78 protein-coding genes, 2 tRNA genes and 1 pseudogene (1 of these 81 cut by a window edge) are annotated in these 89,569 nt (G+C 65.1%); 34 read left to right on the forward strand and 47 right to left on the reverse strand.

Annotation, left to right across the window (positions count from 1 at the left end; genetic code table 11):
• Positions 1-2,906, forward strand: the 3' portion of a protein-coding gene (locus ACP7DD_RS05735) for a PAS domain S-box protein (protein WP_426173736.1). It extends 454 nt beyond the left edge of the window; the window shows 2,906 of its 3,360 coding nt (coding positions 455-3,360); the start codon falls outside the window, past its left edge; the stop codon is at positions 2,904-2,906.
• A 46-nt stretch (positions 2,907-2,952) separates the two neighbouring features.
• Here ACP7DD_RS05735 and ACP7DD_RS05740 read toward each other — a convergent pair.
• From ACP7DD_RS05740 to paoA, 14 genes and pseudogenes are all read right to left on the reverse strand, one after another.
• Positions 2,953-3,744 (reverse strand): annotated as a pseudogene (locus ACP7DD_RS05740) (ferritin-like domain-containing protein); the annotation flags it as partial.
• 162 nt (positions 3,745-3,906) lie between these two features.
• Entirely contained in the window at positions 3,907-4,230 is a 324-nt protein-coding gene (locus ACP7DD_RS05745; RefSeq protein WP_426173737.1) for a phosphatidylserine decarboxylase, read from the reverse strand.
• Positions 4,203-5,168 (reverse strand): phosphatidylserine decarboxylase family protein, encoded by a 966-nt coding sequence (locus ACP7DD_RS05750; RefSeq protein WP_426173738.1) that lies wholly within the window; start codon positions 5,166-5,168, stop codon positions 4,203-4,205. The genes ACP7DD_RS05745 and ACP7DD_RS05750 overlap by 28 nt, the downstream gene beginning before the upstream one ends.
• A gap of 113 nt (positions 5,169-5,281) precedes the next feature.
• On the reverse strand, positions 5,282-6,946 hold the full coding sequence (locus ACP7DD_RS05755) for a cation acetate symporter (protein ID WP_426173739.1): 1,665 nt from the start codon (positions 6,944-6,946) through the stop codon (positions 5,282-5,284).
• Entirely contained in the window at positions 6,943-7,248 is a 306-nt protein-coding gene (locus ACP7DD_RS05760; protein ID WP_426173740.1) for a DUF485 domain-containing protein, read from the reverse strand. The genes ACP7DD_RS05755 and ACP7DD_RS05760 overlap by 4 nt, the downstream gene beginning before the upstream one ends.
• 152 nt (positions 7,249-7,400) lie before the next feature.
• The gene (gene arsH / locus ACP7DD_RS05765) at positions 7,401-8,117 is read right to left on the reverse strand and encodes an arsenical resistance protein ArsH (protein WP_426173741.1); all 717 of its coding nucleotides are present in this window, start codon (positions 8,115-8,117) and stop codon (positions 7,401-7,403) included.
• Entirely contained in the window at positions 8,110-8,538 is a 429-nt protein-coding gene (gene arsC / locus ACP7DD_RS05770; protein WP_426173742.1) for an arsenate reductase (glutaredoxin), read from the reverse strand. Before arsC ends, arsH begins: the two co-directional genes overlap by 8 nt.
• A 13-nt stretch (positions 8,539-8,551) precedes the next feature.
• Positions 8,552-9,832 carry an arsenic transporter gene (locus ACP7DD_RS05775; protein WP_426173743.1) on the reverse strand — a complete coding sequence of 427 codons (1,281 nt, stop codon included), beginning with the start codon at positions 9,830-9,832 and terminating at the stop codon, positions 8,552-8,554.
• Positions 9,833-9,904: 72 nt separating this feature from the next.
• Complete coding sequence (locus tag ACP7DD_RS05780) at positions 9,905-10,384, reverse strand: arsenate reductase ArsC (RefSeq protein WP_426173744.1); 480 nt, start codon at positions 10,382-10,384, stop codon at positions 9,905-9,907.
• 19 nt (positions 10,385-10,403) lie between these two features.
• Positions 10,404-10,904, reverse strand: coding sequence for an arsenate reductase ArsC (locus ACP7DD_RS05785; RefSeq protein WP_426173745.1), 501 nt, complete (start codon positions 10,902-10,904; stop codon positions 10,404-10,406).
• A 13-nt stretch (positions 10,905-10,917) separates the two neighbouring features.
• Complete coding sequence (locus ACP7DD_RS05790; protein WP_426173823.1) at positions 10,918-11,247, reverse strand: ArsR/SmtB family transcription factor; 330 nt, start codon at positions 11,245-11,247, stop codon at positions 10,918-10,920.
• A 225-nt stretch (positions 11,248-11,472) separates the two neighbouring features.
• Positions 11,473-13,677 (reverse strand): aldehyde oxidoreductase molybdenum-binding subunit PaoC, encoded by a 2,205-nt coding sequence (gene paoC / locus ACP7DD_RS05795; RefSeq protein ID WP_426173747.1) that lies wholly within the window; start codon positions 13,675-13,677, stop codon positions 11,473-11,475.
• Positions 13,678-13,681: 4 nt separating this feature from the next.
• The gene (locus ACP7DD_RS05800) at positions 13,682-14,635 is read right to left on the reverse strand and encodes an FAD binding domain-containing protein (RefSeq protein ID WP_426173748.1); all 954 of its coding nucleotides are present in this window, start codon (positions 14,633-14,635) and stop codon (positions 13,682-13,684) included.
• Complete coding sequence (paoA, locus tag ACP7DD_RS05805; RefSeq protein ID WP_426173749.1) at positions 14,632-15,282, reverse strand: aldehyde dehydrogenase iron-sulfur subunit PaoA; 651 nt, start codon at positions 15,280-15,282, stop codon at positions 14,632-14,634. Before paoA ends, ACP7DD_RS05800 begins: the two co-directional genes overlap by 4 nt.
• A gap of 295 nt (positions 15,283-15,577) precedes the next feature.
• Here paoA and ACP7DD_RS05810 point away from each other — a divergent pair, with 295 nt between their 5' ends.
• Positions 15,578-15,910: a PepSY domain-containing protein gene (locus ACP7DD_RS05810; RefSeq protein WP_426173750.1), complete on the forward strand. Its 333-nt coding sequence runs from the start codon at positions 15,578-15,580 to the stop codon at positions 15,908-15,910.
• 196 nt (positions 15,911-16,106) lie between these two features.
• Here the strand turns inward: ACP7DD_RS05810 and ACP7DD_RS05815 are convergent, their stop codons facing one another.
• Positions 16,107-16,238, reverse strand: coding sequence for a hypothetical protein (locus ACP7DD_RS05815; RefSeq protein ID WP_426173751.1), 132 nt, complete (start codon positions 16,236-16,238; stop codon positions 16,107-16,109).
• A gap of 195 nt (positions 16,239-16,433) precedes the next feature.
• Between ACP7DD_RS05815 and ACP7DD_RS05820 the strand changes: the two genes are divergently transcribed.
• Positions 16,434-17,561 carry an aminotransferase class V-fold PLP-dependent enzyme gene (locus ACP7DD_RS05820; protein WP_426173752.1) on the forward strand — a complete coding sequence of 376 codons (1,128 nt, stop codon included), beginning with the start codon at positions 16,434-16,436 and terminating at the stop codon, positions 17,559-17,561.
• 15 nt (positions 17,562-17,576) lie between these two features.
• On the opposite strand, the gene kefC is transcribed toward ACP7DD_RS05820, so the two are convergent.
• From kefC to ACP7DD_RS05850, 6 genes are all read right to left on the reverse strand, one after another.
• Positions 17,577-19,397, reverse strand: coding sequence for a glutathione-regulated potassium-efflux system protein KefC (gene kefC, locus ACP7DD_RS05825; protein ID WP_426173753.1), 1,821 nt, complete (start codon positions 19,395-19,397; stop codon positions 17,577-17,579).
• The gene (locus tag ACP7DD_RS05830; protein WP_426173754.1) at positions 19,387-19,974 is read right to left on the reverse strand and encodes an NAD(P)H-dependent oxidoreductase; all 588 of its coding nucleotides are present in this window, start codon (positions 19,972-19,974) and stop codon (positions 19,387-19,389) included. Before ACP7DD_RS05830 ends, kefC begins: the two co-directional genes overlap by 11 nt.
• A gap of 134 nt (positions 19,975-20,108) precedes the next feature.
• A complete protein-coding gene (locus ACP7DD_RS05835; RefSeq protein WP_426173755.1) occupies positions 20,109-21,092 on the reverse strand; it encodes an alpha/beta fold hydrolase in 984 nt (327 codons plus the stop codon).
• A gap of 93 nt (positions 21,093-21,185) precedes the next feature.
• Complete coding sequence (locus tag ACP7DD_RS05840; RefSeq protein WP_426173756.1) at positions 21,186-21,371, reverse strand: hypothetical protein; 186 nt, start codon at positions 21,369-21,371, stop codon at positions 21,186-21,188.
• Between the two features lie 71 nt (positions 21,372-21,442).
• Positions 21,443-22,870 (reverse strand): PLP-dependent aminotransferase family protein, encoded by a 1,428-nt coding sequence (locus tag ACP7DD_RS05845; RefSeq protein WP_426173757.1) that lies wholly within the window; start codon positions 22,868-22,870, stop codon positions 21,443-21,445.
• 7 nt (positions 22,871-22,877) lie between these two features.
• A complete protein-coding gene (locus tag ACP7DD_RS05850; protein WP_426173758.1) occupies positions 22,878-23,042 on the reverse strand; it encodes a DUF2970 domain-containing protein in 165 nt (54 codons plus the stop codon).
• On the opposite strand from ACP7DD_RS05850, the gene ACP7DD_RS05855 reads away from it, so the two are divergent.
• The 5 genes from ACP7DD_RS05855 to ACP7DD_RS05875 all read left to right on the forward strand — a co-directional run bounded on the left by ACP7DD_RS05855 (position 23,041) and on the right by ACP7DD_RS05875 (position 28,408).
• Positions 23,041-23,244 (forward strand): hypothetical protein, encoded by a 204-nt coding sequence (locus ACP7DD_RS05855; protein ID WP_426173759.1) that lies wholly within the window; start codon positions 23,041-23,043, stop codon positions 23,242-23,244. The genes ACP7DD_RS05850 and ACP7DD_RS05855 overlap by 2 nt on opposite strands.
• 33 nt (positions 23,245-23,277) lie before the next feature.
• Positions 23,278-23,979, forward strand: a complete 702-nt coding sequence (locus ACP7DD_RS05860) for a c-type cytochrome (protein ID WP_426173760.1) — start codon at positions 23,278-23,280, stop codon at positions 23,977-23,979.
• 423 nt (positions 23,980-24,402) lie between these two features.
• On the forward strand, positions 24,403-25,248 hold the full coding sequence (locus ACP7DD_RS05865; RefSeq protein ID WP_426173761.1) for a c-type cytochrome: 846 nt from the start codon (positions 24,403-24,405) through the stop codon (positions 25,246-25,248).
• Positions 25,249-25,343: 95 nt separating this feature from the next.
• The gene (locus ACP7DD_RS05870; RefSeq protein WP_426173762.1) at positions 25,344-28,022 is read left to right on the forward strand and encodes a bifunctional diguanylate cyclase/phosphodiesterase; all 2,679 of its coding nucleotides are present in this window, start codon (positions 25,344-25,346) and stop codon (positions 28,020-28,022) included.
• A gap of 38 nt (positions 28,023-28,060) precedes the next feature.
• On the forward strand, positions 28,061-28,408 hold the full coding sequence (locus ACP7DD_RS05875; RefSeq protein WP_426173763.1) for a hypothetical protein: 348 nt from the start codon (positions 28,061-28,063) through the stop codon (positions 28,406-28,408).
• Here the strand turns inward: ACP7DD_RS05875 and ACP7DD_RS05880 are convergent.
• Complete coding sequence (locus ACP7DD_RS05880; protein ID WP_426173764.1) at positions 28,338-29,015, reverse strand: SOS response-associated peptidase; 678 nt, start codon at positions 29,013-29,015, stop codon at positions 28,338-28,340. The two genes, ACP7DD_RS05875 and ACP7DD_RS05880, sit on opposite strands and share 71 nt — an antisense overlap.
• Before the next feature lie 155 nt (positions 29,016-29,170).
• On the opposite strand from ACP7DD_RS05880, the gene ACP7DD_RS05885 reads away from it, so the two are divergent.
• Positions 29,171-29,593, forward strand: a complete 423-nt coding sequence (locus ACP7DD_RS05885) for a TraR/DksA family transcriptional regulator (protein WP_426173765.1) — start codon at positions 29,171-29,173, stop codon at positions 29,591-29,593.
• A 207-nt stretch (positions 29,594-29,800) separates the two neighbouring features.
• Positions 29,801-30,253, forward strand: coding sequence for a pyridoxamine 5'-phosphate oxidase family protein (locus ACP7DD_RS05890; protein ID WP_426173766.1), 453 nt, complete (start codon positions 29,801-29,803; stop codon positions 30,251-30,253).
• Positions 30,254-30,289: 36 nt separating this feature from the next.
• On the opposite strand, the gene ACP7DD_RS05895 is transcribed toward ACP7DD_RS05890, so the two are convergent.
• From ACP7DD_RS05895 to ACP7DD_RS05905, 3 genes are all read right to left on the reverse strand, one after another.
• Complete coding sequence (locus ACP7DD_RS05895; protein WP_426173767.1) at positions 30,290-30,766, reverse strand: universal stress protein; 477 nt, start codon at positions 30,764-30,766, stop codon at positions 30,290-30,292.
• Positions 30,759-31,247, reverse strand: coding sequence for a hemerythrin domain-containing protein (locus tag ACP7DD_RS05900; RefSeq protein ID WP_426173768.1), 489 nt, complete (start codon positions 31,245-31,247; stop codon positions 30,759-30,761). Before ACP7DD_RS05900 ends, ACP7DD_RS05895 begins: the two co-directional genes overlap by 8 nt.
• A gap of 125 nt (positions 31,248-31,372) precedes the next feature.
• On the reverse strand, positions 31,373-31,810 hold the full coding sequence (locus ACP7DD_RS05905; protein WP_426173769.1) for a universal stress protein: 438 nt from the start codon (positions 31,808-31,810) through the stop codon (positions 31,373-31,375).
• A gap of 200 nt (positions 31,811-32,010) precedes the next feature.
• On the opposite strand from ACP7DD_RS05905, the gene ACP7DD_RS05910 reads away from it, so the two are divergent.
• Positions 32,011-32,598, forward strand: a complete 588-nt coding sequence (locus ACP7DD_RS05910) for an NAD(P)H-dependent oxidoreductase (protein WP_426173770.1) — start codon at positions 32,011-32,013, stop codon at positions 32,596-32,598.
• A gap of 212 nt (positions 32,599-32,810) precedes the next feature.
• Here the strand turns inward: ACP7DD_RS05910 and ACP7DD_RS05915 are convergent, their stop codons facing one another.
• Positions 32,811-34,004: a pyridoxal phosphate-dependent aminotransferase gene (locus ACP7DD_RS05915; RefSeq protein ID WP_426173824.1), complete on the reverse strand. Its 1,194-nt coding sequence runs from the start codon at positions 34,002-34,004 to the stop codon at positions 32,811-32,813.
• 79 nt (positions 34,005-34,083) lie between these two features.
• Here ACP7DD_RS05915 and ACP7DD_RS05920 point away from each other — a divergent pair, with 79 nt between their 5' ends.
• On the forward strand, positions 34,084-36,357 hold the full coding sequence (locus ACP7DD_RS05920; RefSeq protein WP_426173771.1) for a heavy metal translocating P-type ATPase: 2,274 nt from the start codon (positions 34,084-34,086) through the stop codon (positions 36,355-36,357).
• Complete coding sequence (gene fdx, locus ACP7DD_RS05925; RefSeq protein ID WP_426173772.1) at positions 36,354-36,692, forward strand: ISC system 2Fe-2S type ferredoxin; 339 nt, start codon at positions 36,354-36,356, stop codon at positions 36,690-36,692. The genes ACP7DD_RS05920 and fdx overlap by 4 nt, the downstream gene beginning before the upstream one ends.
• 34 nt (positions 36,693-36,726) lie before the next feature.
• On the opposite strand, the gene ACP7DD_RS05930 is transcribed toward fdx, so the two are convergent.
• Positions 36,727-38,136 (reverse strand): metallophosphoesterase family protein, encoded by a 1,410-nt coding sequence (locus ACP7DD_RS05930; protein ID WP_426173773.1) that lies wholly within the window; start codon positions 38,134-38,136, stop codon positions 36,727-36,729.
• Between the two features lie 147 nt (positions 38,137-38,283).
• Between ACP7DD_RS05930 and ACP7DD_RS05935 the strand changes: the two genes are divergently transcribed.
• The gene (locus tag ACP7DD_RS05935; RefSeq protein WP_426173774.1) at positions 38,284-40,875 is read left to right on the forward strand and encodes a penicillin-binding protein 1A; all 2,592 of its coding nucleotides are present in this window, start codon (positions 38,284-38,286) and stop codon (positions 40,873-40,875) included.
• A gap of 169 nt (positions 40,876-41,044) precedes the next feature.
• Here the strand turns inward: ACP7DD_RS05935 and ACP7DD_RS05940 are convergent, their stop codons facing one another.
• Entirely contained in the window at positions 41,045-43,270 is a 2,226-nt protein-coding gene (locus ACP7DD_RS05940; protein ID WP_426173776.1) for a heparinase II/III domain-containing protein, read from the reverse strand.
• A 358-nt stretch (positions 43,271-43,628) separates the two neighbouring features.
• Between ACP7DD_RS05940 and ACP7DD_RS05945 the strand changes: the two genes are divergently transcribed.
• On the forward strand, positions 43,629-44,012 hold the full coding sequence (locus tag ACP7DD_RS05945) for a hypothetical protein (RefSeq protein ID WP_426173777.1): 384 nt from the start codon (positions 43,629-43,631) through the stop codon (positions 44,010-44,012).
• A gap of 22 nt (positions 44,013-44,034) precedes the next feature.
• Here ACP7DD_RS05945 and ACP7DD_RS05950 read toward each other — a convergent pair whose 3' ends face one another.
• Entirely contained in the window at positions 44,035-44,961 is a 927-nt protein-coding gene (locus ACP7DD_RS05950; RefSeq protein WP_426173778.1) for a cation diffusion facilitator family transporter, read from the reverse strand.
• 173 nt (positions 44,962-45,134) lie between these two features.
• Here ACP7DD_RS05950 and ACP7DD_RS05955 point away from each other — a divergent pair, with 173 nt between their 5' ends.
• Together ACP7DD_RS05955 and ACP7DD_RS05960 are read left to right on the forward strand one after the other, a co-directional pair.
• Positions 45,135-47,816 carry a bifunctional acetate--CoA ligase family protein/GNAT family N-acetyltransferase gene (locus tag ACP7DD_RS05955; RefSeq protein WP_426173779.1) on the forward strand — a complete coding sequence of 894 codons (2,682 nt, stop codon included), beginning with the start codon at positions 45,135-45,137 and terminating at the stop codon, positions 47,814-47,816.
• 101 nt (positions 47,817-47,917) lie between these two features.
• Positions 47,918-49,750, forward strand: coding sequence for a DUF885 domain-containing protein (locus ACP7DD_RS05960; RefSeq protein ID WP_426173780.1), 1,833 nt, complete (start codon positions 47,918-47,920; stop codon positions 49,748-49,750).
• A gap of 18 nt (positions 49,751-49,768) precedes the next feature.
• Here the strand turns inward: ACP7DD_RS05960 and ACP7DD_RS05965 are convergent, their stop codons facing one another.
• The 7 genes from ACP7DD_RS05965 to ACP7DD_RS05995 form a co-directional block, all read right to left on the reverse strand.
• A complete protein-coding gene (locus ACP7DD_RS05965) occupies positions 49,769-50,512 on the reverse strand; it encodes a helix-turn-helix domain-containing protein (RefSeq protein ID WP_426173781.1) in 744 nt (247 codons plus the stop codon).
• 349 nt (positions 50,513-50,861) lie between these two features.
• Complete coding sequence (locus ACP7DD_RS05970; RefSeq protein ID WP_426173782.1) at positions 50,862-52,109, reverse strand: DEAD/DEAH box helicase; 1,248 nt, start codon at positions 52,107-52,109, stop codon at positions 50,862-50,864.
• Positions 52,110-52,191: 82 nt separating this feature from the next.
• Complete coding sequence (locus ACP7DD_RS05975; RefSeq protein ID WP_426173783.1) at positions 52,192-52,314, reverse strand: hypothetical protein; 123 nt, start codon at positions 52,312-52,314, stop codon at positions 52,192-52,194.
• A gap of 68 nt (positions 52,315-52,382) precedes the next feature.
• A complete protein-coding gene (locus ACP7DD_RS05980) occupies positions 52,383-55,097 on the reverse strand; it encodes an MSCRAMM family protein (protein ID WP_426173784.1) in 2,715 nt (904 codons plus the stop codon).
• Positions 55,039-55,872, reverse strand: a complete 834-nt coding sequence (locus tag ACP7DD_RS05985) for a fimbrial biogenesis chaperone (protein ID WP_426173785.1) — start codon at positions 55,870-55,872, stop codon at positions 55,039-55,041. The genes ACP7DD_RS05980 and ACP7DD_RS05985 overlap by 59 nt, the downstream gene beginning before the upstream one ends.
• Positions 55,873-55,891: 19 nt before the next feature.
• Positions 55,892-56,392 carry a DUF4402 domain-containing protein gene (locus tag ACP7DD_RS05990; RefSeq protein WP_426173786.1) on the reverse strand — a complete coding sequence of 167 codons (501 nt, stop codon included), beginning with the start codon at positions 56,390-56,392 and terminating at the stop codon, positions 55,892-55,894.
• Between the two features lie 20 nt (positions 56,393-56,412).
• A complete protein-coding gene (locus ACP7DD_RS05995) occupies positions 56,413-56,940 on the reverse strand; it encodes a DUF4402 domain-containing protein (protein ID WP_426173787.1) in 528 nt (175 codons plus the stop codon).
• A 320-nt stretch (positions 56,941-57,260) separates the two neighbouring features.
• Here ACP7DD_RS05995 and ACP7DD_RS06000 point away from each other — a divergent pair, with 320 nt between their 5' ends.
• The 4 genes from ACP7DD_RS06000 (at position 57,261) to ACP7DD_RS06015 (ending at position 61,312) form a co-directional block, all read left to right on the forward strand.
• The gene (locus tag ACP7DD_RS06000; RefSeq protein WP_426173788.1) at positions 57,261-58,562 is read left to right on the forward strand and encodes a sensor histidine kinase; all 1,302 of its coding nucleotides are present in this window, start codon (positions 57,261-57,263) and stop codon (positions 58,560-58,562) included.
• Positions 58,555-59,322, forward strand: a complete 768-nt coding sequence (locus tag ACP7DD_RS06005) for a LytR/AlgR family response regulator transcription factor (RefSeq protein WP_426173789.1) — start codon at positions 58,555-58,557, stop codon at positions 59,320-59,322. Before ACP7DD_RS06000 ends, ACP7DD_RS06005 begins: the two co-directional genes overlap by 8 nt.
• Before the next feature lie 99 nt (positions 59,323-59,421).
• Positions 59,422-59,919 (forward strand): hypothetical protein, encoded by a 498-nt coding sequence (locus ACP7DD_RS06010; RefSeq protein ID WP_426173790.1) that lies wholly within the window; start codon positions 59,422-59,424, stop codon positions 59,917-59,919.
• A gap of 94 nt (positions 59,920-60,013) precedes the next feature.
• Positions 60,014-61,312 carry an NAD(P)/FAD-dependent oxidoreductase gene (locus ACP7DD_RS06015; protein WP_426173791.1) on the forward strand — a complete coding sequence of 433 codons (1,299 nt, stop codon included), beginning with the start codon at positions 60,014-60,016 and terminating at the stop codon, positions 61,310-61,312.
• Here ACP7DD_RS06015 and ACP7DD_RS06020 read toward each other — a convergent pair.
• Complete coding sequence (locus tag ACP7DD_RS06020; RefSeq protein ID WP_426173792.1) at positions 61,309-62,016, reverse strand: sensor histidine kinase; 708 nt, start codon at positions 62,014-62,016, stop codon at positions 61,309-61,311. The genes ACP7DD_RS06015 and ACP7DD_RS06020 overlap by 4 nt on opposite strands.
• Positions 62,017-62,189: 173 nt before the next feature.
• Here ACP7DD_RS06020 and ACP7DD_RS06025 point away from each other — a divergent pair, with 173 nt between their 5' ends.
• The gene (locus tag ACP7DD_RS06025) at positions 62,190-62,645 is read left to right on the forward strand and encodes a hemerythrin domain-containing protein (protein ID WP_426173793.1); all 456 of its coding nucleotides are present in this window, start codon (positions 62,190-62,192) and stop codon (positions 62,643-62,645) included.
• A 36-nt stretch (positions 62,646-62,681) separates the two neighbouring features.
• Here the strand turns inward: ACP7DD_RS06025 and ACP7DD_RS06030 are convergent, their stop codons facing one another.
• Positions 62,682-64,331, reverse strand: coding sequence for a response regulator (locus ACP7DD_RS06030; RefSeq protein WP_426173794.1), 1,650 nt, complete (start codon positions 64,329-64,331; stop codon positions 62,682-62,684).
• A 298-nt stretch (positions 64,332-64,629) separates the two neighbouring features.
• Between ACP7DD_RS06030 and ACP7DD_RS06035 the strand changes: the two genes are divergently transcribed.
• Positions 64,630-65,055, forward strand: coding sequence for a hypothetical protein (locus ACP7DD_RS06035; RefSeq protein WP_426173795.1), 426 nt, complete (start codon positions 64,630-64,632; stop codon positions 65,053-65,055).
• 140 nt (positions 65,056-65,195) lie between these two features.
• Here ACP7DD_RS06035 and ACP7DD_RS06040 read toward each other — a convergent pair whose 3' ends face one another.
• The 3 genes from ACP7DD_RS06040 to ACP7DD_RS06050 all read right to left on the reverse strand — a co-directional run bounded on the left by ACP7DD_RS06040 (position 65,196) and on the right by ACP7DD_RS06050 (position 69,918).
• Positions 65,196-66,185 (reverse strand): diguanylate cyclase domain-containing protein, encoded by a 990-nt coding sequence (locus tag ACP7DD_RS06040; protein WP_426173796.1) that lies wholly within the window; start codon positions 66,183-66,185, stop codon positions 65,196-65,198.
• A 203-nt stretch (positions 66,186-66,388) separates the two neighbouring features.
• Complete coding sequence (locus tag ACP7DD_RS06045) at positions 66,389-68,920, reverse strand: ATP-binding protein (RefSeq protein WP_426173797.1); 2,532 nt, start codon at positions 68,918-68,920, stop codon at positions 66,389-66,391.
• Positions 68,921-69,081: 161 nt separating this feature from the next.
• Complete coding sequence (locus ACP7DD_RS06050; protein ID WP_426173798.1) at positions 69,082-69,918, reverse strand: response regulator; 837 nt, start codon at positions 69,916-69,918, stop codon at positions 69,082-69,084.
• Between the two features lie 87 nt (positions 69,919-70,005).
• Between ACP7DD_RS06050 and ACP7DD_RS06055 the strand changes: the two genes are divergently transcribed.
• The 4 genes from ACP7DD_RS06055 (at position 70,006) to ACP7DD_RS06070 (ending at position 73,339) form a co-directional block, all read left to right on the forward strand.
• Positions 70,006-70,275 (forward strand): hypothetical protein, encoded by a 270-nt coding sequence (locus ACP7DD_RS06055; protein WP_426173799.1) that lies wholly within the window; start codon positions 70,006-70,008, stop codon positions 70,273-70,275.
• Between the two features lie 109 nt (positions 70,276-70,384).
• A complete protein-coding gene (locus tag ACP7DD_RS06060; protein ID WP_426173800.1) occupies positions 70,385-70,615 on the forward strand; it encodes a hypothetical protein in 231 nt (76 codons plus the stop codon).
• Between the two features lie 280 nt (positions 70,616-70,895).
• Positions 70,896-71,444, forward strand: coding sequence for a YfiR family protein (locus tag ACP7DD_RS06065; protein WP_426173801.1), 549 nt, complete (start codon positions 70,896-70,898; stop codon positions 71,442-71,444).
• Positions 71,441-73,339 (forward strand): hybrid sensor histidine kinase/response regulator, encoded by a 1,899-nt coding sequence (locus ACP7DD_RS06070; protein ID WP_426173802.1) that lies wholly within the window; start codon positions 71,441-71,443, stop codon positions 73,337-73,339. Before ACP7DD_RS06065 ends, ACP7DD_RS06070 begins: the two co-directional genes overlap by 4 nt.
• 152 nt (positions 73,340-73,491) lie before the next feature.
• Here the strand turns inward: ACP7DD_RS06070 and ACP7DD_RS06075 are convergent, their stop codons facing one another.
• From ACP7DD_RS06075 to ACP7DD_RS06090, 4 genes are all read right to left on the reverse strand, one after another.
• The gene (locus ACP7DD_RS06075) at positions 73,492-74,034 is read right to left on the reverse strand and encodes an FxDxF family PEP-CTERM protein (RefSeq protein ID WP_426173803.1); all 543 of its coding nucleotides are present in this window, start codon (positions 74,032-74,034) and stop codon (positions 73,492-73,494) included.
• Between the two features lie 386 nt (positions 74,035-74,420).
• Positions 74,421-74,497, reverse strand: a tRNA-Arg gene (locus tag ACP7DD_RS06080).
• Between the two features lie 119 nt (positions 74,498-74,616).
• Positions 74,617-74,693 (reverse strand) — tRNA-Arg (locus tag ACP7DD_RS06085).
• A 13-nt stretch (positions 74,694-74,706) separates the two neighbouring features.
• Positions 74,707-74,958 carry a hypothetical protein gene (locus tag ACP7DD_RS06090; RefSeq protein WP_426173804.1) on the reverse strand — a complete coding sequence of 84 codons (252 nt, stop codon included), beginning with the start codon at positions 74,956-74,958 and terminating at the stop codon, positions 74,707-74,709.
• Positions 74,959-74,969: 11 nt separating this feature from the next.
• On the opposite strand from ACP7DD_RS06090, the gene ACP7DD_RS06095 reads away from it, so the two are divergent.
• Positions 74,970-76,115 carry an alpha-hydroxy acid oxidase gene (locus ACP7DD_RS06095; protein ID WP_426173805.1) on the forward strand — a complete coding sequence of 382 codons (1,146 nt, stop codon included), beginning with the start codon at positions 74,970-74,972 and terminating at the stop codon, positions 76,113-76,115.
• A 26-nt stretch (positions 76,116-76,141) separates the two neighbouring features.
• Here ACP7DD_RS06095 and ACP7DD_RS06100 read toward each other — a convergent pair whose 3' ends face one another.
• Positions 76,142-77,089 (reverse strand): D-2-hydroxyacid dehydrogenase, encoded by a 948-nt coding sequence (locus ACP7DD_RS06100; RefSeq protein ID WP_426173806.1) that lies wholly within the window; start codon positions 77,087-77,089, stop codon positions 76,142-76,144.
• A 166-nt stretch (positions 77,090-77,255) separates the two neighbouring features.
• Between ACP7DD_RS06100 and ligD the strand changes: the two genes are divergently transcribed.
• The 6 genes from ligD (at position 77,256) to ACP7DD_RS06130 (ending at position 87,688) form a co-directional block, all read left to right on the forward strand.
• Positions 77,256-79,736 (forward strand): DNA ligase D, encoded by a 2,481-nt coding sequence (gene ligD / locus ACP7DD_RS06105; RefSeq protein ID WP_426173807.1) that lies wholly within the window; start codon positions 77,256-77,258, stop codon positions 79,734-79,736.
• Between the two features lie 82 nt (positions 79,737-79,818).
• Complete coding sequence (locus tag ACP7DD_RS06110; RefSeq protein ID WP_426173808.1) at positions 79,819-81,495, forward strand: L-lactate permease; 1,677 nt, start codon at positions 79,819-79,821, stop codon at positions 81,493-81,495.
• Positions 81,496-81,588: 93 nt separating this feature from the next.
• Entirely contained in the window at positions 81,589-84,435 is a 2,847-nt protein-coding gene (locus ACP7DD_RS06115; RefSeq protein WP_426173809.1) for a type VI secretion system Vgr family protein, read from the forward strand.
• A gap of 18 nt (positions 84,436-84,453) precedes the next feature.
• Entirely contained in the window at positions 84,454-85,428 is a 975-nt protein-coding gene (locus ACP7DD_RS06120) for a DUF4123 domain-containing protein (RefSeq protein ID WP_426173810.1), read from the forward strand.
• A complete protein-coding gene (locus ACP7DD_RS06125; protein ID WP_426173811.1) occupies positions 85,425-85,928 on the forward strand; it encodes a DUF3304 domain-containing protein in 504 nt (167 codons plus the stop codon). The genes ACP7DD_RS06120 and ACP7DD_RS06125 overlap by 4 nt, the downstream gene beginning before the upstream one ends.
• Complete coding sequence (locus ACP7DD_RS06130) at positions 85,925-87,688, forward strand: T6SS phospholipase effector Tle1-like catalytic domain-containing protein (RefSeq protein WP_426173812.1); 1,764 nt, start codon at positions 85,925-85,927, stop codon at positions 87,686-87,688. The genes ACP7DD_RS06125 and ACP7DD_RS06130 overlap by 4 nt, the downstream gene beginning before the upstream one ends.
• 121 nt (positions 87,689-87,809) lie before the next feature.
• Here the strand turns inward: ACP7DD_RS06130 and ACP7DD_RS06135 are convergent, their stop codons facing one another.
• Positions 87,810-89,150 (reverse strand): ISL3 family transposase, encoded by a 1,341-nt coding sequence (locus ACP7DD_RS06135; protein WP_426173813.1) that lies wholly within the window; start codon positions 89,148-89,150, stop codon positions 87,810-87,812.
• Positions 89,151-89,569: the final 419 nt, after the last annotated feature.

An 89,569-nucleotide genomic window follows, 5' to 3' on the forward strand; every position in this document is an offset into this window, starting at 1 on the left:
TGTGCCAGGAAACCACCGCGGCGGTCGTTGCAGCCCAGCGCCACGTCGACGAAATGGACCGCTTGCGCCAGCTGTTCCAGAAAGCGCCGGGTTTCATGGCACTGTTGCGCGGGCCGCAGCATGTCTTCGAGATGACGAATGCGGCCTACCAGCAACTCACGGGCGGTCGCAACCTGCTTGGCAAAACAGTGCGCGAGGCATTGCCGGAACTGGCCGGCCAGGGATTCTACGAGTTGCTCGACAATGTCTACCGGGATGGCATGCCGTACGTCGGGCGCGGCACCTCGGTCATACTGCAGCGCCAGCCCGGCGCCGCGCTCGAAGACGTGGTGGTCAACTTCGTGTTCCAGCCATTCACCGGTGACGACGGCGCCATCAACGGCGTATTCATCGAAGGCAGCGACGTTACCGAGCAATACCTTGCCCAACAGGAACTGGCCAGCAACATCGCCCGCCTGGAACAAGTCGAGCGGCGCCAGGCGTTCCAGCTCGAACTGTCCGACCGCATCCGCGACCTCGACAAGCCGGAAGAGATCACCGCGGCGGCCAGCGAAATCCTCGGACGGTGCCTGGCGGTCGACCGCGTCGTCTACGTCGAGGTCGACGAAGCGGCCGGCACCTTCGTCGTCGGGCGCCAGTGGTGCCGCGACGGTGTGGCAGAGGTCGACGACAGCGCGCGCGCGCTCGACATTTTCGGCCCACGGGCGATGGCGCAGCTGCGCGCAGGCGACATCCTGGCGATCGACGACGTCAACACCGATCCCCTGACGGCCCAGTTCGCCGACGCGTACGCGAAGCTCGGTGTCGGCGCCAACCTCGGCGTGCCGCTGGTGAAGTCAGGCCGGCTGGTGGCGGTGCTCAACTTGCATCGCGCCGCCCCATGTGCCTGGAGCGACAGCTGCATTGCGCAGGCGCGCGAGACGGTCGAGCGCACCTGGGCGGCGCTGCAAAGCGCGCGTGCGCACGTTGCGCTAAAGGCAGAACGCGACCAGGCCGAAGCCGAGCGGCGCCTGCTCGACGCGCTGCTTGAGGCGGTACCGGTGGGAATCGGCATGTCCGACACCGACGGCAATCTGGTGCGGGTGAACCGCGCCAATCGCCAGGTGTGGGGCGACGCCTTGCCGCTGTCGGGCGACATTGCCGGCTGTGCCGGATGGAAAGGATGGTGGGCCGACGGCTCGTCCCGGCACGGCCAGGCGCTGGCGCCGCACGAGTGGGCGCTGTCGCGCGTGCTGCGCGGCGAAGACGCGCCCAACGACATGGTCGAGATCGAGTCGTTCGATGCGCCCGGCCAGCGCCGCACGATCGTGCTGTCGGCCGCCGCCGTGCGCGATGCGGACGGGCGCATCGCCGGCGGCGTGGTGGCGCAGATGGACGTGACGGCGCGCCAGGAAGCCGAGCGGGCCTTGCGCGCGAGCGAAGCGAAGTTTCGCACCATCACCAACGCGATGCCGCACATGGTGTTTTCCGCGCTGCCCGACGGCCGCCACGATTACTTCAACCAGCAGTGGTACACTTTTACCGGCGTGGCCGAGGGCGTGACCTTTGACGCCAACTGGCTGCAGGCGTTCCACGCGGATGACCAGCCGCGCGCGGTGGCGCAGTGGCGCGACAGCCTGGCCAGCGGCGCGCCGTACGAGATTGAATTTCGCCTTCGCCATCGCTCCGGCCAGTACCGCTGGGTGCTGGCGCGCGCCTTGCCGATCCGCGACGAAGGCGGCTCCATCGTGCGCTGGATGGGATCGGCCACCGACATCCACGACCAGAAGCAGACCCAGGACGCGCTGCGGCTGGCCGATCGCCGCAAGGACGAGTTTTTGGCGATGCTCGCCCACGAGCTGCGCAACCCGCTCGCGCCGATCAGCGCCGGCGCCGACCTGCTGCGCCTGACGCGGGTCGACGAGGCGCGGGTGCGCCAGATCAGCGAACTCATCTCGCGCCAGGTCAAGCACATGACCAGCCTGGTCGACGACCTGATGGACGTTTCGCGCGTGACGCGCGGTTTGATCACGCTCGACAACGCGATGCTCGACGCGCGCCACATCGTCACCGACGCGGTCGAGCAGGTGCGCCCGCTGATCGACACGCGTGGCCACCAGCTGGTGGTGCATGCGCCGCCGGAGTCGGCGTTCGTCATGGGCGACCAGAAGCGGCTGATCCAGGTGATCACCAACGTGCTCAACAACGCCGCCAAGTACACCCCGCAGGGCGGCCGCATCGTGCTGAAGATGGAAGCGAGTCCTGGCGAAGTGGTGATCAGCGTGGCCGACAACGGCATCGGCATGGTAGCTGACATGGTGGGCCGCGTGTTCGAACTGTTCACTCAGGCCGAGCGCACGTCGGACCGTTCACAGGGCGGTCTGGGCATTGGCCTGGCGCTGGTCAACAGCCTGGTCGAGCTGCACCACGGCACGGTGACCGCGGCCAGCGCCGGCCCCGAGCAGGGCAGCGAATTCACAATCCGGCTGCCGCGGGTTGTGCTGCCGGTCGCCACCGCCGAGCTGGCCGGCGACGGGCCGCCGCCGCCGGCGGGGACCGCGCTGCGCGTGATGGTCGTTGACGACAATAACGACGCGGCCATGATGCTCGGCATGTTTCTCGAGTCAGCCGGCCACCAGGTCTCGATCGAGCACAACGCCGGGCGCGCGCTGCAGAGCGCGCAGCACGAGCAGCCCGACGTCTACATGCTCGACATCGGCTTGCCTGACATGGACGGCAACGAGCTGGCGCGCCTGCTGCGCGCCCAGCCTGGCGGCCAGCGCGCGGTGCTGATCGCCATCACCGGCTACGGGCAGGAGCAGGACCGCCAGCAGACGGCGGCGGCCGGATTCGACCATCACTACGTCAAGCCGGTCGATGCCGAGCAGTTGCTGACGTTGCTGGCCGCGATGAAGCGGCCGCGGTAGGGACGCAGCGCTTGCACAGTGAAGGTCGCCGTTGAAGCGGCCGCCGTCATTGTCGCGAAAGAGGCTGTGCGGCAGCCGGTCCTACACCGGCTGCGCAAGCTGCATGCCGACGGCAGCGATGCGCTCGCCGAGCGCGGCGCCGTTGTCGCCTTGCAGACCAAGCTGGCGGGCGGCGCCGGCAAGTTCGTGCGCGCGCTCGGCCATCAGCCATGCCGGCGTCGCGCTGCGGCAACGCCAGCGTCGCGCGGGCCAGATGGAAATTCATCGACGCATTCTGCGCCGCGCCGGCGGCCGCGCGCATGGTGGTCAGCCGGATCGCCAGCGCCTTTACGATCGACATCGTCTCGATGGCGCAGCCAAGCTGCACGGCGCGAAACGGTTTCTCGTGCATGCCGCCGGTGGCGCTGGCCAGCAGCCGCAGCATCAAGGCGTAGCAGGCATTGGCCAGGTCGAGCACGGCCGCCGACTCCGGCACCGATACGTGCGTGGCGCCATCGTCGGCGATCGGGCGGAACATCACCGGCGTCGGCGCCACCGGCCGGTACGGCGTGAAGCCGCTGTCGGCGGCAAGCATGGCATCGTACTGCTTGCCGATGGTGACGAACTGGGCGTAGTGCGACTTTTCGTGATCGCGCCGACCGCCTTCGCCCTGCTCGACAATGGTGGCGATCGCCGCCAGCGCACTGTTGAGGTCGGTGACGGCGCGCATCGATTCAAACGACAGCAAGTCGGTGTCGATCTGCGCCTCCGGCGCGCCGATGAACAGGGCGCTCTCGCCAAGCTCGGCCGACAGTTGCTCGAAACCGTGCTCGATGCCGGCGTACAGGTGGCCAAACCGTTTCGTAGTCTTCGGCGTTCGGCGTCAGCCTGGTGGTAACGCCGGCGCTGCGGCGATAGCCCTGTTCGGTCTCGAAGCCTGGCGCCTGGGGCAACTGCATCCCTTCGGGCCGTTCCAGGTAGACGAAATGGGACACCGTGTCGCGCGTGGTGCGGCGCGCCGCTAGTCTTGCCGCACCGTCGCGAGGCGCGCATTGACCGCGATGTTGCCCGCATCGAGGCCGGGCGTTTCGCCGTGCAGGTCGAAATCGAGCTTCGTTTGCGGACGGAAGATCAGGCAGTGAGTCGATCCGCCAAAGTGAAACATGCCGAGCTGCTCGCCCTTGCCGACCCGCTGGCCAACGCTGACCGTGATGTCGCACGTCGACACCTCGGCCATGCCGACCGCCATGAAGCACATCAGGCCGATTGCCGGATGACCGGCTTCGATGAAAATGAGCGCGCGCGTGGCAACTTGCGTTAGCCCTGCGACTGGCGCGGACCGCACGGATCGAATCCTTCGTGCTCGGACTCGGCAAAATAGGTGCCGTCGATCACGTATGCTTTGACGATGGTGCCCCCGACCGGGCTGTGCCAGCGGTGATCGCTGAACGAACTGAGGAAGGCCTGGTACACGGTGCCGTGCGCAAACTGGGCGGCGAGGGCGTCGTTGGCCAGCATGTGCAACAGCGAGTAAGGCTGCGCCTTGATCCAGAAGCGATCGCGCAACTGGACGTCGCGGTTGAGCTTGTACGGCGCTGACTCGCAGGCACTGACGATCACAGCGTCTTCATCGGGCGCGCTGACAGGGCGCTGGCCGTCGCGGAAGCGGCGGGTGAAAAAGTCGTCCCATGACGTGAAGCCGCGGTAGGGAAGCGACGGCGCGCAGTCGAACTCTTCATCGAAATTGGCCATCTGTGCCATCGCGTCGGCGCCGAACCAGCCGCTGTGCGGATCGTCGCCAAGCGCCGGCAACGACGCTTCCGACTTCAGGAATTCGCCCCAACGGTTGAGGATGCGTTTCAAATGGCGGTTGACTTTGGGGTTCAGGAAAAATGCGCGGCCGCTCGGCGTTGCCATCGACCAATCGACCATCGCATTGATCGGCAGCCCAGTCAGCCCGGTCTTGTTAAACTGAGGCGGCGTGCGCAGCACCACATCGATCATCTGCAGCAGGTGCGCGAAATGCCCGATCTGCGGATGGCCGGTCGGCGAGCAATCGTAGGGCGGCGTGCGCGGCACCTGGTCGAACATTTGGTGGACCATTGCAAACAGCGCCGCATCCTGGTCCACGGCGTCGCTGAAGTCCTGCAGCACCGGATCGAGCCGCTGGTCCGGGCGGGCGGCGGCGCCGAGCGAGGCCATCCAGCCGGCAAACGCGTGCTGGTCGCTGTCGAGCCATTCGCCGACGCAAAAAGGCGGCGGATTCTTCGCGTGGTCACGCACCGGATCACCTCTAGTGGTCGTTCGTGCCGAACAAATCGCTCGACTGTAAGCGAACGCTACCAGTTTTGCCTCGCGCACAATACAGCTTGTACATTTGCCGCCGCCGTACTGCGTCAGTGGCTCGCTGAGGTTACCGCGCCGATGCCGGTTTCCGAACGGACCTGCTGCGCCTCGTAGCCGAGCCGGTCAATGCGCGCGCGCTCGCTGCGATCGAGCACCGAGAACAACCAGATGCCGACAAACCCGGCGGTCATCGAAAACAGCGCCGGCGACTGGTACGGAAAGATCGCCGTCTTGTAATGGAACACATCGACCCACACCGATTTCGACACGACGGTCAGGCCCACCGCTGTAAACAGGCCGAGGAAACCGCCGATGGTGGCGCCGCGCGTCGTACAGTTTTTCCATAGCACCGACATGAACAGTACCGGAAAATTGGCCGATGCGGCGATGGCGAACGCCAGCGACACCATGTAGGCAATGTTCTGCTTTTCAAACACGATGCCCAGCACCACTGCGACGATGCCCAGCGCCACCGTCGTCAGGCGCGACACCCGCAGTTCGTTGACGCTGGTGGCCCTGCCTTTCATGAAGACGGTCGCGTACAGGTCGTGCGAGACGGCCGACGCCCCCGACAAGGTCAGGCCGGCGACCACCGCGAGGATGGTGGCGAAGGCCACCGCAGACATGAAGCCGAGGAAGACATTGCCGCCGACGGCGTTGGCCAGGTGGATCGCCGCCATGTTGTTGCCGCCAAGGAGCTTGCCGGTTGCGTCCATGAATCCTGGATTGGTGCTCACCAGCACGATGGCGCCGAAGCCGATGATGAACGTCAGCACGTAGAAATAGGCGATCCAGCTGGTGGCCCAGAACACCGATTTGCGCGCTTCCTTGGCGCTCGGCACGGTGAAGAAGCGCATCAGGATGTGCGGCAGGCCGGCGGTGCCGAACATCAGCGCCATGCCGAACGAGATGGCGGAGATGGGATCGGTGATGAAGGTGCCAGGTCCCATGATGGCCTGCGCCTTCGGGTGCACTTCGACCGCCTTGGCGAACAGCGCCTCCGGGCTGAAGTTGAACTGCGCAAGCACCGCCAACGCCATGAACGAGGCGCCCGACAGCAGCATGCCGGCCTTGATGATCTGCACCCAGGTGGTGGCGGTCATGCCGCCGAACAGCACGTACACCATCATCAGGGTGCCGACGATGACGACGGCGATCCAGTACTCGAGGCCGAACAGCAGCTTGATCAACTGGCCGGCGCCGACCATCTGGGCGATCAGGTAGAACGCGACGACGACCAGGGTGCCGGACGCGGCGAAGGCGCGGATGGGCGTTTGTGCGAAGCGGTAGGCGGCGACGTCGGCAAAGGTGAAGCGGCCGAGGTTGCGCAGGCGCTCAGCCATCAGGAAGGTGATGACCGGCCAGCCGACCAGGAACCCGATCGAATAGATCAGGCCGTCGTAACCGTTGAGGAAGACGGCCGACGAAATGCCGAGGAAGGACGCGGCCGACATGTAGTCGCCGGCAATGGCCAGGCCGTTCTGGAAGCCGGTGATGCCGCCGCCGGCGGTGTAGAAGTCGGCTGTCGACTTGGTTTTGGCGGCCGCCCATTTGGTGATGAACAGGGTGAGCACGACGAACGCGCCGAACATCGCGATGGCGGTCCAGTTGCGCGGCTGCTGGTCGGTCGGGCCGATCACGTCGGCCGCGCCCGCCAGGCCGGCAGTGGTCAGCAGAAGGAGGGCGGCGCCGCCCAGTGCGATGTGCGGCTTCACAGCACCTCCCTGCGGATAGCGTCGGTCAATTCGTCGAACTGCTGGTTGGCGCGCCAGACGTAGATGCCGGTGACGAGCACGGTGAACACGATGACAAACAGGCCGACCGAGATGCCCCAGGTCAGCACGCCGGCGCCGACGCGGGCGGCCAGCAGCTCCTTGTCAAACGCGATGAGCAGGATAAAGCCGTAGTACACAATCATCATCATCGCCGTCAACGTCCAGCCGAACACCGTGCGGACGCGCACCAGCTTCTGATAATTGGGGTTTGCTACGATCTTCTGTACAAGGTTTTCTTCCATGGCGGCCCCCGATATTTGGCGCCGCCGATTCGAAAGTACGGACGCGCGTTCAATATCGTATTGACCCTGCGAGCTGCCGTACAGTTCCCCTGTTACGGGGGCAAGGACAAAATCTTCGAGCGTGCATGCGCCGAGGTAAGGTGACGCGTAGCTTAAATCTTGCGCACCTGCGCGCAAATCGCCTTCATGGTGCGCTCATTGCGCTCGCTGTAGCGGTCGGTCAGGTAATCGGTCCGGCCGCGCGTCAGCAAGGTGAACTTGTACAGCTCCTCCATCACGTCGACCACGCGATCATAGTAGCCCGACGGCTTCATGCGCCCGGCCTCGTCGAACTCCTCGTACGCCTTCGGCACCGACGACTGGTTAGGGATGGTAAACATGCGCATCCAGCGTCCCAGCAGCCGCAGCGTATTGACGACGTTGAACGACTGCGAGCCGCCGCACACCTGCATCACGGCCAGCGTACGTCCCTGGCTCGGACGCAGCGCGCCTTGTTCCAGCGGGATCCAGTCGATCTGGTTCTTCATGACCGCGGTGATGGCGCCGTGCCGTTCCGGGCTGCACCACACCTGGCCTTCGGACCACAACGACAGCGCACGCAACTCGACAACTTTCGGATGCGACTCCGGCACGCTGCCGGCCATCGGCAATTCGCTCGGATCGAAAATGCGTACCTCGGCGCCGAAATGCTCGAGGATGCGCGCCGCTTCGAACGTGAGGAAACGGCTGAACGAACGTTCGCGCAGCGAGCCGTACAGCATCAGGATGCGTGGCGGGTGGTCGAAACAGCCAGTCGGCGCGAGCCTTTCAATATCTGGGATATCGAACTGCTCGGGGCGAATGTTGGGCAGATCCGCGATCTTATCCATGCTGAACTCGCTTTCCCTGTTCATCGATCACGCGCTCGCCGTCTTCTTTGGTATAGGCGCCTTGCTGCGGTGCCGGCAAAATATCGAGCACGATTTCGGATGGACGACACAGGCGCACCTGGCCGCGTGCGACGACCAGTGGACGATTGATCAGTATCGGATGTGCCAGCATGGCGTCGACCAGCTCATTATCGGTGGTTACCGGGGTGTCGAGTTTTAAAGCGGCATATGCCGGTTCCTTCTGCCGCACGACGTCGTGCACCACCAGGCCTGATCTGGCGATCAGGTCGACCAGCGTGGCGCGATCCGGCGGCGCTTGTAAATAGTCGATGATGACCGGCTCGATGCCGGCGTTACGGATAATGGCCAGGGTATTGCGGGAGGTGCCGCAATCCGGGTTGTGGTAAATGGTCACGGTCATGCAGATTTCTCCATTAGGAAAGGCGCAAAGCGAGTGCCGCCAGAGTAAGTACAAGCACCGGCAACGTCAAAACGATGCCCACGCGGAAGTAATAGCCCCATGAGATCTTGATGTCCTTGCTCTCGAGGACATGCAGCCATAGCAGCGTCGCCAGGCTGCCGATGGGTGTGATCTTCGGCCCAAGATCGCTGCCAATGACATTCGCGTAGACCATGGCTTCACGCACCACGCCTTGCGATGTCGTGGCATCGATCGATAGCGCGCCGATCAAGACCGTCGGCATGTTGTTCATGATCGACGAGAGAATTGCCGTGATCAGTCCCGTGCCCAAGGCAGCGCCCCATACGCCGTACTTGGCGCATTCGTTGAGTACGGTTGTGAGATAGTCGGTCATGCCGGCATTGCGCAGGCCGTACACGACCAGATACATACCCAGCGAGAAAATCACGACTTGCCAGGGTGCGTTGCTCAGTACTTCGCGTGTCGAAATCTTGTGTCCGCGCGCGGCCACCGCGAGGAGCAAGGCGGCGCCCGCTGCCGCCACCGCACTGATGGGCACGCCAAGACGCTCCAGCCAGAAAAACCCCACCAGTAGCAGGCCGAGTACCCACCATCCGGTGACGAAGGTAGCGCGGTCATGGATTGCTTCATCCGGCGTGCGCAGCTGCGCCACATCGTAATTGGCCGGTATATCCCTGCGAAAGAACCACATCAGCATTGCCAGCGTCGCCGCCACCGAGACTAGGTTCACCGGCACCATCACGGCGGCGTAGCGTCCAAAGCCGATGTTGAAATAGTCGGCCGATACGATATTTACCAGGTTGGACACCACCAGCGGCAAGCTTGCCGTGTCGGCGATGAAGCCGGCCGCCATCACAAAGGCCAGCGTTGCCTTCGCCGAGAAGCGCAGCGCACGCAGCATGGCGATCACGATGGGAGTGAGGATCAGGGCGGCGCCGTCGTTGGCAAATAGCGCAGCGACCGAGGCGCCCAGTAACACGAGCAGCACGAACAGGCGCTTGCCGCTGCCCCGTCCCCAACGTGCGACGTGCAGCGCTGCCCACTCGAAAAAGCCTGCCTTGTCGAGCAGGAGGCTGATGATGATCACGGCGACGAACGTTCCGGTAGCGTTCCATACGATGTGCCACACCACCGGGATATCGGCCACGTGGATCACCCCGGCCAGCAGGGCGACGAGGGCGCCGGCGGTTGCGCTCCATCCGATACCAAGACCGCGCGGCTGCCAGATGACGAGGATCAAGGTGACGAGGAAAATGAGGAACGCAAGAAGCACGGCTGGCCTTGAAAGTAATGTCGATGAGAATGAGGAACCGGCCCACGGGCCACTTGAAATTCAGTGGCCCGATCAGGCCAGGATGGTGCCGATCCGGTCAAGTTCCGTTTTCAGTGCGGCCTTGTCGTTGGCCAGCTCGGCCAGGGGCAGCGCAAGAAATGCTTCGATGCGCGCGCGGATGATGCGATAGGTCTGCTCGAAAGCGGTGTTGATGTCTTCCTCCGTGCCGACGATGTGGCCGGGATCGTCGACGCCCCAGTGCGTACGCAGCACCGGGCCCAGATAGGCCGGGCAGGTTTCGCCAGCGGCGCTTCCGCACACGGTAACGACAATATCGGGCGTCACCGGCAGGTCGTCCCACGACTTGCTGTAGTAGCCCTGGGTCGAAATGCCTTTGCTGTGCAACAGTGCCACAGCGCGTGTGTGAAGCTTGCCGGCCGGCTGGCTGCCGGCGCTGATCGCCTTCAGCCACGACGGCGCCAGGTGGTTGAAGGTTGCTTCAGAGAGGATGGAGCGGCAAGAGTTGCCGGTGCAAAGAAAGAGAATGTTCATATGGGCTTTGAGGCGACAATTAAACTGGGGTAGTGCCGATGGTCTGGATTTCACGCTGGATCGCGTTTTTTTCCAGCATGTGCAGAGGCAGGCTCAGAAAAATGTTCACGCGTGTCATGATCTGGCGGAAGATGCGATGGAACGCGGCGCGCTTTTCCTCATCGGTTCCGACTACTGCCGCAGGGTCTTCGAAACCCCAGTGCGCTGACATGGGATGGCCGGGCCAGTACGGACACACCTCGCCGGCGGCGTTGTCGCAAACGGTGAAAATTAAATCCATGTGAGGCGCGGCCGGCGTCGCAAATTCATCCCAGCTTTTGCTGCGCAGAAGCTCGATTGGATACCCCGTTTCGGTCACCAGCTCAAGGGCAAATGGGTTGACTGTGCCGCCAGGGTGACTGCCGGCTGAAAAGCCACGGAAGCGGCCCTTGGCCATCGTCGTCAACAGGGCTTCGGCCATGATGCTGCGGGCCGAGTTGCCGGTGCAGAGGAATAGTACGTTGTAAATCTTCTCTTGCATGGGAAGCTCCAGGTCAGGTGGGCGATGTCGTGGCGTCGCGGGCTACCGGGCCGCAAGGGACGCCGCCGCAGCAATTTTCGGTCAGGTAGCCGATCAGATTATTCATGACAACAACATCGGTCGAGTAAATGATGAAGCGGCCTTCGCTGCGCGCAGTGATAAGCCTGGCGTGCGAGAGTTCCTTCAAGTGAAACGACAGCGAAGAAGGCGCGATGTCGAGTTGCTCGGCGATCCTGGTCGCAGCCATTCCTTCGGCGCCCACTTGTACCAGCAGCCGAAAAATGGCGAGCCGGCTCTCTTGGGCGATAGCGGACAAGGCCGTCAACACTTGCTTGGTATCCATATGATTCACTTCCATGATTCAGTAATTATTGAACTATTCTAGCTCAGAAGCTACAACGCTTCAAATATTATCGAATTATCGTGACAGTGCGGTGACATCGTTCAGGCACGATGGGTTAGTGCGACGGTCTTGGTGCCTAGCAACTAAAACCCGTCGTGCCCGCCATTGGCGGACCCGACTTCGCGCGCGGGCGGGACCCCTGGTGAGCTGACTGAACCGCTATGGCTAGATGATCGCCGGCAGCTTCGCCAGCAGCTTGTCGAGCGTGATCGGATACTCGCGCACCCGCACCCCGGTCGCGTTGTAGATCGCGTTGGCAACGGCGGCGCCCACGCCGCAAATGCCAAGCTCGCCCACGCCCTTCGCCTTCATCGGCGACGACATCGGATCAGTCTCGTCCAGGAAAATCACTTCCTGGTGCGGAATGTCCGCATGCACCGGCACTTCGTAGCTGGCCAGGTCATGGTTGACGAAGAAACCGAAGTCCTGCCGGGTATCGACGTACAACTCTTCCATCAGCGCCGCGCCCACGCCCATCGTCATCGCGCCGATCACCTGGCTGCGCGCCGACTTCGGATTGAGGATGCGCCCGGCGGCGCAGACGGCCAGCATGCGCCGCACCCGCGTCTCGCCCGTGAAGGCATCGACCGCCACTTCGACGAAATGGGCGCCGAAGGTCGACTGCTGGAACTTTTTGTCGAGGTCGCCGTATTCCATGAAGTCCTCGGCCGTCAACGGGCCGTTGGCGGCAGCCTGGCGCAAGGGCAGGGAGCGGCCGCCCGATTTCACCATGCCATCGGCAAACTCCACATCGGCGGCAGCCAGCCCCAGCTTTTCGGCCACCGCGGTGCGCATCTTGGCGCAAGCGGCGTACACGCCGGCGGTCGAACTGTTGCCACCCCACTGGCCGCCGGAACCGGCCGAGACCGGAAAGTCGGAGTCGCCCAGCTTGACGGCCACCATGTTCAGCGGCACGCCCATCATTTCGGCGGCAGTCTGGGCGATGATGGTGTAACTGCCGGTGCCGATGTCGGTCATGTCGGTTTCCACCGTTACCAGGCCGTTCACGTCGAGGCGGATGCGCGCGGCCGACTTCATCACCACGTTGTTGCGGAAAGCGGACGCCACGCCCATGCCGATCAGCCATTGGCCTTCGCGCACCTTGCCCGGCACCGGGTTGCGCTTGTTCCAGCCGAAGCGCTCGGCGCCGCTGCGCATGCAGTCGATCAGGCGGCGCTGCGAGAAGCGGCGGTCCGGCTTTTCAGGATCGACCTTGGTGTCGTTGAGGATGCGGAACGTCACCGGATCGATCTTCAGCTTGTCGGCCATTTCGTCCATGGCGATTTCAAGCGCCATCAGGCCCGGCGCCTCGCCCGGCGCGCGCATCGCATTGCCTTCGGGCAAGTCGAGCACGGCCAGGCGCATCGACGTCATGCGGTTCGGGCCGGCATAGAGCAGGCGGGTCTGCTGCACGGCGACTTCGAGGTTGCCGCCGGGCAGGTCGCCGGACCACGATTCATGGCCGATCGACGTGATCTTGCCGTCGCGGCTGGCGCCGATGCGGATGCGCTGGATCGTCGCCGGCCGGTGCGTCGTGTTATTGATCATCATCGGCCGTGGCAGCGCCACCTTGACCGGCCGCTTGGCCGCGCGCGCGCCGAGCGCGGCCAGCACCGCTTCGGCGCGCAGGAACAGCTTGCCGCCGAAGCCGCCGCCGATGAACGGCGATATCAGGCGCACGTTTTCCTTCGGCACGCCGAGCGTCTTGGCCAGGTCGCCGCGCGTCCAGTTGATCATCTGGTTCGACGTCCACACGGTCAGCTTGTCGCCTTCCCACGCGGCGATCGACGCGTGCGGCTCCATCATCGCGTGCGACTGGTCGGGCGTGGTGTAGGTGGCGTCGAGCTTGACCGGCGCTGCGGCGAACGCGCCGGCGAAGTTGCCGAACTTCGAATCGGGCTGGTCTTTCTTCGGTTTTTTGGCGGTATCCTTCGCCTTCGCCAGGTCGTAGGCGCCGGTGGCCTTGATGTACTTCACGCGCACCAGGCCGGCGGCGGCGCGCGCCTGTTCGAACGTTTCGGCGACCACCAGCGCGACCGCCTGGTGATAGTGATCCACTTCAGGACCGGCCAGCAGCTTGGCGGTATTGAAGTCGCCCTTGCCGAGCTTGCCGGCGCTGTCGGCGGTGACGATGGTGAGCACGCCCGGCGCGCGGCGCGCCTCGGCCAGGTCGATCGAGCCGATGCGGCCCTTCGATATGGCGGCGGCGACGACGTAGCCAACCGCCGCATTCGGCGCGGCGGCGTGCTGTTCATGCGCATACAGCGCGGTGCCGGTGGTCTTCATCGGACCGTCGATGCGGTCGACCGGCTTGCCGACAATCTTCAGCTGGTCGATCGGATTGGTGGTGGCGGGCGTGGAAAATTTCATGGGGTCAGCCTTTCTTCGCGTCCGCCATCACGGCGGCGAGGGTCCGCTGGACCAGGATAGTTTTGAAGGCGTTGTGCGCCGTGGTCTTGCCGCCGGCCAGCATCTGGTCGGCAACGACTTTGGCGCCGCGCGGCAAGCTCGCTTCAGCCGCCTCGACGCGCCACGGCTTGTGCGCCACGCCGCCGAGGGCGACGCGGCCGCTGCCGTCGGGCTGGATGATGGCCGCCACCGAGATCAGGGCAAACGCGTACGACGAGCGGTCGCGCACCTTGCGGTACACCTGCCGACCGCCCACCGGCTTTGGCAGCTTGACGCTGGTGATCAGTTCGCCTGGCATCAGCGCGTTTTCGATATGCGGCGTATTCCCCGGCAGCTGATGGAAGTCGGCGATCGCAATCGTGCGCACCGAGCCGTCCGGGCGGATCGTTTCGATCTCGGCGTCGAGCACGCGCATCGCGATCGCCATGTCGCTCGGGTGGGTGGCGATGCACGATTCGCTCGAACCGACGATGGCGTGGGCGCGGCTGATGCCGCCAATGGCGGAGCAGCCGCTGCCCGGCACGCGCTTGTTGCACGGCTGGTTGGTGTCGTAGAAATAGGTGCAGCGGGTGCGCTGCAGCAGGTTGCCCGACGTGGTGGCCTTGTTGCGCAGCTGCCCGGAAGCGCCCGACAGCAAGGCGCGCGACAGCACCGCGTAGTCGCGCCGCACGCGCAGGTCCGACGCCAGGTCGGTGTTGCGCACCAGGGCGCCGACGCGCAGCGAGCCGTCGGCAAGCGCTTCGATTTTGTTGAGTGCCAGGCCGTTGACATCGATCAGGTGGGTCGGCGTCTCGATTTCGAGCTTCATCAGGTCGAGCAGGTTGGTGCCGCCGGCGATGAACCTGGCGTTCGGGTTGCGCAGCGCGGCGGCCGCCGCGTCGGCCGGCGTAGTTGCGCGCTGATAGGTAAACGCCTTCATGTCGTGCTCCCGGCCACCTCGGTGATTGCATCGAGGATATTTGAATAGGCGCCGCAGCGGCAGATGTTGCCGCTCATGCGCTCGCGGATTTCTTCGGCGTTCATTTGCGGCGGCGCGCCAAGGTCGGCGGTGACGTGGCTCGGAATGCCTTGCTTGATTTCACCGATGACCGCAACGGCCGAGCAGATCTGCCCGGGGGTGCAGTAGCCGCACTGGTAGCCGTCGTGCTTGACGAAGGCGCTCTGCATCGCGTGCATCTTGCCCGGGTTGCCGAGCCCTTCGATCGTCGTGACGCTGGCGCCTTCGTGCATTACGGCGAGCGTGAGGCAGGAATTGATGCGGCGGCCGTCGACGATGACGGTGCAGGCGCCGCACTGGCCGTGGTCGCAGCCTTTCTTGGTGCCGGTCAGGTGCAGGTTCTCGCGCAGCGCGTCGAGCAGTGACGTGCGCGTGTCGACGTCGAGCTGGCGGCTGGTGCCGTTGACGTTGATCGATACTTTGTTGACCACCGGAGCCATGCCGGGCGCGGCCGCAGTGGATGCTTGCTGGGCGCCGGCCAACGAGGGCACCGCGGCAGCGGAGGCCGATATCGCACTGATGATCAGCAGGTCGCGCCTGGTAATTTTTACGTCGTTGAAGTCGTCCATCGTGGTTGCACCTGTACGTGATGTGGTGACGTCCTTCGCGAACGAACGCTACGTATCTTTGCGAAGGGCAATAAAAGGGCGGCATATGCTACCAGGCTCCGTTCTATTTTATGCCAGTTTTAAAAAAATGGTAAATACGGTAGAGCGCTGGGGCTCATGAGCGCGATTCATGAGTGAAGTTCGGCGCGTCGAAGGTCGATCGACCAATCATGAGCAGCGTCAGGGGAATGCGCCGCGCGAGCTTGCGCTGGCGCGGGAATGTGGGAAGCTTTGCCGGGGCCATGGAGGGCGGGGCATGAATCGTACGCTGATCTATCTGCTGACGTTCGCCGGCTTGACGGCTGCCGCCGCGCTGGCGACCGTGTACGTACAGCGCGTGGCGGAAGACGAAGCGAGCACCATCGCCAAGGCCGGCGTGAGCCTCGCGCAGGCGGTCGGCATCGCCGAGCGTCACGTCGGCGGCAGGGCCGTGAGCGCCGATTATGAGGATCAGCACGGGCAATGGGTATTCGCGGTCGAAGTCGTCAAGGGCAAAGGCACGATGGACGTCACCGTCGAAGCGTCGACCGGCAAGGTGCTGGCCGCGGTCGGCAACATCGACCCCAGCATCGAGCCGGACAAGGAGTAGGGCAGCAGTCGCCAGTCAGGTGGATGCAAGCAGACGCCCGCAGCAAATCACCGCTATCCAGATCGCCAGCGACGCCAGCGCCTGAATGCACGCCAGCGCCGGCGCAGGCTTCGTCGTGTCCACGGCCCAACCGTGCGATACACACCAACGTGAAACATCAGCGCGTCGAAGCCGGCCAGCACGATCAGCAGCAGCTTCAGCTGGAACACCCGGTTGCTGACGCATAGTGCGGATGCGCCGAAAACATCATCACACCCGCGGGCACGATCAGCGCCAGGCTCGCCACCGACCACGGCAGCAGATGGCGGCCAAGCTGCTGCACCGGCATTGTACGCGCGCAACAGCAGGGGTCTGACCCGGCGTTGGGGTCAGACCCCGAATTTGTCAGGCCGGCGAATCCGGGGTCTGACCCCAAGTGAAAAACGGGTCAGACCCCTGCTGTTAGCGCGGCATGGCGTTTCTGCTATTCTTCAGGCAGTCAGCGTACTTCCTGCAACCCGATCCATTTTTGTAAGAGGCAAACATGCCAGGCCTGCTCCCCGACGTCGACCCCGACGGACTGCTCGAATACTCCGTGGTCTATTCGGACCGCGCAATCAACCACATGTCGCAATCGTTCCAGCGCGTGATGCGCGATATTTCCGCTACGCTCAAGGACGTCTACAACGCGCAGTCAGCCATCGTGGTGCCAGGCAGCGGCACCTTTGGCATGGAAGCGGTCGCGCGGCAATTTGCCACCGGCAAGCACTGCCTGGTGATCCGCAACGGCTGGTTCAGTTTCCGCTGGACCCAGATCTTCGACCTGGGCAGCATTCCTTCCAGCTCGACCGTGCTGAAGGCGCGCCGCGTCGACGACAGCCGCCAGGCGGCGTTCGCGCCCGCGCCGATCGCCGAAGTGGTGGCCGCCATCGCGGCGGAAAAGCCGGCGGTCGTGTTCGCGCCGCATGTGGAGACAGCGTCCGGCATCATCTTGCCTGACGACTACCTGCGCCAGGTTGCCGACGCCGTGCATGCGGTGGGCGGGCTGTTCGTGCTCGACTGCATCGCCTCGGGCACCGTGTGGGTCGACATGCAGGCCACCGGCGTCGATGTGCTGATCAGTGCGCCGCAAAAGGGCTGGAGTGGCTCGCCGTGCTGCGCGCTGGTGATGCTCAGTGCGCTGGCGCGCGACAAGATCGAATCGACCACCAGCACCAGTTTCGCCTGCGACCTGCGCAAGTGGCTGCAGATCATGGAGGTGTACGAACAGGGCGGCTTTGCCTACCATGCGACGATGCCGACCGATGCGCTGGCCGTGCTGCGCGACGTGATGAAGGAGACGACCGCCTACGGCTTCGACAAGGTGTGTGCCGAGCAGCAGGAGCTGGGCAGGCGAGTGCGCGCGCTGCTGGCCGAAAAAGGTTTCCGGAGCGTGGCGGCGCCGGGGTTCGAGGCGCCGGGCGTGATCGTCAGCTATACCGATGACGACGCCATGCAGTCGGCCAGGAAGTTCGTCGCCGCCGGCGTGCAGATCGGCGCCGGCGTGCCCTTGCAATGCGACGAGCCGGCCGACTTCAAGACCTTCCGCATCGGCTTGTTCGGGCTCGACAAGTTGCACAACATCGAGCGCACCGTGAGCACGTTTGCCGCCGCGCTCGACAAGATGGGGTAGCGTCCCGTGCGGCTACTACGGATGGCCGTCGGCGTCTTGCCAGGCGACGTTCTTTTCGTCCTTTAGCGCGGCGAGATCGCGGGCAAACATTTCGTTGAGCTCGTCGCGCGACTGGCGCGCCATCGAGATGTAGCGCTCCTGGTCCTTGTAGTACGGGTAGACCGCTTGCAGGCTCTTGATGTTGTGCAGCTTGAACTTGTTCGCCGCCGACCGCGCCCGGTACGCGCCGAAACCGAGGTGGCGCAGCACCTGCTGCCCCAGCGCGAGCGCCGCCTCGAACGTCTCGCGCTCGACAATGTCGACGCCGCGGTCCATCAGGTCGTACAGGTGCGTCACGTTGCGTGCCCGCGCCATGATCTTCAGGTCGGGGAACTCGCGCCGCACCGCGTCCACCAGCGCCAGGCTGTCTTCGATGCTGTCGATGGCGACAACCAGCGCGCGCGCCTTGCCGGCGCCGGCCGCATGCAGCAGGTCGACCCGCGTGACGTCGCCATAAAACACCTTGATGCCAAAACGGCGCAGCAACTCGACCTGCTCGGGATCATGGTCCAGCACCGTCATCGTGATCTGGTTGGCGCGCAGCAGGCGGCCGATGATTTGGCCGAAGCGCCCGAAGCCGGCGATGATGACGTGGTCTTCCTGCGTCTCGATGATGTCGGCCGGACGCCGGTTCTGGTCGCGATAGCGCGGCGCAATGACGCGGTCGTGCAGCAGCAACAGCAGCGGCGTGGCCACCATCGACAGCGCCACCACCACCACCAGGATCGACGCGGTGGCCGGCGTGAACACGCGCGCCGTTTCGGCGGCGGCAAACACGACAAAGGCGAATTCGCCGCCTTGTGATAATAAAAACGTAAACAGCGCGCGCTGGCTCGGCGGCACGTCGAACAGGCGCGACAGAGCGTACAGCACCGCCAGCTTGATCGTCATGAAGCCGGCCACCAGCATCAGCACCAGGCCAGGCTGCGAAAAGAACACGCCGAAGTCGACCGACATGCCGACGGCGATGAAGAACAGGCCCAGCAGCAGCCCCTTGAACGGCTCCAGGTCGACCTGCAGCGCGTGGCGGTACTCCGAATCGGCCAGCATCACGCCGGCCATGAAGGCGCCGAGCGCCATCGACATGCCGACCCATTGCATCAACAGCGCCACGGAAATGACCAGCAGCAGCGAGAACGACGTGAAGATTTCACGCATGCCGGTCTTGGCGATGAAGCGCAGGACCGGGCGCAGCAGGTAGCGCCCGCCGACGACCAGGCCAACCAGCACCGCGGCCACGCGCAGCGCGCCGAGCCAGCCCTGGCCGCTGCCGTGCACGGCGGCCACGCCCAGCACCGGCACCAGCGCAATCATCGGGATCGCGGCCATGTCCTGGAACAGCAAGATCGAAAACGCGGCCGAACCGGTCGGCGTCGTCTTCAAGTTGCGCTCCTCCAGCGTGGCCAGGGCGATCGCGGTCGACGACAGCGACAAGCCGAGCGCGGCGATCAGCGCCACTTTCCAGTCGACGCCGAACACCATGGCGGCGCCGGCCAGCGCCGCCGCCACGCCGACGACCTGGGCGCCGCCCCAGCCGAAGATCGGCCGCCGCATCGACCACAGGCGGTCGGGCTCGAGCTCGAGCCCGATGATAAACAGCAGCAGCACCACGCCGAATTCGGAAAAGTGCAGGATGTCTTCGACCTCGGTGATCAGGCGCAAGCCCCACGGTCCGATGATGACGCCGGCCAGCAGGTAGCCGAGCACGGCGCCCATGCCAAAGCGCCTGGCGATCGGCACCGCCACCACCGCCGCCGCCAGGTACACGACGGCATTTGTCAGCAGGCTATGTTCCATGGGGTTGCCCGGCAAAGTCGAGGGTGCGGGCAGCCGGCAGCGCGCCGGCCAGTTGCTGCAGCCGCGCGGTGAACTGGCCGATATGCGCGTCGACCGTGCGCGCGTCGACCTCGTGCGCGCCATGCAGCACGTGCGGGGCGATCCAGCGCATGCCGCACAGCGCCGCGGTCTGCTCGGCCGGCGCGAGAAAGTCGCTGAACGGCCGGCCGTGACGCTTGCCCGGCGCGTATTCGTCGGCATGGCCGCCGGTGGTGGCCACCAGCCAGTTGGTCTTGCCGTTGCAGGCGCTGCCTTCGGGGCCGTACGCCCAGCCGTCCTCGAGCACGACGTCGACCCATTCTTTCATCAGCGACGGCATGCTGTACCACTGCATCGGGTACATGAAGATGATCACCTCGGCCTGCGCCACCAGCGCCTGTTCGCGCGCGACGTCGATGTAGAAGTCGGGATAGCTTTCGTACAGGTCGTTGACGAAGACGCCGTCGACGATCCGCGCGGCATCGGCCATGCGCCGGTTGACGCGCGACAGGTGCGGCGCCGGATGGGCGTACTGGACCAGGATGCGGTTGGGATTCACGGAGGCGCTTTCTAGGCGTAGCAATACGATATCGAATTATCGCTGAAAACCGCCTCGGAGGGCGCGGACGCTCGCTGCGCCAACCTCGAGCACGGCGGCAAGAAGCATTCAGTGCGTGCCCACGTTCTCCGGATTTACGGACATTTCGCCTGCGTAGCCAGTTTTTCCACCGCCGCCATGATGCGCTCCGGCGCCGCATAGTGCGCCATGTGGCCGACGCCATCCTCCATCGTCAGCTCGCTGTGCGAGATCTCCCGGTGCAGCCGCCCCGAGTTGCTTTTCGCGTCCGCCACCAGGTCGCCGCTGCCGGCGATCAGCGCCACCGGCATCGTGATCTCCGCATAGCGTTTCGACAGCCGCTCGGCAGCCGGTACCATCATGCTGCTGTCGGACGCGGCCGCTTTGAGCTGGCCGGGCCGCAGCGTCATCCACACCGGCAGGCGATCGAAACGCTCCGGTGTCTTTTCGGGCAAGAACATTTGCTTGACCAGCGCCGGCCACAGCATGCGGCCAACCAACGGCGCCAGCGTGTAGCGATAAGCATGGCCCAGCACCGGCAGCGCCGGCACCGACGCGAGCGCCGCATCGATCCGCGTGCTCGGATAGAAATAGCCGCCCACCAGCGCGATGGCCCGCACGTAGCGCGGGTAGTCGAGCGCCATCGCCAGCGCCACCTGGGTGCCGAGCGAATGGCCGACGACGATCGGCCGCTCCACGCGCAGTTCGTGCAGGGCGTTGTACAGCAGGCGCGCCTGCGCTTCCGGCGTCCAGCAGGTATGCGATGGCCGCTCGCTGTAGCCGAAACCGGGACGGTCGAAGGCGATCACGCGATGCGTGCTGGCCGCCTGTTCCATCAGGCCGCTGAAGGCGAAATCGTCGGCAAACAGGCCATTGCCATGCAACAGCACCAGCGCCGGGCCTGCGCCGCGCTCGATGTAGTGCAGCCGCACGCCATCGACGTCGATGAACTTGCCGGCGGGTAGATGTTTTGCTTCTACAGATTTCTTCTTGGCCTGCACGACGACAAAGGCGGCGGCGAGTCCGGCGGCCGCGGCGAACAGGGCGGGCGTGCGCCACGGTTTTTCGCGGCGGGTCGGCAACAGCGTGGTGGGATACATAGTTTCTCCTTGAACAGAATGGCGGGGAAATGCCAACGGAGCCAGGCTGCGATTGCGGCGTGGCTCCGTGTGGACGAAACGAGTCAGGTGGTATTAGTGCTTTTGCTCTTGCTTGGCACCACCGCCGGCACCTTCGTGGCTGCCGGCTTTTTCGCGGCTCATGTGGTCATGGCTGCTTTTGTCGTGCTGCTTGACCGACGACTTGGCATCGGCTTCTGTTTCCGATTGCGGCTTGCCCGATTGTTCGTTCTGCGTGCCGCTCGATTTCGATTGGGTCATGGTAAATCTCCTTGGGTCGTGTGAATGAACTGGTGTCGATTGTCATCCTTGCACCAAGGACCGTCTGTGCGTTAGTCAACCATGGCGCCATTTGCGGCGATGATCCGGCCCAGCGTTGCCATCGCCGCCTCGTGGAGCTCGTCCCACGGGTGGCCGTAGTTCAGGCGCAGGCAGTTGAGGAACTTGCGCTCGGCCGAGAACATCGGGCCGGGCGCCACGCTGATTCCCAGCGACAGCGCGCTGCGCTGGACCTGCAGCACGTCGACCTGGCCGGGCAGCTCGACCCAGACGAAGTAGCCGCCGGCCGGCCGCGTCGCCTTGGTACCGGGCGGAAAATAGCGCGCCACCGCCTGCAGCATGGCCGTCTGCTGCACCGACAGCGCGTGGCGCAGCTGGCGCAGGTGGCGATCGTAGCCGCCCTTGGCCAGGTAGTCGGCAATGGCGCCCTGCGCCGGCGCCGATGCCGACAGGGTGCGCGACAATTTCAGCCGCGCCACCGCGCCGGTGAACTTGCCGGGCGCCGCCCAGCCGACCCGGTAGCCGGGCGCCAGGCACTTCGAAAACGACGAGCAGTGCATCACCAGGCCGGTCTTGTCGAACGCTTTCGCCGGCAGCGGCCGGCGGCTGCCGAAATACAGCTCGCCGTAGACGTCGTCTTCGATCAGCGGCACTGCGTGCTCGGCCAGCAGGGCCACCAGCGCCTGCTTCTTTGCGTCCGACATCAGGCCGCCGAGCGGATTCTGGAAATTTGTCATCAGCCAGCAGGCGCGCGGCTTGTGCCGCTCCAGCGCCAGGGCCAGCTGCGCCAGGTCGATTCCTTCGCGCGGGTGGGTGGCAACCTGGATCGCCTTGAGCCCCAGCCCCTCGAGCGCCTGCAGAGCGCCATAAAAGGTGGGCGACTCGATGATCACGCTGTCGCCCGGGCGCGCCACCGTGTGCAGGCACAGGCTGAGCGCTTCGAGCGCGCCGTTGGTGATGACGATGTCGTCGGTGTGCACGTGCATGCCGTCGGCCAGGTAGCGCAGCGCGATCTGGCGCCGCAAGGCCGGGCTGCCGGGCGTCAGGTCGTCGACCGTGCTCCAGGGATCCATCTTCTGGATGCTGGCGGCCATCGATTTGGCCAGCCGCGCGAACGGGAACAGCAGCGGGCTCGGAAAGGCCGAGCCGAACGGCACCACGTCGCGGTTCTGCGCCGACGCCAGGATGTCGAACACCAGCTCGCTGACGTCGACCTCGGTCGAGTCAAGCGTCGGCAACGAGGCGTTGTCGATTTCCGGCAGCACCGCCCTGGCGCCGGCGATGACGTAGTAGCCGGAGCGCTCGCGCGCCCGGATCAGGCCGCGCGCCTCGAGCAGGTAATAGGCCTGGAACACCGTCGACGCGCTGACGGCGCGGCTGGCGCCGGCCTGGCGAACCGACGGCAGGCGGTCGCCCAGCGTCATCACGCCCGTGCGGATCGACTGTGCGATGTCCTCGGCGAGCGCCTCGTAGCGTTTCATCGGCCGGCTAGCTGATGGCGAAGCGGACCGCGAGAACGATGGCGCCAATAAAGATCACGGTGCCGATCAGCGCGGCGATGATCACGTACACCGGATTCATGCCGCCGGCGACGTCCTGGTCGAAATCGCGCTTGCTGCGCAGGCCGATGAACGACCACGCGATCGCTTTCATGGTGCTGGCGAAGGAACGCTTGTTTGCTGGTGGGGTGGGTTGGTCTGCCATGGTCTCGATCGTCATCAATGGTGCAATTGTACTGGGCGGCTGCGCCGAAAAACAGCGGCAGAACGCGATCAATTTACCATATCAGGAACCTCATCTGATACGCAAAAATAACGGCAGACTGAATCTGTTTTGTTTTGCCGCGGCTGGTTAGACTCCTCTGATGCCATTCAGAACAGACAGGGTAATGACGATTTCCAGCAAACTGATCGGGGTTGCGCTGCTCGCCGCGGCGCTGCTCGGCAATGCCGCCGCTGCCGCCGACAAACCGGCCGACACCATTGCCCAGCGCGCGCTCGCCTGCGTCGCTTGTCATGGCAAGGACGGGCGCGCCACCAGCGACGGCTTCTTCCCGCGCATCGCCGGCAAGCCGGCCGGCTACCTGTACAACCAGTTGATCAATTTCCGCGACGGTAACCGCAGCTACCCTTTGATGACCTACATGGTCGGCCACATGTCGGACGAGTACCTGAAGGAAATCGCGCAGTATTTCTCCGAGCAGCACCCGCCGTACGCGGCGCCGCAGCCGGTCAGGGCGTCGGCCGACAGCATGGCGCTGGGCCGGCGCCTGGTGCTGACGGGCGACGCGTCGCGCAAGATTGCGGCCTGCAGCGCCTGCCACGGCGAGACCTTGCGCGGCGCCTTGCCGGCAATACCGAGCCTGCTCGGCTTGCCGCGCGACTACGTCAACGCCCAGATCGGCGCCTGGAAGAACGGCGCGCGCAAGGCCAGGGCGCTGGACTGCATGGCGCACATCAGCAAGCAGCTCAGTGCCGACGAAGTCGGCGCCATCTCGGCATGGCTGGCCGCGCAGCCGATCCCGCGCGACATGGCGCCGGCGCCGGCCGCCGCCGTCACGCTGCCCACTCCCTGCGGCAGCGCCCAATAAACATTCGATCGGTAATCTCATGAAGCGAATCGCTCTGGCCATGCTGGCAATTGCAATACTTGGGCTGGGGTCGGTGGCCGCCATCGAAGCCACGCGTGCGGCGCACAGCGGCAATCCGGCGCCGGTGGCGGACGCGGCGGCGCAGGTACGTGCCGGACAATACCTGGCCAGCGTCGGCAACTGCGTCGGCTGCCACACGGTTCGCGGCGGCCAGCAATACGCCGGCGGGCGCGGCCTGGCGACGCCGTTCGGCACCATTTACGCGCCGAACCTGACGTCCGACAAGGGCACGGCATCGGCGCCTGGTCGGCCGACGACTTCTGGCAGGCCATCCACAACGGCAGGTCGAAGGACGGCAGCTTCCTGTATCCGGCGTTTCCCTATCCGAACTACACGAAAGTCGCGCGTGCGGACTCGGACGCGATGTTCGCCTACTTCCGGACGATCGCGCCGGTCACGCAGCAGAACCGGCCCAGCGAGCTGCGCTTCCCGTACAACCAGCGCTTGCTGCTGCCGCTCTGGCGCGCCGTCAACTTTGACCAGGGCGAGTACGCCGGCGCGCCGGAGCAGGGGGCGCAATGGAACCGCGGCGCTTACCTGGTCGAAGGGCTCGGCCATTGCAGCGCGTGCCACACCGGGCGCAATGCGCTCGGCGGCAGCATCGCCGACAAGCGCCTGGGCGGCGCCATGATTCCGATGCAGGACTGGTACGCGCCGCCGCTCGGCTCCGGCGACAGCGCCGCCGACATCGGCCAGCTGCTCAAGGCGGGTGTATCGGCGCGCGGCGCCGTGTTCGGGCCGATGGCCGACGTCGTTGCCGGCAGCTTGCAGCATGCGAGCGACGCCGACATCGGCGCGATGGCGGCGTACCTGACAACGCTGCCGGTGGCCGCGCCGGCGCGCGCCGTCCTTGTGGTGCCGGGCGCGCAGGCGATGCTGCGCCAGGGCGCCGAACTGTACAAGGCGCAGTGCGCCGAGTGTCATGGCGCCGATGGGAAGGGTGCGGCGGGCGCCTATCCGTCGCTCGAAGCGAGCCGGGCGGTGGGGGCGGCCAATCCGGTGAACGCGATCCGGATGGTGCTCAACGGCGGCTATCCGCCGAGCACCCACGGCAACCCGCGGCCGTACGGCATGCCGCCGTTCGGCCCGACGTTGTCGGACGCCGAGGTGGCGGCGGTGGTGTCGCACCTGCGCACCAGCTGGGGGCACCACGGCGGGACGCTGTCTGCGGTCGACGTATCGCGCCTGCGCGGCGTGCCGATCGATTGAGCGCGTCGCGGCAGAGCAGTAGTCGCAAGGCGCGCGACGCGGCGAGGGCGAAATTCATATACTGAACCGTTACCCACGTCATCATTGCATCGAGCATGAGCATGCGATCCGCGCCAGGCGTTGTCGGGCAGGGAGCGGCGAAGGCTATTCGCAGCCTTGCCGCCAGCGTCGTTGCGAACATGCACATCATCGCCGCCTGCCTGCTGGCGGCGCTGTTGCTCAGCCTGCTGAGCTCGGGCGTGCTGCTCGGCAGCGCGGCGGCCGACCGCGACGACGGCGAGCGCGCCGCGCTCGACCAGGCCCGCACGACCGCCCACGCCTATTCCGACCAAGTGGCGCGCGCCGTCAACTGGCATGACCTGGTGCTGCGCCAGAGTCGCGAGAGCTGGGGCCTGTCCGCACACGGCCTGAACCTGGAATCGGCGCAGTCAGCCGAGATGTTTGCCGACGCCACGTTCTCCAACCTGGCCATTCTCGCCAGCGACGGCCGCCTCGTCACCGCCATGAAGCGGCAGGGCGAACTGGCACTGGCAGCGCAGGCGCGCTTTTTTCAGATCCATGCCGGCGCGCCTGCCGATCAGCTGGTCATCAGCCAGGTGATCGATGACGGCGGCAACGTCGTCGAACTGCAGTTCTCGCGCCCGATCCGCGCCGCCGGCGGCCGCTTCGACGGCGTCGTGCTGGTGCAAGTGGCCGCCCAAAAGTTGACGCTCGACTTCTTCATGCAGCGCTTCGCGCCGGACGGCGTGGTCGGGCTGGCCGGCGCCGACAACCTGCCGCTGCTCGCCGTCGCCGGGCGCCCTCGGCGGGTGCGGCTGGCGCTGCCGCCGCTGGCCGCCGCCGGCGGCAGCGTGCTGGCCCCCGCCGCCTGGTTCAGTGACGGCCGCGCGCGCTATTTCGGCTGGCACCGGGCCGGCGCGTATCCGCTTACCGCCTTTGTCGCCCTCGACCAGCAGAACATGCTGGCGCCGTTCGACGCCGCGCGCGCGGCGGCCGTGTCGCGCGCCATCATCGCCACCGCCGCCTTGTTTGCCGGCGCCCTGGTGGTCATGGGCTTCCTGCTGCGGCTGACCTGGCGCAAGCGCGAGAGCCAGCGCACCGACGAAACGTACCGCATGGCCACCGAAGGCAGCAGCGACGGCTTTTTCATCCTCGGCATGTTGTTCAACGGCACCGGCGCGGTCGACGACTTCGAAGTGCTCGACTGCAACAAGCACGGCGCCGCGCTTTGTCACCAGCGGCGCGAAACGCTGATCGGGCGCCGCTTCTCGGCGCTGTACCGCGACCACACGTTAGCCGAACTGCTCGACGTGCTGCGCGGCGCCGTCGATACCGGCTCCTACGACGGCGAACTAGAATTTCAGCCGGAAGGGGCCGACCGCTCGCGCTGGATGCAGCTCAAGGCGGTGCGCTCGGAGCAGAAGCTGGCCATCACGCTGCGCGACATTTCCGAATCGAAGGCACACGTGGCGGCGCTGGAACACCGCGGCAACCACGACGCGCTGACCGGCCTGCCGAACCGCCACTGGCTGCAGTGGTACCTGCCGCAGGCGATCGGCCGCGCACGCGAGCACCGCCAGACGCTGGCGCTGCTGTTCATCGACCTCGACGGCTTCAAGGCGGCCAACGACGCCATGGGCCACGCCGCCGGCGACGAACTGCTGCGCCACGCCGCGCACCGGCTGACCGAAGCGGTGCGCCCGCACGACCACGTCATCCGGCTCGGCGGCGACGAATTCGTCGTCATCCTGGAACACAACCTGCGCGTCGAAGACGCCGCCATCGTCGCCGAGCGCGTCATCGCCGCCTTCAGGCCGAAGTTCAAGCTGATCGGCGGCACCGCGGTGCTGGGCACGTCGATCGGCATCAGCAGCTTTCCGACGGACGGCGACGATGCCGCCTCGCTGCTGCAGAACGCCGACGTGGCGATGTATTCGGTCAAGACCAGCGGCAAGGGCAGCTTCCGCTTCTTCGATCAGCAGTTCTACGCAGCGCTGCGTCAGCAACTCGAGCTCGAGCAGGAGCTGCGCCGCGCCATCGAGCACGACGAATTCGTCGTCCACTACCAGCCGCGCATGGACCTGGCCAGCAGCCGCGCCACCAGCATGGAGGCGCTGGTGCGCTGGCTGCACCCGCGCCGCGGCCTGCTCGAACCGGCCGAATTCATCCCGCTGGCCGAAAGGACCGGCATGATCGTGCGCCTGGGCGAACTGGTGCTCGGCAAGGTGTGCGGCCAGCTGGCGCAGTGGGCGGCCAGGGAAGCGAGCCTGGTGCCGGTGTCGGTCAATATCTCGTCGCGCCAGTTCAACGAAACCGATATCGCCCGCGTGTTTTCCGGCGCAATGGCGCGCCACGGCATTGCCGCCAGCCTGCTGGAAATTGAACTGACCGAGTCGTCGATGATGGGCGGCAGCAGCCATGTGCTCGAATCGCTGTCGAAGATTCGCGGCATGGGCATCAAGCTGCTGGTCGACGATTTCGGCACCGGCTACTCGTCGCTGGCGCAGCTGCAGATGCTCGACTTTGACATGCTGAAGGTCGACAAGGCATTCACCAGCCGCATCGAACAAACCGAGCAGGGCAAGATCTTGTTTACGGCCATCATCACCATGGCGCACGCGCTCGGCATGCGGGTGGTCGCCGAGGGCGTCGAGACCGGCAAGCAGCTGAGCATCCTGCGCGCGCTGCGCTGCGACGAGGTGCAGGGCTATTTCATCTCGCTGCCGCAGGCGGCGACCGAGGCGCAGAGCGTGCTGCTGTCGCCGGTGGCCTGAACCAGCGGTGCCGCGGCGGCTGCGGCACCGCGTGCAAGATGGCCAACCACGTTTCAACCTGTGGCTGCCGATGTCTGAACAACCATGTCTTCACCGAACGTGAGCACCACTACCTGCCATCGGCCGAGCGCGGCGCGTTCGCCGCCGTCAGCCCGATCGACGGCAAGGAGCGCCAGTATGGCTACGACGCGGTCGGCGACGTTCCGCTGGTGATCATCACCGGCATGGACCGCAAGGATGCGCTGGTCGACTGGCACGGCCGGGCGCATCCAGCTGTCGTCGAAGCTGCTGGACCAGGTAGCCGAATGTCACAATTCAGAACAATGTATCTTCCACCACAGGCGCCGCCTTGGTTCGCGGTGGCAGCGGGGCGGCCTCGGCGGTGAGACGGTCGGCTTCCCAAGGGCGGTAGATGTCGGCCTCGTTGACCAGTTCGCCTTCCAGCCAGCCCTGGTATTGACCCGGTTCGAGCAGCACCAGCATGCGTTTTTCGTCGCCGGGCTTGTGGAAGCGCTGCATCAGCGGATGGCCGTCGGCATTGATGGTCAGCATCGAGAACGACAGCAGCGGCAAGCCGTCCGGTCCGCTCGGGCGCCACTCCCAGATGCCGGCGATGCCGAGCCGCTCGTTGCCGGCTGCGGTGATGCGCCAGCGCACCGGATTGCCGCTGTCGTAGCACGGCTCGTAAAAGTTATCCGCCGGAACAATGCAGAACTGATTGCGTTTCCACGCGTTGCGGAACGACGGCTTGGTCGCCACCGTCTCGGTGCGCGCGTTGTAGGTCTGGCGTGCCAGCTTCGTGTCGGCCCAGTGCGGCACCATGCCGAACATCGCCGGCACCACCTCGACTTGGCCGGCGGCATCGCGCGATTCGCGCAGGATCGGCGCCAGGTAGCCAGGGAACGCTTCGTCCGGAAAATTGAACAGTGCGCGTTCGAGACCATGGTGCTGGCTGATCGCGTCGAGGCGGGTAGGGGTGTAGTTGGCGCACATTGCACAATGGTAGCGCGTTTTTCCGATACCGGCTGCACAGTGGCAGCGCCGCGCGAATGGTGCACGTTTGATCTGCCGCAAGGACTGGGGGCAGCTCGGTGCGCCACACTTTCGCATGCCGCCTGGCCGGCGCCTGCAGAACCGAAAGGACCGCCGTGAGACAGTTGACATCATCCGACCTCGACGAGCTCGAGAGCCGGCTGCGCAGCGAGCGGCACCTGGTGCTCGAAGCGATCCGCGACCGGCTGGTCGGTTACGACAGCGACGAGCAGAGCGTGCTGGTCAATTTCTTTGCCGAGCATGGCAGCAAGGCGGCAGCCGGCCAGCTGGGCGCCACCGACATTGCCCAGTTGCGCGACGAGCTGGCGCGGCTCGACAACATCGACATGGCGATGAAGCGGCTGGACTTCGGCGCCGGCGGCCTGTGCGTCGTATGCGGCAACCCGATCCCGCTGACGCGGCTGCGCGCGGCGCCGGCGTCGCTGACGTGCCTCCATTGCCAGCGCCGCATCGACGCCGGCAGTGAAACGGCGACCGGCGCCCCGCACGTGCCGGGCCGCGCCCACGGCGCTCATTAGCCGCCCGCAGCCGTTAGGCGTCCTCCTTGCGCAGCCCCGCTCCGGCATCCTCGCGCCCCCTTTACCGCATCCCGCGCAGCCCTCCACGCCATCCTCGCGAAGCGGGCATGCCGGAGCGGTCATTGAAACATGCTTGATACAGATCAAGGTTGCAGGACGACCGCGGCTCCTATCATTGACATCCAATCAACCGAAACGGAGAAGCACATGGACCAGGCGTTCAAGGAGTTCGTCCTGAAAGTGATCGACGGCGCCAGCGACCTGACGCTGGCGACCGTGCGGCCGGACGGCTACCCGCAGGCGACGACGATCAGCTTCGCCCACGACAAGCTGAACCTGTTCGTCGGCATCGGCAAGCACAGTCAGAAAGCCAACAATGTCCGGTATAACAGCAAGGTGTCGCTGACCATCAACTTGCCGTACCACGACTGGCGCGAGATCCAGGACCTGTCGATGAGCGCGCTGGCCGAGCTGCTGGCGCCCGGGCCGGATGTCGAGCTGGCCAAGTCGTGCCTGCTCAAGCGCTTGCCGCAGATCGCCGAATGGGGCGAGAACGGCCAGGCCAATGAGGTCGCGTTCCTGAAGATCACGCCGCAGGTGATCTCGATTCTCGACTACACCAAGGGGTTCGGCCACACCGAGCAGGGCGTGGCCACCTGAGCGGCGACGCGCCGGCGTTCGGCGCGGCAAGCACCGTCAGCTGGTAAATTCGGCAGCCGTCGCCGTGCCGCTGCCGTGCGGGAACACCAGCACCGGGATCGCGCTGTGGGTCAGCACCTTGTGGGTTTCGCTGCCCAGCAACATGGCCTTGACGCCTTTGCGGCCATGCGACGCCATCGCCACCAGGTCGCAGTTGGCGTTGCGCGCCGCGTCGATGATGGCGTCGAACGGATAGTCCGACATCAGCAGCAGCGTGTTGCATTTGACACCGGCGTCGCTGGCCATCTGCTCGATGTGCTCGAGGTAGCGCTTGGCGTGCCTTTCGTTCTCCTGGCGCACCTGGGCATGTACCGCTTCTGTCACCCCAGGCTCGTAGGTAAACAGGTGCAACACCGGCATCACGTGAACGCCGGTGATGGCCGCGCCGGTGGCCTGCGCGAGACGAATGCACGACACGATCGCCGCTTCTGAATCGGCGCTGCCGTCGGTCGGCAGCAATATGTGGCTAAACACGCTCTCGCTCCTTATCGGCTTGTACATTGCCGTAGCGCGCGCGGCGGTCATGCCGACCGTCGGCGCGCGCGGCGCCTGTGTGCCGGCGCGCACGCGGCGCTTGCGCCCGCGTGGCGTTGGCCAGGGTCAGGTCCATCGTCGAGCGGTGCAGCAGCAGCCACTTCGGCAGCAACTGCAGCGCCTCGCGGCCAAGCTTGACATCGCCGCCTTCGACGTGCGGCTGGGCGTGGTGCAGGGCGGCGAGCGCGCGCGCGTGTTGCTCACGGTGACCGCGCAGCGCCGGGTAATGAAGTGCTTCCATCACCGCTTCCTCGTCGCGAAAGCTGATCTCAAGCTCGGCGATCAGGTCGTTAAATCCGTCCGCGAACTGATCGTCAGGTGTGCGGGCCAGGCGCTCCATCCGCTGCGCCATCGCGCGGCGTGCCTTGCTCATCATTTCGGCAACATTCTTTGCCATCGAACTGGTCGTGTTGAAGTTCATGATCAACCTCTTGCAAAAACGGGCGCCGCCAGGAAAAGGCGGCCCCTTTTCAGGGTGGGCCACGACGCCGGAAAACCGCTTTGATGCAAATCAAAAAAAGAGAAACCGGCCGGCGGCCGCATTGCCTAGCGGAAGATCAGCACCGGCACCTTGCTGTGCACCAGCACCTTTTGCGTCTGGCTGCCGAGCAGCACGCCGGCAATGCCGCGCCGCCCGTGCGAGCCCATCGCGATCAGGTCGCACTGGCGGCTGACCGCGGCATCGACGATCACTTTCCAGGGATCGTCCGACATCACTTGTTCGCAGGTGCAGGCGATGCCGGCCTCGCGCGCCGCGCCGCTGATGAATTCCAGGTACGTCACTGCGCGCTTGGCGCTGTCGACGGCGAACTGGTCCGACGTGTCTTCCACCATTTCGGCATGGTAGGTGAACGTGTGGAACTGCGGCACGACGGTCAGGCCGAGCACCTCGGCGCCAAGCTCCTTGGCGAAGGCGACAGCGGCAAGAATGGCGCGCTCGGATTGCTCTGAGCCATCGGTCGGCAACAGGATTCGTTTGAACATGCTGTGTCCCCTGGAAAAAAAGGCGCTGCGACGCGCGCTGGCGCTATTGGCGAATAGTCGAACAGGTAGTCTGTCGGTGCGCCGAGCGAGCAGCCTTGATGCATATCAAAGTGGCCGGCGTCCGGACAACGACAGTTGTTGCTGCGGCCTTGGTCCGGCGCCCGAACGCCGGGGCCGGCATGGCCTGCGGGCGGAATGGCATGTTCAAGCGCGTCTTGTTGATCCAGGGGCATCCCGACAGCGGCGGCGGGCACCTGTGCGGCGCGCTGGAGGAAGCCTACGCCAGGGGCGCCGTCGAAGGCGGCCACGAGCTGCGCCGCATCGACATCGCCGCGCTCGACTTCCCGCTGCTCAGGAGCCAGGACGAATGGGAGCACGGGCCGTTGCCGCCGACGCTGCTGCAGTCGCAGCAAGACATCCTGTGGTCGCAGCACATCGTGATTTTCTTTCCCTTGTGGCTGGGCGACATGCCGGCCATGCTGAAGGGCTTTCTCGAGCAGGTCGAGCGTCCCGGCTTTGCCTTCTCCGGCGACGCCAGAAATCCGTTTGCGCGCAAGGGCCTGAAGGGACGCTCGGCCCGCCTGGTGGTGACGATGGGCATGCCGGCGGTGGTGTACCGCGTGTTCTTCCGCGCCCACGGCGTCAAGTCGCTCAGGCGCAGCGTGCTCGGCTTTGCTGGCATCGCGCCGGTGGCCGACACCCTCATCGGCATGACCGGCAACATGAAGTCGCGCCGTGCCGCCCGCTGGCTCGACCGCCTGTTCGCACTGGGGCGGGCGGCGGTCTAAGGTGTCAGGTCTGACATTCGGACATTTGGTTGTTCAAATGTTCGAATGCCAGACCTGACACCAGCATTTATTCAAATGTCCGAATGTCAGACCTGACACCAGCATTTGTTCAAATGTCCGAATGCCAGACCTGACACCAGCATTTAAGTCCGCATGACGGCGGCATATCGGTCCAACGTCCTTGGCTTCCAGACCCTGCATTTACCATGGGCCTACCGCCCCAGCAGCTTCGCCACCCGCTCCACCGCTTCCTCGATGCGTGTCAGCTTGGTCGCATACGACAGCCGCACGTGGCGTGCCGGCGCGGCGAAGCCGAAGTCCGCCCCCGGCACGATCGCCACACCGGTTTTCGCCAACACATCCAGGCAGAAGGCGGCGCTGTCGCCGCTGGCCGTGTGCGCCAGCTCGCTGATGTCGGCGTACACATAGAATGCGCCGTCCGGCATCACCGGCACCTGGAAACCGAGCCCGCGCAGGGCCGGCACCAGGAAGTCGCGGCGGCGCTGAAATTCGCGCCGGCGCTGCTCGTAAATAGCGATCGAATCGGGATGGAAGCACGCCAGCGCGGCATGCTGGGCGATCGTCGACGGACAGATGAACAGGTTCTGCGCCAGCTTTTCGAACACCGGCACCAGCAGCTCAGGCACCACCAGCCAGCCGAGCCGCCAGCCGGTCATGTTGAAGTATTTGGAGAAGCTGTTGACGGTGATGACGTCGGCATCGAAGTGCAGCGCGCTGACCGGCGCATGGTCGTACGACAGGCCCTGGTAGATCTCGTCGACGATGGCAAAGCCGCCGCGCGCGCGCACCGCCGCCAGCATCTGCTGCATCTGCGGCCCGGTCATCGAGGTGCCGGTCGGGTTCGACGGCGACGCCACGATCACGCCGCGCGTGCGCTCGCTCCAGCGTTGCTCGACGTCAAGCGCCGTCAGCTGGTAGCGCTGGGCGGCGTCCGACGGCACCAGCACTGGCGCGCCGCCGAACGCCGAGACGAAATGGCGGTTGCACGGATAGCACGGGTCCGGCATCAGCACTTCGTCGCCGACACCGACCAGCGCCGCGCACGCCAGCAGCAGCCCGGCCGAAGCGCCGGCGGTGACGACGATGCGGCGCGGGTCGACCTCGATGCCGAAGGCGCTGGCGTAGTGCGCGGCGATTGCCGCGCGCAGCGGCGCCAGGCCGAGCGCATCGGTGTACTGGGTGGCGCCGCTCCTGATCGCCGCGACGGCCGCCTCGGCCACCAGGTCGGTCGCCGTGAAGTCCGGCTCGCCCACGCTCATGCTGATGACATCGACGCCGGAGCGCGCCAGCGCGCTGGCAGCCTTCACCACTTCCATCACGTGGAACGGCTCGATCGCGTGGACGCGCTGCGCGACCTGCAGCGAGCGCGCGGCCTGCGATTCAATCTGCGATTCAATGTTCAGCGGTGGTGTATGCGTCATTCGGGTCCTCTGCGGTTGCTGGTGCCTGCCGGCGTAGAGCGCTATGTTATACGAAGCGGCGGGGCGTTGCCGAGCGCCGTCGGGCGGAAGGGTTTATGCTAGTACCAGAGTCAAGGAGAAGCCTTTGGATACGCATGAAGCGGCCGGCGCGTTGGCCGAGTACACGTTCAAGATCGACGGCATGACCTGCGCTTCGTGCTCGGGCCGGGTCGAGCGCGCGCTCAGGAAAGTGCCGGGCGTGCTGGAGGCCAGCGTCAACCTGGCCACCGAAAAGGCCGCCATCACGGCATCTTTCGGCGTCACCGCGCAGACGTTGCAGGATGCCGTGCAGCGCGCCGGCTATGCCGCCGCCGAGCTGCGCGCAGCGGCCCCGGCGGTGCGCGACGCGCCGGCGCCATGGTGGCCGGTGGCGCTGGCGGCTGCGCTGTCGCTGCCGCTGATCGCGCCGATGCTGCTGCAGCAGTTCGGCGTGCACTGGATGCTGCCCGGCTGGCTGCAGCTGGCGCTGGCCACCCCGGTTCAGTTCTGGTTCGGCGCGCGCTTTTACCGCGCCGGCTGGCACGCGGCGCGCGCAATGAGCGGCAACATGGACCTGCTGGTGGCGATCGGCACCAGCGCCGCCTACGGCCTGTCGCTGTACCTGATGCTGGCGCACGGCGACAGCGCGCCGCACCTGTACTTCGAATCGTCGGCCACCGTCATCACGCTGGTGTTGCTGGGAAAATGGCTCGAGGCGCGCGCCAAGCGCCAGACGCTGGCCGCGCTCGGCGCGCTCGAGTCGCTGCGCCCGGCGCAGGCGATGGTTCGCCGCGCTGGCGTCGACGCGGTGGTGGCGGTCGCCGAAGTGCGGGTCGGCGACACCGTCATCGTGCGCCCGGGCGACCGCGTGCCGGTCGACGGCGTCGTCGTCGAAGGCAGCAGCGAGCTTGACGAGTCGCTGCTGACCGGCGAGAGCATGCCGGTACCGAAGCACGCCGGCAGCGCCGTCACCGGCGGCGCCGTCAACGCCGGCGGCATGCTGGTGATCACGGCCACCGCCGTCGGCGGCGCCACCATGCTGTCGCGGATCATCCGGCTGGTCGAGGACGCGCAGGCGGTGAAGGCGCCGATCCAGCGCCTGGTCGACAAGGTCAGCGCCATATTCGTGCCGGTGGTGCTGCTCATTTCGGTGCTGACCCTGCTGGCCTGGGGCGTGATCGGCGGCGACTGGCAGCAGGCGCTGCTCAACGCGGTGGCGGTGCAGGTGATCGCCTGCCCGTGCGCGCTGGGCCTGGCCACGCCGACGTCCATCATGGCCGGCACCGGCGTCGCCGCCCGCTACGGCATCCTGATCAAGGACGCCGACGCGCTGGAGACGGCGCACGCGGTGACGGCGGTGGTGTTCGACAAGACCGGCACGCTGACCGAAGGGCGGCCGACCCTGGCCGCGGTAGAGGGCGAGCCGGAGGTGCTGGCGCTGGCGTGGGCGGTGCAGCAGTACAGCGACCATCCGCTGGCCAGCGCGGTGGCCACGGCCGCGCGCGCGGCCACCGCTGCGCCGGCCGCCGCCAGCGGTGCGCAGGCGCTGCCAGGGCGCGGCGTCAGCGCGGTGGTGGGCGAGTCGACCGTCTACCTCGGCAACGCTCGGATGATGCGCGAGCTTGGCGTCGATGTCGGCAGCGCCGAAGCGCACGAGCGGCTCGGCCGCACCGTGTCGTACCTGGCGCTGGCAAGCGCGGGCGGCACGCCGCGCCTGGCCGGCCTGCTGGCGTTCGGCGACACTGTCAAGCCGACCGCGCGCGCGGCGGTGGCACGCCTGCAGCGGCTCGGCATCAAGTGCGTCATGCTCACCGGCGACAATGCCGGCAGCGCCGGCGCGGTGGCGGCGGCGGTCGGCATCACCGATTTCCGCGCCGAGGTTCTGCCGGCCGAAAAGAGCCAGGCGGTGGCGGACCTGAAGCGCGAGGGCCACATCGTGGCGATGGTCGGCGACGGCATCAACGACGCGCCGGCGCTGGCGGCGGCCCACATCGGCATCGCCATGGCTACCGGCACCGACGTGGCGATGCACACGGCCGGCATCACGCTGATGCGCGGCGACCCGGCGCTGGTGGCCGACGCGATCGCCATCTCGAACCGCACCTACCGCAAGATCCGCCAGAACCTGGGCTGGGCATTCGTCTACAACATCGTCGGCGTGCCGCTCGCCGCTTTCGGCCTGCTCAACCCGATCATCGCCGGCGCCGCGATGGCGCTCAGCTCAGTGAGCGTGGTGACCAACGCGCTGCTGCTGCGCCGCTGGCGGCCGCTGAAAATTGAATCGGGAGCGCTGTCATGACGACCATTACCGTGCTGCCGCACCCGGAACTGGCGCCCGCCGGCGCAAGCTTCGAAGCGCAGGCCGGCACCACCATCTGCGACGCGCTGCTCGACAACGGCATCGAGATCGAGCACGCCTGCGGCAAGGTCGGCGCCTGCACGACGTGCCACGTGGTGCTCAAGGAAGGTTTCGACTCGCTCGGCGAGATCGGCGACAACGAGGAAGACCTGCTTGACCGCGCCTGGGGCCTGCAGCCGACGTCGCGCCTGTCGTGCCAGGCGCGCGTCGCCGACGCCGCACTTGTGGTGGAGATTCCGCGCTACACGATCAACATGGCCAAGGAAAACGGCTAGCGCGCCGCCCGTCGTCCTCGCGAACGCAACCGCGTCAATCGACCCTGCCCACCGCGCACACCGACTTGCTGCCGGTGATCCTGCAGGTGTTGCGCACGGCGCCCTTGGTATCCCACACCTTCACATCCCACTGCTCGGCGCCGGCGCGCTCCATCGTCATGTAGCCGAAGCCGCCCACCCATGAACTGAACTGGTCGACCAGCGCACCCGGCGCCGGCGTCGCCGCTGGCGGCAGCACCGCCGGCAGCGGCACGGTATCTTCCGCCGTTCCGGAGAACCCGCTGACGAACTGGGTCGGGTGGGCGCTGGCAAAACTGACCTGCTCCCACAAATGCACGTGCCCCGACAGGATCGCCTTGACCCCCGGCGGCAGCAGCGCCGGGTTGACCGCGCCGAACGCATCCTGCAGGCCCTTGTCGCCGTTGAACAGCACCACCTCGCCAGCCTTGCCGCGGATCGCGCCAAAGCCGAGGATCGGGTGATGTTCGACCAGCATGCTGTACGCCGCTTTCTGCGCCAGCGTTTCCATCTTGCGGTAGCTGTCGGCGTACTTCGCCATCCGCGGATCTGTCGGGGCCAGACCCCTGTACGTGGTATTCGAGGTGTCGATCACAATCAGCTGGGCGCCGTCGCCCAGCGCCACCGCGTACGGGTCGCTGTAGTCGCCCACCGCGTCGTTGGCGGCGGCGTCGCAGTCGCGCCCCGGCAGCAGGGGCCGCGGATCGAGGAAGCGCAGGAAGCCCTGGCCGCCGCGCGCGCACGACTCGTGGTTCCCGCGCGCCATCACCCACGGCGCCGCGTTGAGCAAGGCGCGCCCGGGCGCGAAGAAGTCGGCGTCCCACGTGTCCCAGCCATAGCCCCACGGGCTGCCGGCGCAACCGGCGCGTCCCGGCGGGCAGGCGTTTTCGCGGTAGTGATAGTCGCCGACGTGCACCACCAGGTCAGGCTGCCAGGCCGCGGCCAGCGCGGCGATGCGGGCGAACGGATAGGCGGCCGGATCGTTGCAGTCCTGGTAGTCCTCGCCGCCGGTCTTTTTCAGGCGGCAGCCGGTGTCGCCGACGACGACGATGCGGTTCGGCTGCGCACGCGGCAGCGGCAACGCCTGGCCGGCCACCGACGCTTGCACGGTGCCGGCCGGGATCGCCGCTTCGCACGCCAGCACCGGAAATGCCGACGGTTTCGAGTCCGCCGGCGCCGACACGGTCGGGCGCTGCGCCACGGTGTGCGCCGGCGAACGCACCGCCATCGGGGCGTCGCGTCCGTCGATGCGGATCGTCGGGCAAGCCGCGCCGGCGGTCAGCACGCGCGCTACGGCGCTGCCGTCAACGCCGACGACGACGAACGACGCCAGATCCGGCGCGCGGGTCGGCGCGGCGCAGCCGGCCAGTGCGGCCAGCGCCGCAATGAGCGCGGCGCGCAGGGTAAGTACGGTAGGAAGCGACATCAACGTCCCAGCAGGCAAAAGGCGCCAATCTACCATATCGGCGCAGCGGCGCGGCCAGGCCGGACGCCATGCACGTTTGGCGACGGGTTTTTCGCCATCGTCAGATATACTTGCCCGCTGGGATCAACCAATAGCGGAATAACCATCTTGAACGAGTTTCGGAAACGCGCGCAGTTGCACGCAACGCAGGCAGTACACGGCGGCAGGGCATTCCTGCAGCAGGGCTATTTGCGCTTTCATGCCTACCTGATGCGCCGCCCGCCGGTGCATCGCGCCGCGCTGGTCGTGCTGTGGGGTTGCGCCGCGCTGATGGCGCTGCTGCTGGTGTATGTGCTGATCCTCATTCCGGTCACCCCCGGCATCAAGGACCTCAAGCAGGCGCGCGCGGCGCGGGCGTCGACGATGGTGTCGGCCGACGGCAAGGAACTGGCCAGCTTCGACCAGGGACTGCAGGAACGGGTCAAGCTGGCGCAGATCTCGCCGAACGTCGTCACGGCGCTGGTGGCGACGGAAGACCACCGCTTCTATCAGCACAACGGCATCGACTTCAAGCGCACCTTGGGCGCGCTCTACTACAGCCTGAAGGGCGACGCCCAGGGCGGTTCGACCATCACCCAGCAGCTCGCGCGCAACATGTTCCCGGAAGAGATCGGGCGCTCGCGCAACCTCAATCGCAAGCTCAAGGAGCTGATCACGGCGATCAAGATCGAGGCGACCTACAGCAAGACCGAGATCCTCGAGGCCTACCTGAACACGGTGCCGTTCCTGTACAACACCTTCGGCATCGAGATGGCCGCACGCACCTACTTCGACAAGTCGGCCGCGCAGCTCGACATCCTCGAGAGCGCGACGCTGGTCGGCATGCTGAAGGGGACCAATTACTACAACCCGGTCACCAATCCTGGCCGCTCGCTCGAGCGGCGCAACGTCGTGCTTGGCCAGATGCTCAAGCATGGCCTGATCAACCAGGCGCGCTTTAACGCGCTCAAGAAACGCCCGCTGCGGGTGCACTTCGCGCGCCAGGCCGAACGCGCCGGCACCGACACCCACTTCACCGCCCACGTGCGCAAGTGGCTCATCGAGTGGGCCGACGAGAACGACTACAACCTGCAGTTGGATGGCCTGGTGGTACACACCACGCTCGACTTCGCGCTGCAGCAGGCGGCGCTGCAGGCGGTCGAGCGCCAGGCCAACGCGCTGCAGGCGATCGCCGACGTCGAATGGAGCCAGCCGTCGGTCAACGTCACCGGATCGACCGGCGCCTACGCCGCGATGCATCCGTCGGTCAAGCCGTTCCAGTATTTCTGGCAGTCGCACGCCGCGCTGGCCAACGCCTTCGTGCGCGAGACGCCGGAATACCGCAAGGCGGTCGAAGACGGCGAGGCGCCGGCCGCCGCGCTCAAGCGCCTGAAGGCCGATCGCGCCTTCATAGCAGGGCTGCGCTCGGCCAAGACGCGCCTGGAAGCGGGCTTCGTCGCGCTCGATCCGGCCACCGGCGCAGTCAAGGCCTGGGTCGGCAGCCGCGACTTCAAGCGCGACCAGTTCGACCACGTCGCCAAGGCCGAGCGCCAGCCCGGCTCCACCTTCAAGCCGGTGGTGTACGGCGCGGCGCTGGAAAAGGGCCTGGCGCCGGAAAAGCCGTACGTCGACGCGGTAATGAACATCAAGGCCGGCGACGGCACCGTCTGGCGCCCGACCGACATGAGCGGCACCAGCGGCGCCCAGATGACGATGCGCGATGGCCTGGTGTTCTCGAAGAACACCATCACCGCGCAGGTGATGCAGGACGTCGGCGTCGGCGCCATCGTCGACCTGGCCAAGGCGCTCGGCATCAACCAGAGCAAGCTGCAGCCGGTGCCGTCGCTGGCGCTCGGTACCAGCCCGGTAACGCTGCTCGAGATGGTCAGCGCCTATTCCACCATTGCGGCGCAGGGCGACTACCGCAAGCCCGCTTTCGTCACCCACATCACTGACCGCGAAGGCAAGGTCGTCGCACAGTTCGCCGCCGAGGCGCCGCGCCGCGCCATGAAGGCCGAGTCGGCGGCGACGCTGATCGACATGATGCGCGGCGTCGTCAACCGCGGCACCGGCACCGCGGTGCGACACCGCTTCGGCATCACCGGCGACGTCGCCGGCAAGACCGGCACCACGCAGAACAACGCCGACGGCTGGTTCATCATGATGCATCCGAACCTGGTCGCCGGCGCCTGGGTGGGCTTTAACGACAACCGCGTCAACATGCGCAGTTCGTACTGGGGACAGGGCGGCCACAATGCGATCCTGTTGGTGGGCGACTTCTTCAAGGTGGCACTCGACAGCGGCAAGATCGACAAGGCAGCACTGTTCCCCGGCGGCGCCCGCGTGGCGCCGCAGCGCCAGGAGGCGCAGGATATCGAGGTGATGGAGGAGGCGGGCGAAATGCGCCAGGAAGGCGCGCCAATACCGGTTGAGCCGCCGATGGAGGAGCCTGACCCGGACGATGCGCCGCCGCCGCCACCGGAGCGGCGCCTGGACGATCGCCAGTTCCAGCAGAGCCGCCAGTTCGAGCAGGAGCGCCAGGCGCGCGATCGCGACGTGGAAGTGGAACGCCAGATCGAGCAGGATCGCCAGTTCCAGCAAGACCGCCGCCAGCAGGAACTCGAACGCCAGTACCAGGACCGCATCCTGCAGCAGCAGCGCCGCCAGCAGGAGAGGCAGCAGGAACGCCAGTACCAGCAGCAGGCGCCGGATCTTCAGTAAGCAGGCGTTGGGTACGCACGCCGCCTATATTCGCGGACAGGTAGCTGCAACCAGCGTTTTACCTGAACCAAATAACCTCGCAGGAGGTCAAAATGACATAGTCATTTTGAGATTGAGCGACAAAAAAAGCGGCGGCCCGAGGTCCGCCGTCGTTTTTTCAGCGCCGCTGCTAATACACGATCACCGTCTGCGAACCGATCTTCACTGTGCGGCTGCTGCCGCCTGGCGTAATCGTCACCACGGGGCGCTTGCAGCCGACATCGAGCAGCACCAGAAATTCGGCATCGGACATGCCGTCGTTCTTCAATGTGAAGGCGCCGTGGCCTTCGACGGTGCCGGGCTTGGGCGCGTAGCCGGTGCGTGCTTCGTACGCGGCGCCAGCGCCGAGCGAGCGCACGCATACTGACTGGCCGCCGGCGCTGATGCTGACGTTGGCCGAATTGCCGGCCACGATGTTGGCCGGCGCATGCAGGTTGAACTCGTAGGTGTGCGCAGCGCTTGCCGATATCTTGTCGCGCACCAGCACCGCGTTCTGGCTGCGCAGGTACCACACCTGGCGCTTGGCCGAGCGCAGCTTGCCTGCATACGCGGGCGTGGCGTCGCCTTCGGCGTAGTCCCAGGTCGGCTGCGTCGAAAAGCTGGTGATCCTGCCGTTGCGCTGGAGCTGTTCGCGGTAGCCGCTGTTGTCCTGGCCCTTGCCGCCGTCGAAGGTGATGGCGTTGGTCGAGCGGGTCTGGCTGTACCAGTTGTTCCAGGCGGGCGAACCGAACCAGTCGTACCAGCCGGCCTTGGTCAGCAGCGGCTGGCCGGCGACCGACAACATGAACGAGTTCTGGTCGGCGTGGCTGTGGCTGAACGAGCCGTAGGGGCTCGACTTGAAGTAGAACGAGGTGCGCGACGGCGAGGTCACGTCGCTGTGCATCGCGGTCCAGCCGATGCTGGGAAAGTACGATGCGTTCGGCGGCGGCGCTTCGTACGCGGCGCCGGCCACCGGCATCGGATACGGCGCCTCGAGCAAGGTCAGCGTGTCTTCGCTGCCGCCCAGGCTGCGCTTGTACCAGGCCGCGCGCGGCGACGTCATGCGCGAGGCGAAGGCGTTGAAGACGCGCGTGTCGGGCACGGTGTCGGAGCCGTCGCCGAACAGGTGGGTGCGGGTGCCGGGCGGGGTGAACTGGGTGGCGTAGTCGAGAAAGCCGAGCGTCCAGGGCTTTTCGTAGAAGTTGACGCCGGTGGCGTTGACCAGCGGGTCCCACAGCGCCACCATGTAGCCGGCGGTGTATTCGGCGTAGGCGGTGCCGTTGGCGTAGCCGCCTTCTTCGCCGCTCCACGGCGACGGCGCGTTGGCGTAGGCGCGGAACGAAAAATCGAACCACTTCTGCGCGTCGGCAATGTCGCCCAGCGCCAGGGTCGAGATCAGCACGACGAAAACGAGGCTGGTGTTGCCGTGCGAGTCGAACGGGAACTGGTCGAGGCGGCCGTTGTTGCCAGCCAGGTTGGCGTAGATTTCGTTGGTGCGCGCCGTCACCGCCGCCAGCCAGCGCGCCTTGCGGGTGGCGTCGACGCTGGCGCCGAGCACGTCGACGGCCTTGATCAGCGACAGCGCGATCTGGCGCGTCGCCTGGTCCTGGTTGACGTAGCTGGTCGGCCCCTTCGGATTGAGCGCGGCCAGCTGGTCGCCCTTGCGCAGCGCCTCGGTCAGGTACAGCTGCTCGCCCTTGAGGCGGTACATCAGCGCCGCTGCCTGCAGCTGGCGGCTCGCTTCGTTGATGCGGGCGCGCACCTCGTTCTGCTGGGTGACCATCGATTGCGTCAGCGGCGCGGCGATCGACAGCGCCCAGCGCGAGTCCGACAGCGCCGGCAGCGCGGTGATCTGCGCCGTCACTTCGTTGGCCATGCGGCTGACGTACGGCTCGTAGCGCGAGCGGCGCGTGTCGTCCCACTGCGACACCGGCACCAGCGACGCGTGCAGCGAGCGTGGCCGCGGCTTCTGGAGGATGCGCGCGCGCAGGCTGGCGTTGTCGGGCACTTCGAAGCGCGTCGAGCGGGCGTTGATGGCGAAGCCGCGGCGGCTCGACCAATCGGTCGAATTGACCGGGCGCACGCGCCATGTATAGTTCCCGTCCGGCAAGGCCTTGGCCGGCAGGTACCAGTTGCGCTCGACCGTCACGCGGGTCGGCGCGGTGGCACCGGCGGCGAGAATTTCTACTTCGTAGGACGCCGGGCCGGACGCGTGGCGCGCCCAGGTGAAGCCCGGCGGGTTCTGCGGCTGGCTGTCGCCATTGGCCGGGTGCGGCTTGACCACCAGCGGATCGCTCGACCGGGCCCAGTCGGCGTCGGCGGCGCCGGCCGCCAGCAAGGAAGAGAGCAGGATCACGCGCCAGTACGACACTTTCATATCTGTAAAAGCTCCAGAGGATGATGAGGGAATGCCATCGTCGCGGCGCATTTTTTTATTGCGTGCTAAAAATAGTCCGTTCAATCAATTATTTTCAGGCAATTCAGGGCTGAAACATAACGGGCACATCCGTGTCGGGTTTCTTGTTTTTACAGCTTGTTTCAATTTGACCCGGCGAGGTGGACAGCCTGACATTTCGCACCTGCTGAAAAGCTGATAGGGCAAGATTTGCCAGCCGTTGTTGTTCAATTACCGCACGTTGCCGTCAAAGTGGACAAGAAAACAAGTTATTGGTGGAGATGCGCACCCAGATGGGCTAGAGTTGTTTAATAACAAACAACAAGAAAGCCGGGGAGTCGTGAAAAAATTGTTACAGCGCTTCTGGTCGCCCAAGCCGCCCAGCCAGGCGCACGTTGTCATTCGCGCCACGGCGGTGATCAACCACGTCATTTTTGATGTGGGCATCGACACGCTGGTGGGCGGCACGTTCGTGCTCGACAAGCGCTTGCGCCTGCGTTTTGTCAGCATGGCGCCGACCCGTGCGCGCGGCATTGTCGCCGCGCTGAAGGTGAGCCAACTGGAAGAGGCGGTGCTGTTGCGCGGCCTCGGCACCGACGAGGTGCTCGACATGCAGGTCGTCAGGCAACACTCGGCCTGCCTGGCGCGCGCAGTGGTGCGCGACCTTGGCGCGCAGTCGGCCGCGCTCAGGGCGCTGCCGGCGCAGCTCGGGCCGGCCGCGTAACGACGGCAGCGGCGCGCCGCGCTCAGCGCAGCGACGAGCGCAGCGCCGCCGATTCGAAGTACAGGGTACGCACCGCCGGGTTATGCGCGCGCACCGTGTTTTCGAGGCGCTCGATGGCATGTTCGACTTCGTCGATGCGCATGCCGCGCCTGAACTGCACGGACGCCGTCACCAGGATGTCGTCCGGTCCCATTTGCATGGTCAGCACGCGCTCGACCTTGCCGATGGCCTCATCGGCGCAGATGATGTCGCGCAGCGCGCCGGTTTCCTCGTGCCCGACGCTTTCGCCCACCAGCAGGTCGCCGGTCTCGCGCGCCAGCGTAAAGGCGGCGCCCACCAGCAGCAGGCCGATGACGACCGAGGCGGCCGGATCGAACAGCGGATTGCCGGTCCACTGGCTAAGGGCGATGCCGGCGGCCGCCACCAGCAGGCCGAGCAGCGCGGCCGAATCCTCGATGAACACGGCGAATACCGACGCGTCCTTGCTGGCGCGGACGGTCTGCCACAGATTGTCGCCGTCCTTGCGCGCCTTGTTCAGGCCAAGGCGCGACAGGTTCCAGCTATAGCCTTCGAACACGAAGGCAATGGCGAGCACCACGTAGTTCCACAGCGGATCGCCGAGCGGCTCCGGGTGCAGCAGGCCGTGCACGCCGTGGTAGATGGTCAGGCCGCCGCCGAGCGAAAACACCGACAGCGCGACGATCAGCGCCCAGAAATACACCGCTTTGCCGTAGCCGAAAGGATGCGCATGATCGGGCGGGCGGTTGGCGCTTTTCTCGCCGATCAGCAGCAGCGCTTCGTTGCCGGTGTCGACCGCGGAGTGGACGCCTTCGGCCGCCATTGCCGCGCTGCCGGTGATCGCCGCGACGACGAATTTGGCCGCGGCGATCGCCAGGTTGGCGACGATGGCGGCATAGATCACTTTCCTGGTGCCGCGATTGTCTGGCATCGTGGCAAGGTCGCGCCGTGGGTATTGCGATGGTTCCGCCGCCATTGGGATGTCCTTTGATTGCGCTTGCGAACGACGAGTGTAACAAGGCGCTGCTGATGAAGTAGCACGGATCGCCGGCGGCGCGCGCGATCCGGTATATTGGGTCATCTGTTACCAGCGAAGGATGTGCGATGAGCGTTCGCAACTTGCAGCACCTGTTCGCGCCGGCGTCGGTGGCGTTGATCGGCGCCTCCGAGCGCGCCGGCAGCGTCGGCGCGACGGCGCTGCGCAACCTGACCGGCGCCGGCTTCACGGGACCGATCTACGCGGTCAACCCGAAGCACCGGGAAGTGGCCGGCATGCGCTGCTACGCCAGCGTGGCCGAGTTGCCGCAGGCGCCGGCGCTGGCGATCATCTGCACGCCGCCGGCGACCGTGCCGGGCATCGTGCGCCAGCTAGGTGAGCGCGGCTGCCGCGCCGCGATCATCCTGACGGCCGGCCTGTCGGCGCAGCGCGACGCGCGCGGGCGCACACTGCAGCAGGCCGCGCTCGACGCCGCCCACCCGTATATCTTGCGCCTGCTCGGGCCGAACTGCGTCGGCCTGCTGGTGCCGGGCATCGGCCTGAACGCGAGCTTCGCCCATACCAATGCGCTGCCGGGCAAGCTGGCGTTCGTGTCGCAGTCCGGCGCCCTGGTGACCGGCGTGCTCGATTGGGCGCGCAGCCGCGGCATCGGCTTTTCGCGCTTCATTTCGCTCGGCGACAGCGCCGACGTCGATTTCGGCGATGTGCTCGACTACCTCGCCAGCGACGGCGAGACGAGCGCCATTTTGATGTACATGGAGGACGTGCGGCAGGCGCGCAAGTTCATGTCGGCCGCGCGCGCGGCGGCGCGCAGCAAGCCGGTGGTGGTGCTGAAGGCGGGCCGGATGCCGGAAGGGGCGCGCGCGGCGGCCTCGCACACGGGCGCGCTGGCCGGCGCCGACGACGTCTACGATTGCGCCTTCCGGCGCGCCGGCATGCTGCGCGTGCTCACCACCGAGGACCTGTTCGCGGCGGTCGAAACGCTGGCGCACGCGCGGCCGCTGCACGGCGAGCGGCTGGCGATCATGACCAACGGCGGCGGGCCAGGCGTAATGGCGACCGACGCGCTGGTCGCCGGCGGCGGCAAGATGGCGACGCTGTCGGTGCACACGCTCGCCCGGCTGGGCGAGCTGCTGCCGCCGACCTGGTCGCATGCGAACCCGGTCGACATCATCGGCGATGCGCCGGCCCAGCGCTACGTGCAAACGCTCGAACTGCTGCTGGCCGACGAGCAGTGCGATGCGGTCCTGTTCATCCACGCGCCCACTGCAATCGTGCCGAGCGCGGACATCGCGCGCGCCATCGCGCCGCTGGCCAAGGCGGCCTCGCGCAATGTGCTGGCGTGCTGGCTGGGCGGCGAGGCGGTGGAGGAAGCGCGCCGCATCTGCTTCGAGGCCGGCATCCCGACCTTCGACACGCCGGAAGACGCGGTCAACGGCTACCTGCAGATCGTCCATTACCGCCAGGCGCAGAACCTGCTGATGCAGGTGCCGCCGTCGGCCTGCAACGGCTTCGAGGCCGACCGCATCGGCGCGCGCGGCATCGTCCAGGCGGCGCTGGCCGAGGGGCGCAGCCAGCTGGCCGAGCCCGAAGCGAAGGCGGTGCTTGCCGCCTACGGCATCGAGGTGGTGCAGACCCGGCTGGCCGCCGACATCGAGCAGGCCGCCGCGGCGGCGATCGAGATCGGCTTTCCGGTGGCGGTCAAGGTCGTCTCGCAGCAGGTGGTGCACAAGTCGGACGTCGGCGGCGTCGCGCTCGATCTCGATTCGGCCGAGGCGGTGCGATCGGCGGCGCAGCGCATGCAGAAGCGGCTGGCCGAACTGCAGCCGGACGCGCGGCTGGACGGCTTTTCGGTGCAGCAGATGGCGCGCCGGCCCGACGCGGTCGAGCTGATCGTCGGCGCTGCCACCGACCGGGTATTCGGCCCGGTGATCCTGTTCGGCCAGGGCGGCATCTCGGTGGAGGTGACGGGCGACCATGCCGTTGCGCTGCCGCCGCTAAACACGGTGCTGGCGCGCGACATGATCGGGCGCACGCGGGTGGCCAAGCTGCTGGCCGGCTACCGCAGCCGGCCGCCGGCGGACATGGAGGCGATCCTGTGGACGCTGACGCAGCTGTCGCAGCTGGTGTCGGACATCCCCGAAATCGTCGAACTCGATATCAATCCGCTGCTCGCCGACAGCACCGGCGCGATCGCTCTCGACGCGCGCATGCGCGTGGCGCGGGCCGACTGCCGCGCGAGCAGCCTTGACCGGCTGGCGATCCGCCCCTATCCGCGCGAACTGGAAGAGAGCATCGAATTCGAAGGCCGCCCACTGCTGCTGCGCCCGATTCGCCCGGAAGACGGGCCGGCGCACCTGGCGTTTTTCGACGCGCTCACGCCCGACGACGTGCGCTACCGGATGTTCGTGCGGATCCGCGAATTGACGCCGTCGCAGCTGGCGCGCTTCACGCAGATCGACTTCGACCGCGAGATGGCCTTCATCGCCACGCGCGACGGCGCCGACGGCCGGCCGGAAACGCTCGGCGTGGCGCGCGTGGTGGCCGACCCCGACAACGTGGCCGCCGAATTCGCCGTGACGGTGCGCTCGGACCTGAAGGGGCATGGGCTGGGACGCACGTTGATGAAAAAGGTGATCGCATACTGCCGCTCGCGCGGCACGCGCGAGATCGTCGGCGAGGCGCTGCCGCAAAATACCCGCGTGATCCGGCTGGTGCGCAGCCTCGGCTTCGAAGTGACGCCGGCGCCGGAGGAGGGCACGATGCGCCTGCGGTTGCCGCTCGAGTAGCTTGCCTGGCGAGGGATCGGGTGCGCGAAGGATGGTGTATTTGTCGATTGGATGTTAAATTCGGCGACTTATTGCTGAACTACCCATCCAGGAGAAAAATGATGTCGATCCCCCGCCGGCTGTCCTTGCGCGCCGCAATTGCCACGCTGTTCGTGCCGCTCGTGCTGACCGCCGGGGCGCTGCCCCACGCGCTGGCGCTCACGCCGGCGCCGGTCGCGGCGGCGGCCACCAGGCCCGATCCGGCGTTCACGGCGTGGGCCGACAAGTTCGCCGCCGACATGGTGGGCATCGAGCCGCAACTGGCCACCTCCACCCAGTATTTTTCGGGCGCGCAGCAAGATGCGCTGGACCGCCAGTTGACGCCATTGACGGCGCAGCAGCGCGCCAAGCGTTCGGCCTTGCGGCGTGCCGGTGTGGCGCGGCTGAAACAATGGAACGTCGCCAGGCTCGATGCGACGCAGCGCACGTCGGCCGCGGTGATGCGCTGGTCGCTCGAGAACGACCTGGCCGGCGAGCCGTTCGACGGCTACCGTTTCGAGTTCAACCAGATGAGCGGCACCCACGTGTCGCTGGTCCAGTTCATGACCCAGCTGCACCCGCTGCGGCGCGCCGCCGACGTCCCCGCCTACCTGGCGCGGCTCGGCCAGGTGGCTGCGCGCATCGACGAGGCGCTGGTGCGCTCGCGCGCGGCGACGGCGAAGTCGCTGATTCCGCCGCGCTTCATCGTCGAGCGCGCGCAGACCCAGGTCGACACCTTCCTGGCGCCGGCGCCGGCGCAAAATCCGCTGGTCACCGCGCTGGCAGAGCGCAGCGCGGCGCTGGCCGACCTGACGCCGCAGGCGCGCGCCGACGCGGTCGAACAGGCGACGCGCATCGTTGCCGAACAGGTGCGCCCGGCTTACGCACGTGTGCAGAGTTTCCTCGCCGAGCTGCATCGGCGCAGCGGCGACGTGGCCGGCGTGACGCGCCTGCCGGGCGGCGCGGCTGCCTACAAGCAGGCGCTGGCCGGATTTACCGGCACCACGCTGACGGCAGAACAGATCCACGCGATCGGCCTGCGCGAAGTGGCGCGCATCGAAGCCGAGATGGACCGCCACCTGCGCACGCTCGGCTTTGCCGATGGCGCCATTCCGGCGCGCATGGCGGCGCTGGACGCGACGTTGCAGCCAACCGGCGCCGATCCGCGCGCGCAGATCCTGGCCAGCTACGCGGCAATGGAGGTCGACGCCGAAAAGCGCAGTGCGCCGCTGTTCAACCTGCGACCGCGCGCGCCGCTGGAAGTGCGGCGCGAGCCGGCGCTGACCGAGGCGAGCGCCGCGGCGCACTACACGCTGCCGGCGCCGGACGGCAGCCGTGCGGGCGTGTTCTGGGTGCCGCTGCGCGGACCGCAGTTCGAGATGACGAAGATGCGCACCCTGGCCAACCACGAAGGCATCCCGGGCCACCACTTCCAGCTGGCGATCCAGCAGGAGCAGGCCGACCTGCCGCGCTTTCGCAGCCAGCGCATCTTCGGCGGCGGCAGCGCGCACTCGGAAGGCTGGGCGCTGTACACCGAGAAGCTGGCGATGGAGCACAACTGGTACGAAGGCGACTTGCCGGGCCTGCTCGGCGCGCTCAATTCGCAGCTGTTCCGCGCGCGCCGGCTGGTAGTCGACACCGGCCTGCACGCCAAGGGCTGGACGCGCCAGCAGGCGATCGACTACGGCATCGGCGCGCAGGAAGTCGAGCGCTACGTGGTGTGGCCTGGCCAGGCGTGCGCGTACATGATCGGCATGCTGCGCATCGTCGAACTGCGCGAGCATGCGCGCGCGGCGCTGGGACCCGCATTTTCGCTGCCGGCGTTCCACGACGTCGTGCTCAAAACCGGCTCGGTGCCGCTGGACGTGCTGGCGCAGGTGATCGACCAGTGGATCGCCGTGCAGCGCAAGGCCTGACGCTGGCGCCGTCGGCGCTCACGACATGGGTTTGCAGTGTTCGGTGCCGGCCGCCAGCGCCTCGAGCGCGGCCGGCTGGACCAGCGTCACTTCGCGCTTGTCGACTTTCAGCAGGCCCTGCTGTTTGAAGCGCGACATCAGGCGGCTGATGCTTTCGATCGTCAGGCCGAGGTAGTTGCCGATGTCCTCGCGCGACATGCGCAGCTGGAAGCAGGTCGGCGAATAGCCGCGCGCCGCGTAGCGCGCCGACAGGTTGATCAGGAAAACGGCGAAGCGCTGCTCGGCGCGCATATTACCCAGTAACAGCAGCAGGTCCTGCTCGCGCGTGATTTCCTGGCCCATGATGCGGTGGAAGCGGCGCAGCAGTTCCGGTTCGCGGGCGAACAGCATTTCCAGGCTGGCGAACGGGATCTCGCACACTTCGCTGTCTTCCAGCGCGGCGGCGTTGCACTGGTGGCATTCGCCGCCGAGGGCGTCGAGGCCGAGCAGTTCGCCGGCCATCTGGAAGCCGGTGATCTGCTGTTCGCCGGCGCTGTTGAACTGATAGGTCTTGAAGTGGCCGAAGCGGATCGCGTACAGGTTACGGAACGGCTGCTCCATGCGGAACAGGCGCTCGTCGCGGCCGACGCGGCGCCGGCAGCCGGCGGCGTGGTCGAGCCAGCCGATGTCGGCCTGGTCGAGCCCGAGCGCGAAGCAGCGGCAGTAGATGCCGCCGGCGCTGCGCCGCTGCGCATCGGGATAGATCTGCGAGTAACTGATCATTGGCGTGGCCCGGTTTGAGTTGGCCTGCCCCGGTAGTATAGTGCCGCCCTTGCCAACTTGCCAGTGCTACGCATTGTGGGTCAGGCAACCGGCCTGATCCCCCATCGCGCTGACCGCCTGCGATGATTGCCCACGCCATGCTCCACGCACGGCGTACGATGCTTTGGGGTCTGACCCCGATTGTTTTTTAGGGGTGAATCGCTGCTGGCGCATTGGCGACGGCGCGAAAAAATAAATGGGGTCAGACCCGTTTAAAGCCCGGCGGTATGGTGCGAATGCCGGTTTAAAAACGGGTCTGACCCCAATTTCGTTCAAACTTTTCGCACGCTTGTTTCGAGCTGCGGCGCAATTATCGCCTGGCGAAGCGCACGTCCACCTGCGACACCTGGGCGTCGCCCTTGGGCTTCTTCGGCTTCTTCGGCTTCTTGACGACTTCGCCGCGCGTGTTGGTGACCGGCACCCGGTGATCGGGCTCGAAGCCGGCCTCGTCGACGCGCTCGAGCGTCTGGCCGGTCAGCACTTCGATCGCCGCCAGCTGCACCACTTCGTCGGCGCATACCAGCGAGACGGCTTCGCCGGAGGCGCCGGCGCGGCCGGTGCGGCCGGTGCGGTGGACATAGTCTTCGGCCACGATCGGCAGGTCGAAGTTGACCACCAGCGGCAGGTCGTCGATGTCGAGGCCGCGCGCGGCGACGTCGGTGGCGACCAGGATCTTGGCGTGGCCGGCCTTGAAGCGCTCGAGCGCGCGCTGGCGGGCCGGCTGCGGCTTGTCGCCGTGGATCGAATCGGCCGGCACGCCGTGCGCCTCGAGCGTCTCGACCAGCTGGTCGACGCCCTTGCGCGTCTTGACGAACACCAGCACCTGGCCCCAGCGCTTCTTCTTGAGCAGGTGCATGAACAGCGCGGGCTTGCGTTTCTTGTCGACCGGAACGATCCACTGGGCGATCGCCTTCACCGTCGTGTTGCGCGGGCTCACTTCTATGCTCAGCGGGTCGCGTAGCAGCTTGCCCGCCATCGCGCGGATCTCGTCGGAAAAAGTGGCGGAAAACAGCAGCGTCTGGCGGCGCGCGGGCAGGGCGGCGAAGACGGCGTCGAGTTCGCGCGAAAAGCCCAGGTCGAGCATGCGGTCGGCCTCGTCGAGCACCAGCGTTTGCAGCTGGTCGAACTGGACGGCGTTCTGGCGGTACAGGTCGAGCAGGCGGCCGGGCGTGGCAACGAGCAGGTCGAGGCCCTTGCGCAGCTTCATCATTTGCGGGTTGATGCTGACGCCGCCGTAGGCGACGTGGGTGCGCAGCGGCAGGCCGGCGCCGTAGGCGAGGAAGCTCTGGTGCACCTGTTCGGCCAGCTCGCGGGTCGGCACCAGCACCAGCGCGCGCACCGTGTTCGGCACCGCCTGGCCTTCCATCGTCAGCCGCTGCAGGATCGGCAGCGCGAAGCCGGCGGTCTTGCCGGTGCCGGTCTGGGCGGCGGCCATGACGTCGCGTCCGGCCAGCACGGCCGGGATGGCCCGGGCCTGGACCGGGGTCGGCGTCTGGTAGCCAAGCGCGTCCAGCGTGCGCACGAGCGGATCGATCAGACCGAGGGAGACAAACGACATGGGTAGCACCTGCTATTGAAAAGAGACGGGCGACAGTCTACCCTGTCGCGCGCCGACAAGTGCGAAAAACGGTGCGGCAGGGTCAGACTGCCGGCGCCGGCGCCTGTACTGCGGGCGGCGAGACGGTCGGCTTGAGCGGCTCGTGCTTGTCCTTGCAGGCGCCCAGGCACAGGCAGGCAAGCAGCATGGCGAACAGGGTTTTCATCGGGATTCCCTTGGTGAAACGACCATCATAATCAAAATGACCAGGGCGCGGCGCGCGCACCGCCGGCGCTATTCGGCGGCGGGAACGATGACGAAATCGCGACCGTTGAGGGTGTCGCCGTCGTGTGTCATGGTCAGCAGGTGCATGCCGGTGTCCTCCAGCTTGAGGCGCTTCAGTTGCTCGGGCGAGATGCGCAGCAGGTAGCGTCCCGGCAGCACGTACGGCAGCACATAATAGCCGTCGGACGTGCTGCGCACCGACGCCGCCACCCGGCGATCGGTGTCGACCAGCTCGATTTGCAGCTCGCCGATGCCGCGCTTGACTCCGCCGGCGAGCAAAAAGGCGGTGCCGTCGACTTCACCGGTAATGTTGATCGCGAATTCGAGCTGGGTGACCTTGCCGGGGCGCGGCACCACCCGCACGCCCTTGGTGCGCGCCACCCACTGCGGGTCTTCCAGCGTACTCGGGTCCACCGCCAGGTCGACGTTGGCGTTCGGCGGCAGGCGGTTCAGGTAGGCGATGCCGGTGGCGCCGGTGCGCGCCAGGTGGTTGCCGCCGTTGACGGTGAAGCCGGCGCCCTTGATCGGCTCGTCGCCGTCGTCCATGACGCCATTCAGGTTCTTGTCGAGAAATACCCGGATCGACGCCGAGCCGCTGTAGGCGATCGGCTGTGCGTCCGCCATCCATTGCCCCTGCCGCGGTTCGCGCCCGAGCGCGAGGAACAACTGGATGCCGGCGCCGGCCTCGTGGCGGCTGGAATAGAAGGCGCTGAGCCCCAGGCCGTAGCTGCCGAGACTTTTGTTGAGCGAACCGGTGACGCGGTACTGGCCGTCGTCGAACGAGCGCACGGCGCCCAGGTTGACCAGGTAGCCGTCATACAGCTTGTGGTCGAGCGTCAGCGCCAGCGTCGACAACGCATGTTGCGGCACGATCGTGTATTGCAGCTGGCCGCTGATGCCGAGCCCGGCGACGCGGCGGCTCAACTGCAGCATGCCGTCGGCGGCACGCGCGCCGGCCAGCGATTGCCAGCGCACAGAATTGCTCAGGGCCGTGCCGCCGCTGTAGAGGCCGACGCGCGCCAGCACCTCGGTCGCCTGCAGGCGCGAGGCGAAGGTGTCGCGCCGCACCTGCAGCGACAGCGGCAGCGGCAGCAGCCAGGCAGCGTCGACGGCGCCGTCGACGCGCAGCTCGTCGCGCGTGCGCACCGGATCGAGCCGGGCGGGGAAGGCTTCGCTGGTGAAGCCGTCCATCCGGGCGCGGCGCGCACTGAGCGCCAGGCCAGCGAGCTGGGTCTTCAGCGTCAGCTGGGCGAGCGTGCCGCCGGCGCCGTCGCGCGCCATTTCGCCGCTGAGGATGAACGCCTGCCAGTAGCTGTGCAGGCCGAGATGGCTGTAGCGGTGATCGGCGTCGCCCACCGGCGACTGGGTCAGGGCCGCGCTGGCGCTGAGGAAGCGCGCCACGCCCCAGTCCAGGCGGGCGGCGAAACGGTTGTGGCCGGCGACGTTGCGGTGCGCGCTGACATCGTAGAACACGCTGCCGGCCGGCACCGCCGAGCCTTCCAGCAGGAAGCTGCGCCGTTCGACCCGCAGCTGGCCCAGCGGTCCATGGAACACCAGGCGAAACTCGTTCGGTCCGTACGCCAACGGCTGGTCGTCGAAGCTGTATTTGCCGTCGGCGCGCGATTGCTGGAATCCGACCAGGGCATTGTTGTAGTACAGCTCGACGTCCCAGCCGGGCGGCAGGTCGCCCTGCAGGCTGTGGCGATCGAAGCGGGTCGGCTGGTCGAGCGGGCGGTTGCTGATCGCCGCGCCGTTTCCGGTGGCGCTGCTGTATGAAATATTGTCGATGCCGGGCACCTGGACGCTGCCGGCCTGCACGCTGCGCGCATGCAGCGGGCCGAGCAGGCCAGCGTCGGGATCGTGGCGTCCCATCGTCAGGCGCAGGCTGGCGCCGGCGCTGTCGCGCAAGCTGCGGCTGGCGAACAGGGCCGCCTGGGCGCCGAGCAGGTCGGCCGTCAGGTAGGCGGTGTAACTGGCGTCGGCCTGGCGCCGCGCCGGCGTGCGCAGCAGGTCGACGGCAACGGTCTGGTCAATGAAGGGCACGCCGCCCAGCGCATACGGCGTACTCACGCGTGGGTAGTTGGGGTCGACGGGATCGAAGGCGCCGGCGGCGCCGGCGCGCTTGCCGCGGTCCTGCCGGTCGAGCCCGGCCTGGAGCGGCAGCGTTGCGCGCGGCGTGACCATCACCGACAGGCTCGACAGGTCGATCGCGAGGTCGACCGGCAGCCAGCGCGCCAGCAGCGTGCTGGCGACGTAGATATCGTCGGCCTCCACCCTGACCATCGACCGGTCGAGCGTGTCGCGGCGGCCGTCGACGATTGCCTCGGCGCGCGGCACGTCCAGATTGAAGGTGCGTTGTTCGTTGAGCAGGAAGCCGCCGGCGCGGCCGGCGCCGGGCTCGGTCTTGATGGCGATCGTCAACAGGCGCGCCATTTCGCCCAGCGGCAGGAACACGCCGTGCGGGTACTGGTAGGCGTTGACCGCCTCGGACAGCAGGTGACGGCCGAGGCGCACTTCGAGCAGCACCGTGTCGGCCTCGGCCGGCGCGGCCGCCGCCGCCGCCGCGGCCGCGTCGACCGGGCAGATCAGCATCGGCGCCAGGGCAAGCAAGGCCTGCGACAGCAGTATCGGAATCGACCGCATGGTGCCGCCGCCAGCGGCGATGTCAGGGCAGCGCGAGGCTCGCTTGCGCCAGCACGGCGCCGCCTGCTTCGGCGCGCTCACGGTAAGTGACCGCCAGCGTGCCGCGTGCCAGCGTCAGTGTCGGCGACAACTGCAGCGGCAACGTCGCCTGGCGCGTGGCGTTCGGCGCGTACACGGCGATGCCGCCGATCTTGCCGACCTGCTGGGCGGCGCCGCCGTGCGGCGTGAAAGTGACGTCGAGGTCGCCGTACACCGACGCGTTGCCGCTGCGCGCGAAGCGCATCGCCAGTGCCGGCGCGGCTGGCGTGTCGACCAGCTGAAGGTTCGACAGCGCAACGCTGGCCGAAGTGGCGCCGTGGCGCACGATGACCGGCACCGACGCGCCCACCAGCGCGGTGATGGTGACGCCGATGCCGCCGGCGCCGGACGGGTCTTCGACACTGTTGGTTTTTACGGGGGGCAGCTTTTCAAAGTGCAGGTGGGAGCGGTATTCGCCGTCGGCCAGCTCGGCCGGCTTGCGCAGCATGACGCGCACCGTTTGCGACGTCCCGGGCTGCAAGGTGATCTGGCGCGGCGAAAAGCGCACCATCGGTTCGGCCGGCAATTCGCCCGGCGCCGGCGTGTCGATCGGCACGAATTCGCCGGCCTCGCTCATGCGCCGGTTGATGATGCTGAGCCGGTAGGTGGCCGGTTCGGTGCCGCTGTTGATCAGCTCGATCTGGGAGGCACGCTGGTTTTTTTCGAACACGACGCGGGTCGGATACAGCATCAGGTCGGCGCGGGCCGCCTGTCCGAACAGCAGGGCAGCGAGCAGGAGCAGGGCGTGGATGGGGCGGCGGGCGGTCGAACAACGCATGGTGTTTCCCTTCGGGGGGTCAGTTATAGTTGACGGTGACGGAAAAAGTGCCCGTGTAGGCGCCGGGCGGCTGGCCCGAGCCGACGAACAGGGTGGCGCCGACGGCCAGCGGCATACCGCCGTCGGGCACGGTTGAAATGGTAGCGGGCGAAGCGACAAAGTTGTTGACGAACATCGTGTTGACGCCACTACTGAGCTGAACGGTGTTGTTGACAGGCAGAGAAATGGAGACAGTCTTGTTGACTGTGCCATTTTTGCTCTTGGAAACGTCGAACGAGGCCTGGGCGGCGGCCGGCGACGGCAGCACGATGACGGCGCCGGTCTTGCTGCGCGCGCCCGTTGCGGCGTTCAGCACGATGGTGCCGCCGCTGCCGGCGGCGAAGGTGCCGAAGTCCATCTGGCGGGTGTTGGCGAGAACGATGACGGTCTGCGCGCACGCCTCCCGCGCTGCCGGAAGCAGCGCGAGAACGAGTGCGATGGTGGCGGGCGGAAACCGAGCCCCGCCGAGGCTGCGTCCCATGGCGGGTGATTCAGCGCCCGCTAGTTGTAGTCGACCGTGGCATTGATGGTGCCCGAGTAGCTGCCGGCCGGCTGCAACGCGGCCACCGTCAGCACGCCGCCGACGTAGATCGAGCCGGCGCCGGCGACCAGCGTGCCGCTGGTGGCGTTGCCGCTGATGGCGCCGGCGCCGCTGGTGTCGCTGGCGGTGGCGAACGCCATCGAGTCGGCGCCGGAAGTGAGCGTGGTCGACGTGCCCGCAAACGAAATGCCATAGGTAGCGGTGCCGCTGCCGTTGACGTTGAAGCGCGCCGCGGTGGTACCGCTGCCGAACACGACGACGCCCGACGAGGTCCTGGTGCCGTTGGTGCTGACCGTCACGCTGCCGGCAGCCGATCCGGAAAAGCTGCCGAACACCAGGTCGGTCGCCTTGGTGATGGTCATCGGCGCGACGACGCTGGCGGTAGCCTGGGCCGTCGTGGTCGCCGCCTGGGCGCCGCCGGCAAGCGCGAGTGCCGAGACCAGGGCCAGTTTGAGGGTGGTACGCGGGAAGCGGATGGTTGTTTTCACGGAAGGCTCCTTGATGGATGTCGTTGGTCGGCGAAGGCGCCGACTGGGGCGATGAGGTGAGGCGGTGGGGCCTGTGCCGCGTTGTCGCCACCGTTCAACCTGGTTCGTGGCCTCAGTATGGGAGCGTTGTGGGCCCGCCGTTTTGTTGCTTGTCATCATTTAGTTGGTTTGCGTAAATAACAGTTCTGCATATCGTTGCCTGCTTGGTCGGCGTTTGCCGCCATTTCAACGCCCGCCGCGCCGGTTCCGTCGGATAATGCGTGTTGCCAACGGTGACCATTGCTACTCTTCGCAGCAAGCCCACTGACCCAGGAACCACCATGATTTCGAGCCTGTTTTTTGTCTTCCGCCTGACTGCCGCCTGGCTGGCGGTGTACATCGTGTTCTGCATTACGGTGCACGAGGTTTTCTTTCGCCGCAGCAGTGGCGGTGAGCCGCTGATCGTGATGGGCGGCTTCGTCCTCGCGGCCATCATCCTCACCGGCGCCTTTTCGCATGTGCGCCGGGTGCGTTTGATCGCCGGCGGCGTCAATGCGGCGACCCTGTCGCGCCGCCAGCGCCGCCAGGTCGAGATCCCGCTCGAGGCGGGCGAAGCGTTCGACCTGGTCGACGCCGCCATCCGCGAACTGCCCGGCGTGCACGATGTCGAAGCGGCGCGCGACAGCCTGCAGGTGCGCGGGCGCATCGAGCGCGTCAATCCCTACCCGGGCGACACGGTGGCGTGGAAGCCGGTCGCGGCCATGAACGCGCTGCGCAACCAGGTGCTGGCGACGGTGACGCCGAATGGCGACGCCGGCAGCGTGACCTTGATCTGCGAACCGGAGCGCGCCGGCTGGACCGACTGGTTCTTCATCGACTACGGCACCAACCTGGAAAACGCCGAGGCGCTGGGCCGGGCGATCGCGCGCCGGGTGGCCGAGCGGCGCCGCAGCGAGCAGGCGACGGCGCGCCAGAGCGCGACCGAAAAGGAGCTGACGGTGGCCAAGCTGAGCCTGCTGCATGCGCAGGTCGAGCCGCACTTCCTGTACAACACGCTGGCCAGCGCCCAGCTGTTGACGCGCACCGATGCGGCGCGCGCCGATGAAATGCTGGGCAACCTGATCACCTACCTGCGCCATTCGCTGCCGCGCACCGAAGACGCGCTGTCGACGGTGGGCGAAGAACTCGAGCGGGCCCGCGCCTACCTCGACATCCTGAAGATCCGCATGGGCGCGCGATTGCACCTGCAGATCGACGTGCCCGAACCGCTGCGGGCGGTGCTGTTGCCGACCATGATGCTGCAAACGCTGGTCGAAAACGCCATCAAGCACGGGCTCGAGCCGCAGTCGGGCGGCGGCACCGTGTGGATCCTGGCGCGCAGCCTCGACAGTTCGATCGCGGTGACGGTGGCCGACGACGGCCGCGGCTTTTCGGCCGAAGGCGGCGGCACCGGCATCGGCCTGCGCAACGTCAAGGAACGCCTGCGCCTGGCGTACGGCGCGGCGGCCGGCTTCACCATCGTCGCCAACTTCCCGGCCGGCGTGGCCGCCACGATCACCGTGCCCAATAGCACCCTCGGCACCCTCGGCACCCTCGGCACCCTCGGCACGGCCACCACCGCGCTCGGAGTGCTGCATGGCTAACTGCGTCATTGCCGAAGACGAAACGCTGCTGCGCGACGCGCTGGTGGACCTGCTGGCAGCAGCCTGGCCCGAGCTGGAGGTGGCGGCGGCGTGCGAAGACGGTGCCGCCGCGCTCGAAGCGATCGCCGCGCATCAGCCCGACGTCGCCTTTCTCGACATTCGCATGCCGGGCCTGTCGGGCCTGGAAGTGGCGGCCGCGCTGGCCGACTGCAGCCCGCGCACCCAGGTCGTGTTCGTCACCGCCTACGACCAGTATGCGATCGATGCGTTCGAGCGCGGCGCCGTCGATTACCTGCAAAAGCCGGTGGCGCCCGAGCGCCTGGCCGCCACCGTGCGGCGCCTGAAGGCGCGCGCCGCCGGCGCCGGACCCGATGCGCAAGCGCTGGCGGCGATGCTGCGCCAGCTCGCCGGCGTGCAGCAGGCAGGGCGAGCGCCGCCGCTGGTGTGGCTGACCGCCAGCGCCGGCGCCGACACGCGCCTGATCATGGTCGACGACATCGCCTACTTCCAGTCCGACACCAAATACACGGTGGTGATGACGGCCGAAGGCGAGGCGCTGCTGCGCCAACCGATCCGCGACCTGCTCGAGGTGCTCGACCCGGCGGTGTTCAAGCAGATCCACCGTTCCACCATCGTCAACCTGAAGGCGATCGCGTCGATTTCGCGCGACGAGATGGGACGCGGCCTGGTGCGGCTGAAGAACCGCCCGGAAACGCTGGCGGTGAGCCAGCCGTTCATGGCCTTGTTCCGTAATATGTAATAGATGTAAGTAGGTGTCCTGGCGAACAGACTTTGAAGTTGCAGATGGTAAACTAAGCCTTACTCCAGGCATGTGCCTGATACACCAGAAGAGGTTCCCATGAAAAGCCTGATCATTGCCGCCACCATATTCGCCGCCGCCGCACCCGCGCTGGCCCAGACCAACGTCAGCATCACGATCGGCCAGCCCGGTTTCTACGGCCGCATCGACACCGGCGGTTATTCGCAGCCGCAGGTGTACTTCAACCAGCCGGTGATCATCGAGCGCCAGACGCGCTACGTTGGCCAGCCGGTGTACCTGCGCGTGCCGGAAGGCCACCGCAAGCACTGGTCGAAAAACTGCCGCAAGTACAACGCGTGCGGCCAGCAGGTGTTCTTCGTGCAGGACAGCTGGTACAACAACACCTACGCGCCGCGCTACCGCGAGCAGCATGGCCACCCTGACATGCGCGCCGCCTACCGCGACGAACGCCGTGATGAGCGCCGCGACGACCGCCGCGATGACCGTGACGACGACCGCGATCACGGCAAAGGCCACGACAAGCACGACAAGCAGGACAAGCACGACAAGCACGGCAAGGGCCACGACAAGCACTGATGGAGCGGCGCGCACGCTGATTGCCGCCGCATAGTAGACTATGGCGTGTTCGACAACAGTCGAGCGCGCCATTTTTCTTTTACGGGAGAATCGATTGCGTAGCGAAATCGTGGTGGTGGGTGGCGGCGCGGGCGGGCTGGAACTGGCCTGCAAACTGGGCCGCAAGCTGGGACCGTCGAAGGTGATGCTGGTCGACAGCCGCCTGTATCACATCTGGAAGCCGTCGCTGCACGAAGTGGCCGCCGGCACCCTCGACATCCACCAGGAGGGCCTGTCGTACCAGATGCTGGCGCACGACAACGGCTTCACCTTCGCCTACGGCCCGCTGGTGGCGCTCGACGCCGGCCAGCGCCGCCTGCGGGTCGGCGCCGTCAGCACCGCCGCCGGCGAAGAAGTGCTGCCCGAACGCGGCATCGATTTCACGTCGCTGGTGATCGCCGTCGGCAGCGTCTCGAATTACTTCGGCGTGCCCGGCGCCGAGCAGCACACGATCTCGCTGAACGCCACCGAAGACGCCGAGCGCTTTCGCCTGCGGCTGCTGCGCCTGCTGGCCGGGGCCGAGCAGGACATGAGCGAAGGCAAGCCGGCGGCGGTCGACATCGTCATCATCGGCGGCGGCGCCACCGGCGTCGAGCTGGCGGCCGAACTGCGCGAGGCCAGCGGCGTCTACGCCAGCTACGGCTTCCAGCACCTCGACGCGCTGCGCGACGTCCGCATCACGCTGCTTGAAGGGGCGCCGCGCATCCTGGCGCCGCTGCCCGAACGGGTCGCCGGCGCGGCGCTCACTCTGCTCGAGCAGCGCGCCATCAAGGTCGTCACCGACTGCCGGGTCAGCACGATCGAGGCCGGCAAGGTGACCGACAACGCCGGCCGCGTCTATCCGGCCGACCTGTGCGTGTGGGCCGCCGGCATCCGCGCCCCGGAGCTGCTGTCGACGCTGGGGCTGGCCACCAACCGCGGCGGCCAGCTCGAGGTCGACGCCTTCCTGCGCGTCAAGGGCAGCGAGCACATCTACGCGATGGGCGACTGCGCCGCCTGCATCGACCGCAACGGCAAGCCGGTGCCGCCGCGCGCCCAGTCGGCGCACCAGCAAGCGGACTTCCTGCTCGCCACCTTCCTGCGCCAAGCTGCCGGCAAGCCGGCGCAGCAGCTCGGCTATGCCTACACCGATTACGGTTCGCTCGTGTCGATGGGCAGCACGACGTCGGTCGGCAGCCTGATGGGGGCGTTACGGGGCTTTAACTGGTTCGTCGACGGCTTCTTTGCGCGCATGATGTACCTGAGCCTGCACCTGCTGCACCACCGCGCCGTGCTCGGCACGGTGCGTACTGGCTTGCTGGCGCTGGCGCGCTTCCTGATTCGCCGCACCACGCCGCTGGTCAAGCTGCACTAGGCGCTGGCGCGCGGCAGCATCAAGGTCAGCGTGGTGCCCGGCTGCGCCGGCGCGACGCTGAAGGTGCCGCCCAGGTACAGCGCCCGTTCGCGCAGCGTGCGCAAGCCGTGGCGGTCCGGCGCCAGCGCGGCGGCGCCGATGCCGACGCCGTTGTCGCGCAGCGTCAGCATCACCTGGTCGCCGTCGTCGTCGAGGATGACGTCCACTTCCGAGGCGTCGGCGTGGGCGGCGATGTTGCGCAGGCCCTCGTCGACGCAGCGCAGCAGCGCCACCGCCTGCAGTCGCGGGTAGGCCGCCTCCTGCTCAGGCAGGCTGATCCGCGCGACGAGCCGATGCTGGTCGCGAAATGCGTCGACCAGTTCGCCGATGGCGGCATGAATGCCGAGGAACTCGAGCTTGTCGTTCCACAGTGACAGCTGCATCTCGCGATTGGTGTTGATGATATTGGCCAGCAGCTGTTTCATCTGCGCGCTGCGCTCGAGCAGCGCCTGGTCGGCCGGCAGCTGCTGGGTCAGCAGCGCCAGGTGCATCGTCAGCGCCGTCATCGACGAACCCAGGCTGTCGTGCAGCTGGCGCGCCACCAGGCGGCGCTGATCGTCCCAGCTGGTGGTGACGTGACCGAGCAGCTCGGACAGGTCGGCACTGCGGGCGTCGGCCGGGCCGTGCGCAGGCATGTCGGTAGAGTGCGGTGCCGGTGCGTTCATGAACAGACCCGTAAAAGTTTCCCAGATCATACAACAGCTTGCGCGGCGATGTCGCATCGTCAGCCGCGCTCGCGCCAGTGTGAAGTGCCGAACGGACTTTCGCCAGTTTTGCGCCCAAGATCGAATCTTGGCATTTCGCCACAATTTCAATTTAAACCATTCGGGAGCACCACATGAGCAAGCAAAACGACGCAATTTCCATGCTGACAGCCGATCACCGCGAAGTGGCGACCATGTTCGAGCAGTACGAAGGCTTGGGCGACCGCGCCAAGGCGTCGAAGAAGAAGCTCGCCGACCAGATCTGCATGGCGCTGACCTTGCACGCGACAATCGAGGAAGAGATTTTCTATCCGGCACTGCGCCAGAAGAGCAAGCAGGCGGCCGACCTGCTCGATGAAGCACTGGTCGAGCACGCCGGTGCGAAGGACCTCATCGCCCAGTTGCAGGAAGCCGATCCGGAGGACGACCTGTATGACGCCAAGGTTAAAGTGCTCGGCGAACAGATCGAGCACCACGTCAAGGAAGAAGAGGGCGAAATGTTCCCGATCGCCAAGAAAGCCGGCCTCGACATCGAAGCGCTGGGCAGTGAAATGGCGATGCGCAAGGACGAGCTGGCTGCAACGATGTAAGCGAACGCAACGGGCGCACACGCCCCCGCCACTGCTTTATTTCACCGCCACCGCCCGGGTGTCATTCAATGCCACCGCCCCGGTGGCATTGCTAATTGCGTCGAGCAGGTTGTTGATGTCGACCGGTTTGACCAGGTGCATGTCGAAACCTGCATCGAGCACGCGGCGCTGGTCTTCGGCCAGGCCATAGCCGGTTAGCGCGATCAGCTTGATGCCCTGGGTGACGGCGTCCTGGCGCAGGCGGCGCGCCACTTCATAGCCGTCGATGCCCGGCAATCCGATGTCCACCAACGCCACGTCCGGCCTGCCGGCGTGCGCCATCTGCACGCCCTGCAGGCCGTCGGCGGCCAGCTGCACCGAAAAGCCGTAGACGCCCAGCATGGTCGCCATCATCTCGCGGCCGTCTTCATTGTCCTCGATGAGCAGCACGGTCGGCTTGCTGCTGTCGATGCCGTTCGCCGTGCGTGGCGCGTCCGACACGCCGGCGTGGGTGCGCGGCAGCCGGATGGTAAAGGTGCTGCCTAAGCCGGTGCCGGCGCTTTGCGCTGTGACGCTGCCGCCGTGCAGTTCGACCAGGCGGCGCACCAGCGACAGGCCGATGCCGAGCCCGCCTTGCGAGCGGTCGATCGAAATGCTGCCCTGCACGAACACATCGAACACATGCGGCAACAGGTCCTCGGCGATGCCGACGCCCGTGTCGCGCACCGTCAGCAGCACTTCGTCGCTGTCGTCGTCGTGGGTGACCCCGATGTCGATCTTGCCGCCCGGCGGCGTGTACTTCAGTGCGTTGTCGATCAGGTTGGTGGCAATCTGTTCGAGGCGGGTCGGGTCGCCGTCGACCCAGCCGGTGGTCAGGTCGACGTTGATCCGGTAGCTGCCGGTGCGCCCGGTGGCCTTGAAGGTGTCGAGGCAGGCATTGACCAGCGCCGCCACTTCGAGCGGCTGGCGCGACAGCAAAATCTTGCCCGACATCGCGCGCGACAGGTCGAGCAGGTCGTCGACAATGCGCGACAGGTGCTGGCTCTGGCGCTGGATGATGACTTTGGCGCGGCCAAGCGTCTCCGGACCGGCGCCGCTTAGCCCGATCAGCGACGCGGCGCTGCTGATGGCCGACAGCGGGTTGCGCAGTTCGTGGCCGAGCATGGCGAGAAATTCATCCTTCGCATGATTTTTGCGCTCAGCCGCCTGGCGCTCTTCCATTTCGCGCGTCAGGCGCTTGTTGGTGGCAATCAGTTCGGTGGTGCGCTGGCTCAGCTTCTGGGTCTGGCGCTTGAGTTCTTCGTTCTTCACGGCAAGCGCGACGAACACCGACACCTTGGCGTGCAGGATCTGCGGAATCACGGGGGTGAACAGGAAGTCGGCGGCGCCGCGCTGGTACGCCTTCAGGCGGTCGATCTCGTCGGCCAGGAAGGCGGTGACGAAGATGATCGGAATGTCGGCCGAGCGCACGCGCTGGTGGATCGCTTCAGCCGCCTCGAAGCCGTCCATGCCGGGCATGTTTACGTCCAGCATGATGACGGCGAAATCGTGCAGCAACACCTGGCGCAGCGCTTCTTGTCCCGAGCGGGCCGCCATCACTTCATAGTTGGTCTCTTCTGCCCACAGGTCAAGCAGACTGGTCAGTGCCAGCAGGCTTGCCGCGTCGTCGTTTACGACGAGAATTTTTGGTTTTTCTGTTTTAGGCACGTCGTTCCTGCGCTACTTGGTCCAGGTAGTTTGAGCGTCTCTGTTGAGCGTATTTGCTGCCCAAACCAAAGGATAGCAGAAAAGGTATTTCCGGCACGCACTTCGTGGAACCGGGTAGCAAAACACGGACTCAGCCATGATATCAAGCGGTTTCTCCGGTGTCAAAACCTGTGCAGAGGGCTATCTGTTTGGATTGTTCGCTGGCGCACATACCCGGCACGGGTGCTGTGACATAGTGAGGTGTGTCCAGTTCGACCGTGTGAATCGGGAACCGGCTTCCCAACCTGAAAGGACAATTATGAATATCGAATCGATTGTAGATGACCAGTTCAAGACGAAAAGCTTCCGTGAACTGGCCGAAGCGCCGATCAGCGCCTTGCGTGGCGTCAGCGCGGCTGACGCGCGCACCCTGAGCCAGGCGTTCGGCGTCAACACCATCGCCGAGCTCGCTGAGCTGAAATTCGTCAAGTGGGCGTGCGCCATCAAGACGATGGCCGAATACGAAGGCGACACCGCGGAACAGAAGGCGAAGGAAACGCTGCTCGACGACGCCGTCGAGATGACGTTCCCGGCCAGCGACCCGATTTCGGTCGACGCCGGCATCACCCGCATTGAGGTGGCGCCGGAAAAAGTCAATGCCGCGATGGATCACCAGGCGGCGACCAACATCGAGGCGAACAGCCACTTGCAGGACGGCAAGGCCGGCAAGGGCGCTAAAGCCTGATAGCCCCGGCTGTTGCGTCCGGGGTCCGACCCGATACGGTCAGACCCCGGTGTGGCTGCAGGTTACGCTCACGACGATCGTCGCCGCGGGCAAGAAAAAAACCAGCGTCTGCTGGCTTTTTTTTTGCATCACAGGCGGCATCAGCCGCGCGGCCTCACCAGCACCGGCTTGACGGCGGGCAATTGCGACTTCGCCGCCGGCGGCGCCGACGTCGCGCAGAAGCGGTTCTTGCCGCCGCGCTTGGCTTCGTACAGCGCGTAGTCGGCAATGCTGATCAACGCGTCGACCGTCTCTGCATCGTCCGGATAGATGCTGATGCCGATACTGGTCGACAGCTGCAGCTTCAAGTCGTTGACGAAGATGGGCTCGGACAACGCCTCGACCAGCTTGGCGGCCGGTCCGTGCGCATCGGCCAGGCCGCCGACTTCGCCGAGCACCACCATGAATTCGTCGCCGCCGAGACGGGCGACGGTGTCTTCCTTGCGCGAACAGGCCAGCAGGCGCTGCGCGACCGTTTTCAACACTTCGTCGCCATAGGCGTGCCCGTACGTGTCGTTGATCGTCTTGAAACCATCCAGGTCCAGGTACATGATGGCCGCCTTGTGATGATTGCGGCTGGCATGCTGCAACGTCGTCTCGATGCGGTCTTCCAGCAGGCGCCGGTTCGGCAGCCCGGTCAGCGGGTCGTGCAATGCCAATTCTTGCTGCGCGCGGCTGTATTGCGCCAGCTCGCGGTACAGCAGCCGTACTTCCAGCATGTTGTGGATGCGCTTGTGCACTTCGAGCAGGTCGAAAGGCTTGCTGATGAAGTCGCGCGCGCCCGCTTCCAGCGCGGCAATCTTGAAACTCGGCTGGGCGGTCAGGGCAAGCACCGGCAGGTAGCCGCCTTGCTCGATTTCTTTCAGGCCCTTCATGACCTGGAAGCCGTTCAGGCCAGGCATCTGCAGGTCGAGCAGGATCAGGTCGTAGTTGTGCTGGCGGTGCAGCGGACACACCTGCTCAGGCAGCATCGTCGAGCTGACACTGGTGTAGCCTTCTTCGCGCAATATCTCTTCCATCAACTCGATATTGTCGGGCGAATCGTCTACAACCAAAATCTTCGCGTTTAAAATGTCTTCTCGGCTCGGCATGCTGGTCTCGGTCAAAGCGCAAAATCTAAACCCGGGTCAGGGGCGGGGCCCGGGCGGCCTGTACAGCTGCAGCGGACGTTCTGTCTGCTAATGCCTACAAAATCCGGCATTACTCCCGCTTTTTCTGGCGATAGTGTAACAAACTTCTGATTGTTTCTTGTAGGACAGTCGCTCGCGCCCCGGTAGGAGTCCAAAACACTCCTTCATGACGTCGGCGCACCTGCCATCCGGGCCACCGTCGCGATCAGTTGGCTCGGCTCGACCGGCTTCGAAATATGGGCCGTAAAGCCCGCTTCAAGGGCGCGCAGCCGGTCCTCCGAGCGCGCGAACGCAGTCAGTGCGACGGCCGGCACGTTGCCGCCGGCGTCGTTGCCGAACGCGCGCACGTGCGACAGCAATTCGAAGCCGTCCATGCCAGGCATGCCGAGGTCGCTCACCAGCACGTCCGGCGGATCGCTGCGAAACGCGTCGAGCGCGGCGCGCGCGCTGGCGGCCGTGGTCACGCTGGCATTGCAGTCCGACAGAATACGCTTGATCAGGTCGCGTGCATCGGGCTCGTCGTCGACCACCAGCACCTTCATGCCAGACAGGTCGCGCAGTTCGATGTCGGGCGTCAGCGGCGACGGCGGGCTGTACGGCGCGCGGTCCGGCCGCGCCGCCATCAGCTGCGGCGTCGCGCCCGGCAGTTCCACGGTGAAGCAGGCGCCGCGCTGTTCGCCTTCGCTCGCGACCCGCACGGTGCCGCCGTGCTGTTCGATCAGGTGCTTGACGATCGACAGGCCCAGCCCGAGGCCGCCGTGCTGGCGCGTCGTCGAGGCGTCGCCCTGGCGGAAGCGTTCGAACACGTGGGTGATGAATTCGGGCGCGATGCCGGCGCCGCTGTCGCACACGACGATCTCGACGCTGGCGCCGGCCGGACGCAGTTCGATCCGCACCAGGCCGTCGCGCGGGGTAAACTTGATGGCGTTCGACAGCAGGTTCCAGATCACCTGTTGCAGGCGGGCCGGGTCGCCGGCGATCGGGCCGGTATCGGCGGCGTACGCTTTTTCAAGCCGGATGTTCTTCGCTTCGGCGGCCGGACGCACGGTTTCAATTGCCGCATCGATGAACACGGTCGGCGCCAGCGTCTGGATGTCGAGCAATACCTTGCCGGACGTAATCCTGCTCATGTCGAGCAAGTCTTCGATCAGCTGGGCCTGGGCGCGCGCGTTGCGTTCGATCGTTTGCAGGCCGCGCTGCAGGTCGGCGGTGTCGCGCGTGCCGCGGCGCAGCACCTGGGCCCAGCCGAGGATGGCCGACAGCGGCGTGCGCAGTTCGTGCGACAGCGTCGCCAAAAATTCGTCCTTCATCTGGCTGGTGCGCTCGGCTTCGGCGCGCGCCAGGCGTTCGCTCTCGAGCAAATCCTTGCGCTCTTCGGCGGCGCGCTGGGCCGCTTCGTACAGGCGCGTGTTGTCGATCGCCACTGCCGCCTGCGCGGCGATGCCGCCGACGATGCGCTCGGTGCGTTCGGTGAAGATGGCCGCTTCCGGGTGGCCGAACATCAGGCGGCCGAGCACTTCGCCGGAGCGCGCCACCACCGGCACGGCCAGGTAGCTGCGCAGCGGCGGATGGCCGGGCGGCAGCGCGAAGGAGGGCGCCGATTCGGTCGCGGCGTCGCGGCAGCGCTCATCGAAGCCGATGTCGTCGCAGCGCACCACGCCTTCGCCGCGCAGGATCGGCGCAATGGCGACGCCGGCGCCGGCCTGGCCGAGCCGCGCAAATTGATCGCCGGCCGCGCCCGACAGCGCGTGCAGCATGTATGGTTCGCCGGCACTGTCGGTGGCGTTGTAGACGAAGGCGCCGTAGCGCGCGCCGCTGATGCCGGTGGCCGCGTCCGACACGGTCTGCAGCAGCGAGCGCAGGTCGCGCTGGCGGGCCAGCGCGCTGCCGGTGCTGTTGAGCAGTTCGAGCACGTTCGATTCTTCGCGCAGCGCCTGCTGCACGCGCTTGACCTGGTCGACGTCGGTGCTGGTGCCGAACCAGCGCACCACGTTGCCGAGGCGGTCGCGTACCGCGTTGATGCGGGTCAGGAACCAGCGGTACTGGCCGTCGGCGCCGAGGATCGGGTACTCCATGTCGAATGGATTGCCGGTGCGGATAGACTCTTTCCAGCGCAGCAGCATTGCCGGCAGCGCATCGGGGTCGAGCGTCGATTGCCAGCCCCAGCCTTCGACCTGTTCGGCGCGGGTGCCGGTGTAGTCGTACCAGCGCTCGTTGAACCAGACGATGGCGCCGTCGGCCCGCGCCATCCAGGCCAGTTGCGGGATCGAATTGGCCAGCGCGCGCAGTTCTTCCTCGCTCTGGCGCAAGGTGTCCTCGGCGCTCTTGCGCTCGGTGACGTCCTGGAACTGGCAGGTCAGGCCGCTGACCGAGGCAAACACGCGCAGCGCGAACCAGCGCTGCAGCCGGGCGTGGAAAAATTCGTGGCAGGCGCTGGCGCTTTGCGCGTCGGCGCGCGGCAGCAACGGTTCGACATCGTCGCGACGCACTTCCCGCAGCGCTTCCCACAGCAGGCTGCCGGCGATGTCGGCGCGGGTGCTGCCAGGCTTGGCCATCAGCGCCAGCGCCCGGTTGTTCAGGTAGCTGACGCGCCAGTCGCGCCCGACCGAGCAAAAGGCGTCGTCGGTGCTCTCCAGCATTTCCTGCAGCAACGCGGCCGGGGCGGTCGCCGCGCTAGCGTAGCCGTCGATAGTCATTTTGATCGATCCCGTAATTGACGCTGCGAATTGCGGATCGGCGTGCGTGGGGGTGTCATGTAAGGCTTCGCGTTTGGTAAAGTGATTGCCGCTGCTGTGCGATGCAGTCCGCTGCAACAGATTCTAGCGCAGTCGAGCCGGTTATATTCACACGGTTGGCCTCATGGCGCCTTGGCGGCCAGCTGGGCGGCGACATCGGCCAGTGCTTTTTGCAGCTGTTCGATCTCGTACGGCTTTTGCAGCGAGCGGTAAGGGAACTCCAGCTGGCGCAGCAGCGTGTCGCCGTAGCCGGATGCAAAGATCACGTGCAGCTCGGCATTGGCGGCCACGGCCTGGCGCGCCAGGTCGACGCCGGACATGCCGGGCAGGCTGACGTCGGTAAACAGCACGTTGTAGCCGCCGGTGGCGAGCTTTTGCAGCGCCGCTTCGGCATGGCTGACGCCGTCGTTGTCGTGACCGAACGCGCTGAGCATCTCGCACACGAGGTATTGCGAATCGAGGTTGTCTTCGACCACCAGGATGCGCAGGCCCGCGGTGGCTGGCGCGGCAGCCGCGGCCGGGGCACTGTGCGCCAGCGCGCACAGAACGCCCAGCACTTCCTGCCGCGCGCCGCTGATCGGCGTGAAAAACAGGTCGCACTCGCGCTGATGGGCGGTGCCGGCGCCGATGAACGTCAGGTGAGCGTTGCGCTGTTGCGATGCCGCGCCGCTCCAGGCCTGGTCGAACGCGGCGCGCGCGCTGGCCAGCGGCGGCGGCAGCATGGCCGGCACATTGCCGCCCGGGGCGCGCGGATGCCCGGGTCCCGCCAGCGTCACATACGCCTCGTTGAACAGCACCACCTGCTGACGGCCCCAGCACAGCAGCATCGGCAGCGGCGAATTGAACATGATGTCGAGCGTCAGCCGCAGTGGGTGCGGCCAGGCGGCGGCATCGCCGAGCGCGGTACGCTGCCAGTCCACGCTGCCGGCGAGCCCGGAAAATTTGCCAGGTTCAAGCATAGGACCCTTGGAGTGAATTGTTGTTTTGAAATGAATTGGCGCAATCGTACACGAAAGTGCTGCCATCGCGAGCGCAGGAGCGAGCCGATGCCGAGCGAACACGCGCGCCAGCGGGTGGCTATACCGAATAGTGTTTGCACAAATATCAAGAATATGGAGATCGCCGTCAGAATTGCCTTCAAAGAGATCGAGCAGCGATCTGCTGCCACTGGAGGTCGTGATGGCGATCAATGGCGAAGGCTGATCCGGACATGCAGGCAAAAAAAAGCCCGCTGCAAGCAGCGGGCTAAATCTATTTTCTTGGAGGAGAATAGAGGAGACAGATGCATCATGCTGCATCGCAAAATATTTAGCTAATTTATTATTGTGATGACAGTTATGCGATTCAGTAATAGTCTAGCTGGCCAGCCAGTGTGTATGATTCCCATTGCGCCCGGCAGTCGACAGTTTTAACAGGTTGGTGTTCATGGCAACAGTAGTCATCCACAGGAAAGTCAACATCGTCTTGCTCGAAGCGGGCGAGCAGATTGCCGCGCACTGCGCGCCCGGCGACATCGCCATCGTTACCGCGTCCGACGGCTGGTGGAATCATTTTCTGCTAGCCGACGGCAGCGTCAACGGCTACGACCGGCCTTACGCCAGCTACAAGGAAGCGCTATGGGCGGCCAAGGCGGCCGCCGAATTCGGTTTTTCCTGAGCCGTCCGCCTTATCCGCAGCCTGGCGTCGCCAAATAAGCTGCCTTATGTCTGTAGGGCAAGCTATTATTACTCCGCCGCGCGCCACTGGAGCGCCGGTTTGCCGTACTGATGGTGCACAAAAAAGGGGTTGTTTGCCGCTGGTCTGGCGTGCGCTCCTTTATGCGTCACCGAAAATGTTCTACGATAGCAACCATGCTAAAACCATCACCATCACCGCTGCTGCTTTCTCTCGCCTTGGCTGTCGAGCGCGCGGTGCTGATCAAACTGGCGATGCGGTTTTGAGCGCGCCGTTTCGCTCCATGCTGGTCGCCGCGCTGGCCGCGCTGTCACTGTCAAGCGCGCCGGCGCAGGCTGGCGGCGCCGCGCTCGCGCGCAGCGTCAAGGCCGCCTTCATCTATAAGTTCCTCGGCTACACCGAGTTTCCCGCCAGCGCTTTCGGCGACGCCGCCTCGCCGGTGGTGATCGGCGTGATCGGCGCGGACGCCATGGCCGCCGAGCTGGCACGCATTGTCGCCGGCCGCGCCATCAATAGCCGGCCTATCGTCGTCAAGCAGTTCGTCGATGGCGACAATCTGGGCGTGCACCTGCTGTTCGTCGGCGGCACCGACTGCGCCCGCGCCGCCGGCGTGCTGCGCCAGGCGCGCGCGCCGACCCTGGTGGTCACCGAATGCGGCAACGGCCTGCCGGCCGGCTCCATCATCAACTTCAGGATTGTCGAGGAGCGCGTGCGCTTCGATGTGTCGCTCGATGCGGCCGACAAAAACAACATTAAACTCAGTTCGCGCCTGCTTTCGGTCGCCAACCACGTCAGCAAAGGAGCACCATGATGCCGACGCACGATACCGGTTCGGTCCGCAGCAAACTCATCCTCATGGCGGTGTCGACGACCTTCGTGGCCATGTTGCTGGCCTCGATTGCCATGCTGCTGTACGACCTGCGCACGTTCCAGACATACTGGGTCGACGACCTGACCACCCAGGCCGACATCATGGCCAGCGTGACGGCGCCGGCATTGGCGTTCAACGACGCCAAGACAGCGCAGCAGAACCTGGCGGTGCTGCGGGTGCGCCCGCAAATCCTGTCCGGCGCGATCTACTCGGCCGCCGGCACCCGCTTCGCCTCTTACGCCCAGCAGTCGTCGGCCAACCTGAGCTTTCCGGCCAAGCCGGGCAAGCCGGGCTACCGCATCGAGCAAGGCGAACTGGTGGTGGTGCACAACATCGTCGAGAACGGCGAGCTGCTCGGCACCGTCTACCTGCGCTCGCGCTACGGGCTGGTCGAGCGCCTGATCAATTACGCCACCATCCTCGGCGCGGTGATGCTCGGCGCACTGGTGATCGCCGCGCTGGTGGCGTCACGGCTGCAGGAGAGCATCACGCGGCCGCTGCTGGCGGTGACCAACGTCGCGCGCGAAGTGATGCAGCGGCGCGACTTCACGTTGCGCGTGCCGGGCAACGACAGCGGCGAAATCGGCGTGCTGGTGGCCGCCTTTAACGACATGCTGGCCGAAATCGGCAGGCGCTCGCACGCCTTGCAGGAAGCGAACCTGACCTTGGAGCACGAGATGCAGGTGCGCCACCGCGCCGAGCAGGCGCTGTTGGTGGCCGACCGCCGCAAGGACGAATTTTTGGCGACCCTGGCGCACGAGCTGCGCAATCCGCTGGCGCCGATTCGCACCGGGCTTGACATCCTGCGCCTGCGCAGCGGCGACGCCCAGGCCACCCAGCGCGCCACCGACATCATGGAACGCCAGCTGCGCCAGATGGTGCGCCTGGTCGACGACCTGCTCGACGTCTCGCGCATCAATACCGGCAAGTTTGCCATCAAGACCGGCCGCGTGGAACTGAAGGCGGTCGTCAACGACGCCCTCGAAGTGGTGCGCTCATACATCGAGCTGCACGGCCATGACCTGGTCATCGACCTGCCGGACCGGCCGGTGTTTCTCAATGGCGATGCCACCCGGCTGGCGCAGATTTTGTCGAACCTGCTCAACAACGCGGCCAAGTACACCAACCGCGGCGGGCGCGTGACCCTGAGCGCCCGTGTCGAGGACAAGAACCTGATCGTCTGCGTGTCCGACAACGGCATCGGCATCGCGCCCGACATGCTGGCCCACGTGTTCGAGATGTTCGTCCAGGTCGATTCGACGCTGGAACGCACCAACGCGGGCCTGGGCGTTGGCCTGTCGCTGGCGCGCCGGCTGGTCGAACTGCATCACGGCACCATCGAGGCGAAGAGCGAAGGCATTGGCCGCGGCAGCGAGTTCACGGTGCGCCTGCCGATCGTCGTCGAGCCGGAACTGCCGACCAAGACGATGCCGGCCGCCTTCATCAGCTCGGAAACCTACCGCATCCTGCTCGCCGACGACAACGTCGACTTCGTCAACAGCATCGGCGCGCTGCTGTCGGCGATGGGCCACAGCGTGGTGATCACCCACAACGGCCCGGATGCCTTGACCGCGGCGGCGCGCTTCTGTCCCGACTTCGCCTTTCTCGACATTGGCCTGCCGCAGATGTCGGGCTACGACCTGGCGCGTGGCATTCGCCGCCTGTCGTGCGGCCCGATGACCTTGCTCATCGCCGTGACCGGCTGGGGCCAGGAGAAGGATCGCCAGCTCGCCTTCGAGGCCGGGTTCGACCACCACATGGTCAAGCCGGTGCGCTTCGAGCAGATCGAGGAAATCCTGTCGAACCGCACCAGCGTCAAGAAGCTGCGCACCTGACGGCGGCGGCGAAAAACAGAAACGGAAGCGTTGCCGCTTCCGTTTTTTTTGGTCGTCAGGTTAGTCGCCGACGGCAAAACCGGGGTCTGTCGGGGACGCCGAGTCCCGTCCGGGTCAGACCCCAGAGGCGACGACGCCTGTTGCAGCGCGCTTTACTTCGGCTCGCGGCGGCGTGCCATGAAACCGACCAGTCCCAGGCCTGCCAGCATCATGCCGTAGGTTGCCGGTTCCGGCACTGGCTGCAGCATCACCGCGCCGCCAAAGGCGCCGGAGGTGTCCGACACCATCGTGCCGCTGACCTGCAGGTAGTAGCTGCCTACCGCCAGGTTGTTGGCCCGCACGGTCCAGACGTCGATCGCGCCCGTCGACATCGACGTGCCGGTGGCCAGCTGGGCGCCGACGCCGCTGTACAGTGACAGCCCCGAGATGTCGAGGCCAACTGCTGCGGAGCGGGAGATCGAAGAGACGATCGCATCGAGACTGGCCGGCAGGTCGCCCGTCACCGTGAACGTGAACCGATCGGAGAACGTGTCGTTCGCCTGGTCAATGTCGAAGGCGTCGCCAAAGAACGCGCTGGTCCCCACCAGGTTCAGCGCCTGGGGTGGGGTCGAGATGTCGGCAGCGTACGCCGCGCCCGAACCGAGCGAAGCGGTTGCTAACACTACTGCAGCGATCAAGGATTTCGAGTTTTTCATTTTGTTACCTCGCAGAAAACAGCCGCGACTTGCAGCCATGGTTATCAAGGACCGGGGGGTGACACCAATGTATCAAAGCGGGTTTTCGAAAGCGCCTGTCGGTGTGGCGCGCGCGCCAGCCTGTCAAACAAGTCGGCAGGGTAATTGGTTGCGCGTGGCCTAGACGCTGACTTAACTCGTCATAGGAGAGACGCGTTTTTTCCGTTGCCGCGGTTTAAAAAATGCTTGCGTTGCCGAGTAAGCGTCAGGTCAGTCCTACCCGCAGAGAAGTGTGATTCCTCTGCAGAGTTGACAATTGATGAGATAGGGGAGGGATGCCGGCAATCCGGCTGCGCAAAGAAAAATGGCCCAAAGATTTCTCTTTGGGCCATTCAACTTACGAATTGTGGTGCGGCTGGCAGGAATTGAACCCACGACCCCTTGGTTCGTAGCCAAGTACTCTATCCAACTGAGCTACAGCCGCGAAAAACAAAATTATAGCAGGGGTTCAAGAAATCGCCAAGACGTATAGATAGAAAGTAATGACGATGGGCCCGGAAATGAAAAAAGGGACCAGCTCGTTCGAACTGGTCCCTCATATTCTGGTGCGGCTGGCAGGAATTGAACCCACGACCCCTTGGTTCGTAGCCAAGTACTCTATCCAACTGAGCTACAGCCGCGAAAGCAAGCATTCTAGCAGTTTCCTCTTGTTTTCGGAAGGGCAAAATTGACCGTTTCCGCAAGCTTCGACGTCCCTGCCTGGTGTTCCTCAGCGGCGCCGTTGGCCGGCGCTGCATCGGTACCGGAGGACTTGCCCTCCGAAGAAGCAGCATTGTAGGGGCAGCGCGCCGGTTTGTCCAGAGGGCGTTGAAAGGGCGCCACCTGGCGGCGGAAAGATTTTTCGCCGCGCAGCGCATCTGTTAGATTAGATGCCTCATTCATCATAAGGACGTTCCATGACCATCATCACCACGATCGAAGACTTGCGCGTGCTGGCCAAGAAGCGGGTGCCGCGCATGTTCTACGATTATGCCGATGCCGGCTCATGGACCGAATCGACCTACCGCGCCAACACCGACGACTTCGGCAAGATCAAGTTTCGCCAGCGCGTCGCCGTCAACCTGGAAAACCGCAGCCTGCGCAGCACGATGGTCGGCCAGGAAGTGGCCATGCCGGTGGCGCTGGCGCCCACCGGGCTGACCGGCATGCAGCACGCCGACGGCGAGATCCTCGCCGCGCGCGCCGCCGAAAAATTCGGCGTGCCGTTCACCTTGTCGACCATGTCGATCTGCTCGATCGAGGACGTCGCAGCCAACACCACCAAGCCGTTCTGGTTCCAGCTGTACGTGATGAAGGACCGCCCGTTCATCGAGCGCCTGATCGAGCGCGCCCGCGCCGCCAAATGCTCGGCGCTGGTGCTCACGCTCGACCTGCAGGTGCTGGGGCAGCGCCACAAGGACATTCGCAACGGCATGACGGCGCCGCCGAAAATGACGTTGGCGAACATCGCCAACCTGATGACCAAGCCGGCCTGGTGCATGGAAATGCTCGGCACCAAGCGCCGCAGTTTCGGCAACATTGTCGGCCACGCCAGCGCCGTATCGGACATGTCGTCGCTGTCGTCGTGGACGTCGCAGCAGTTCGATCCGGCCATGTCGTGGGACGACGTGGCGTGGGTCAAGCAGCGCTGGGGCGGCAAGCTGATCATCAAGGGCATCATGGACGTCGAGGACGCCAGGCTCGCTGCCGACAGCGGCGCCGACGCGCTGATCGTGTCCAACCACGGCGGGCGCCAGCTCGATGGCGCGCAGTCGAGCATCGGCGCGCTGCCGGCGATCGTTGCAGCCGTGGGCGAGCGCATCGAAGTGCACATGGATGGCGGCGTCCGCTCGGGCCAGGACGTCATCCGCGCGCTCGCGCTGGGCGCCAAGGGCGTCTACATCGGCCGGCCGTTCCTGTATGGCCTTGGCGCCGGCGGCGAAGCAGGCGTCACCAAGTGCCTCGACATCATCCGCAACGAGCTCGACCTGACGATGGCCTTCTGCGGCCTGCGCGACGTCAACCTCGTCGACAAGAATATCCTGCTGCCAGGCACGTTCTAGTAATTCGACGATGACGTTTTAAACGTCTACGCGACGACGTTCAGCGGCTTGCCCGCCACAAACGCCTCGACGTTATCGACCAGCATATCGGCCAGCGTCTGCATCGCCCCCACGCTGGCCCACGCCACGTGCGGCGTCAGGATGAAGTTGGGCTGATGCACGCCGAGCAGCGGATTGTCCGCCAACGGCGGCTCCTTGCTCAGCACGTCGAAGCCGGCGCCGCCGATCACGCCATCCTTGAGCGCCTGCGCCAGCGCCGCCTCATCGACCAGCCCGCCGCGCGCAGTGTTGATCAGCAACGCGGTAGGCTTCATCATCGCCAGCTCGCGCGCGCCGATCATGTTGCGCGTCTGCTCGTTGAGCGGCAGGTGCAGGCTGACCACGTCGCAGGTGCGCAGCACTTGTTCCATCGGCAGGTTCGTCACGTCGGCATCCTGCACCGGCGAGCGCGAGGCCACGCACACCTGCATGCCAAACGCGCGTCCCAGCTGCGCCACCTTGTGCCCCAGCGCGCCGTAGCCGACGATGCCCAGCTTGCTGCCCGCCAGGTCGCCGATCGGATGGTTGAACAGGCAGAACGTGCTCGACTTCTGCCACAGGCCGGCGTCGACATCGGCGCAGTAGGCGCGCACGTTGCGGCGCAGCGCCAGGATCATGGCGAAGACGTGCTCCGGCACGGCCACCACCGAATAATTGCGGATGTTCGATACCACGATGCCGCGCTCGCGGCAGGCTGCCAGGTCGACGTTGTCGGTTCCCGTCGCCGCCACGGCAATCATCTTCAGGTCAGGCAGGCGGGCAATATCGGCCGCGCGCACCGGCACCTTGTTGGTGATCGCAATCGTGGCGCCGGCGAGGCGCTCGAGAACGCCGCCAGGCTGCGTGGCCGGATAGTCGCGCCACGCATGCTCGAAGGCAGGCGGGCGCACGTTGGCAAGCAAGCTGTCGCGGTCGAGAAAAACGATATTCTGCATGGCGGTCCTAATAAAGATTGGGTAAAAACACGGCGGTTCATCCGAGCATAACCCACATTGCGCTTTCGGGCAGCCGTCGCTTCCCCGCACACGGTTAGCTGGCGAACAGTCGCCGCGCGGGCCTCCCCATAGACTCGTCAGTATATTTGAACGCAGGGGTACTCCAATGCCAGACGCACTCAAAACCTACAAGGAAAAGCGCAACTTCTCGATCACGTCCGAACCGCCCGAGGGTGGCGAGGCGGGCCTCGACGGCCTGACGTTCGTCATCCAGAAGCACTGGGCCAGCCGGCTGCATTACGACTTTCGCCTCGAGCTCGACGGCACCATGAAAAGCTGGGCTGTGCCGAAAGGGCCCAGCTACGACACCAAGGACAAGCGGATGGCGGTGCATGTCGAAGACCACCCGATCTCGTATTCGAGTTTCGAAGGCACCATCCCCGAAAAGCAGTACGGCGCCGGCAAGGTCATCATCTGGGACAAAGGCACTTGGGCGCCGCTCGACGATCCGCACAAGGGCTACGAAGCGGGCAACCTCAAGTTCGAGATGCATGGCCACAAGATGCATGGCAAGTGGGCGCTGATCCGCATGAAGGGCAAGGGCGAGAAGCAGGAGCCGTGGCTGCTGATCAAGGAAAAGGACGACTTCGCGCGGCCCGCTGGCGAGTTTTCGGTCGTCGACGAAATGCCCGACAGCGTCAAGGCGCTGAAGGCGCCGAAGGCAAAAGCGGTCCGCGGCAAGGCGCCCGCCGGCGCCGTCAAGGCAGAACTGCCCGACGAATTCGCGCCCGAGCTTGCCACGCTGGTCGACAAGCCGCCGTCCACGCCGCAAGACTGGGTGTTCGAAATCAAGTTCGACGGCTACCGCATGCTTGCGCGCGTGCAGGGCAAGAGCGTCGCGCTGATCTCGCGCAGCGGCAAGGACTGGACCGCCAAGCTCGGCCCGCTGCACCAGGAACTGCTGAAGATGAAGCTGCCCGACGGCTGGTACGACGGCGAGATTGTCGTTCACGACGACGACGGCCGCCCCGACTTCGGCATGCTCCAACTCGCGTTCGACGGCTCCAACACGGCGCCGATCGTGTTCTTCCTGTTCGACGCGCCGTACCTGAACGGCTACGACATGCGCGAGGTGGCACTGGTGGAGCGCCGCGCCGCGCTCAAGGCCGTGCTCGACAAGGCGGACTCGAACGTGGTGCGCTTCAGCGACGAATTCGGCACCGACCCGGGCGAACTGGTGGCGGCCGCCTGCAAGATGGGACTCGAAGGCGTCATCGGCAAGCGGCGCGACTCGCGCTACGTGCAGCGCCGCTCGCCGGAGTGGATCAAGCTTAAGTGCGGGCAGCGGCAGGAATTCGTCATCGCCGGCTACACCGATCCGCAAGGGTTGCGCACCGGCATCGGCGCGCTGCTGCTCGGCACCTACGACAACGATGGCGTGCTGCAGTACGCCGGCAACGTCGGCACCGGCTTTAACGAAGTGAGCCTGCGCGACCTGAAGACCAAACTGAGCAAGCTCGATACCGACGAGAGCCCGTTCCCGCCGAAAGCGGTGGCAGGGCGCAAGCACCACTGGGTCACGCCGAAGCTGATCGCCGAAGTCAGCTTTGCCGAGTGGACCAGCACCGGCTCGGTCAGGCACGCGGTCTTCCAGGGACTGCGCGACGACAAGCCGGCCAAGGTCATCACGCGCGAAACGGCCAAACAAGTGGAGGAAGTCGTGGACAAGCAAACCGAACCTGTCGCGCCCGAAGGCAAGCTGCCGCCTAGCCTGAAGGTCACCAATCCCGAGCGGGTGATCGATGCCCAGAGCGGCGCCACCAAGCTGGACCTGGTGCGCTACTACGCGCTGGTCGGCGCGCTGCTGCTCGAGCACCTGAAAGGGCGGCCGCTGTCGCTGGTGCGCGCGCCGAGCGGCGTCGGCGGCGAATTGTTCTTTCAGAAGCACGCCGATATCGCCAAGCTGCCCGGCATGAAGCAGATGGACAAGGCGCTCGATCCCGACCATCCGCCGATGCTGGAAGTGGCCAACGTCAACGGCATCCTGTCGGCGGCGCAGTGGAACGTCGTGGAATTTCACAGCCAGAACGCGGTCGGCAAGGCATATGAAACGCCGAACCGTGTCGTGTTCGACCTCGACCCGGGCGAGGGCGTCGACTGGAAGACGATCCAGGAAGCGGCTGCACTGATGAAGGCCTTCCTCGACGAACTGGGGCTGACGTCGTTCGTCAAGACCAGCGGCGGCAAGGGCCTGCACGTGGTGGTGCCGATCAAGCCGGCGTATGACTGGGATACAGTGAAGGACTTTTCGCAGCAGGTGGTCAGCCACATGGCAATGACTTTGCCGGACCGGTTTGCCTTCAAGAGCGGCCCGCGCAATCGCGTCGGCAAGATCTTCATCGATTATCTGCGCAATGGCCGCGGCGCCACCACGGCGGCGGCGTGGTCGGCGCGCGTGCGTCCTGGCCTGGGCATCTCGGTGCCGATCACCTGGGAAGAGCTGCCGTCGATCAAGGGCGGCGACCATTGGAATGTGCAGAACGCGCACACGCGCCTGGACAAGGGAAACGAGCCGTGGGCGGCGTATGCGAAAAGTGCGCGCAGCCTGACGGCGGCGATGAAGAAGCTGGAGTTTACGCCGGGGTAACGAACCGACGTTGTTCCGCAACCGGGCATACACTCGAAGGCAGATGGGGTAGAGCGCCCACCGTATAAATTCGGAGACAATCATGGTCTGGCATCATGTGTACGATCCGTTGCAGAACTTCGCGCTGTCGACCATCGCGGCGGGCATCCCGGTCGCCGTGTTGCTGGCGGCGCTGGCGTTTTTCCACATGCGTGCGCACTATGCGGCCGGGCTCGCGCTGCTGATCGGCATCGGCATCGCGGTCAGTATTTTCGGCATGCCGGCCGACATGGCCGTCAAGGCGGCCGGCTATGGCATCGCCGCCGGCCTGTTTCCGATCGGCTGGATCGTCCTCAACATCATCTTCCTGCACCGTCTCACTACGCTGAACGGCTACTTCAAGGTGCTGCAAAACAGCATCAGCGGCATCACTGAAGACAGGCGGCTGCAACTGCTGCTGGTCGCCTTCTGCTTCGGCGCATTCTTTGAAGGTGCGGCCGGTTTCGGCACGCCGGTGGCCGTCACCGGCGCCATCCTCATCGGACTCGGCTTTTCGCCGCTGGCCGCGTCAGGGCTGGCGCTGATCGCCAACACCGCGCCGGTGGCGTACGGCGCGCTCGGGGCGCCGGTCATTGCGCTGTCGGCCGTTACCGGGCTCGACCTGCTCGACCTGTCCTCGATGATCGGCCGCCAGTTGCCGTTCTTTTCCCTGCTTGTACCGTTCTGGCTGATCTGGGCCTTCGCCGGCAGGCGCGGCATGGCCGAGATCTGGCCGGCCATCTTGGTCACCGGCGTCTCGTTCGCGATCCCGCAATTCGTCGTCTCCAACTACCACGGCCCGTGGCTGGTCGATGTGATCGCCTCGATCATCTCGATGGGATCGCTGGTGCTGTTCCTGAAGGTGTGGCAGCCAAAGCAGATCTGGCGCACCGTCGCCTTCGCGAATTACCACGACGACTCGTTGAAAGACGTCGTCCACGACGAAGTGCCAACCCACGACGCGACCGGCGCCAGGATTTCCGTCGTCAGGGCGTGGATGCCGTGGGCGCTGCTGTCGATCCTCGTATTTGTCTGGGGCACGCCTTGGTTCAAGAAGCTGCTGGACGCCATCTGGTCTCTCAAGTATTCCATCCCCGGTCTCGACAAGATGGTCATGAAAATGCCGCCGGTGGTCAAGGAGCCTGTGCTGGAGGCAGCGGTCTACAACTTCAACGTCCTCTCCATGGCCGGCACCGGCATCATTGTTGCGGCCATCCTGGCAGGCTTGTTGATGGGCTACTCGTTCCGCCAGCTGATCAAGGAATATTGGGAAACCATCAAGCTGGTCCGTTTCTCGCTAATGACAATTTGCGCCATGTTCGCGGTGGGCTACCTGACGAGGTACTCGGGCCTGGATGCGACGCTCGGCCTGGCGTTCGCGCTGACCGGCGCGTTCTACACGCTGTTCGGCACCATGCTCGGCTGGCTGGGCGTCGCCTTGACCGGCTCCGACACGGCCGCCAACGTGCTGTTCGGCAGCCTGCAGAAAACCACCGCCGAACAGCTTGGCCTGTCGCCAATCCTGATGGCGTCGGCCAACAGCTCCGGCGGCGTGATGGGCAAGATGATCGACGCCCAGTCGATTGTCGTCGCGGCCACCGCGACCAAGTGGAGCGGCCACGAAGGCGACATACTGCGCTACGTGTTCTTCCACTCGATCGTGCTCGCGATACTGGTCGGCTGCGTGGTATCGCTTCAGGCATACGTGTACCCGTTCACTCTGATGGTCGTCGGAGGTTGATCAATATCAAGCAGCGGCAAAGGCACGGGCTTAGTATTTTCCGATAGGAATCTCCTGCCCATTGTCAATCCTGTCGAAAGGCGCCGCCTGCTTATGAGTTCCTCGCTGGCACGTGAAGTATTGAGTGCGCTGTCCGAATTCAGCAGCCACACCCGGCTGTACGAGCTGACATTCAGGGACGAGCGCAAGGGCGCCCGTCTGCTCGTCGAAGCATTTGCCGCCGACGAACAGTTGCTGGGCGTCGGCGGCATCGACGTCATTGCGCTGTCAACGCGGTCCAAACTCGCGCATGCTTCGCTGCTGGGGCAGGAAGCCTGCCTCGAGATCAGCCTGGCTGATGGCACCCGCGCCAGTCGCAGTGGCTACGTCAGCAAGATTGCCTCGCTCGGCAGTGACGGTGGCCTGGCGCGCTATCGGCTGCGGCTGTCGCCATGGATATGGTTGCTGAGCCAGGCGCGCAACAGCCGCGCCTGGCAAGACAAGACTGTCATCGAAATCATCGATTCGGTATTCCAACAGTATCAGCCGTATGCGCAGTGGGTGTGGAGCGGCGACGTCAGCTTGTTCATGAGCGACGCTGTCGCTCGAAGCTATTGCTGCCAGTACCGCGAATCCGATCTCGAGTTTGTCACCAGGCTGCTGACCGAAGAGGGCCTTGGGTGGCGGTTCGAAGAACATGAGGACGGCAGCCGGATGGTCTTGTTTGCCGACAGCAGCTACCTGAGCGCCGCGCCGCACGACCCCAGCAGCGTCGCAGGTGGCGGTATCCGCTACCACGCCGCCAGTTCAGTCGAAAAGAGCGACAGCATTCAGTATCTGCAGGCGTTTCGCAAACTCGGCGTAGCTGTGGTGACGGTACTCAGCTACGACTACAAGACCAAGCAGACTGTGTCGGTCAGCGTGCCGACCAAGTATCCGATCGGCGGGAAGCATGCCCAGGCCGTCGAAAGTTTCGATTCGCCCGGCCATTACGCCTACGCGGACGCGCGCCAGGCGCGCCGCTATGCCGGCCTGAAGATGGAAGCGCATGAGGCGCGCGGCTTCGTGTGGCAGGGAAGGTCGACCGTGCGTACCTTGCGCCCTGGCACGCGCATCTGCATCACCGACATCCCGATGAAGAAGTATCGTTATGAAGCGCCCGAGTTTGTTCTGACGCGCGTAGCCAGTGTTGGCGTTAATAATCTGCCGGTCAGCGCCAAAAACGGATTGACGGAATTGTTTGGCGCACTGCCAGAGTTGCTCGAAGAGTCTACCAAGGAAATTTCCCTTGCCGAATTTGACCGGGCAATAGAGCAGGCACATAAGAGCGGCTATGCCAACTGCTTCGAGGCGATTCCGGTTGAGCGGCCATGGCGTCCGAAGATGGAAGTGAAGGCCGCGGCCACTGCAAACGGTAGCCAGACCGCGATCGTTGTCGGCCCGGATGGATCTGACGAGCCGAATGGCGCCGATGAAATGTACTGCGACCGGCTCGGCCGCGTGCGAATCCGTTTCCATTGGCAGGAGAGCGATGCGGCCTGCTGGGTGCGCGTGGGCCAGCGTTCCACCGGCCCCGGCATGGGCAGCCAGTTTCTACCGCGCATCGGCCAGGAAGTGCTGGTCAAGTTCCTCGAAGGCGACATCGACCGTCCCGTGATCGTCGGCGCGCTGTACAACGGCCGAGGCGAGGGTGGTGTGATGCCGACCCCTGGCGGCGTATCGGACCGTGAAAGCAGCAGCGCCGCTTTCGAACGCGCCCACGATCAAATGCCATCGGGGCAGGTGAACCTAGCCGGTGGTAACAGCCCGGTATGGCATGGTGCATCGGCGGGCAGCGCGGGGCATCGTAACAACTCGGCCCAGTGGGGCGTGCGCAGCAAGGAGTTCGGCGGTCGTGGCTATAACCAGTTGTTGTTCGATGATACTGACGGACAAGGCCGTGTGCAGCTCAAGACCACACACGCTACAACCGAGCTCAACTTGGGCCACTTGATTCACACCGCCGACAACTATCGCGGCAGCTTCCGCGGCAGCGGCGCCGAGTTGCGCACCGATGCATACGGCGCCGTCCGCGCTGGCGCCGGCTTGCTGATATCGAGCTACAAAATCAGCCATTCTTCCGCGGTTCGCGAAGCAGCAGGTGAAAATACTGCGGGCAATGCTTTGTTGAAGCAGGCGATGAAGCTTGCCGAAAGTTTTAGCGCCGCCGCCAAGACCCACGAAACGGTCGGCTTCGCCAGCCACCTCGGCGCCAACAAGGCTGCAAGCAGCGCGATCAACGACGAAGCAGCGCCGCTGAAGGCGTTGTGGACAGCATCAGCCGGAATAATCAGCAAAAATAGCATTGACGACGCGCACTCAGACGCGGGTTCGAGAAGTGTCGACCCCGGCGCCGACAAGTTGCCCCACGTCGGCGTACCAATCATCGGCATTGCCGCGAAGGCGGGTCTCGGCGTGGTAGCCGGCCAGGATGTCCAACTGTCTACCGGCGAAACCGTGACGATTGCGAGCGGAGCCGACAGCCAGTTCACCACCGGCGGCCAGATGCGCGTCCACACCGGCCAGGCCATCGGAGTACTCGCCGGCGCCGAAAAAGCCGGCGAAGGCAACGTCGGCCTGCAACTCATCGCCGGCAAGGGCGCGATCGACTACCAGGCGCAGGCGAACGAACTCAAGGTGCAAGCGCGCGACGAGATCAACGTCATCAGCGCCAACGCCCACATCGATTGGGCAGCCGCAAAGAGCATCAGCCTGTCGACCGCTGGCGGCGCCAACATCACGATCGACGGCGGCAACATTACCGTCCAGTGCCCCGGCAAGATCACGATCCACGCCGGTGTGAAGAAGTTTGGCAATCCAACCAAGCTCAATTACTCAACGCCGCTCTTGCCTAAAACAATATGTGTCGATTGTCTTGTCGCGGCCGTCCAGTCGGGCGCCCCTTTCGCCATTCCTAGATGAACTGTGATGGAGGGACAAATGAGGTACGCGCAAAACTCCCAAACTCCTGGTCTGCTGCTGGATTTTTTGGATTGGTTTGACAGATCCGAAACCGATGCAAACACCGCAAAGTGGGTATTGGTCGATGGAGAAATATTAGGCCGCGAATTGATCCAGACCGTCGTGAAGACGTTTGGAAAAAGCCACGTACGGAACGTTTTTTCGGAGTCGGACTTTTCAGTGTACGGATGGCGAGCGCCTCACCTGATTCGAATAGCGTCGGATAAGAATATCAAAAATTGCCTAATTAGGCTAATCCGAGTTGCGGGAGATTTTCCTGCTGTCGCGAGGCTGGAAGGTTGCGGTGACTACAGAAACATTCGCCGACTCTTGCTTTGGCTTGCACACGCACGAACGACCGATGGGGGCGACTTATATTGTCGCTTCGCAGACACCCGCATTACTCCATGCCTACTGCAAATCTTAGCCCGGGACCAAAAAGAGATCTTACAAAAATATATTGCAAATTGGCAAATAATAGGGCGGGAGGGCACTATTGAGACTGTCTTCTCGAGGTCCGAAGCACTTCGCGCGGAGCTCGATCCACTCGAACTGCCAGACTCGATTGACATATCGGATTTTCAATTTTCAAAAATGATGGAATTTTCGGAGGGTGATGAAATATTTCTGATGCTGTGTGCAGCGTCGCCTGAACTGGTTCCTGCTTGCAACCTGGGGAGTTTTCATCTATTGCTCGCCGGTTTAACACATGCGGCGCGCGCTCGCGGAATCGAACTGACGAGCGAAATATATCAGTTTTGTGTCATTGCCTTGACCACGCGGCATGATTTTTTCATGAACACGATTTTAGCCGAATCATGGCGTGAGATCAGAGCGCGCTCACGTAGCTTTACAGAATTGGCCTCGCTTTGGACGGACGAGACATGGGACGCGCTGATGCATGAGCCCCTAACGGATTCTACGCTTGTCTCTGAAACTAGAGCCACTTCATGAATCCAATTTCGCAAAAATTTCGTCGTGCCGTGATTGCTCGAGTGGCCTTTGTGCTCATGGTTGTCGCCCTCGCCGCATGTGAAAAAAGCAATGTATCCCCGCCAGAGTCGCGGAAGGTCGGTTCTATCGTGGGCGCCAACTACACGGGTAATGCGATAAACACGTTTGCTGTGGACGGCGCATGGGGCGGTAATGTAATGCCTTTCAGCGGAGGAGGCGGCTTCGTTTGTTGCGCAAGCTATCCGATACGGTGGACACCCGAGTTCGCAGTTTCGGTGAAGTGGACGAGGTCGGACGGTCGCGACGCAAAGGGCGAGTGGCGGATGAAGGCATTGCAGAAGGTAGTCCCAGTGTCTGAGTTTGCAGGTGAGGGAAACGTTTACGTTTTATTTTTACCTGATGACCAAGTGAAGGTTTATGTTTCAAATGTCGGCATAGGTAACCCAAATTTCCCTTCAAAACCAGGATATCCCGAGGATTCAATGAAAGGTGCAAAGTGAGCTCGTTACAAACTCCCTCGTCAGAATTGCCAGGTTTGCGGAAATTGTCCCCTAAGGATCAGCTTCAGCGTGCTAAAGCATTTTCCTGTCTGTCCAACGAGAGAAATCTGTCCTGCGAAAAAGTGATCTGGACTGGGATTTTTTTTGACGGTACGAACAATAATAAATACCGAGACACGAATGACAAAAGCTATTCAAATGTTGCTGTACTATATGATGCGTTCCGTAACTCAGCTAAACTCGGTTATTTTCGTTTTTATATTCCAGGGCTCGGTACGCCGTTTCCTGAAATCGGTGAAATGACAGAGTCGGATGATGGGAAGTCGATGGGGGTCGGTGGAGACTCCAGAGTGCATTTTGCCATGATCCAAATCTTCAATTCGATACATCAAGCATTATTCGCCGATGCTCCGTTGGTGTCGCCCGCAGAGGTAAGGAGTGTCATAACAAGCGTTGATCGAGGTATAAAGACTGTCTGGCTTTTAGGCAGCACTAAGCGCATGGCGTATTTTGGTCAACTTAAGGAGCGGCTCACAGCCGCAATTAGAAACAAACGGCCCGTCATAAAATTGATTAATCTGTCGGTCTTCGGGTTTTCTCGGGGCGCCGCCGAGTCAAGGGCTTTCGCAAATTGGTTGCTTGAATGCTGCGAAAATGTCAATGGAGCATATTTGATTTGCGGAATTCCAATTCGATTTCAGTTTTTAGGTATTTTCGACACTGTAGCATCTGTCGGACTTGCAGATTCCTCACCGGTCGGCGACGGCTTTTTTGACTGGGCCGACGGCACTATGAAAATACCCGCGTACGTTGAACGATGCGTGCATTTTGTAGCGGCGCATGAAATTCGTCAGTCCTTTCCGCTTTCGACAGGTCGCCATGGGAATGCTTACCCGAGCAATTGCACCGAAGTCGTGTATCCAGGCGCCCACTGTGACGTTGGGGGCGGCTATAGCCCAGGAGATCAAGGTAAATCAGTGGTGGGTCGTTCACACCTTGCCTCGCAGGTTCCATTGTTAAATATGTATTTCGAGGCGCGAAAGACAGGAGTTCCAATGCTAACTATGCAGGAATTCGAAATGCTTGGTGATCGTGAAAGCATTAAAAACTTTCAGATAAGCGACGAGCTCGCTCTGCGGTTTCAGTGTTACTCGAAGTGGAGCCGCATCGCAGTCAAGAGTGTTGAGGATGTCCTCTTTGAGAATATGCGGTTGTATTGGCGATGGCGCGTGCAAGCTGGTGTTGCTTTCAAGGAATTACGAAGCTTTAAGGCGTCGAATGAGCAAGACAAGGAAGATTTGATGGCCAGTGAAAAAGATTTCTTGACGGCGCTGGAGTCAATAAAGCGAGCGCGAAGACAACAAGGTTGGATCCTGGGAGCTTGTCTTGCAGCAGAAGCTGAGATGAACAAAAGGCTACACGTTCCCGTTGACGTGTTCGATTTTTTTGACGAGTATATCCATGATTCTCACGCATCATTTCGACTGCTTGGCCCTATCACAGCAGATGATCGACGAGTAGCAATTGCGAAGATAAAGGCAAAGAAATCAGCTGGAAAGGCTTTAAATAAACTTGAAGTAAGGGCGTTAATTGCTGATGCGGCATCTCCAGGATCGTTTCCAGTTATGCGAGATTCCGATATTTACGATCTGTACGAGATGGCAGGCGTCGTTTCGAGCACTGCGGTTAAGGCTATTACTGATACTCGTCGCGAAACTTGGGGCCACATTCGCAACCGCAAGGTTTTTGATAAGAGCTGATCGACATCTGACCTGGGTGCTATTGAGCCTTCTGACCTTTGCTGAACTGATTAATTCTCATTCTTCGCAATTCCCCGCACATTCGTCCCCAACAACGCCACCTGCAGTGCAAGTAACGGCTCTATGCCGTTTTGAGTGGAAATGGACGGCCAGCGCTGTAAATGGTAGATCGCAGCGGCGCGGCTGGTTGCATGGGATTCGGCGGCAGGTTTGTTAACTTGGACATGCCAAGGTAGGCGATGGCGACGAAGTTCTTCACGGTTCGGAATCCGCGCGCGGCCCGCTTGACCTGCTGGAGCATGCCATTCATCGCCTCGACATAGGCATTGCTGCGGCCATCGAGCATGCCGCGCACCACGCCGGCCATGCGATTCTTGAGCGTGGTGGCGAGCTTCTTGAGCGGCTCAAGCCGACTGCGCCGTGCCCACGACATCCAACTCTTTAGGGCGGCCTCGGCTTTCTCAGGGCAGTTGCTCGTTACGCCAGTGGCGTCGGTCAAGCGCAGCCCCTCTTTCAGACGCCACGCACGTGCGCTCTTGAGGTTCGAGCCCTGCAGCCGATACATCGTGTTGATCTGGTCCACGCTCCAGTCAGCGTGGTCCTTGCGCATACCCCAGAACACGCCCTTGATCGCTTTGCGCTCCGTCCCCATTGCTGCGCGCACGACGCGGGGCTGCTCGCGCATCTCATCGCGCCGCACCTCGTCCATCGCCTCGTTGGCCAGGGCGATCACATGAAACCGGTCGAAGCTGATCTGAGCTTGAGGCAGTATCTCGGTCACGCCCTTGGTGTAGGCGGCGCTCATGTCCATGCAAACGTGTTTGATGTCGTCCGGGTTGCCGCCGTGCGCGATCAAATCGACCTTGAATTCGATGACCGTGCCGTGTTTGCGACCCTCGGTCATGAACAGCAGGCGCTTCGCTTCCAGGTCGTGGACCACAGTCACGTAGTCCTGGCCGCGCCTGAAACTCAAATCGTCGATGCCAACTACTGCGACGTCGGTCATTTCCTCCTGCGCGCGCGCCAGACCAACGTAGTGCTCGATCCGACGCCACAACTGCTTCGAATTGACCCGCAGCAGGGCGGCAGCGTGCGCAACCGGCATGGATTGGCACAGCGACAGGGCGAAAACTTCGAACAACAGCGTAAAGCTGCTGCCAGGGCGTGCCCACGGCGCCTCCACCATCGTGGTCTTGCTACAAGCGCCGCAATCGACGCGCGGCACGTCGGCGTGCAAGCACGCCTCACGCTGGAAGAAATCGAGATGGCGCCAGTCGCGCCTGACCCGGTGATGAATGCCTTGCCCGTTCACTCCGCAGGCAGGGCGAGGCAACTGCTTCGCATTGCAGGCGACCTCGAAATCGATCCTCCGTTTGGCGGTGTCGAGATCGACCTTGACCACTTCCCACGGCGATCTCAAACCCAACGCGGATGTAAACAGGGCTTCGACACCAACACTCATTGCGGCTTCCTCAAGTTAAAACATCGGTCATTGCTGTGGGCCGGAACATCGTCGCAAGGCGTCTCCATGGTCGTCGGCATGGCATGCCATGCCGACGACCATGGACCAGTGTATTGGCCCTGCACAGCGTCAAGGGTTCGCTTCGCCGGGCTGCGCTTCGCGCTACCCGCCCTTGACCCTGCTCCGGGCCTCATCGCATCGTCGCATAGGGCAACGCAAGCTCAGGATGAAATCAGGAATTCACAGCGGTAACCGACATGGTAGCCGAAGTCAACTTCCACTCAAAACGGCATTGGGCCACTAGCCTGAATGTTTCACAAACTGCCACAGCGGCCTCCGGGTTGCCGACACTGGACTTGTTTGGCTGTAATCGGAATGTCGCGGGCGATGTCGCCCCTACCCAATTGAACGGGACATCA

It is taken from the genome of Massilia sp. TWR1-2-2 (genome assembly GCF_049897565.1).
Classification (GTDB): Bacteria; Pseudomonadota; Gammaproteobacteria; order Burkholderiales; family Burkholderiaceae_D; genus JAFCUW01.

Coding starts and splice junctions, on each gene's coding strand:
- ACP7DD_RS05760 (WP_426173740.1), bottom strand. CDS start 7,248: ATGGAAGAAAACCTTGTACAGAAGATCGTAGCAAACCCCAATTATCAG.
- arsH (WP_426173741.1), bottom strand. CDS start 8,117: ATGGATAAGATCGCGGATCTGCCCAACATTCGCCCCGAGCAGTTCGAT.
- arsC (WP_426173742.1), bottom strand. CDS start 8,538: ATGACCGTGACCATTTACCACAACCCGGATTGCGGCACCTCCCGCAAT.
- ACP7DD_RS05780 (WP_426173744.1), bottom strand. CDS start 10,384: ATGAACATTCTCTTTCTTTGCACCGGCAACTCTTGCCGCTCCATCCTC.
- ACP7DD_RS05785 (WP_426173745.1), bottom strand. CDS start 10,904: ATGCAAGAGAAGATTTACAACGTACTATTCCTCTGCACCGGCAACTCG.
- ACP7DD_RS05790 (WP_426173823.1), bottom strand. CDS start 11,247: ATGGATACCAAGCAAGTGTTGACGGCCTTGTCCGCTATCGCCCAAGAG.
- paoC (WP_426173747.1), bottom strand. CDS start 13,677: ATGAAATTTTCCACGCCCGCCACCACCAATCCGATCGACCAGCTGAAG.
- ACP7DD_RS05800 (WP_426173748.1), bottom strand. CDS start 14,635: ATGAAGGCGTTTACCTATCAGCGCGCAACTACGCCGGCCGACGCGGCG.
- paoA (WP_426173749.1), bottom strand. CDS start 15,282: ATGGACGACTTCAACGACGTAAAAATTACCAGGCGCGACCTGCTGATC.
- ACP7DD_RS05810 (WP_426173750.1), top strand. CDS start 15,578: ATGAATCGTACGCTGATCTATCTGCTGACGTTCGCCGGCTTGACGGCT.
- ACP7DD_RS05815 (WP_426173751.1), bottom strand. CDS start 16,238: ATGCCGGTGCAGCAGCTTGGCCGCCATCTGCTGCCGTGGTCGGTGGCG.
- ACP7DD_RS05820 (WP_426173752.1), top strand. CDS start 16,434: ATGCCAGGCCTGCTCCCCGACGTCGACCCCGACGGACTGCTCGAATAC.
- kefC (WP_426173753.1), bottom strand. CDS start 19,397: ATGGAACATAGCCTGCTGACAAATGCCGTCGTGTACCTGGCGGCGGCG.
- ACP7DD_RS05835 (WP_426173755.1), bottom strand. CDS start 21,092: ATGTATCCCACCACGCTGTTGCCGACCCGCCGCGAAAAACCGTGGCGC.
- ACP7DD_RS05840 (WP_426173756.1), bottom strand. CDS start 21,371: ATGACCCAATCGAAATCGAGCGGCACGCAGAACGAACAATCGGGCAAG.
- ACP7DD_RS05845 (WP_426173757.1), bottom strand. CDS start 22,870: ATGAAACGCTACGAGGCGCTCGCCGAGGACATCGCACAGTCGATCCGC.
- ACP7DD_RS05855 (WP_426173759.1), top strand. CDS start 23,041: ATGGTGCTGGCGAAGGAACGCTTGTTTGCTGGTGGGGTGGGTTGGTCT.
- ACP7DD_RS05850 (WP_426173758.1), bottom strand. CDS start 23,042: ATGAAAGCGATCGCGTGGTCGTTCATCGGCCTGCGCAGCAAGCGCGAT.
- ACP7DD_RS05860 (WP_426173760.1), top strand. CDS start 23,278: ATGACGATTTCCAGCAAACTGATCGGGGTTGCGCTGCTCGCCGCGGCG.
- ACP7DD_RS05865 (WP_426173761.1), top strand. CDS start 24,403: ATGTTCGCCTACTTCCGGACGATCGCGCCGGTCACGCAGCAGAACCGG.
- ACP7DD_RS05870 (WP_426173762.1), top strand. CDS start 25,344: ATGAGCATGCGATCCGCGCCAGGCGTTGTCGGGCAGGGAGCGGCGAAG.
- ACP7DD_RS05875 (WP_426173763.1), top strand. CDS start 28,061: ATGGCCAACCACGTTTCAACCTGTGGCTGCCGATGTCTGAACAACCAT.
- ACP7DD_RS05880 (WP_426173764.1), bottom strand. CDS start 29,015: ATGTGCGCCAACTACACCCCTACCCGCCTCGACGCGATCAGCCAGCAC.
- ACP7DD_RS05890 (WP_426173766.1), top strand. CDS start 29,801: ATGGACCAGGCGTTCAAGGAGTTCGTCCTGAAAGTGATCGACGGCGCC.
- ACP7DD_RS05900 (WP_426173768.1), bottom strand. CDS start 31,247: ATGAACTTCAACACGACCAGTTCGATGGCAAAGAATGTTGCCGAAATG.
- ACP7DD_RS05905 (WP_426173769.1), bottom strand. CDS start 31,810: ATGTTCAAACGAATCCTGTTGCCGACCGATGGCTCAGAGCAATCCGAG.
- ACP7DD_RS05910 (WP_426173770.1), top strand. CDS start 32,011: ATGTTCAAGCGCGTCTTGTTGATCCAGGGGCATCCCGACAGCGGCGGC.
- ACP7DD_RS05920 (WP_426173771.1), top strand. CDS start 34,084: ATGTTATACGAAGCGGCGGGGCGTTGCCGAGCGCCGTCGGGCGGAAGG.
- fdx (WP_426173772.1), top strand. CDS start 36,354: ATGACGACCATTACCGTGCTGCCGCACCCGGAACTGGCGCCCGCCGGC.
- ACP7DD_RS05930 (WP_426173773.1), bottom strand. CDS start 38,136: ATGTCGCTTCCTACCGTACTTACCCTGCGCGCCGCGCTCATTGCGGCG.
- ACP7DD_RS05940 (WP_426173776.1), bottom strand. CDS start 43,270: ATGAAAGTGTCGTACTGGCGCGTGATCCTGCTCTCTTCCTTGCTGGCG.
- ACP7DD_RS05950 (WP_426173778.1), bottom strand. CDS start 44,961: ATGCCAGACAATCGCGGCACCAGGAAAGTGATCTATGCCGCCATCGTC.
- ACP7DD_RS05955 (WP_426173779.1), top strand. CDS start 45,135: ATGAGCGTTCGCAACTTGCAGCACCTGTTCGCGCCGGCGTCGGTGGCG.
- ACP7DD_RS05960 (WP_426173780.1), top strand. CDS start 47,918: ATGTCGATCCCCCGCCGGCTGTCCTTGCGCGCCGCAATTGCCACGCTG.
- ACP7DD_RS05965 (WP_426173781.1), bottom strand. CDS start 50,512: ATGATCAGTTACTCGCAGATCTATCCCGATGCGCAGCGGCGCAGCGCC.
- ACP7DD_RS05970 (WP_426173782.1), bottom strand. CDS start 52,109: ATGTCGTTTGTCTCCCTCGGTCTGATCGATCCGCTCGTGCGCACGCTG.
- ACP7DD_RS05975 (WP_426173783.1), bottom strand. CDS start 52,314: ATGAAAACCCTGTTCGCCATGCTGCTTGCCTGCCTGTGCCTGGGCGCC.
- ACP7DD_RS05985 (WP_426173785.1), bottom strand. CDS start 55,872: ATGCGTTGTTCGACCGCCCGCCGCCCCATCCACGCCCTGCTCCTGCTC.
- ACP7DD_RS05990 (WP_426173786.1), bottom strand. CDS start 56,392: ATGGGACGCAGCCTCGGCGGGGCTCGGTTTCCGCCCGCCACCATCGCA.
- ACP7DD_RS06000 (WP_426173788.1), top strand. CDS start 57,261: ATGATTTCGAGCCTGTTTTTTGTCTTCCGCCTGACTGCCGCCTGGCTG.
- ACP7DD_RS06005 (WP_426173789.1), top strand. CDS start 58,555: ATGGCTAACTGCGTCATTGCCGAAGACGAAACGCTGCTGCGCGACGCG.
- ACP7DD_RS06010 (WP_426173790.1), top strand. CDS start 59,422: ATGAAAAGCCTGATCATTGCCGCCACCATATTCGCCGCCGCCGCACCC.
- ACP7DD_RS06020 (WP_426173792.1), bottom strand. CDS start 62,016: ATGAACGCACCGGCACCGCACTCTACCGACATGCCTGCGCACGGCCCG.
- ACP7DD_RS06025 (WP_426173793.1), top strand. CDS start 62,190: ATGAGCAAGCAAAACGACGCAATTTCCATGCTGACAGCCGATCACCGC.
- ACP7DD_RS06035 (WP_426173795.1), top strand. CDS start 64,630: ATGAATATCGAATCGATTGTAGATGACCAGTTCAAGACGAAAAGCTTC.
- ACP7DD_RS06040 (WP_426173796.1), bottom strand. CDS start 66,185: ATGCCGAGCCGAGAAGACATTTTAAACGCGAAGATTTTGGTTGTAGAC.
- ACP7DD_RS06045 (WP_426173797.1), bottom strand. CDS start 68,920: ATGACTATCGACGGCTACGCTAGCGCGGCGACCGCCCCGGCCGCGTTG.
- ACP7DD_RS06050 (WP_426173798.1), bottom strand. CDS start 69,918: ATGCTTGAACCTGGCAAATTTTCCGGGCTCGCCGGCAGCGTGGACTGG.
- ACP7DD_RS06055 (WP_426173799.1), top strand. CDS start 70,006: ATGCCGAGCGAACACGCGCGCCAGCGGGTGGCTATACCGAATAGTGTT.
- ACP7DD_RS06060 (WP_426173800.1), top strand. CDS start 70,385: ATGGCAACAGTAGTCATCCACAGGAAAGTCAACATCGTCTTGCTCGAA.
- ACP7DD_RS06070 (WP_426173802.1), top strand. CDS start 71,441: ATGATGCCGACGCACGATACCGGTTCGGTCCGCAGCAAACTCATCCTC.
- ACP7DD_RS06075 (WP_426173803.1), bottom strand. CDS start 74,034: ATGAAAAACTCGAAATCCTTGATCGCTGCAGTAGTGTTAGCAACCGCT.
- ACP7DD_RS06090 (WP_426173804.1), bottom strand. CDS start 74,958: ATGATGAATGAGGCATCTAATCTAACAGATGCGCTGCGCGGCGAAAAA.
- ACP7DD_RS06095 (WP_426173805.1), top strand. CDS start 74,970: ATGACCATCATCACCACGATCGAAGACTTGCGCGTGCTGGCCAAGAAG.
- ACP7DD_RS06100 (WP_426173806.1), bottom strand. CDS start 77,089: ATGCAGAATATCGTTTTTCTCGACCGCGACAGCTTGCTTGCCAACGTG.
- ligD (WP_426173807.1), top strand. CDS start 77,256: ATGCCAGACGCACTCAAAACCTACAAGGAAAAGCGCAACTTCTCGATC.
- ACP7DD_RS06110 (WP_426173808.1), top strand. CDS start 79,819: ATGGTCTGGCATCATGTGTACGATCCGTTGCAGAACTTCGCGCTGTCG.
- ACP7DD_RS06115 (WP_426173809.1), top strand. CDS start 81,589: ATGAGTTCCTCGCTGGCACGTGAAGTATTGAGTGCGCTGTCCGAATTC.
- ACP7DD_RS06120 (WP_426173810.1), top strand. CDS start 84,454: ATGAGGTACGCGCAAAACTCCCAAACTCCTGGTCTGCTGCTGGATTTT.
- ACP7DD_RS06125 (WP_426173811.1), top strand. CDS start 85,425: ATGAATCCAATTTCGCAAAAATTTCGTCGTGCCGTGATTGCTCGAGTG.
- ACP7DD_RS06135 (WP_426173813.1), bottom strand. CDS start 89,150: ATGAGTGTTGGTGTCGAAGCCCTGTTTACATCCGCGTTGGGTTTGAGA.